Origin of the sequence: Microbacterium sp. HSID17254 (assembly GCF_003989315.1) — a bacterium.
Taxonomy (GTDB): Bacteria; Actinomycetota; Actinomycetes; order Actinomycetales; family Microbacteriaceae; genus Microbacterium.
In genome coordinates this window covers 55,477-166,874 of the sequence record NZ_RBLT01000002.1, presented here as the reverse complement: position 1 = coordinate 166,874, position 111,398 = coordinate 55,477, and the positions used below count along the sequence as shown (strand labels likewise).

The window sequence follows — 111,398 nt, the reverse complement described above, 5'->3', positions numbered from 1 at the left end:
GGGCCATCCCGCCGGGAGCGCGACCGGGTTCGTACGTGGGGGCGGAGCTGTTCGCCTGAGCAGACTCAGCCGGCGACGACGTCTTCGAGGACGGCGACGGCATCCGCGGCGAACGCATCCGCTCCGGCGTGATCGTGAGCGGTCACCGTCACCACCGCGTCGCCGAGGAACAGCAGCAGCTGGCCGTGCGCTCCGTGCAGCCGCCACGCCCGCCCCGGACCCTGCCAGCCCGCGAGCGCATAGCGGTCATAGCCAGGGTTGACGCTCGCGACGACGCCGTCCTCGTGCATGGCGTCGATCCACTCCGGGGCGACGAGTCGACGTCCCTGCCAGGAGCCGCGATCACGGATGAGCAGCCCCAGGCGCGCGACCTCCTCGGTGCGGAGCGGCAGGCCGCCACCCGCCTCGATGCGTCCGTTCGGGCAGCGGGACCACGTCACGTCCTCGATGCCGAGCGGGGCGAAGAGGCGCGTCGAGAGGTAGTCGCCGACGTCGCCCACGCGGGTCGCGAGGGCGGTCATCGCGGTGTAGGTGCTCGCGTTGGAGTACTGGAACACACGCCCGCGCGACGGCCGTCGCAGGAACTCGCGGGCCAGATCCGGCCAGTCCGTCATCAGCGTCTCGGACCACGGCAGGTCGATGCCGCTCGACATCGACAGCAGGTGACGCAGGGTGACGCGAGCGACGCCCTCGCCGAGTTCGTGCTCCGGCAGGAGGCTGGCGACGGTGTCGTCCAGGCCGATCAGTCCGTCGTCGGCGGCGAGGGCGGCCGCAAGCACGCAGACGCCCTTCGCGATCGAGTGCACGTCCTCACGGACGTCGGGCGTCCAGCGGTGATCCGCGGTGTCGTCGCCGATGCGCACGTGGAGCCCGTGCGCGGCGAACCCCTGGGAGTCGGCGATGGCGACGAGCCGGTCCCGGACCTCGGACGCGGGGCGGGCGGCTGTCATCGCGGACGCCGGGAGCCGGTCGGATCGTTGCGGCGACCTTCCCGCGACGCGAGCTCGGGATCGGCGAACAGCCACCGCGGCCGCGGCTCCACGAGCGGACGGAACACCCGCCGCACGGGCTTGGTCGCGAGCAGCAGGGCGAGGACCACCGAGAGTGCGGTGACCGCAGGGAGCCAGAACCAGGTCGGCTCGAGGTCGCGCAGCACGCCGCTCTCGCGGAACGGGTAGAGCACGAAGGAGTGCAGGAGGTAGACGTACATCGTGTACTGACCGAACGTGGTCCACCAGTACGCGCCGCGGGGGATGAGGGCGAAGAAGGCGGCGCACAGCACGACCGCGAGCAGCATGAGCAGGATGCGGATGCCGCCGGCCCACCACTGGTCGCCGACGAGGTCGACGTAGGAGTCCTCGTAGAACAGCCAGTGCCGCAGGTCAACCGCCTGCCACAGCGGCAGCCAGTTCCACGCCGCCCATCCGGCCGTGCCGAGGACGACGAGCGCGAGGACGCGGCTCCACCACGGGCGGACGTCGAGGAGGCGGAGGCGGTCGACGACGTTCTTCTCCCGGAGCCACCAGCCCAGGGTGAAGAACGGCAGCAGGCCCAGGGTCCGGGAGAGTGAGAACGTGCTGTCGACGTTCGGCAGATAGCCGGCGCCGATGGAGATCACGATCGTCCACAGCAGCGGCCAGCGCAGGAGCGCGAGGTACGGGAGGACGAGACGGAAGATCCCGAGCGCGAGCAGGAACCAGAGCGTCCAGCTGGGCTGCGTCGGGTTCGGGGTGGTCTCTCCCTCCACGAGCCACTTCGTGAGCGTCCAGAGCGCCTCGAAGATGACGTAGGGGAGGATGATGTCGGTGATGACGCGGGCCATCTGCGTCCGGGTGGGGGAGCCCGACTTGGAGAAGTAGCCCGAGATGATGGCGAACGCCGGCATGTGGAACGCGTAGAGCGCCAGATAGAAGGCGAAGGCGATGTCCGAGTCGTAGCTGAGGCGCTGGATGGCATGGCCCAGCACGACGAGGACGATGCAGGCGTAGCGGGCGTTGTCCCAGAAGGGCACGCGGCGGCGTTTGCGGGGAACCGGTCCGGTGCTGGGTCCTGTGGTGCCGACCCCGGTGGTGCTCATTCTCCGAGGCTACCGGTCGGGAATAAAGTTGCCGTGCACGCGTTGACCCAATTACATTCAAATGAATAGAACCGGATGTCCGGCATCCGATTCGGAGAACACGGAGCAATCATGAGCGAGCAGTCAGGCGCGCAGGCGATGCAGTTCGGCATCATGTCGGTCAGCGACATCACCCGCGACCCCACCACGGGAGTCACCCCCAGCGAGCAGGAGCGGATCAAGGCGACGCTGGCCATCGCCACGCACGCCGAGGAGGTGGGCCTCGACGTCTTCGCCATCGGCGAGCACCACAACCCGCCCTTCTGGTCGTCGAGTCCCACGACATTCCTCGCCGCGCTCGCCGCCCAGACGGAACGCCTCATCGTCTCGACCTCGACGACGCTGATCACGACGAACGACCCGGTGCGCATCGCCGAGGAGTACGCGATGCTGCAGCACGTCTCGGACGGCCGCATGGACCTCATGCTGGGCCGCGGCAACACCGGCCCGGTGTACCCGTGGTTCGGGCAGGACATCCGTCAGGGCCTTCCGCTCGCGATCGAGAACTACGCGCTGCTGCACAAGCTGTGGCGCGAGGACGTCGTCGACTGGGAGGGCAAGTTCCGCACGCCGCTGCAGGGCTTCACCTCCACGCCCCGTCCGCTCGACGGCATCGCCCCGTTCGTGTGGCACGGTTCGATCCGCACCCCGGAGATCGCGGAGCAGGCCGCGTACTACGGCGACGGCTTCTTCGCGAACAACATCTTCTGGCCGAAGGAGCACTACCAGCGGCTCATCGAGCTGTACCGTCAGCGCTTCGAGCACTACGGCCACGGCACGCGCGAGCAGGCGATCGTCGGTCTCGGCGGCCAGGTGTTCATGGCCGCGAAGTCGCAGGACGCGGTGAACCAGTTCCGCCCGTACTTCGACAACGCGCCCGTCTACGGTCACGGCCCCAGCATGGAGGACTTCACCGAGATGACCCCGCTGACCGTGGGATCACCGCAGCAGGTGATCGACCGGTACGCGGCGATGCGCGAGCACTACGGCGACTACCAGCGCCAGCTGTTCCTCATCGACCACGCGGGTCTGCCGCTGAAGACGGTCCTCGAGCAGCTCGACATCCTCGGCTCCGAGGTCGTGCCGGTGCTCCGCAAGGAGCTCGCGAAGGACCGCCCGTCCACGGTGCCCGACGCGCCGACCCACGCCGCGCGCGTGCGGGCGACGTACGGCGACGGGCCTACCCGGCAGGCGCGCCCCGGTGCGAACCGCGGAGACAACCTCACCGGGGACTCGCCCTACCAGGACACGCCGGCGCCCGCGGGTGCCGCCTTCGGACTCGGCCGGAAGGAGGCCTGACATGACCACGCGTCGCATCGCCGTCGTCTCGGCGGGGCTGTCCAACCCCTCGTCCACCCGGATGCTCGCCGACCGGCTGGCCGCGGAGACCGTGAAGGCGCTCGCGGAGCGCGACATCGAGGCCACCGTCGACGTGATCGAGCTGCGCGACCACGCGCACGACATCACGAACAACATGCTGACCGGCTTCGCGCCTCCCGCACTCGAGACGGCGATCAACACCGTCGTCTCGGCCGACGCGCTGATCGCGGTCACCCCGATCTTCTCGACGAGCTACTCGGGCTTGTTCAAGTCGTTCATCGACGTGCTCGACCCGGACGCGCTCACCGGGAAGCCGGTGCTGATCGGAGCGAACGCGGGAACGCCACGGCACTCGCTCGCGATCGACTACGCGATCCGTCCGCTGTTCGCCTACCTGCATGCCGAGGCCGTCTCGACGGGCGTCTTCGCGGCGTCGAGCGACTGGGGCGGCGCGGGGGACGACGTCGCGCCGCTGGCGAAGCGGGTCGAGAAGGGAGCGAGGGAACTCGCTGAGGCGGTCGCGCGCCGGGATGCCGCCGCGGTCGTCGACCCGTACGACCCCGCCACCTACCTGGGTGAGGGACGCTCCTTCGGTCACATGCTCGGCGGTCTCGCCGGGGAGTGACCGGAACGGCCGCCCGACAGCGACGTGCCCCGTGCCTTCCGGCGCGGGGCACGTCCGTGTCTGCGGAGGGGGATGCGGGAGCAGGAGACCGGCTCCCGCATCCTCGCGGTCAACCGCTCTTGCGTCGGAACTCGCGCCGCGTCTGCGGGGCGTGGGCGGCGTGCACGGCGGAATCGCCGTCGAGGTGAGCCTCGCCCTGCCGGTGGTGCGCGTTCTTCTTCTCGAGCGCTTCCTTGAACTTGCGCTTCATGTCCTCGGAGGAGGAGCCGGCGCCTTCTTCGGTGCTCATGCTCCCGAGCCTAGAGCACGGCCGGTCGAGCGGCGAGGGTCGCCGCGTCGGTCGCGACCGACCCCGAGGCGGTGGGCGGGAACCAGAGCGCGGATAGCCGGTGACCCGTTATCCAGCATCCGGTGAACATCCGGTGCCCGACGCCGATTCCCCGCGGCGGGGACGGGGAGCGCCGCCATCCTGAGGGTGTGAGAGTCGCGATCGTCACCGAGTCCTTCCTTCCGCACATGAACGGTGTGACCGGATCCGTGATGCAGATCCTCCGTCACCTGGAGCGCCGAGGGCATGACTCCTGTGTGCTCGCTCCGGCCGCGATCGGAATGCCGGCGGAGCTGCACGGCGCGCCTGTCACCGCGATTCCCAGCGTCCCGCTCCCGGGGTACCGGGACGTCCGGGTGGGCGCGGCGACCATTCGGAGGATCGGCGCGGAGCTCGATCGCTTCCGTCCCGACGTCGTCCACCTGGCGTCGCCGTTCGCGCTCGGGTGGCGGGGCCTGCTCGCCGCAGAACGCGGGGGTGTCGGAACGGTCGCGGCGTACCAGACCGACGTGGGCGCCTATACGGAGAGATATCGCGTCGCGGCGACGACCGGGATCGCCCATGCCCACATCGCCCGACTGCACAGGAGGGCCACTCTCACGCTCGCGCCGTCCACCGAGTCGGCACAGCAGCTGAGCCGGCTCGGCATCGACCGCATCCGGCCCTGGGGGCGGGGTGTCGACGCCGAGCTCTTCCACCCCTCGCGGCGCAGCGACGCGCTCCGGGCCGAGTGGGGAGCCGAGACCGTCATCGGCTACGTCGGACGCCTCGCCCCCGAGAAGCAGGTGGAGGATCTCGCCGCGCTGCACGGCATCCCCGGCACGCGTCTCGTCATCGTCGGAGACGGCCCCCGGAGGGAGCGGCTGCAGGAGCAGCTTCCCGACGCCCTCTTCCTCGGGCGGCTCGACGGGGAGGCGCTCGCGGCGGCGCTGGCCTCCTTCGACGTCTTCGTGCATCCGGGGGAGAACGAGACCTTCGGGCAGACACTCCAGGAGGCCCATGCGAGCGGTGTCCCCGTGGTCGCCACAGGCAGAGGAGGCCCGCTCGACCTCGTCCGGCCCGGCGTCGACGGGTGGCTCTACCGACCAGGAGACCTCGCAGACCTCCGCCGTCGCGTGACCGATCTCGCCGGAGACGAGCGCCGGCGTCGGGCGTTCGGGGAGGCGGGCTGGAGCGCGGTGCAGGGCCGGAGCTGGGCGCACCTCGGAGATCAGCTCCTGGATCATTTCGAGGAGGCGCGGACGCTGCATGCCGTGGACCGTCGTCTGCGCGCTCGCCGCCTCGTCCGGCCGGAGCCGGCCCTGCCGGCCCCCGCGCGCCGCTGGCGGCGGATCGTCGCCCTCGGCGACTCGGTGACCGAGGGTCTCTGCGATCCCGGACCCGATGGGGTGCTCCGCGGGTGGGCGGACCGGCTCGCGCTGCTCCTCGCCGCGCGGGGAGGCCTCCACTACGCGAACCTCGCGATCCGGTCGAAGCGGGTGTCCGATGTGTGCGGACCGCAGCTGGAGCGGGCGCGCGAACTCCGCCCCGACCTGGTCACCGTCCTGGTGGGTGCCAACGACCTCGTGAGGCACCGCGTCGACGTGCCCGCGCTCGCCGCGAGCCTGGAGACCGCGGTGCGGCGGCTGCGCGCGACCGGTGCCGACGTGATCCTGGTCACGCCGTTCCTGCCCGCCCGTCGAGCGGCGGCGCTGTACGCGCGGCGCTTCTCCGCTTTCGCCACGGCGCTCGCCGGGGTCGCTGCGCGGACCGGTGCGATCCTCATCGACACCGATCTGCTCCCGGCGCTGGGGGAGCGACAGCACTGGGGCGAGGACCTCGTGCATCTCGGCAGTCGGGGGCACCGCGTGCTCGCCTATCGCGTCGCGGAGGTGCTCGGGGTACCGCACGCCGATGCGCTGGGAGCGCTGGATGCGGCGTTGCACGAGAACGAGCCGATCGGACGAGCGGCCTGGTGGCGGCAGTACGCGCTCCCGTGGGTGTGGCGACGACTGCACGGCCGCGCCGCGGGAGACGGGCGTCGGGCGAAGCACGACGACTACGTCTACCTCGGGCGCTCCACCGTGCCGCAGGACGCCAGTGTGGTCTGACGGGCGCGAGGCCTCAGCGTCGCCCCATCCCGTGGTAGGTCCAGCCGGCAGCCCGCCAGGCGTCGGCGTCCAGACAGTTCCGCCCGTCGATCACGATGCGGCCCCGCACGAGCCCGCCGGCGTGCTGCGGATGGAGCTCCCGGCGGTACTCGTCCCACTCCGTGACGACGACGACCGCATCCGCGTCCCGCAGGGCCTCGTCCCTGGACGAGGCGTACCCGAGCTGCGGATGCCGTGCGCGGGCGTTCTCGATCGCCGCGGGGTCGGTCACCACGACATCGGCGCCCAGTCCGCGCAGCCGCACGGCCACCTCCAGGGCGGGGGAATCGCGGACGTCGTCGCTGAAGGGCTTGAAGGCCGCGCCGAGGACGGCGATCCTCCTCCCGAAGACGAGGCCGCCGAGCGCATCCACCACGAGGCGCACCGCCCGATCCCGTCGGCGGAGGTTGATGGCGTCCACCTCGTGGAGGAACCCGACGGCCTCCCCGCGTCCGAGCTCCTCGGCGCGCGCCGCGAACGCGCGGATGTCCTTGGGCAGGCAGCCGCCCCCGAACCCGATCCCCGAGCCGAGGTAGCGGCGGCCGATGCGCGAGTCGTGTCCGAGTGCTTCGGCGAGGAGGGTGACGTCCGCTCCGGCCGCCTCGGCGATCTCGGCCATGGCGTTGATGAACGAGATCTTCGTCGCGAGGAACGCGTTGGCGGCACCCTTCACGAGCTCAGCGGTGGCGAGGTCGGTGACGAGGAAGGGCGCGCCCGCGTCGATCGCCGCGGCGTACACGCGGCGGAGCAGGTCGACGGCGGCGACGCCCTGCCGGGTGTCCTCGGCCCCGACCACCAGACGGTCGGGCCGGAGGGTGTCGTGGACGGCCCAGCCCTCCCGGAGGAACTCGGGGTTCCAGGCGAGCGTCGCGCCGGTCTCCGCGATCCGACGGGCGAGACGGGCGGCGGTGCCCACGGGCACCGTCGACTTCCCGGCGACCACCGCCCCCGGTCGCAGGTGCGGGAGCAGCCCGTCGATCGCCGCGTCGACGAAGCGGAGGTCGGCTGCGGGCCCGGAGGCGGACTGCGGGGTGCCGACCGCGAGGAAGTGCACCTCCGCCCCGGCAGCGGCCGCCGGATCCGCGGCGAAGCGCAACCGCCCTGACCGCACTCCCTCCTCGAGGAGCTCGGCGAGGCCCGGCTCGAAGAAGGGCGCGGCACCCGCGGTGAGGTCGGCGACCTTGCCCTCGTCCACGTCGATCCCCACGACATCGTGACCGAGCGAGGCCATCGCCGCGGCGTGCACCGCTCCCAGATACCCGCATCCGATCACTGACATCCGCATGCGCTCAGCACAGCCGAGCCGTCTCTCGCTCCGGCGCACGCGCGGTGAACACCGGGTGACGGTCGGGTGTCGGGACCGGGTCGCGCGTGGAGCCCTCGGGTCTTCGGGCACACGCTGGTAGTGTGGTCGAGGGTGACCCCGGTCATCCGATAACTTCACATCGACTCATGGAGCGATCGGCGGAGAAGCTGGTCCCCTGTGGTGGGTTCCTCGGCGCAGGTCGGGTGGCTTTCTACTGGTGGCCAGCGCAGGCGAGATTCGCGGGAATGCCCGCGCGCCCGAACCCTTCCGTTCCGCTCCTTTGAACACGCTCGCGCGTCACACGGATTCGCGAGTCTAAACAAAGAAGGAGAGACCTCTTGGAAGGTCCTGAAATCACCGCCACCGAGGCCGTTCTCGACAACGGCCGCTTCGGCACCCGCACCATCCGCTTCGAGACCGGCCGCCTCGCGCAGCAGGCTCAGGGCGCCGTCGCCGCCTACCTGGACGGCGAGACCATGCTCCTGTCGGCCACGAGCGCGGGCAAGCACCCGCGTGAGGGCTTCGACTTCTTCCCGCTGACGGTCGACGTCGAGGAGCGCTCCTACGCCGCCGGCAAGATCCCCGGCTCGTTCTTCCGTCGTGAGGGTCGTCCCTCGACCGAGGCGATCCTGGTCTGCCGTCTGATCGACCGCCCGCTGCGCCCGTCGTTCGTCGACGGCCTGCGCAACGAGGTCCAGATCGTCATCACGGTCCTCTCGATCGCGCCGGGCGAGTTCTACGACGCCCTCGCGATCAACGCCGCGTCCGCGTCGACCCAGATCTCGGGTCTGCCGTTCTCGGGTCCCGTCGCCGGTGTGCGCCTCGCGTTCATCCCCGGTCACGGTCAGCACGAGGACCAGTGGGTCGCGTTCCCGACCGCCGAGCAGGTCTCCGAGGCCGTGTTCGACCTCATCGTCGCCGGCCGCGTGGTCACCAAGGCCGACGGCTCCGAGGACGTCGCGATCATGATGGTCGAGGCCGAGGCGACCGAGGGCAGCTGGAACCTGATCAAGGCCGGCGCCACCAAGCCCGACGAGACCATCGTGGCCCAGGGCCTCGAGGCCTCGAAGCCGTTCATCGCCCAGCTCGTCAAGGCCCAGGCCGAGCTCGCCGCCACCGCGTCGAAGGAGCCGGGCGTGTACCCGGTCTTCCCCGCGTACAGCGACGAGGTCTACGACTTCGTGTCCGAGCGCGCGTTCGCCGAGCTGAGCGACGTCTACCAGATCGCCGACAAGACCGAGCGCCAGAACGCCGACGACGCGATCAAGGACCGCGTCAAGGCCGAGCTCATCGAGGCCACCGAGGCGGGCTCGCTCCCGGCTGCGGCCCCGCTGGAGTTCTCCGCGGCGTACAAGTCCGTCACGAAGAAGATCGTGCGTGGTCGCATCCTCACCGAGGGCACCCGCATCGACGGCCGCGGGCTGGCGGACATCCGTCCGCTCGACGCCGAGGTGCAGGTCATCCCGCGCGTGCACGGCTCCGCGATCTTCCAGCGCGGCGAGACCCAGATCATGGGTGTCACCACGCTGAACATGCTGAAGATGGAGCAGCAGATCGACTCGCTGTCGCCCACGACCAGCAAGCGCTACATGCACCACTACAACTTCCCGCCCTACTCGACCGGTGAGACCGGCCGGGTGGGTTCGCCGAAGCGTCGCGAGATCGGGCACGGCTTCCTCGCCGAGCGCGCTCTGGTGCCGGTTCTGCCGAGCCGCGAGGAGTTCCCGTACGCGATCCGTCAGGTGTCCGAGGCGCTGAGCTCCAACGGCTCCACCTCGATGGGCTCCGTCTGCGCGTCGACCCTCTCGCTCCTCAACGCGGGTGTGCCGCTGCGCGCCCCCGTCGCCGGCATCGCGATGGGCCTCGTCTCCGACGAGGTCAACGGGGAGACCCGGTACGCGGCGCTGACCGACATCCTGGGTGCGGAGGACGCGCTCGGCGACATGGACTTCAAGGTCGCCGGCACGAGCGAGTTCGTCACCGCCATCCAGCTCGACACGAAGCTCGACGGCATCCCGTCGTCGGTGCTCGCGGGCGCGCTGACCCAGGCCAAGGACGCTCGTCTGACGATCCTCAACGTCCTGAACGCCGCGATCGACGCTCCCGACGAGATGGCACCCACCGCGCCGCGCGTCATCAGCGTCCAGATCCCGGTCGACAAGATCGGCGAGCTGATCGGCCCGAAGGGCAAGACGATCAACGCGATCCAGGACGAGACCGGTGCGCAGATCTCCATCGAGGAGGACGGCACCGTCTACATCGGCGCGACCGACGGCCCCTCGGCCGAGGCCGCCCGTGCCCAGGTCAACGCGATCGCCAACCCGACCAACCCGGAGGTCGGCGAGCAGTTCCTCGGCACCGTCGTGAAGATCGCCACCTTCGGCGCCTTCATCTCGCTGCTGCCGGGCAAGGACGGTCTGCTGCACGTCACCGAGGTGCGCAAGCTCGCCGGTGGCAAGCGTGTGGAGAACGTCGAGGACGTGCTCTCCGTCGGCCAGAAGATCCTTGTGAAGATCACGAAGATCGACGACCGCGGCAAGCTGTCGCTCGAGCCCGTGCTCGACGATGCGCCCGCTGCGGACGAGGCTCCGGCCGAGGACGCCGCCGAGTAAGACAACGGATGACACGGAACCCGGGTCTCTCCGTCGGAGGGGCCCGGGTTCCGTCGTCTGTGCCGTGATCGAAACGTTATGGGAAGTTTGCGCGCCGTTCCCCGGATTGGTCGGGACGTTCGCGCACGTCGCATACCCTCGAAGTACGCACCGGGGGGTGCCAGCGAAGCAGTGATGTCGATCGGTTCCGGCCGATCACGGCGGGGGTGAGAGTATGCGGTTGTTCAGCGTAGGCGCAGGAACACCTGCTGAACGCGCCCCGCAAAAGCACGAGGACCACCCGTCCGCCCCCATCCCGATCGTCGGGCCCGGCGTGGGGGAGTCCATCCGCGCCGCCCTCGGCGAGACCGGGTACGAGACGTTCCCGCTGATGCTCGGCGCCGCGGAGTTCGGATGGAACGTCGATCTCGAGACGAGCCACGGCATCCTCGACCGCTACGTGGAGTTCGGCGGCAACGCCATCCATACCGCGGACGGGTTCTCCGGCGGGCGGAGCGAGCACATCCTCGGGCAGTGGCTGCGGTCGCGGGACCAGCGCGAGCGGGTGGTCCTGAGCGTGCGCATCGGAGCGCACGCCGACAACCCCGGCCTGGGATCGGTCAACCTCGTCCGTGCCGTCGAGGGGTCGCTGACCCGGCTCGGCGTCGAGCGCATCGACGTGCTGTACCTGGACGCCACGCTGGATGCGACGACCAACCTCGAAGACACCCTGGCCACGGTCGAGTGGCTCGTCGAGGCGGGGAAGATCGGGGCGCTCGGCGCGTACGGCTTCACGCCGGAGAGGCTCGTCGAGGCGCGGATCCTCGCGTCGGCGGGATATCCGCGCATCACGGTCATCGACACGCCGTACAACCTCGTCCGTCGGCAGCCGTTCGAGGGCGACCTGCGGCTCGTCGCCGGCGCGCAGAACCTCGCCGTGACGCCTTCCCACGCGCTGGAGCACGGATTCCTGTCCGGCCGTCACCGGACGAAGGCGGTCGCGTCGCGCGGCGTCCGCGGCGAGCAGCTCCGGGGTCACCTCAACCGCCGAGGGACCAAGGTGCTGCGTGCGCTGGATCAGGTCGCGGCGGAGCTCGCCGTGCCTGTCGCGGCCGTGTCCATCGCGTGGCTGCTCGCGCAGCGCACGGTCGCCGCGCCGATCGTGAACACGTTCGCGACCGACCACGTCGACGAGCTCATGCAGGGCGCGGGCGTGACGCTGTCCCGGGTACAGGTCGCCGACCTCACCCGCGCGGGCGCCTGAGCTCGCGGCGCCCGTGACATAGGGTGGAAGAGGAAGACCGGCGGATGCTGGCGACGAGGCGAGCGAGCGAGTTGTGACGCACTACATATATCTGGTCAGACACGGTGAACATCAGGATGCCGAGCACGGCCTCGCCGACGGACCCCTCTCCCCGCGCGGTCAGCGGCAGGCGGAGCTCATCGCGGATCGCCTGTCCGGCCTCCCGCTCGACGCCGTCTGGCATTCTCCGCTCCTCCGCGCCGCGGAGACGGCGCGAGCGATCGCCGGCCGACTCCCGTCCGTGGATCCGGAGCCCTCCGCTCTGCTCTTCGACTGCGTGCCGACGGGGATGACGGAGGAGACGCCGGCCGTGTTCGAGCCCTTCTTCGGCTCCGTGACCGAGGCGGAGATCGAGGCGGGCCGCGCGCAGATGTCCGATGCCGTCAACGAGTTCCTCGTGCGGAAGACCGGCGACGTGCACGAGGTGCTCATCACCCACAACTTCGTGATCTCGTGGTTCGTGCGCGAGGTGCTCGCCGCACCGGACTGGCGCTGGATGACCCTGAACCAGTCGCACTGCGGGTTGACGGTGATCGCGCAGAAGCAGGGACGGCCATGGACCCTGCTCACGCACAACGACACCGGCCATCTTCCGATGGAGCTGCGGACGGGCATCCCGGACGCGCTGCTGGTCTGATCGACGCCTCCGCGCGCCGCGACCCCCGGCCGACGCCCGGAAATAGACTGGACGCATGACCACGAAGGTAGCCCTCGTCGGCGGGACCGGAAAGCTCGGGACGATCATCGCTGCGGTGATCGAGGAGCTCGAGGGCTTCGAGGTGAGCCGGGTGCTGACGTCGGCGAGCGACCTGTCGGAGCTCGCGGGCGCCGACCTCGTGATCGATGCCTCAACCCCGCAGGTCAGCATCGACGTGGTGCGCACGGCCGTGGAGCACGGGCTCAACATCCTCGTGGCCACCTCCGGCTGGTCGGCGGAGCGGATCGCCCTCGTCCGGCCGCTCGTCGAAGCCGCCGACACGGGAGCGGTGTTCATCCCGAACTTCTCCCTCGGCTCCGTTCTCGGCTCGGCCCTCGCGGCGGCCGCCGCGCCCTACTTCGGCTCGGTCGAGATCGTCGAGGCACACCGGGAGACGAAGGTGGACTCGCCCAGCGGGACAGCCGTCCGCACGGCGGAGCTCATCGCCGCCGCGCGCGCGACGCAGGGTCCGGTGAGTGCGCCGCATGCCGATCAGCGCGCCCGAGGTCAGCAGGTCGGCAGCGTGCCCATCCACTCGCTCCGCCGCCCCGGGGTGATCGCCAAGCAGGAGGTGATCCTGTCCGGTCCGGGGGAGTCGCTGACCTTCACGCATGACACCACCGACCCGGGCCTGGCGTATGCGCCGGGGATCCGCCTGGCCGTGCCCTATGCGGCCACCGCCACCGGCGTCGTGGTGGGCCTGGAGAACATGCTCGACATCGGCATCCGCTCGTGATGTCGCGGATCGGGGTCGGGCTGATGGCCGCGGCCCTCCTGCTCTACCTCGTGGTGGCGGGCTGGCTCGCCGTCATGTTCCTCGCCGTGGGCACGCCTGTCTCCATCGGGATGGGCATCACGCTCCTCGTGCTCGCACCCGTGGGCGGGTGGGCGCTGGTGCGCGAGATGCTCTTCGGGTTCGGTGCCGACCGTCTGGGACGCCTGCTCGACGCCGAGGGCGGTATGCCGCCCGTGGAGACCGAGCTCACGCCCAGCGGACGCATCGCCCGCAAGGATGCCGACGCGCTCGTCGCGCGCTACACGGCGGAGGCGGAGGCGGCGCCCACCGACTGGCGGGCGCGCTACCGTCTCGGCGTTGTGCAGGACGCGGCGGGACGCCGCAAGGACGCCAGGGCGAGCATCCGACAGGCGATCAGCCTCTCCCGCGCCTGACGTCCACGCGGCTCAGGCGAGAGTCGCCTCGAGCGTGATCTCGATGCCCGCGAGAGCCTGGGACACCGGGCATCCGGTCTTCGCCCCCTCGGCGATCTCCTGGAACTTCTCCGCGGTCAGACCTGGCGCCGTCGCGTTGACGTTGAGGTGGCTGCCGGTGATGCCGACGCCCGGCTTGAAGGTGACCGAGGCGCTGGTGTCGACGCGCTCCGGGGGCGTGCCGTTCTCGGCGAGTGCATGCGAGAGCGCCATGCTGAAGCAGGAGGCATGGGCCGCGGCGATGAGCTCCTCCGGCGTCGTGGTCGTGTCGCTGCCCTCGCTGCGCGACTTCCAGTCGATCGGGAACGTCCCCAGATGCGAGGAGGAGAAGGCGACCGTGCCGGAACCCTCCGTGAGCGATCCGGTCCAGGTGGCGGCGGCTTCACTGGTGACGGGCATGGTTCCTCCGGTTCTGACGCCACCGGGGGAGCGGCGTCGCTTGCTCGTCAGCCTACCGAGCGACCGGGCCTTCGGGAACCGGCGTCAGGCGGCGCGGCGCGGTCGTCCGGTGAGCCCGACGCGCTGCAGCAGGAGGTAGAGCTGGCACCCGAGGCACAGTCCGAACACGGCGTTGAGGAAGGCGGCGAGGAACGCGGCGGCGGTGGCGATCGGAAGGGCCCACGGCACGCCGGCGAGGTGGAGGAGCAGGCCGAGTCCCACGACGACGAGACCCACGCCCTGGGCGAACCGCGGGGGACGGGGATCCTCCAGCTCTGCGGGCGGCGCGAGGCGCGGACGGACGAGGCGGCGGTAGAGGACGCCCCACGGGGCGGTGGCGGGAGAGACGACGCCCCAGAGGAACAGGAGCGCGATCAGTGTGGCGAGGAGGAAGCCCGGGTCGAGGACACGCGCGACCGGCCCCGCGGCGGAGACCGCCCACCCGCCTCCTCCGATGAACGCGAACTCCGACGACGCCGTGAGCGCGAACCAGCCATCGGTGGTCCGCGCGGTGGAGATCCCGATGAGGGCCAGGAACGTCGCGACGGCGAGCAGGAGTGCGGTGATCCCGGCGGCGAAGCGGGGCCCGCGCGGATCGATTCCGGGGGGAGGCGTCATCATCTGCTCCAGACGGGGTCTCAGACGGCGGCGAGGGCGTGGGTCAGGCTCTCGCGAGCGGGTATGCCCGCGAACCGGGCCCTGACGCGCCCGGTGGCGTCGAGCACGAAGGTGGTCGGTGTCTGCAGCACACGGTAGCGCGCCGAGAGATCCGGGCGGTGCGTGAGATCGACCTCGATGTGCGCGAGGCCGGCGTCCTCGGACGCAAAGGAGCCGAGAAGACGACGCACCTGGGGGCAGCGGGCGCAGGTCTCCGTGCTGAACTGCACGAGCGTCGCCGCGGCCCCCAGCGCCGCGCCCTCCGCATCAGCGGGATCGAACCGCAGGTCGCCGCCGTCGCGGCGGCGACCCTCTCTCCCGCGGAGCACGAGCCCGACCACGGTGGCGAGCACCAGAAGCGCGGCCAGGGCGGCGAGAGCGAGCGCGGGGGACATCCTTCGAGGCTAGAGCCGTGACCGCAGAAGCGTCGCGATGTTTCGGTCCGTGACGTGCGGATCGCGTCACGGCCACCGCCCCCGCCGGGAGCGGGGCGGGTATCCTGACAACCATGAGCGCCGCTGTCCCGACTCCGTACGAAGACCTGCTCCGCGACGTGCTCGAGACGGGCACGCACAAGAGCGATCGCACCGGGACCGGGACCACGAGCGTGTTCGGGCGGCAGATCCGCTTCGATCTCGCGGCGGGCTTCCCCCTCATCACCACGAAGCGCGTGCACTTCAAGTCCATCGCGTACGAGCTGCTGTGGTTCCTGCGCGGCGACTCCAACGTCCGCTGGCTGCAGGAGAACGGGGTCTCGATCTGGGACGAGTGGGCGGATGCAGACGGCGATCTCGGCCCGGTGTACGGCGTCCAGTGGCGGTCCTGGCCGACTCCCGACGGCGGCAGCATCGATCAGCTGACCGAGGTCATCGAGCAGATCCGGCGCACACCCGACTCGCGGCGCCTGCTCGTCTCCGCCTGGAATCCCGCGGACATCCCGGACATGGCCCTCGCACCGTGCCACGCTCTGTTCCAGTTCTACGTCGCCGACGGAAAGCTCTCCTGCCAGCTCTACCAGCGCAGCGCCGACATGTTCCTCGGCGTCCCCTTCAACATCGCCTCCTACGCGCTGCTGACGATGATGATCGCGCAGCAGGTGGGGCTGGAGCCCGGCGACTTCGTGTGGACCGGCGGGGACTGCCACGTCTACGACAACCACGTCGAGCAGGTGCGCGAGCAGCTCACGCGAGAGGCCTACCCGTACCCGACGCTGCGCTTCGCGCGGAAGCCGGAGTCGATCTTCGACTACCGGTTCGAGGACTTCGTCGTCGAGGACTACCAGCACCACGCACCGATCAGGGCGGCGGTGGCGGTATGACCTGGGTGGGGCTCATCTGGGCCGAGGCCGCCGGAGGCGTGATCGGCGCCGAGGGCGGCATGCCCTGGTACGTGCCGGAGGATCTGGCGCACTTCAAGGAGACCACGCAGGGCGCTCCGGTCGTCATGGGACGCAAGACCTGGGACTCGCTGCCCGAGCGATTCCGCCCCCTGCCCGGTCGCGACAACATCGTCGTGACCCGCCAGCAGGACTGGACGGCGGAGGGCGCCCGCCGTGCGTCCACGGTGTCCGAGGCCGTGCGCGGCCAGGAGAAGGTGTGGATCATCGGCGGTGCGGAGATCTTCCGTCAGGTGATCGCCGACGCCGACCGGCTCGAGGTCACCGAGCTCGACCTCACGGTCGACGGCGACACGTTCGCTCCGCCCAAGACCGGGTGGCGCGTGGTGGACGAGGGGGACTGGCAGACGTCCCGCACCGGCGTCCGGTATCGCTTCCTGAGGTACGAGCGCTGATGCCCACCGCACTGATCACCGGAGCCAGCGCGGGGCTGGGCGCCGAGTTCGCCCGTCAGCTGGCACGTCGACGCGCCGACCTCGTGCTCGTGGCCCGTTCGGAGGAGTCGCTCTCGGCTCTCGCGGGGGAGTTGCGCGGCGAGTGGGGAGTGGCTGTCGAGGTGCTCCCGGCCGATCTGTCCGAGGAGGCCGGCGTCGAGCTCGTCGCGGCTCGGCTCCGTGATCGGGACGATCCGATCGACCTGCTCGTGAACAACGCCGGGTTCGGATTGCCGTTGCAGTTCGCCGACAACGACATCGAGGACGAGGTGCGGCATCTGCGTGTGCACGTCGAGGCCTCCATGCGCCTGATGCACGCGGCCCTGCAGACCATGCGGGGGCGGGGCGGTCGGATCATCAACGTCGCCTCGGTGGCCGGTTTCATCTCGCGGTCGACGTACTCCGCCTGCAAGGCCTGGCTCATCGACTTCAGCCGGTGGGCGAACATCGCCTACGGCCCGGACGGCGTGAGCGTCACGGCGCTTTGCCCCGGTTTCACGCACACGTCCTTCCATGAGCGGATGGGTCTCGCGGTCGGCGAGGAGGGCGTGCCGACCTTCCTGTGGCTCGATGCCCGAGACGTCGTGCGCGAGGGGCTCCGCGACGCGGCGCGGGGCAAGGCCGTGTCCATCCCCTCCGTGCGGTACAAGGCCGTCGTGGCCGCGACGAAGGTGCTGCCCCGGTCCCTCACCGCGGCGGTCGCCCGTCGGGGTCGGGTCTGACCCGCCGTCAGCGGAACCTCCCGAGACGGATCCCGGCGAGGGCGATGGCGGCGATCGTCTCGCCGTCCGTGATGCGGCCGTCGGCGATCATCCGCAGGACCTCGCTGAACGCCACCCACTCCACGGTGTCGATGCCCTCTTCCGCGCGGCTGTCGACCGCATCGTCGACGCGCTCGATCTCCCGGGCCAGGAAGACGTGCTCCGTGGCCTCCGCGACGCCGTCGAGCGCGTGCGTCGTACCCAGATGCTCCCACCGGAGCGCCCGGTACCCGGACTCCTCGAGGAGCTCGCGTTCTGCGGCGGCACGCGGGTCCTCGCCGTCGGTGCCGCCGGCGGGCACCTCGACGGACGTGCCGATCGTGTAGCGATCGACGGTGACCAGGCAGACCCGGTCGTCGGCGTCCATCGCGACGATGAACACCGCCGGGTTCCGCACCGTCATGACGCCGTAGACGCCCCGGCCACCCGGTCCGGTGACGTCGTCCTCGCGGACGCGGATCCAGGCGTTCTCGTAGGTCGTGCGTGAGGCGTGCGTGATCCAACCCATGGTGCGAGCCTACGGCCGACAGGGGAGGAGGACCGGACGCGTCCGCGACAGCGGCATCCGACCCGATACGCTGGACGCATGACGCACTCGGGCAACCCCTTCGGACAGGTTCTCGTCGCGCTCGTCACTCCGATGACGGCCGACGGCGAAGTCGACTGGCCCGCCGTCGAGAAGCACATCGATGACGTGATCACCGCAGGCGCGGACGGCATCGTCGTGACGGGAACGACCGGCGAGACCTCGACCCTGACGGACCCGGAGAAGCTCAAGCTCGTCGAGGTCGGCAAGTCCGTCTCGGCGGGACGCGCGAAGATCATCACGGGTGGCGGATCGAACGAGACCGCGCACGCCATCGAGCTGTACAAGGCCAGCGAGAAGGCCGGCGCCGACGGCATCATGATCGTCACGCCGTACTACAACAAGCCGACGCAGGCGGGCATCCTCACGCACTTCCGGCTCGTCGCCGATGCGACCGACCTGCCGGTCATCCTGTACGACATCCCCGGGCGGACCGGTGTCCCGATCAAGTACGAGACGATCCTCCGGCTCGCCAAGCACCCGAACATCGTCGCCGTGAAGGATGCGAAGGGCGACTTCTCCGAGGTGAGCCGTGTGCTCAACCAGACCGACCTCATGTACTTCTCCGGTGACGACGCGAACGTGCTGCCGCACCTTTCGATCGGCGCGACCGGCCTCATCGGCGTGACGGCGAACGTCGCCGCCGCTCCGTACCGGACCATCATCGACGCGGTGAACCGTGGCGACCTCGCCACCGCGACCGCCGAGCACAAGCGACTGGAGCCGCTGGTCCGGGCCGTCATGACGCACGTCCCCGGCACGGTCGCCGCGAAGTACATCCTGCACGGGCTGGGCCGCATCTCCAGTCCGCGTGTCCGCCTTCCCCTCGTCGGCCCGGAGGAGTGGGAGGCCGCCCTCATCGAGGACGAGCTCGATCTCGTCAGCGGCGTGCCGGGGGCGGACTTCTCGAACTTCCGGCCCGACCGCAACGCGGCCGCGGGCGGCGCCCTGCCGAAGGTGCACGGCACGACGCGCTGAGCCGCGTCACCATGAACGAACGGACGCGTGGAGTGTCCGACTGAGGAGACAGCATGTCCATTCCCCTGGCCGAACCGTCCGCTCTCGACGAAGGGACGCTCCGGGTCATCCCGATCGGCGGCCTGGGGGAGATCGGTCGCAACATGACCGTGTTCGAGTACGCGGGCAAGATCCTCATCGTGGACTGCGGGGTGCTCTTCCCGGAGGAGCACCAGCCCGGCGTCGACCTCATCCTCCCGGACTTCGAGCCGATCCGTGACCGTCTCGACGACATCGTGGGCGTGGTGCTGACGCACGGGCACGAGGACCACATCGGGGCGGTTCCGTACCTGCTGCGGCTGAAGAGCGACATCCCGCTGATCGGCTCCGGACTGACGCTCGCCCTCGTCGAGGCGAAGCTGAAGGAGCACCGCATCAAGGCCTTCACCCTGACCGTGAAGGAAGGCCAGCACGAGAAGGTCGGGCCGTTCGACCTCGAGTTCGTCGCGGTGAACCACTCCATCCCGGACGCGCTGGCCGTCGCGATCCGCACCCCCGCGGGCATGGCCCTCGCCACCGGCGACTTCAAGATGGACCAGCTGCCCCTGGACGGCCGCATCACCGATCTGCGCGCGTTCTCGCGCCTGGGGGAGGAGGGCGTCGACCTCTTCCTCGTCGACTCCACCAACGCCGACGTCCCCGGCTTCACGCCCACGGAGCGCTCCATCGGCCCGGTCCTCGACCAGGTCATCGGCAAGGCTCCGCGCCGCGTGATCGTCGCGAGCTTCTCCAGCCACGTGCACCGCGTGCAGCAGGTGATCGACGCCGCGCACGCGCACGGTCGTCGGGTCGCGTTCCTCGGCCGCAGCATGGTCCGCAACATGACGATCGCGGAGCAGCTCGGCTACCTCAAGGTGCCGGCGGGCGTCCTGATCGACTTCAAGAAGGCACGCGACCTCCCGGACGAGCAGATCGTCTACATGTCGACCGGTTCGCAGGGCGAGCCGATGGCCGTGCTGAGCCGCATGGCCAACATGGACCACGCCATCGAGGTCAGCGAGGGCGACACCGTGATCCTGGCGTCGAGCCTCATCCCGGGCAACGAGAACGCCGTCTACCGCGTCATCGACGGGCTCACGAAGCTGGGCGCGAACGTCGTGCACAAGGCCAACGCGCGGGTGCACGTGTCGGGGCACGCCGCGGCCGGCGAGCTGCTCTACTGCTACAACATCCTCAAGCCGAAGAACGTCCTCCCTGTCCACGGGGAGTACCGGCACCTGATCGCCAACGCCAAGCTCGCCCAGGACACCGGGATCCCCGAGCAGAACACGATCATCGCCTCCAACGGCACCGTCATCGACCTGAAGGACGGCGTCGCCCGGGTGGCCGGGCAGCTCGACCTCGGGTTCGTCTACGTCGACGGCTCGACCGTCGGCGAGATCACCGATGCCGATCTCAAGGACCGCCGCATCCTCGGCGAGGAGGGGTTCATCTCGGTCATCGTCGTCGTGGATGCCGCGACCGGGCGCATCATCTCGGGGCCGGAGATCCACGCGCGCGGCGTCGCCGAGGACGACGCCGTGTTCGACGACGTCGCTCCGAAGATCGTCGCCGCGCTGAAGGAGGCGTCCGGCAACGGTGTGCGCGACACGCACGCGCTGTCGCAGGTCGTCCGTCGGACGATCGGCCGCTGGGTGAACCAGAAGCTGCGTCGGCGCCCGATGATCGTCCCTCTCGTCATCGAGGCCTGACCCTCCGATCACGGCGTGCCGTCGCGCGCCGTGATCGTCGAGTTCCGCGTGGTGACGCGGAGATGTCGGTCGCGGGTCGTACCGTGGAGGCATGGCCAGGAGCAGCACCAAGACCGAGCGCGCCTCGACGAGCGCCCCGTCGCGCCCCAAGCGGCAGGCGGCTCCGAAGGCGCAGCCCGCACCCAAGAAGTACATCGACGAGGCGGACAAGCCGCCCGTCGCCGCGCGCGCATGGAACGGGCTCGCGCACGGCGTCGGCGGACTCTTCCGGGCCTTCGGGCCGGAGACGCTGCAGAAGGACGACCGCAGGGACGGATTCCCGTTCCTGCTGGTGATCCTGGCGGCGCTCGGTGCCGTCAACGAGTGGTTCTTCATCGGCAACGAGGTCGCGGCGAACATCAGCGCCTACTCGGTGGGGCTCTTCGTCGGTCGGGTGGCCTTCATCATGCCGGTGCTGCTGCTTCTCCTGGCGGGATGGCTGTTCCGGCACCCGTCGTCCGTGCACGACAACGGGCGCATCGGGATCGGCTTCGGGATGTTCGTGCTCGCTCTGGCGGGCATCTTCCACGTCGCCGGCCCTCGTCCCCACCCGAACCAGGGCATGCCCGCGCTGAGCGAGTCGGGTGGTCTGCTCGGATGGCTCGTGGGGCAGCCCCTGACGTACCTGACCGACATTCCGGCGTACCTCATCCTCGGGCTGCTCGCCGCCCTGAGCATCCTCATCCTCACGAAGACGCCGCCGAACCGCATCGGTGCCCGCCTGGGAGACCTCTACGCGTGGATGTTCGACGCGGAGCGCCCGGAGAAGCCGGCGAAGGACACCGCGGCCGCGGTCGACGAGGCCGACAAGGTCGACGACCCGGACGTGCTGCCCTGGTGGCGACGCAACAAGACCGGTCGCGAGGAAGACCCCGACGAGGGCACGCTCGCGTCCGACGACATCACCGCGCTCCTGTCCACCACCGAGGCCACCCCCGCATACGACCAGGCCGTGACGGTGGCGAACCCGTACGACGCGGCGACCGAGGTGCTCAGCGACGTGCGCTCCGTGACGGACGCGCTCGCGGAGCAGCAGACGACCGCGCTGCTGGACGACGAGTCGGACACCGGCGAGATGCCGGAGCTGCCCGGACTGGACGGCTTCGGCACGGAGGGCCCCGGCGACCGCGGTCCGCAGGCCCCCGTGGCCCCCTACATCCTCCCGTCGCCGGGCGTGCTGTCCGAGGGACCGCCTTCGGTGGCCCGCTCGGAGGCGAACGACCGCATCGTCGAGCAGATCACCAGCGTCCTCGACCAGTTCAAGGTCGACGCCAAGGTCACCGGCTTCTCCCGCGGTCCGACGGTCACGCAGTACGAGGTCGAGGTCGGCCACGGCGTCAAGGTCGAGAAGATCCTGCAGCTCAGCAACAACTTCGCCTACGCGGTCGCCTCCAACGACGTACGCATCCTCTCGCCGATCCCCGGCAAGAGCGCGATCGGCATCGAGATCCCGAACACCGACCGCGAGACGGTCGCCCTCGGCGACGTACTGCGCTCGGCGGCCGCGCAGAAGAGCACGCACCCGCTCACGATCGGCGTCGGCAAGGACGTCGGCGGCAACTTCGTCGTCGCCAACCTCGCGAAGATGCCGCACCTCCTGGTGGCGGGCTCGACGGGGTCCGGTAAGTCCAGCTTCGTGAACTCGATGATCACCAGCCTGCTCATGCGGGCGCGCCCGTCCGACGTGCGCATGGTCCTCATCGACCCGAAGCGTGTGGAGCTGACGAGCTACGCCGGTGTCCCGCACCTGATCACCCCCATCATCACGAACCCGAAGAAGGCCGCCGAGGCGCTGCAGTGGGTCGTGAAGGAGATGGACATGCGGTACGACGACCTCGCGTCGTTCGGCTTCCGCCACATCGACGACTTCAACCGCGCCGTGCGTGCGGGGGAGGTGGAGGTGCCCCCGGGCAGCGAACGGGTGCTCAAGCCGTACCCGTACCTCCTCGTCGTGGTCGACGAGCTCGCGGACCTCATGATGGTCGCCCCGCGCGACGTCGAGGACTCGATCGTCCGCATCACGCAGCTCGCCCGCGCCTCCGGCATCCACCTGGTGCTCGCCACGCAGCGCCCGAGCGTCGACGTCGTCACCGGCCTCATCAAGGCGAACGTGCCGTCCCGTCTCGCGTTCGCGGTCACGAGCGTCACCGACAGCCGCGTGATCCTCGACAGCCCCGGCGCCGACAAGCTCATCGGACAGGGTGACGCGCTCTTCTCGCCCATGGGCTCGTCGAAGCCGTTCCGACTGCAGGGTGCGTGGGTCGACGAGAAGGAGATCGACGCGGTCGTCAAGCACGTCACGCGTCAGGCGCGTCCCGAGTACCGCGCCGACGTCCAGGAGGCGATGGAGCCGGCGAAGAAGAAGGAGGTCGACGAGGACATCGGCGACGACCTCGAGCTCCTGCTCGCGGCGGCCGAGCTCATCGTCTCCTCGCAGTTCGGATCGACGTCGATGCTGCAGCGCAAGCTGCGGGTCGGCTTCGCCAAGGCCGGACGCCTCATGGATCTCCTCGAGTCGCGCGAGGTCGTCGGCCCCTCGGAGGGCTCGAAGGCGCGCGATGTGCTCGCGACCCCCGAGCAGTTGCCGCAGGTCATGGCGAAGCTCCGCGGCGAAGACGTTCCGTCGGCTCCTGCGGCTCCGCCTTCGCCCGCCGCCGCAGCGGTGCCGCCGGCCGAACGGGATCCGTTGGAGGCGCAGTACGACGGTCTGCCGGTCGTCGAAGCGGAGGGCGACGAAGACGCCTGGGGCCTGACGGGACGCGACTGATGGTGATCCCTCGGCAGCTCCCCAACGCCATCACGGTGGCGCGCATCCCGCTCGCCGTGGTGTTCTTCGTCCTCCTGCTCGTCGGCGGGACGTACGGCCTCGCCGATCTCACCGTGCGCTGGATCGCCGCCGTCCTCTTCATCGTCGCCATCTCGACCGACTGGGTCGACGGCTACCTCGCACGTCGCTACGACATCGTCAGCGACTTCGGCAAGCTCTGGGATCCGATCGCGGACAAGCTCCTCACCGGCGCCGGATTCGTCGGGTTGGCGATCCTGGGCGAGGTCTCCTGGTGGATCGTCGTGATCATCCTCGTCCGCGAGTGGGGGATCACCATCCACCGGCTGGTCGTCGCGAGCGAGCACGTTGTCGCGGCCGCCTGGATGGGCAAGATCAAGACGGCCTTCCAGGGCGTCGCCCTCGGCTGGGCTCTCCTGCCGCTGCACGTGTTCATCGGGCTCGGCCCGTGGACCGTCGTGACGACCGTCCTCATGGTCATCGTGCTCGTGCTCACCGTCGTCAGCGGGATCGACTACATCGTCGCGCAGGTGCGCGGCGCGCGTCAGAGCCGATGAGCGGCACGACGCCGGCCGAGGCTCTGGAAGCTCTGCGTGAGCGCGGCTGGACCCTCGGTGTCGCGGAGTCGCTCACCGGCGGTGCGGTGTGCGCGGCGCTCGTCGCGGTTCCCGGCGCCTCCGCGGTGCTCCTCGGCGGCGTCGTCGCCTACGCCACCCCCGTCAAGCACACGCTGCTCGGCGTCGACACCGAGCTATTGGAGCGATACGGACCGGTGCACCCGGAGGTCGCGCGGCAGATGGCTGCCGGAGTGCGCGAGGCCGTCGGGGTGGACGGTCTCCCCGCCGATGTCGGGGTGTCCACCACGGGGATCGCGGGCCCGGAGTCCCCGGATGGGCAGCCCGTGGGCACCGTCCACATCGGCGTGGTCACCCCGACGGTGAGCCGGACCCGACCGTTCCGCTTCGAAGGGGACCGCGACGCGGTGCGAGCACAGACGGTCGCGGCGGTCCTCGACGTGCTGGCTGCTGCGCTGCGGGAATAGCGACCCGCCGCGTCATGTTGATACGGATGTGCTCACATTTAAACCACAGAGTGCAAGGGTAGATTCTGTGCAAGCCAGGAGGACTAGACTGGCCGTCTCTTCGAGGGAGACCTCGATTCACGAACTGCGGAGGAGGTTCCGATGATTCTTGTACGACAGGAGATCGGCGACGTGCTGAGGGACTTCCGTCTGCAGAAGGGGCGGACGCTCCGGCAGGTCGCGAGCAAGGCATCCGTCGCTCTCGGTTATCTCAGTGAGGTCGAGCGCGGACAGAAGGAGGCCTCGAGCGAGATCCTCGCCTCGGTGGCAGAGGCGCTCGACGTCCCCATCTCCACGATCATGCGCGAGGTCGGGGACCGCATCTCGGTGCTCGAAGGAATCCAGGTCTTCCCGGACGTCGTTCCGGACGACCTGGTCGCGTCCGTGGGGCCCGAGCTCTCGCTCCGCTGACACGCGGAGATCACCCTTATGCGACGCAGTGAGTTCCTGCGCGCCGTCGACGCCGAGTTCCATACCCGAGCCTCTTCTCTGGTGAATGACCTCGTGCTCTCCGGCATGGGGGGACGAACGGCGCTCGAGGCTCTCGAAGCCGGGGTACCTCCGCGCGACATCTGGCTCGCGCTCTGCGCCGACATGGATGTCCCCGAATCCCGTCGCCACGGCGTGGGGCGTCTGGAGCCGCGCGGCCGGTGACGGCGGCTTCCCGGGTGTGCGGAAGTCCGACACGCCGGACGGGCGTGTTGTCGAAAATCTGTTCGAACCAGGCGTAGTCTTCTGCACAAGTGGTCAGACGGTTCTGGTCCCCACGATCCGCGGCTCCTCGACGCAATGTCGGAGGCCCGCCGTACCGTGAGGTCCAGGCTGAAAAGCCATACGCCTTGTCGGAGAGTTCCTTCCGCCGGAAGAGCCGCGACAGCCTACAGGCGGCAGCACACGCGCAGAAGGAGCACACCATGCCATCACCCGCCGACCGCGAGAAGTCCCTCGAGACCGCCCTCGCCCAGATCGACCGCCAGTTCGGAAAGGGCTCGGTCATGCGGCTGGGCAGCGATGAGCGTGCCCCTGTGGCCGTCATCCCCACCGGCTCCATCGCCCTTGACGTCGCCCTCGGCGTGGGAGGTCTGCCGCGTGGCCGCATCGTCGAGATCTACGGCCCGGAGTCCTCGGGTAAGACGACGCTGACGCTGCACGCCATCGCCAACGCCCAGCGGGCCGGCGGTATCGCGGCATTCATCGACGCGGAGCACGCGCTCGACCCCGACTACGCCGCGAAGCTCGGCGTCGACATCGACGCCCTTCTCGTCTCGCAGCCCGACACGGGTGAGCAGGCTCTCGAGATCGCCGACATGCTCGTGCGCTCCGGTGCCATCGACCTCATCGTCGTCGACTCGGTGGCGGCCCTGGTGCCGCGTGCGGAGATCGAGGGCGAGATGGGAGACTCCCACGTGGGTCTCCAGGCCCGCCTCATGTCGCAGGCGCTGCGGAAGCTCACCGGTGGTCTGAACCAGACGAACACGACGATGATCTTCATCAACCAGCTGCGCGAGAAGATCGGCGTGTTCTTCGGCTCCCCGGAGACCACTGCCGGTGGTAAGGCGCTGAAGTTCTACGCCTCCGTGCGTATGGACATCCGCCGCATCGAGACGCTCAAGGACGGCACGGACGCCGTGGGTAACCGCACCCGCGTCAAGATCGTCAAGAACAAGATGGCCCCGCCCTTCAAGCAGGCGGAGTTCGACATCCTTTACGGCGTCGGCATCTCCCGCGAGGGCAGCCTGATCGACTTCGGCGTCGAGCACGGCATCGTCAAGAAGTCGGGATCGTGGTACACCTACGACGGCGATCAGCTGGGCCAGGGCAAGGAGAACGCGCGCACGTTCCTGCTCAACAACGCCGACATCGCCCTGGCGATCGAGAGTCAGATCAAGCAGAAGCTCGGTATCGGCGGCCCGGCCGCGGCTCCGGGTGCTGATGAGCTGGCCGAGCGTCGCCCGGCCTGATGAGTGACCAGCGTGGGGGCGATTCCGAGCGGATCGCCCCCATCATCCCTCTCTTCGGCGGACCCACGCGTGCGGAGCATCCGGCCGCAGGCGGTGCAGACGAGTCGTCGTCCGCGCCGCCTGCGCGGTCGGGGCCGCCCGCGGACGGGGCGGGACTCTGGCGCTCGACGTGGCACGAGCCCGCGTCGGCAGGGTCCCCGTCGGTCGACGACGGTTCTCCCAGCGCGAGGCACCCCGCCCGGGGTGCCGCGGCGCGGGCCGCTTCCCGAGGCGGGAAGACCACCACATTGCGCGCCGTCGGCGATGCGTCCCGATCGCCCGGAGGGGGCGAGAGCGCGGAGAACGGCCCCTCGGCGGCGGAGATCCGAGCGACGGCGGAGGAATCGTTGGTGCGGAAGCTCCGCACGCGGTCGCTGTCCGTCTCCGAGGCCCGGCTGGTGTTGAAAGGGCACGGGCTTGCGACGGACGCCGTCGAAGACGTGGTCGACGACTTCGTACGGCGCGGATACCTCGACGACGCCGTGCTCGCCGAGCTCCTCGTCACGTCCGGCGTCGAACGCAAGGGCCAGGGGCGGGTCGCGCTGTCTCGAGCGCTCGCGCAGCGGGGCATTCCTCGTGACGTCATCGACGCCGCGCTCGACGAGCTGCCCGACGACGATGCGGAGCGGGCACTGGAGTTCGCCCGGACCAAAGCGCGTTCGATGGGACGCCTCGACCCCGACGCGGCGCTCCGCCGGTTGGTCGGGCAGCTGTCGCGCCGCGGGTACGGGGGATCGGTCGCCATGAACGCGGCGAAGACGGCGCTGCGGGAAGCCTCGTTCGGCGGGGGCGTCTCCGGCGTCCGGTTCGTGGATTCCGACTGACGGTTCGCACGCGATCTGCTCTCGGCGACGCTCGTACAATGGGAGCATCATGACTATCCCCCGCAGTGAACCGACGATCATCAGCGCGTCGTCGGCGGCCGTCGACGATGACGGGCGCCAGCGATCCTACGAAGTGCGCACCTTCGGCTGCCAGATGAACGTCCACGACTCCGAGCGTCTGTCCGGATCCCTGGAGAGCGCCGGCTACATCCGCGCCGAGGCCGGAGCCGAGGCCGACGTGGTGATCATCAACACCTGCGCCGTCCGGGACAACGCCGCCGGGAAGCTCTACGGGACGCTCGGGCACCTGGCCGCCGTCAAGCGCCGCAAGGCCGGGATGCAGATCGCCGTCGGCGGCTGCCTGGCGCAGATGGACAAGCAGGCCGTGCTCGACAAGGCCCCCTGGGTCGACGTGGTCTTCGGCACGCACAACATGGGATCCTTGCCCGGCCTCTTGGAGCGCGCGCGCCACAACGGTGACGCCGAACTCGAGATCCTCGAGTCCCTCGAGGTCTTCCCGTCGACGCTTCCCACCAAGCGCGACTCCGCGCACAGCGGCTGGGTGTCGATCTCCGTCGGCTGCAACAACACCTGCACCTTCTGCATCGTCCCGAGCCTCCGGGGCAAGGAGAAGGACCGTCGCCCGGGCGACATCCTCAACGAGATCCGTCTGCTGGTGGAGGACGGCGCCATCGAGGTGACGCTCCTCGGGCAGAACGTGAACTCCTACGGGGTGGAGTTCGGGGATCGTCAGGCGTTCGGAAAGCTCCTCCGCGCCGCCGGCGAGATCGAGGGGCTCGAGCGCATCCGCTTCACGAGCCCGCATCCCGCCGCCTTCACAGACGACGTGATCGACGCGATGGCGGAGACGCCCGCCGTCATGCCGCAGCTCCACATGCCGCTGCAGTCGGGGAGCGACCGGATCCTCAAGGCGATGCGTCGCTCCTACCGCAGCGAGCGCTTCCTGGGCATCCTGGACCGCGTCCGCGAGCGCATCCCGCACGCGGCCATCACGACCGACATCATCGTCGGCTTCCCCGGCGAGACCGAGGAGGACTTCGAGGACACGATGCGCGTCGTCGAGCAGTCGCGCTTCTCCGGAGCCTTCACCTTCCAGTACTCGATCCGCGAAGGCACCCCTGCGGCCACGATGCCGGACCAGGTGCCCAAGGACGTCGTGCAGGCTCGCTATGACCGGCTGATCGCGCTCCAGGAGCGCATCTCGCTCGAGGAGAACCAGAAGCAGGTCGGCCGGGAGGTCGAGGTTCTCGTGTCCACGGGCGAAGGCAAGAAGGACACGGAGACGCGTCGCCTGACCGGGCGGGCGCAGGACAACCGGCTCGTGCACTTCGAGGTCACTCCCGGGTCCGAGCTGCCGCGCCCAGGGGATGTCGTCACGGTGACGGTGACGCACGCCGCGCCGTTCCACCTCCTCGCCGACGACCCGACGGGTGCCCCGCTCCGCATCCGTCGGACGCGTGGTGGCGACGCCTGGGATCGGGGACAGGCCGAGTCGTGCGCCGTGCCGGCACCGAGCGACGGCGCTCCGCGCGCCGTCTCCCTCGGCCTGCCGACCCTCCGCGTCGGAGTGTGACCGCGCCTCGGCTCTGGGCCGTCGTCGGCGCGACCGGCACGGGGAAGAGCGATCTGGCGCTCGATCTCGCCGAGGAGCTCCGGCGGCGCGGCAACCCGGCGGAGATCGTCAACGCCGACGCTATGCAGCTCTACCGCGGCATGGACATCGGCACCGCGAAGCTGTCGGTCGCCGAACGTCGCGGCATTCCGCACCACCTCTTCGACGCGCGAGAGGTGACGCAGGACGCTGCCGTGGCCTGGTATCAGCCGCTCGCACGAGAGGCCGTGCAGCAGATCCACGCGGCGGGAGGGGACGCGATCCTCGTCGGTGGATCGGGACTCTACGTGTCGAGCGTCGTCTACGAGTTCCACTTCCCGCCCCGGGACCCCGCCATCCGCGAGCGTCTCGAGCAGGAACTCGATCGCGAGGGTGTCGGGCCCCTGCTCCAGCGGTTGCGTGAGCGTGATCCGGGGGTCGCGGCCCGAGTGGACCCGCGCAACGGGAGACGCGTGATCCGCGCGCTCGAGATCATCGAGCAGGGGAGCGCGACGCATGGTGCCGTCCTCCCCGAGACGCCGACGCTCTGGTATCCGCACACGCGTCTGATCGGGCTGCACGTGGATCGGGGCGAACTCGTCGCCCGCCTCGATGCGCGTGTGCGTCGGATGTGGGAGCACGGCCTGGTGGCCGAGGTCGCCGGGCTGCGGGACCGCGGTCTGGAGCGCGGGACGACAGCCCCGCGGGCGATCGGATACGCACAGGCGCTCGCACAGCTGGACGGTCGCTCCACCGCCGAAGAGGCGATCGCCGAGACGCAGGCTCTCACGCGACGCTATGCACGTCGACAGGTGTCGTGGTTCAAGCGCTACCCGGAGCTGGAGTGGGTGACGCCACCCGTGGCCGTCGCCGACCTGTTGCGGGACTGACCGCGATGTCGGTGGCCCGTGCGAGCATGCGCGTATGGCCACTCACTACTTCACCGCGTCCAGCCTGGACGGCTTCATCGCCACTGCCGAGCACTCCCTGGACTGGCTGCTGAGCCAGGACATCGACATGGAGGGTCCGATGGCGTACCCCGCCTTCGAGAAGAGCATCGGTGCGCTGGTGATGGGGGCATCCACGTTCGAGTGGGTCATGCGCCATGAGGAGGGCCGCTGGACGTACACGCAGCCCACGTGGGTGCTGTCGCATCGTGACCTTGCGGTGCCGGCCGGGGCCGATGTCCGGGTGACGAGTGCCGACATCCGCGACGTGCACAGCGCGATGCTCGACGCCGCGGGTGGCAAGGATCTTTGGGTGGTCGGCGGGGGAGACCTCGCCGGGCAGTTCGCCGACGCGGGGCTGCTGGACGAGGTCTGGGTGCAGTACGCACCGGTGACCCTCGGGAGCGGCGCCCCGCTGTTGCCGCGGCGGCTCGATCTGGAACTGATCGAGGTGGCTCGCAACCGCAGCTTCCTCTGCGGGCGCTATCGCGTCGCACGGCCGGGCGCAGGGTCGTCGGCTCCCTAGACTGGTCCCATGGTCGCATTCACCAAGGGGCACGGTACCGGCAACGACTTCATCATCATCGCCGACCCCGACGGGCAGCTGGAGTTGACGGCGGAGCAGGTCGCCGTGCTCTGCGATCGCCACTTCGGCATCGGCGCGGACGGCGTGCTGCGCGTCGTGCGCTCGTCCGCGATCCCGGAGGGTGCAGCCGCCCTGGCAGAAGAGCCGGATGCCGAATGGTTCATGGACTATCGCAACGCCGACGGCTCCGTCGCGGAGATGTGCGGGAACGGGATCCGGGTCTTCGCCCACTACCTCGTCCGCTCGGGTCTCGCGGCGATCGAGCCCGGCAGCACGCTCCCGATCGGCACCAGAGCCGGCGTCCGTGACGTCACCCGCAGCGTGAGCGGCTATCAGGTCGACCTCGGCGCGTGGAAGCTGTCGGGACACGACCCGCTGGTGCGCGCGGACGGGCTGACCGTCACCCGTCCGGGACTGGGCATCGACGTCGGGAACCCGCACGTCGTGGTGGCACTGGCCTCGGACGCGGAGCTCGGACTGCTGGAACTCACCCGCACGCCCGAGCTGGAGCCGGCTCCGCCCGCGGGAGCCAACGTCGAGTTCGTGGTGCCCGGTGAGCCCCTCGTGCGCGACGGCATCGGGCACGTGCGGATGCGTGTCTTCGAGCGCGGCGTCGGCGAGACACTGAGCTGCGGGACGGGTGTCGCCGCCACGGCTCTCGCTGTGCGCTACTGGGCCGGCGCACAGGCCCCCGACAACTGGCAGGTCGAGGTTCCGGGCGGCACGCTCGGAGTTCGCATGTTCCCCGCCGAAGACGGGGAGCACGTCGCCCTGTCCGGGCCCGCGCAGCTCGTCTATCAGGGTGAGGTCGACCTCGTCTGAGGTCGCGGGGCGGACCTCTCAGACGAGGTCGATGGGCTCCGTCGGCGGTGTTCCGTGCTTGCGCACCTTGAGGATGCGGTACCCCTTGCCGGTCGCCGTCCGGAAGACGCTGTAGCCGGGCTGGAAGGTCGCCGCGATCCAGCGCTGCAGGGAGTCGGCGCCGAGGTTCCGCTGGACGACGAGCCACGCATCGCTGCGCTCATCCAGCCTCGGGATCCACTTCTCGAGCAGACCGTGCAGCTCGTTCTTCCCCACCCGGATCGGGGGGTTGGACCGGATCGTGCGGAAGGTCACGTCGGCGGGAACATCTTGGGGCAGTGCGGCGTTGACATTGGTGAGGCCGAGGGCTGCGGCGTTGCGACGCACGAGGTCCAGAGCCCGCTCGTTCACATCGACCGCCCAGACGGTCGCGTGCGGAGCGGCCAGCGCCATCGACAGGGAGATCGGCCCCCACCCGCTGCCGAGGTCGAGAAGATGACCTCCCGGTGGAACCGGAGGCATGTTGGCGAGAAGCACTGCGGTGCCGGCGTCGAGTCGATCCGGGCTGAAGACGCCACCCGCGGTGGTCACTTCGAGCTCACGTCCTGCCAGGGATACGCGGATCTTGCGCAGGTTCTCGGGGCTAGCCGGGGCCGCAGTGAAGTAGTGGTCGGACCCCATACGGTGAGCGTACCGGACGGCGCGGGCTAAGGTTAAGGCTCGCGAGGAAACCAGAGACAGGAACGGATGACGGAGACGAAGACACCCTCCACCGACGACCAGACGGTCGACCGCGTGCTGGCGAACGCAGAGAAGCGCTCGGAGGTGCGGATGTTCGGCGCCGCGCAGGCGCTCCAGGACGAAGCGACGGCCGCGCACTCGACCGCAGACGGCGACCAGTGGGACCTCGAGGACCGGCATGCGCTGCGGCGTGTGGGCGGTCTGTCGACGGAGCTCGAAGACGTCACCGAGGTCGAGTATCGCCAGCTGCGGCTCGAGAACGTCGTGCTCGTCGGCGTGTATCCGCAGGGCGCCCAGGAGGACGCGGAGAACTCGTTGCGCGAGCTCGCCGCGCTCGCGGAGACGGCAGGCGCCGTCGTGCTCGACGGCGTGCTGCAGCGCCGTCCGCACCCGGACGCCGCCACCTACCTGGGACGCGGCAAAGCGCAGGAGTTGAAGGACATCGTCGCCGCCGTCGGCGCCGACACCGTGATCGCCGACACCGAGCTGGCCCCCAGCCAGCGACGTGCGCTCGAAGACGTCGTGAAGGTCAAGGTGATCGACCGGACCACCGTGATCCTCGACATCTTCAGCCAGCACGCCAAGAGCCGAGAAGGCAAGGCCCAGGTCGAGCTCGCGCAGCTCGAATACCTGCTGCCGCGCCTGCGCGGCTGGGGTGAGTCGATGAGCCGCCAAGCCGGTGGACAGGTCGGCGCCGGAGGCGCGGGCATGGGCTCGCGCGGACCCGGTGAGACGAAGATCGAGCTCGACCGCCGGCGCATCCGGACGAAGATGGCGCTCCTGCGCAAGCAGATCCGCGACTTCGCGCCCGCGCGCGAGGCGAAGCGGGCCGAACGCAAGCGCAACACCATCCCCTCCGTCGCCATCGCCGGGTACACGAACGCCGGGAAGTCGAGTCTGCTCAACGCTCTGACGAGCGCGGGCGTGCTCGTGGAGAACGCGCTGTTCGCGACCCTCGATGCGACCGTCCGTCGGTCCGAGACCGAAGACGGCCGGGTGTACACGCTCACCGACACGGTGGGATTCGTGCGCAACCTGCCGCACCAGCTCGTCGAAGCCTTCCGCTCCACGTTGGAGGAGGTCGGTGACGCGGACGTCGTGCTGCATGTGGTCGACGGCTCGCACCCCGACCCGGCCGGCCAGCTGCAGACCGTGCGCGACGTGATGGGCGATGTGGGCGTGCGCGACATGCCGGAGATCGTCGTCTTCAACAAGGCCGACCTCATCCCCGAGGACGAGCGGCTCGTGCTGCGCGGCCTGGAGCCGCAGGCGCACTTCGTCTCGTCACGGTCCGGCGAGGGCATCGTCGAGCTCCGCGCGGCGATCGAGGAGGCGCTGCCGAAGCCGGCCGTCGAGCTCCACGCCGTGATCCCGTACGACCGCGGTGACCTCGTCGCGGCGATCCACGAGACCGGGATGCTGCTGTCCGTCGAGCATCAGGAGGCAGGGACCGCGGTGCACGCGCACGTGTCCGAGCGTCTCGCCGCCGACCTCGCGGCCTACGTCGTCAGCGACTGACGGCGGAGGCTCAGCGAGCGAGGAAGCGCGCCTCGACGGTCGCCGTGAGGACGATGTCCTGCGGCTCGTACTCCATGGCCGGCGCGGTGTCGGCCGCGAAAGCGACGGCACCGCGCGCCTTCCCCAGCGGTGTGCCGGGCGTCGGCACCGTGGTGGAGAGCAGGCCGGTATCGGCGATCTCCAGGGGAGCCACGTCGGCGAGGCCGAGCGCGGCGGCGTAGGCCTCGGCTCTCGTCACGGCCACGTGGACGGCCTGCGTGGCCACCTCTCGTTCCACGCGAACGCGGGTCTCGGGGGTGAGGTGCCAGTCGACACCGCCGACCTCGACGCCATCCCAGGCGGAGATGTCGGAGATCCAGACCGACAGCTCCGACGCCTCGGCGAAGGTCGCGGTGACGTCGATGCTCGCGTAGTAGACCGGGGCGAGACGCTTCCCGTCGGCGTTCCACGGGCGCTCCGCACGGACCGAGAGGCGGGTGCTGCTCCAGTCGAGAGCGGAGCCGGCTTCCACGCGGCCCACGATGCTGGTCCGCACGGGCTCGGCCAAGCGCATCACATGGTCGACGACCGCGGCGCGGTCCGGCCCTTCCGCGCGGACCCCGACGTGGGCGGTGGCGCGCTCCGGAGCCAGACGGGCCTCGTGCTCGCCGCGGACGGTGACAGTCACATCGCTCATGGCGCCGACTCTACGCGACCTCCGCGGGCGGCGTGGAATGGCGACGCGGGCGGGAACGTTGTATCCTGTGATGCTCGGGTGCTCGTCGTCCGAGGCTGACAATTCCACAGTGTGACAGCGGCTCCTTCGAGAGAAGGACCACGGGGCTGATCGGTTTCGACAGCGCCTGTGAATCCACGAGAAGCGGGCCGAGGATGCAGAGTTATCTCGTAAACGCTCTCTGCAAAACAATAGTTGCCGAATCCAAGCGCAACGACTTCGCCCTCGCTGCCTAAGCGAGCCCGATAGTCCGTCAGACCGTATGTGATTCCGATACGGATCCTGGCGTCATCTAGGAATCTTGCTGCGTGACGGCGTCTGGACGTCACGTGGGACTCTTCCCAGGCTGGGCTCGTCGACTTAGGTGTCTGTGACAAAGGTCGGAGCCGAGCAGAACGCTTCCACAGACTGCGCCCGGAGAAGGCGTGGAGACTCAGCGTTGGACGGGGGTTCGATTCCCCCCAGCTCCACCAGGTCGCTGTCACACAGAACGAGGCCCGCCTCCCTGGTCATGTATCCGGGGAGGCGGGCTTCTTCGTGTCGGGGAACGGGCCGCAGAGACCCCCGCGGGGTCGGAACGTCGAGCTGGCTACGATGGGAAGATGTCGTCCGAACCCCGCCCGCCCGTGCGGAGCCGGCGCCGCACCGGCTGGCTCGTCGCGGTGATCGCGGTGGTGGTGGCAGCCGTGCTCCTCGTCGCCGCAGCGTGGGTGCTGGGGCGGAGGGTGGACCTCGTCACGAACGTGACCATCGCGCTGAGCTATGTCGGCGACGACGGGCGGACGTACTCGTGTACCTACGACTACAGGACCCCGCACCGCGCGCCGATGCCCCCGGAGATCGCGGAAGAGATGAACGACCGCGATTGGTCTCAGACGGGCCAGCTCATCTACGAATGGGCGAAGACCCATCCGGCCGAGTCGTGGTCCACAGAGGACGAGCTTCCTGCCGACGACCCCGGATCGACCAGAGCAGACAGCTCGTGGGCACTCGCGCTCGACCGCTTCATCACCTTCCCACCGTGGACGATCGAGACCGCGGAGGGACCCGAGTACGCGCTCTGGTGGGAAGCCCGCCGGGGAAGCGACTGCGAAGACGGCCTGCGATAGGCTCCGCGGCTGGTGACCGCGGTCGACTATGCGGTCACCCAGCGGACGCCGTCGGCGTCGGGGGCGAAGCGGCGCCCGGCGTCCGTCTCCAGCTCCTCCATGAGCGGGATGATGACGCTCCACAGCGCCCAGTGCTCCGGCGTGCCTTCACCACCTTGTGCCCTCCCTTCCCACCGGGCGGCTGCCGGAAGCGGAACGCGGACGCCGAACCGGGTCCCCGTCGAGTCGGTGACCTCTGCGCTCAGCGACCCCGCTCCGGCCGCCAACTGCGTCAGGGTGAAATCCCGGGGGACGATGAGTGTTCCCCGCCCACGGTCCCAGGCCTCGCGGACCGCCGTCAGGAACGGCCCCGCGATGATGTCGGTCGTCATCAGAAGTCTCCTTCCCCGATCGGCGGGACAGCGCCCGCCCGTTCGACTCCCTCATCGCGATGATCGCAGGCGGAGTGACCGGATGTCTGTCCCCTCTTCGGGGGACGCGACCGATGCGCGGTGCGCGTACGACCGAACCGGCGCGCGCAAGGGGGTCGGAGGCGACTGCGGTCGCGCGGTACCAAGGGGGTCCACGACGAAGGGAGACGCCATGCCGAAGGGCGATGTCGACACGTTCCACCAGGAAGGCGGCTGGTTCAATCGCGTCCAGGGCGAGGTGAACACGTTCAGCGGGCCGCATGACACGAAGGACGAGGCGGTCGCCGTCGGGCGGGAGACGGCTCGGGCGCGTCAGGTCGAGCACCTCATCCGACGGGAGGACGGCACGATCGGGGAGCGGAACAGCTACGGCAACGACCCGAGGGACGTCCGCGGCTGAGACGCGGGTGGGGAGGCGCGGCATGACGGCCCTGGTGGCGGAGTCGGGCGAGGCCTACCATTCGCACATGGGGTTCATCATGTACGACAGCACGAGCCAGCTCCACATCGAGGACCGCGCGCTCGCGCACCTCAAGGTCGTGATCGCGACGAAGCTCCGACGCAACGAGAGCTTCACGGTGTCGTGGACCCACCCCGAGGGCGATGCGTACGGACGCTCCACGATCTGGCTGCATCCGTCGATCCCGCTGCGCTTCACGTTCGAAGGGCGGGAGCCGCCCAAGCTGAACCCGAAGTGGATCGACGACCTCATGCAATCGGCGAACTCCACCGGAGGCATCACGCTCGTCGACGAGATCGTCCAAGGCTCCACGGCCGAGTGACGGCGAAGGAGCCCCACCTCGTGCGAGGCGGGGCTCCTGGCATCGGGGCGGCAGACTCAGTGCGAGCGGTCGGGGTCCTCGGCGCGCACGTCGCCGCCGTCGTCATCCGATCCGTCCGTGGGCGGAACGGTGCGCGGCTCGCCCTTGTTGTCCTCGGCGCCGAGGTTGTCGTTCTCCTCGGGGCCGGGGGAGGGCTCGGTGCTGATGTCGTTGCGGTCGCTGTCGTTACCCATGCGCATTCCTTTCCTCGACGGATGTCACCAGCCTCGTCCGTCTGCGGCCTCAGGCCCAGCGGCTTGACAACACCAGCCCGAGTGGTGTGCGGCGTCAGCGCTGTCCCTCGATGAGGAGGAGTCCCTGCTTCGTGTCGGCGACCTTCACCCAGCCGTCCCCGAAGAGATACGTCATGCCGTACCCGTCCTCGTCCGTGCTCATGGCGAACTGCGGGTCCTCGGTGACGTACGTGCCCTGAGCGTCTTCCTCGCTCCGCCACCCCTCCTCCTCGAGGCCCGCCTGTGCGCGCTCCGCCTCCTCGGCGGACAGGGGGGACCAGCCGTACATCTGACCGTGGTCCGAGGGCACGCTGAAGTCCGCCCAGAAGCAGAGGAGTCCCTGTGTCAGCTCGACGTCCCCGACGCGGAACTCGCGTGGCTCTGCCGTCCAGCCGGCGTCGGTGAGGGCCGCGACGGTGCCTTCGGAGATCATCGACTCGCACGTGAGCTCGTCCCCGCCCGGTGTCGCGCTCGCGCCGCCGTCTCCCGTGGGAGCGGCCGAGCCCGGCGCCGACGGCTCAGGGGTGCCGCCACCCGTGCACGCCGTCAGGGCGGCTCCCGCGAGCACGAGACCGGTCAGGATCGCGAGTCGTCGGGTGGTCATCGTGGCCTCGGGGTGGTCAGTCGTGCAGGAGACGGAGGAACTCGTCGTGAAGAGTGCCGTTGGTGGCGAGTGTTGAGCGGGCGGAGATCGTCTCGGAGCCGTCGAATGCCGTCATGCGCCCGCCGGCCTCATTCACGATCGCCACAGCCGCTGCGATGTCGTACTCCTTCACATCGAACTCCGCGACCGCCTCCAGTCGTCCTTCGGCGAGGAGCATGTAGGCGTAGACGTCGCCGTACGCCCGATCGCGCCAGACGTGCTCGCTCAGGCGCAGCAGGGCATCCAGCTGTCCGGCGTCACGCCACTGCGCGATGCTCTGGAAGCTCACGCTGGCCTCGTCCAGCGAGGAGACGGTCGAGGTGGCGAGACGGCGCTCGGTGCGGTCGCTGACGGTCCAGGCGCCATGTCCGGCTGCCGCCCACCAGCGTCGACCGAGGGCGGGCATGCTGACCACGCCGACGCGCGGCACGCCGTCGATCGCGAGGGCGATCATCGTGCCCCACAGCGGGACACCGCGGAGGAAGTTCGCGGTGCCGTCGATCGGGTCGATGATCCACTGCCGGGCGGTGCTGCCCTGAGCGCCGAATTCTTCGCCGAAGATGCCGTCGTCAGGACGTTCCTCCTCGAGGATCCGGCGGATCGCCCGCTCCGTCGCCAGGTCGGCGTCCGTCACGTGCGAGTGGTCCGCCTTCGTGGAGATCTCCAGGTCGGCGGCGTCGAAACGCGGGAGCGACTGGGCATCCGCGGCGTCGGCTAGGCGGAGGGCGAGCTGGAGATCGGCGCGCAGGTCGGCGGCGTCGGGAGTGGCGGTCACGCTCTCAGGATAGTCGCCGCCCCGACGGCGCCCGCAGAGACCATCGGCCAGGATGAGGGGGCGAAACGCCCGAGCCACGCCCGGGCCGCGCTGGATTTCGTGTCGGCGCCAACCGCTGGTAATGTAATTCCTCGGTCGGGGTTATCCCGGGCCACGCACCTCTAGCTCAATCGGCAGAGCAACTGACTCTTAATCAGTGGGTTCAGGGTTCAAGTCCCTGGGGGTGCACGGAACAAGCCTCAGAGATCTCGCCATCTCCGGGGCTTTTTCTCTGCCTGTTTCGGGGCTGGATCGCTCAGGGCGGGATCGAAACCGTGCCTCTCGCGGCCGGGAAAACCGTGCCTCTCGCGGCCGGGAGAGGCACCTTTCGAACCGGCATGGGGCGGAGGCGACGACCTGCCGACGCGGGGATCGGAAACGCGCGCTGTGGCGGCGGGTGGCGCGCGCGTCAGGCCCGGCGGACCGAGAGCAGCTGCCAGCCCTCCGGGACCTTCGCCTCGATGCCCGCCATGTCCTCGGCCTCGATCTGCTCGACGCCGTCGACGCGCTGGAACGTCCCCGTGGCCTCCATCTTCGCCTCACCCTTGAGCATGCGCACCGGGGCGGAAGTGAGCGCGTAGCCCGGCTCACGATGAGCATCGAGCTGGGCGTGGACGTCTTCGAGGGATGTCCCGGTGACGTCGACGGTCATGGATGCTCGGGGGCGGATGAGGGCGACAAGCATCCGTCCAGTCTACGAGCGGACCGTGCTACTCAGAGATCCCAGTCGAGCGTGGAGCGCACGTCGATGGGGGCGTCGTGGCCGGCGTCCTCGCGGATCAGGTAGACGACGACACGCGACTGCGCGGTGATGAGCACGCTCGTCAGAGCGTCGCCGGTCGCCAAGTCGATGAACGTCGGTTGCGAGCGCGCCGCCGCTTCGATCCGAGACATGAGGTCCGCGACATCCGTGCTGCGAGGCAGGAGGAAGTCGTGCCCATCGATCTCGATGTGCGTCGTCGTCATTCCCGTCTGGTTCCCCATGCGCTCCACGGTACGAACCTCCTCGAAACCCGACAAGAGGGGTTGAACCCCGCCGAAGAGCGTGTTAGGACCGGGTGAGAGCGCTCTCGCTGCCGTCCGGCTGCTGCTGGTCCGCGGGCTCGGGGACGAGGTACAGACCGCTCGGGGCGTTGGCGGTGAATGCGAGGGCCTCGATCCAGGCGCGGTTGACGCTGGGCTGGCGACTGCCGTGGTACTTGTACACCAGCGAGCTTCCGGCATGGATCCAGACCGTCGTCCGGCCGCCGCCCATGCTGACGTCGTCCTTCCAGGTGAAGCCGAAGGGCTCGCCACGGCGGAGCTTCGCGGTCATGACCAGCTGGATGTGTGTGAGAGCGCGGTCTTCGATGTCGACCTTGACGCTGTTCTCGTAGATGAACTTGCCCATCGCAAGATTCCCTTCTCGCCACGGGAACCTGTGCTAAGAGGCGCGGACGCGATGACCGCTGGTGTGGGGTGTGCTCAGCGTTTCACACTTCTGCCCGTTCTCCTACCCGACCGGGGTGTCGTGCGTCGTCGCGTGTCTCCCTGTTTCAGGCCACCGGATCGAGAAGCGTGGGATCGGACGGGTCGACGGTGCGCGTGTTGCTCACCTTGCGGTCGACGACGTGTCCGCGGAGCGTCGCCGCGACATCGGCGGAGGTGTGATCGAGCATCGCCAGCGTATCGAGCTTGGTCTGCCCGGTGAGCTTCTCCGGTGTGAGCCAGGCGTCCCAGGTGTCCGGAGTCAGGAAGGCGGGCATCCGGTCGTGCACCTCCCCACCGGCATCGCGTGCCTCCCGGGTGACGACGACGAAGCAGCGCACCTTCTCTCCCTCATGCTCCATCGACCAGGTGAGGCCGGCGGCGGCGAGCAGGCCGTCCCCGTGGAGGAAGTGCGGGGTCTTGTGGCCTTTCTCGCCCGTCCATTCGAAGTACCCGCGCATCGGCACGAGGCACCGCGCGGCGGAGAACGCCGGCGCCCAGAACCCGGCGGCGAGCTTCTCCATCCGTGCGTTGATCAGCGGGGCGCGCTGCGGACGGTTGGGAGGACTCTGCCAGTCCCACCGCACGAGTTCGAGGATGCGGCCCTCACCGCGGTCCCGGACGATCGGGGCGCTCTCGGTGGGCGCGATCGAGTAGGCGCCGTGCCAGGACTTCCACCAGTCCTCCGGGCGGCCGCCCTCGGCGACGAACTCCCTGATCAGCTCGTCCGTCGCCGCGTCGTTCGCGAATCGTCCGCACATGTCATCGCCTCCGTCTCGCCGGTCGCTCGCGCCGCGGCCGGCATCGCCTCCATCATGGGGCATGGCGCGGACATCGGGTCAGACGACCTCGATCACCGTGCCGGCGGTCAGATCCGACAGCTGGGCGAAGGTCAGCGGCATGACGGTGTGCGGGTGGCCCGCCGCCGCCCACACCACGTCGTACACCTGCAGCGCGCTGTCGATGAAGGTCGGGAGGGACGTGGGATGGCCGACGGGCGCCACTCCGCCGATCGCCTGTCCGGTGGCGTCGCGCACGGTGGCGGGCGGTGCCATGACGACCTCGCTCGCCCCCACGCTTCGCGCCAGGACGGCGAGGTTCGCCCGGTGCCCGCCGCTGGTCATGACGAGGACGGGGCGGCCGTCGGCGAGGAAGACGAGACTGTTGGCGATCGCGGCGACGTCGCAGCCGATGGCGGCGGCCGCCTCGGCGGCGGTGCGCGCCGAGTCCGGAAGGACCCGGATCTCGGTCTCGACACCGGCCGCGAGGAGGTGTTCCTGCACCCGTCGGCTGCGCTCGGGGAGGGGAGGAGCGTCGGTCATGCCCCCACGGTAGCCGAGCAGGTCAGCCGGCGTCACCGACGAGGATCGCCGCCGCGTCCTCGGCGGTCGCATCAGCCGGCTCGTCGTCGATGTGCGCGAGGACCTTCCGGCCGAGGAGGATCGTCAGCGCGGCCAGCAGGACGGCGGCGGCGGCGAAGAGGTACGGCACGGTGGCGCTGAACAGGTGCCACAGCAGGGCGGCGATCGGCGGGGCCATCGCGCCGCCGAGGAAGCGGACTGCGGAGTAGGCCGAAGAGGCGACGGAGCGGGGGAGGTCTGTCGCCTCCATGACGGCTTCGGTCAGCACGGTGTTCATGATGCCGAGGAGCAGACCGCCGACGATGATGCACACGACGAGAGCGGCCGGTTCGGCGACCACGAGTCCCGCGACCACGAGATCGACGGCGAGCAGGGGCAGCACGGTGAGGATCACGTGCGTCCGCGGCATCCGGCGCATCAGCACCGGCGCGACCCACACGCTGGTGATCGCGAGGGCGACACCCCAGCCGAAGAAGGTCAGGCCGATGCCCATCGCGCCGAAGCCCAGGGGGAAGGGCGAGAACGCGAGCAGCACGAAGAAGCCGATGTTGTAGAACAGGGCGGCCACGGCGAGGATCGCGAGCGCGGGACGGCGCAGGGCCGTGAAGGGGGCGGAGAACTTCACCGGCGTGCGCTTCTCGCCCGGACCCCGCAGCAGCACGAGCACGGCGATGAAGGCGATGGCCATCAGGGCCACGACGCCGAAGAACGGGCCGCGCCAGCTCTGCTCGCCGAGGATGCCGCCGAGCAGGGGACCCACGGCGATGCCGAGGCCGAGTGCCGCCTCATACAGCACGATGGCCGCGCTGCTGCCGCCGGATGCGGCGCCGACGATCGTGGCCAGCGCCGTCGAGATGAACAGCGCGTTGCCCAGCCCCCAGCCGGCACGGAAGCCGATGACCGCGTCGACGCTGCCGCTGATCGCGCAGAGGAAGGCGAACACGACGATCAGGCCGAGACCGACGAGGAGGGTCGCCTTGGCGCCGATCCGGCTGGAGATCCAGCTGGTGACGAGCATCGCGAGGCCGGTGACGAGGAGGTAGCTGGTGAACAGCAGTTCCGTCTCGACCGGCGTGGCCTCGAGGGACTCCGCGATGGCCGGGAGGATCGGATCGACGAGGCCGATGCCCATGAAAGCGACGACGCACGCGAAGGCGACGGCCCATACCTGGGCCGGCTGCCGCCAGACCGAGGGGGCGGGTGTAGCGGGGGCGGTGTTCAACGGATGTCTCCTGTCCGGTCGGCAGAGGTGCGGGCGGCGAGGATCTCGGCCGCACGGGTGAGGGCATGCCAGTCGTCGTCGTCGAGGTCGGCGAACCGCGGTGCGATCGTCTCCCGGAACTCGGAGCGCCAGGCGGCCAGGGCCGCCGTGCCGTCGGGGGTCGCGGCGACGACGGTGGCACGGGAATCGTCGGGGTCGGGGGAGCGGCGGACGAGGCCCTCGCGTTCGAGGGTGCCGAGCAACCGGGTCATCCCGGGCTGTGTCGTGCGGGCCGCCGCGGCGAGCTCGCCGACGCGACGGGGACCCGACTGGTCGAGCAGGCTGAGCACCCGCCATTGCGCGGCGGGCGCCTCGTTCCCCGCGTCCTGGGCGGCGATGCGACCCAGCGCGTAGCCCGAGAGCACGAGCGACGGGATGACCTCAGAGCGATTCATACCAGAAAGTATATACCGGCTGGTATGTATTAAGGTCACCGTCGGGCGTGCGCGATCCTCGCCGAGAGCTGATGCGCGTGAGCGAGGAGGATCCGGCCCAGCTCGGCCTGACGCTCCGGGCCGAAGCGGAAGGCGACACCGGTGAGGCTGAGCGCCCACTCCGGGCGTCCGGCGCGGTCGAACACCGCCGCGCCGAGGCCCCAGCTCCCCTCGACGATCAGGCCGGGGTTGACGGCGAACCCGCGTTCCTTCGTCTCGGCGAGGCGCTTCCGCAACGGGCGCTCGCCATGAGCGCGTCCCCAGTTCTCGACGAGCTCCGGATGGCGCTCCAGGTAGGCATCCACATCGTGGTCGGGGAGGAAGGCGAGGATCGCGAGGCCGGCGCTCGCCACGCCGAGCGGGAAGCGCACCCCCTCGCTCAGCACGAACGAGCGGATGGGGAACGACCCCTCCTCGCGCAGCAGGCAGACCGTCTCGTCCGCGCGGCGGACGGAGAAGAACGCGCTCTCCTCGGTCTTCACGGCGAGAGACCGCACGATGTCCCGGGCCAGGGCCGTCACGTCGTATCGTGCGGCGGCCACGGATCCCATGAGGAAGAGCTCGGGTCCCGGCATCCAGCGCGTGCTGTCGGCGTCGCGGTCGACGAGGCCCTCCGCGCGGAGGGCGCTGAGCAGGCGATGCGCGGTGGGCCGGGAGAGGCCGGCGCTGCCGGCGAGTTCCTGCAGGGTGGCGCCGTCGGTGCCGGCGGCCGTCACCAGTCGCAGGAGCCGCGCCGCCCGCACGACCGCCTGAGTGCCGGGGACGGGGTTCGTCGCAGTGTCCACATCGTGGACGCTAGTGGCGCGGGCGTCCACATCGCAAGAGGGCGCTGGTCATGACTCCGCCGCGGCGGGAGGCTGGTGGGGACACGGAACCGAAGGAGCAGACGTGATCGACAAGCAATGGGAGTCCGCGGCCGCCGCGGTCGCCGACATCCCGGACGGCGCCTCGCTCGCGGTCGGAGGATTCGGGCTCTCCGGGAACCCGATCGCCCTCATCGAGGCGCTCCTCGCCCAGGGCACGACAGACCTGAGCGTCGTCAGCAACAACTGCGGGGTGGACGACTGGGGCCTCGGCATCCTGCTCGCCGCGCAGCGCATCCGGAAGATGACGTCGTCGTACGTGGGGGAGAACAAGGAGTTCGAGCGGCAGTTCCTGTCCGGGGAGCTCGAGCTGGAGCTGACCCCGCAGGGCACGCTCGCCGAGAAGCTGCGGGCGGGAGGATCCGGAATCGCGGCGTTCTTCACCCAGACGGGCGTCGGCACCCAGGTGGCCGAGGGTGGTCTGCCTCGCCGGTACCACTCCGATGGCTCGATCGCGGTGGCCTCGCCACCCAAGGACGTGCGCACGTTCACGGTGCACGGCGTACCGCGCGAGTTCGTGCTGGAGGAGGCGATCACCACCGACTTCGCCCTGGTCCACGCGGTCCGCGGCGACCGGCACGGCAATCTCGTGTTCCGGAAGGCGGCGCGGAACTTCAACCCGCTCGCCGCGATGGCCGGGCGCGTGTGCATCGCGCAGGTGGAGCGGCTCGTCGAACCGGGAGAGCTCGACCCGGACGCGATCCACCTGCCCGGCGTCTTCGTGCATCGGATCGTCGAGGTCGGCGCGGACGTCCCTAAGCGCATTGAGCGACGGACCGTCGCCGCGGAAGGAGCCTGACATGGCGCTCACGAGAGACCAGATGGCCGCGCGCGCGGCGGCCGAGCTGCCGGACGGCGCGTATGTGAACCTCGGCATCGGCCTGCCCACGCTCGTGCCGAACCACGTCCCGTCCGACGTGACCGTGGTGCTGCAGTCGGAGAACGGCATCCTCGGAGTCGGGCCCTACCCGCGGGAGGCCGAGGTCGACCCGGATCTCATCAACGCGGGGAAGGAGACGGTGACCACGCTGCCCGGGGCGGCGTTCTTCGACTCCGCCCTCAGCTTCGGCATGATCCGCGGCGGGAAGATCGATGCCGCGATCCTCGGGGCGATGCAGGTCTCTGCCACGGGAGATCTCGCGAACTGGATGATCCCCGGCAAGATGGTCAAGGGCCCCGGGGGTGCGATGGACCTCGTGCACGGCGCCGGACGGGTGATCGTGCTGATGGAGCACGTCGCCAAGGACGGCTCGGCGAAGATCGTCGACGCGTGCACGCTGCCGTTGACCGGACGCGGCGTCGTGGACCGGATCATCACGGACCTCGCGGTGATCGACGTGACGCCGGACGGGCTCGTCCTGGTCGAGCTCGCGCCCGACGTCTCGGTGGAGCAAGTGCGGCAGGCCACGGAGCCGTCTCTCCGCCTCGCCCCGGAACTGGACAACGGAAGGACCGAGATCAATGAGTGAGAACGATGTCGTCATCGTCGCCGCGGCGCGCACCCCGCAGGGGCGGCTGAAAGGACAGCTCGCCGCCTTCACCGCGCCGCAGCTCGGATCGTTCGCGATCCGCGGTGCGCTGGAGCAGGGCGGGGTGGACCCGGCAGACGTCGATGCGGTCATCGTGGGGCAGGTGCTCGCCGCGGGGTCGGGACAGAACGCCGCCCGTCAGGCCGCCATTGGCGCCGGGATCGGCTGGGACGTCCCCGCCCACTCCGTGAACAAGGTGTGCCTGTCCGGTCTCACGGCCGTGATCGACGCGGCGCGCATGATCCGGACCGGGGACGCCGAGGTCGTCGTCGCCGCCGGCATGGAGTCCATGACCCGCGCACCGCACCTGCTCATGGGATCGCGCGATGGCTGGACCTACGGCACCGTCGAGGTCCTCGACCACATGGCCTACGACGGGCTGACGGACGCCTACGACCGGGAGAGCATGGGCGCGTCCACTGAGCGGCACAACGCGCGCTACGAACTCACCCGGGAGGCCCAGGACCAGGTTGCCGCGCTCTCGCATCAGCGGGCCGCCGCCGCGCAGGAGAGCGGTGTGCTCGACGCGGAGATCGTCGCCGTCGAGGTGCCGCAGCGCCGGGGCGAACCCGTGCGGGTGACCCGAGACGAGGGGGTGCGCCCCGAGACCACGGTGGAGACCCTCGCGGGACTGCGCGCCGCCTTCGCCGAGGGCGGCTCGATCACGGCGGGCAACTCATCCCAGATCTCGGACGGCGCCTCCGCCGTCGTCGTCACGACGCGCGGGACGGCCGAGGCCAAGGGCTGGCCGGTGCTCGTGACCGTCGGGGCGAGCGGCCAGACCGCCGGCCCGGACAACTCGCTCCAGGCGCAGCCGGCGCGGGCGATCGAGCAGGCATGCCGGAAACAGGGCATCACGCCGCAGGACCTCGACCTCGTGGAGATCAACGAGGCGTTCGGGGCCGTCGTGGCCCGCTCGCAGACCGAGCTCGGGCTGGACGGTGAGATCGTCAACGTGCACGGCGGCGGCATCGCGATCGGTCATCCGATCGGTGCCTCCGGCAACCGCCTCGTGGTGCACGTCGCGCACGAGCTGGCCCGCCGGGGAGGCGGAACCGCGGCGGTCGGCCTGTGCGGCGGCGGCGGTCAGGGCGAGGCGCTCATCCTCACCCGGTGACGCGGAAGGCGCGGGGGTGCGTCAGGACCGCTTGTCCTGGGCGTGTCCCTGCGCGTCGGCGAGGGCCTTCTGCGAACGGAACTGCAGACGCTGCGCCTTCTTGGACTTCTTCACCGACTGCGGGGAGTCCGCGTCCACCGGCACGCCGTGGCGTTCACGGCGCATGTCGACGACCGCGCCGACCGCGAGTGCCATGGTGATGCCCCAGCTCACCCACGACAGGAGCGAGCGCCAGGTGATGGGTTCGTTGCGGGTGCCGCGCAGCAGCGAGATCCCAGCCGAGATCGCGGCGACGAGTCCGGTGCTGAAGAGGTAGCGCATGCCCCTACGGTACCTGCAGGGAGCGCAGGCGGGTCGGTGGCTTGACAAGGCGGGGAGCGACTGGCAGGGCGTGCGTCCTGAGGCACCGGATATCATGGGAGGGTCGCGGTTCGCCCGCGGCCGCAGAAACCGTGTATCTACCGGCCGTCGGCATCTCCGGCGGACAGCGGCGGCACCCGACATCGCGTCGTCGACGCGCGAGAGCCATGACACACGCCAGCACCACGCCCGATATCGCCGAGCCGAGCCTCTTCCGCCTCGCCGGCCTGCCCTACTTCCTCATCGCGTTCATCGCGCGCCTGCCCTTCGCCATGATGGTGGTCGGTGTGCTGACCGTCGTCGTGTCGGCGCGGGAATCCCTGTCCCTCGGCGGGCTCACGTCCGCTGCGGTCGGTCTCGGCACCGCCTGCTTCGGCCCGCTCCTGGGCGCCGCCGCCGACCGCTTCGGCCAGCGCACGGTCCTCCTCGCGCTCGCCGTGGGCAACGCGGCGATGCTCCTGCTCTTCACCGCGGTGGTCTACGGTCCGGCCGCCGACGGCTTCGTGCTTCTCACCGCGATCGGCATCGGTGCGACGGCTCCGCAGGTGGCGCCGCTCTCGCGCTCCCGTCTGGTCACGATCATCGGCGAGCGGATGCCGGCGGAGCGCCGCGCCCGCACCGTCTCCGGCACGATGGCGTACGAGTCGGCCGCCGACGAGACCGTCTTCGTGTTCGGTCCTTTCCTCGTGGGCGTCCTCGCCTCGGCACTCGCACCCTGGGCCCCGCTGGTCGGCGCCGCCGTGCTGACCCTGGTGTTCGTCGGGGCCTTCGCGCTGCACCCGAGCGGACGGCATGTCTCGCAGGACCGCACCGAGGACGGTCGGGCGCCCTCCGCCGTTTCCGAGCTGTTCCGGCCGCAGCTCCTCATCGTCGTCCTCGGCATCCTCGGCGTCGGCATCTTCTTCGGAACCATGCTCACCTCGCTCACGTCGTTCATGGCCGACCTCGGCGCCCCGGAGCAGGCGGGCCTGCTGTACGGCGTGATGGGCGTCGGCTCCGCGCTGCTGGCCCTGGGTGTCGCGTGGCTCCCCGCGCGGTTCTCGCTCCGGGCGCGATGGCTCGTCTTCTCCGGAGTCCTCCTCGCCGGCTCGCTGCTGCTCGGCATCGTCGACTCGCCGGCGGGGATGATGCTCGCCCTGGCCATCATGGGCATCGGCATCGGCCCGACCCTCGTCACCCAGTACAGCTTCGGAGCGGCGCGGAGCCCCCGTGGCCGATCGGCGACGGTGATGACGATGCTCGGCTCCGGCGTGATCGTCGGCCAGTCGATCGGCGCCGCGGTGGCGGGGGAGGTCGCGGAGAGTCTCGGCACGTCGGCCGCCCTCGTGCTTCCGATGATCGCGGCCGGCATCGCGTTCGCGGCGGGTCTCGCCAACTGGGCCCTCAGCGGTCTGCACCGCGGAACGTCCGCTGTCAAGGCCTGAGCGCGGACCAGCGGTCGGCGCTCATCCTCGGTAGGTTGGAAGCTCCTGGACCGAGGAGTGCCCCTGTGACCGCTGCTGATTTCGTCGTCGTCGCCAACCGCCTCCCGGTGGACCGGGTCGTGGGGCCCGACGGCGAGGAGACCTGGCGGACGTCGCCCGGCGGCCTCGTCGCCGCCCTCGAGCCGATGATGCGCCGCGTGCACGGCGCCTGGGTCGGCTGGCCCGGTCAGCCGGACGTGGAGCTCGAGGCCTTCGACGCCGACGGGATCCATCTCATCCCGGTGTCGCTGAGCTCCGAGGAGGTCGCGGACTACTACGAGGGCTTCGCCAACGACACGATCTGGCCGCTCTACCACGACGTCATCGCCCCGCCGCAGTACCACCGTGAGTGGTGGGAGGCGTATGTGCGGGTCAACCGCCGGTTCGCCGAGGCCGCCGCGGCCGCCGCCGCTGAGGACGGCACCGTCTGGGTCCACGACTACCAGCTCCAGCTGGTGCCCCAGATGGTCCGCGAGCTGCGCCCCGACGTCACGATCGGCTACTTCCACCACATCCCGTTCCCCGCGCACGGCCTCTACGCGCAGCTTCCGTGGCGCGACCAGGTCCTCCGCGGACTGCTCGGCGCCGACGTCATCGGCTTCCAGCGGGCGCAGGACGCGACCTACTTCCTCACCGCGGTGCGGCGACGGCTGCGCTACGAGGTGAAGGGGCCGAACATCACGGTCCCGGAGCAGGGCGGCTCGCGGACGGCGATCGCCAAGGCGTTCCCGATCTCCATCGACACCGCCCCGTACCTCGAACTCGCCGCGCGGGAGGACGTCCGGGCGCGGGCCGCGGAGATCCGCGCAAGCCTCGGCAACCCCAAGCGCATCCTCCTCGGCGTCGACCGCCTGGACTACACCAAGGGCATCGGGCACCGGATCAAGGCCTACGGCGAGCTCCTCGAAGACGGCCGCCTCGATGTGGAGGACGTCACGCTCATCCAGGTGGCGAGTCCGAGCCGGGAGCGGGTGGACGCCTATGCGCACCTCCGGGACGAGATCGAGCTCGCGGTGGCCCGCATCAACGGCGACCATGACACGGTCGGCCACTCCGCCATCCGCTACCTGCATCAAGGATACCCGCGCGAGGAGATGGTCGCCCTGTACCTCGCGGCGGACGTCATGCTCGTGACGGCGCTGCGCGACGGCATGAACCTCGTCGCGAAGGAGTACATCGCCACGCGGACGGACAACCGCGGCGTGCTGGTGCTCAGCGAGTTCACCGGCGCGGCGGACGAGCTCCGTCAGGCCGTGCGCGTCAACCCGCACGACATCGCCGGGCTCAAGGACGCGATCATGGAGGCCGTGGAGATGTCGCCCGCCGAGCAGGGACGCCGCATGCGGTCCCTGCGTCGACGTGTGCTGGACAACGACGTGAACGCCTGGTCGTCGTCCTTCCTCGAGGCCCTCGCGGACGTCCGCAGCCGCTGACCTCCCTTCCTGCACCCCCTTCTTCCTCTCGATCGGAGACACCGTGACGCGCCCCTGGATCCCCGGAACCGCCGACGCCGACCTCACCGCCCTCGCGACGACGCCGCGCCTGGTGGTCGCCCTCGACTTCGACGGCACCGCCTCCCCGCTCGTCGTGGACCCCATGGCCGCGCGGGCGCTTCCCGAGGTGGCCGTGCAGATGAATCGCCTCGCTGCGATGCCCGACACCGTGGTCGCCTACGTCTCCGGGCGCAGCATGCACGACCTCCGGGAGATCACCGAGCACACCGACGACTCCGTCGTGGTGCTCGCCGGCTCCCACGGCGCGCAGTACTGGTTCCCCGGTGAGGGGGCCGCCGATGCGCCGGGCGATGCGACCGAGACCGGGGCGCGGGAGGAGCTGTGGGCGGCCGCGCAGCCGATCATCGACCGCTACGAGGGGGCGGAGCTGGAGCCCAAGACCTTCGGCATGGGCGTGCACACCCGCCGCGCGGACCGGGACACCGAGGAGAAGGTCTTCGCCGAGATCGACGCCCTCGTCGCCGAACGCTTCCCGCACTGGCGGCGGCGCGCCGGTCACCGGGTGCTGGAGTTCTCGTCGCGGAACGAGGGCAAGGACGCCGCGATGATCGCCCTCCGGGAGCGCTTCGACGCGACGGGCATCCTCTTCGCCGGCGACGACGTGACCGACGAGGATGCGATGCGCGTGCTGCAGGAGGGCGACCTCGGCGTGCGCGTCGGGCCGGGGGAGAGCGCCGCGACCCTCCGTGTGGACTCCCCACAACAGATCGCCGCGCTTCTGGAGACGCTCGCGAACGAGAGGGCCGTCGCGCAGGAATAGACTCTCGTCATGTCCTCGCATGATCCCTCCGCCAGCGCGCCCATCGACATCAAGCCCCGCAGTCGCGTCGTCACCGACGGCATCGAGGCCACGACCTCCCGCGGCATGCTCCGCGCCGTCGGCATGGGGGATGCCGACTGGGACAAGCCGCAGATCGGCATCGCGTCCAGCTGGAACGAGATCACTCCCTGCAACCTGAGCCTCGACCGGCTCGCGCAGGGGGCGAAGGAGGGCGTGCACTCCGGCGGCGGCTACCCGCTGCAGTTCGGCACGATCTCCGTCTCGGACGGCATCTCGATGGGCCACGAGGGGATGCACTTCTCGCTCGTGTCCCGCGAGGTCATCGCCGACTCGGTCGAGACCGTGATGATGGCCGAGCGCCTCGACGGCTCCGTCCTCCTCGCCGGCTGCGACAAGTCCATCCCCGGCATGCTCATGGCCAGCGCGCGCCTCGACCTGTCGAGCGTCTTCCTCTACGCCGGATCGATCGCACCGGGCTGGGTCAAGCTCTCCGACGGCACCGAGAAGGACGTCACGATCATCGACTCGTTCGAGGCGGTCGGCGCCTGCCGTGCCGGCCTCATGAGCGAGGAGGACCTCAAGCGCATCGAGTGCGCCATCGCCCCCGGTGAGGGCGCGTGCGGCGGCATGTACACGGCCAACACCATGGCCTCCGTCGCCGAGGCGCTCGGGCTCAGCCTCCCGGGCTCCGCCGCGCCGCCCGCGGCCGACCGTCGTCGCGACTACTTCGCGCACCGGTCGGGCGAGGCGGTCGTGAACCTGCTCCGCCAGGGGATCACGACGCGCGACATCCTCACCAAGGAGGCGTTCGAGAACGCGATCGCCCTCGCGATGACCCTCGGCGGCTCGACCAACGTCGTCCTCCACCTCCTCGCCATCGCCCGCGAGGCCGAGGTCGAGCTGAGCCTGCACGACTTCAACCGCATCGGCGACAAGGTCCCGCACGTGGCCGACATGAAGCCGTTCGGCAAGTACGTCATGAACGACGTCGACCGGCACGGCGGCATCCCCGTGATCATGAAGGCCATGCTCGACGAAGGGCTGCTGCACGGCGACGCGCTCACCGTCACCGGCAAGACGCTCGCCGAGAACCTCGCCGAGCTCGACCCGCAGCCGATCGACGGCGAGGTCATCCACACGTTCGACAACCCCATCCACGCCACCGGCGGACTCACGATCCTGCACGGATCGCTCGCGCCGGAGGGTGCCGTCGTCAAGACCGCCGGCTTCGACGCTGCCGTCTTCGAGGGTCCCGCGCGGGTCTTCGAGCGGGAGCGCGCCGCCATGGACGCGGTCGCCGAGGGCAGCATCGAGCCGGGGACGGTCATCGTCATCCGGTACGAGGGCCCCAAGGGCGGACCGGGCATGCGCGAGATGCTCGCCATCACCGCGGCCATCAAGGGCGCGGGGCTCGGAAAAGATGTACTACTCTTGACGGACGGACGATTCTCAGGCGGCACAACCGGCCTGTGCATCGGCCACATAGCACCCGAAGCGGTGGACGCAGGTCCTATCGCCTTCGTGCGCGATGGTGATCTGATACGGGTCGATATCGCAGCTCGCTCTCTCGATCTACTCGTCGACGAGGCAGAGCTCGCCTCCCGCCGCTCTGGCTGGGAGCCGCTTCCCCCGCGCTACACCCGAGGCGTTCTTGCCAAGTACTCGCGCCTCGTGCGGTCCGCCGCCGAGGGCGCGACGACCGGCTGATCCATCGACCGGCTCAGCAACCGCTCGATCGGAGCGCCGGTGTCCCGCACAGTTCATCAGAAGGAAAGTCATGACTGCTGACTCCGTCTCGGCCGTGCCGAGGCCGCCCGCCCGCCCATCCGCTCCGGAGATCACCGGTGCGGAGGCCGTCGTCCGCTCGCTCGAGCTGCTCGGCGTCACGGACGTCTTCGGCCTTCCCGGCGGCGCGATCCTCCCGGTCTACGACCCGCTCATGGACGCCTCGCAGCTCCGCCACATCCTCGTGCGGCACGAGCAGGGCGCGGGCCACGCGGCCGAGGGCTACGCGTCCGCATCCGGCAAGGTCGGCGTGTGCATCGCCACCTCCGGTCCCGGAGCGACCAACCTCGTCACGGCGATCGCCGACGCCTACATGGACTCCGTGCCGCTGCTGGCGATCACCGGTCAGGTGTTCTCGACGCTGATGGGCACGGATGCGTTCCAGGAGGCCGACATCGTGGGGATCACGATGCCCATCACGAAGCACTCGTTCCTCGTGAAGGACGCCGCGGACATCCCCGGCGCCATCGCCGCGGCCTACGAGATCGCCGGCACCGGGCGCCCCGGTCCGGTGCTCGTGGACATCACCAAGGATGCGCAGCAGGCGACGGCCCCGTTCGTGTGGCCGCCGAAGATCGACCTCCCCGGGTACCGACCGGTGACCAAGGCGCACGGCAAGCAGATCCAGGCGGCCGCCGCCCTCCTCGCGGAGGCGAAGAAGCCGGTGCTGTACGTGGGCGGAGGCGTCGTCCGCGGCCGGGCCGCGGCCGAGCTGCTCGAGCTCGCCGAGTCGACCGGTGCGCCCGTCGTGACGACGCTGATGGCGCGCGGCGCGTTCCCGGACTCGCACCCGCAGCACCTGGGCATGCCCGGCATGCACGGCACCGTTCCCGCCGTGCTCGCGCTGCAGGAGGCCGACCTCCTCGTCTCGCTCGGCGCCCGGTTCGACGATCGCGTCACGGGCAAGGCCGCGCTGTTCGCGCCGCACGCGAAGGTCGTGCACGTCGACATCGATCCGGCGGAGATCTCCAAGATCCGCACGGCCGACGTGCCGATCGTGGGCGACGTGCGCGACGTGCTCACCGACCTCGACGCCGCCTTCCGCGGAGCGACGGCCGACGCGAAGCCCGACATCGAGGAGTGGTGGTCGTACCTCGACGGGCTCCGGAACGAGTTCCCGCTCGGGTACGCGCCGACGACCGACGGTCTGCTCGCCCCGCAGTACGTGATCCAGCGCATCGGCGAGCTCACCGGTCCGGAGGGCATCTTCGCCTCCGGTGTGGGGCAGCACCAGATGTGGGCCGCGCAGTTCATCAAGTACGAGCGTCCGAACGCCTGGCTGAACTCCGGCGGTGCGGGCACGATGGGCTACTCGGTGCCGGCGGCCATGGGCGCCAAGGTCGCGGAGCCGGAGCGCCAGGTCTGGGCGATCGACGGCGACGGCTGCTTCCAGATGACCAATCAGGAGCTCGCCACCTGTGCGATCAACAACATCCCGATCAAGGTCGCGATCATCAACAACTCGTCGCTGGGCATGGTCCGGCAGTGGCAGACGCTCTTCTACGACGGCCGTCATTCCAACACCGACCTGAACACCGGGCACGGCACGATCCGCATCCCCGACTTCGTGAAGCTCGCGGAGGCGTACGGCTGCCTCGCGATCCGCGTGGAGAAGGAGGAGGAGGTCGACGCCGCCATCCAGCTCGCGCTGGAGACGAACGACCGCCCCGTGGTGATCGACTTCGTCGTGAGTGCCGACTCCATGGTGTGGCCGATGGTGCCGCAGGGGGTCAGCAACAGCTATGTCCAGTACGCGCGCGACCACGCGCCCGCGTTCGACGAGGAGGACTGAGCCATGTCGACCCACGTCCTGAGCCTGCTGGTGGAGAACACCCCCGGCCTCCTGACCCGCGTCGCCGGCCTGTTCGCGCGCCGGGGCTTCAACATCGACTCCCTCGCCGTCGGCGTGACCGAGGTGCCGGGGATCTCCCGCATCACGGTCGTCGTCGACGTGGAGGAGCTGCCGCTCGAGCAGGTGACCAAGCAGCTCAACAAGCTGATCAACGTCATCAAGATCGTCGAGCTCGACCCGGCGTCGTCCGTGCAGCGCGAGCACATGCTCGTGAAGGTGCGCACGGACAACGCCAGCCGCTCGAACGTGATCGAGGTCGTCAACCTCTTCCGCGCCTCGGTCGTCGACTACGCCGCCGACGCCCTCGTGATCGAGGTCACCGGAGACAAGGGCAAGGTCGAGGCGCTGCTGCGCGCTCTGGAGCCCTTCGGCATCAAGGAGATCGCCCAGTCCGGCCTCCTCGCGATCGGCCGCGGCGGCAAGAGCATCACCGAGCGCGTCCTGCGCGGCTGAACCCTTCGACAGACTCAGGGACCGCGCGTCCCGCACAACCACAACCAAGGAGAGAAACCAGTGAGCACCGAGATCTTCTACGACGACGACGCCGACCTGTCCCTGATCCAGGGCAAGAAGGTCGCCATCGTCGGCTACGGCTCGCAGGGCCACGCCCACGCCCAGAACCTGCGCGACTCGGGTGTCGAGGTCGCGATCGCCCTCAAGGAGGGCTCGAAGTCCGCCGCGAAGGCCGAGGAGGCCGGCTTCCCCGTGAAGACCGTCGCCGAGGCGACCGAGTGGGCCGACGTCATCATGATCCTCGCGCCGGACCAGCACCAGCGCACGATCTACAGCGAGTCGATCGCCCCGAACCTGACGGCGGGCAAGACCCTGGCGTTCGCGCACGGCTTCAACATCCGCTTCGGCTACATCGACGCTCCCGAGGGTGTCGACGTGATCCTCGTCGCGCCGAAGGCTCCCGGCCACACCGTGCGCCGCGAGTTCGTCGCCGGTCGCGGCATCCCGGACATCATCGCCGTCGAGCGCGACGCGTCCGGCCAGGCCTGGGACCTCGCGCTGTCGTACGCGAAGGCGATCGGCGGCACCCGCGCCGGCGTCATCAAGACGACCTTCACCGAGGAGACCGAGACCGACCTCTTCGGCGAGCAGGCCGTGCTCTGCGGTGGCATGAGCCACCTGGTGCAGGCGGGCTTCGAGACCCTCGTCGAGGCGGGCTACCAGCCGCAGATCGCCTACTTCGAGGTGCTGCACGAGCTCAAGCTCATCGTCGACCTCATGTGGGAGGGCGGCATCGCCAAGCAGCGCTGGTCGATCTCCGACACCGCCGAGTTCGGCGACTACGTCTCCGGTCCGCGCGTGATCGACGAGCGCGTCAAGGAGAGCATGAAGGGCGTCCTGTCCGACATCCAGTCCGGTGCGTTCGCGAAGCGCTTCATCGAGGACCAGGACAACGGGGCCGAGGAGTTCCTCGCCCTCCGCGCCAAGGAGGAGCAGCACCCCATCGAGGCGACCGGCAAGGAGCTGCGTTCGCTCTTCGCCTGGAAGCAGCAGGACGAGGACTACGTCGACGGCAGCGCCGCGCGCTGATTCGACTCGCGAACGAACGGGCGTCCCTCCGGGGGCGCCCGTTCGGCGTTCGGTACGGCATTCAGCGGCGCAGACATCGGATGTCTGTGCCAGGATGGACGCATGCGACAGGAATGGTTTGATGACGCCCGCTTCGGCATGTTCGTCCACTTCGGCCTCTACAGCGGGGCCGCGCGGCACGAGTGGGTGCAGAACTACGAACGCCTCACCGACGAGGAGTACCGCCCCTACTTCGACAACTTCGACCCCGACCTCTTCGATGCCGCGGCCCTGGCGAAGACCGCCAAGGAGACGGGGATGGGTTACGTCGTGCTCACGACGAAGCACCACGACGGCTTCTGCCTCTGGGACTCGAAGCTGACCGACTTCACCTCCGTCACGGCGGTCGGGCGGGACCTCGTGCGCGAGTACGTCGACGCTCTCCGTGCCGAGGGCATCCGTGTCGGCCTCTACCACTCGGTCATCGACTGGCATCACCCCGATTTCACGGTGGACTGGAACCACCCCCGACGTGACGACGAGAACGCGCACGCCCTGAACGAGGGGCGCGACATGGCCCGCTACCGGGAGTACCTGCACGGTCAGGTCCGCGAGCTGCTCATCGAGTACGGCGACATCGACTACCTGTTCTTCGACTTCACCTACCCGGAGTCCAAGGACGGATGGGAGGGCAAGGGGCCGCAGGACTGGGACGCCGAGGCGCTGCTCGCGCTGTGCCGCGAGCTGCAGCCGGAGATGCTCGTCAACGACCGGCTCGGCATCCCCGCGGACTTCGTGACGCCCGAGCAGTACCAGCCGACGGCTCCGATCGTCCGCGACGGGGTGCCCCTCGTATGGGAGGCATGCCAGACGCTCAACGGCTCCTGGGGCTATCACCGGGACAACACCGACCAGAAGTCGCCGGTGCTGCTCGTGCAGATGCTCGTCGACTCGGTGTCGATGGGCGGCAACATGCTGCTCAACATCGGTCCGGACGGGCGCGGGGCGATCGCGCCCCGGGACGCGGCGACCCTCGCCGAGATCGGGGAGTGGATGCGGCTCCACGACCGCGCCGTGATCGGGGCCGGCCACGCGCCGTTCACGCCGCCCCGAGAGGGCGTGTACACGCTCCGCGGCGACCGGCTCTACCTGAGCCTGTTCAGCTGGCCGCTGGGCTTCGTGCATCTGCCCGGTCTTGCGGGCAAGGTCTCGTATGCGCGCCTGCTGAACGACGGGTCCTGGCTGCGCACGAGCGTCAGCGACCCGGACCAGCAGGCCGACCTGATGACGCCGGCGGGCGAGGCCGAGGGGACGCTCACGGTGCACCTCCCGGTACGGCGTCCCGACGTGCTGATGCCGGTCATCGAGCTACGCCTGACGGGGGAGTGAGGCCGGCGGTGGCGGCGGCTCAGGCCGTCGCCACCGGGATCTCCATGCCCTCCAGTGCGAGGCGCGCGGCGCCGTGCAGGATCGCGTCCGCGCCGGTGGCCGCGGCCTCGATCCGCAGGCGCTGGGTCGCGAGCGGGTGGCAGGCCTCGTAGACCCGGCTGCGCACCGCGGCGATGAACGGCTCGGAGGCGCTCATGCTCCCGGTGAGGAAGAGGGCGTGCGGGTTGAAGAAGTTCACGACCCCGGAGAGCGCCTGACCCAGGTGGGTCCCGGCGGTGCGGACGAGCGTCGTCGCCAGCGGGTCCGCGTCCCGTGCCAGTGTCAGCACGTCGGCCGTGGTGCGGACGTCGGTGTTGCCGCGCTCGCGCATCTGGCGGACGAGGCTCGCGCCGCTGGCCACGGTCTCCAGGCAGCCGGTGTTGCCGCAGGAGCAGGGGATGTCCCCGCTGCCGTCGATCCGCGTGTGCGTGATGTCGCCGGCCGCAGCGGTGGCCCCGCGGTGGATGTGGCCGTCCACGATGATCCCGCTGCCGATCGCGGTGCCCGCCTTGACGGTGATGCTGTGCTGGGTGTGCCCGAGCTGGCGACGGTGCTCGCCGAGGGCGGCGAGATTCGCGTCGTTGTCGACGACGACGGGGACGCCGTGGCGCTCCGCGAGGTGCTCGCCGACGCGGAACCCGGGCCACCCCGGCATCCGCGAGGGCTGATCCACGGAGCCGGTCGCGACGTCGACGGGGCCGGGCAGGCTCACGCCGATCGCGTGGACCCGCGTCTCGGCGAGCAGGCGCTCGAACACCTCCGACACTCTCTCCAGCGTGGCCTCCGGGCCGTCCGCGACGTCGATCGCGATGGTCTCCGAGTGGAGCAGGCCGCCGCTGAGGTCGTGCCGCCCGATGCGGGCATGGCGCCCGCCGAGATCGGCGGACAGCACGATGCCGTCGCCGGCGATCCGGAGCACGCGCGGCCGTCGTCCGCCGCGGGAGGTACCGGCCCCGGCCTCCTCCAGCACGCCCGCATCGAGAAGCGCCTGCACGCGCAGGCCGACGGTGGAGGCGGCCACGCCGAGAGCGGAGGCGAGCTCCGAGCGGGAGCGGGCCTGACCGCGCGCGACGAAGTCGAGGATGCGCCGGGTGTGCGGATCGTCGACGGGGGTGTCGGCGGGGTTCGTCATGGAGGCCCTTCGTCTCGGAGCATCGTCAGCGTAGCGGGGGTGTCGCATGTTTCGGGGGAGTGACGAATTATCACCACCCTATAAACATCGGATGTTCAGCTTGCGGCACCTTGCGAACTATGACAGCGTAACTTCATACGAAATCCTAATTGGTTAGTTCGAGTCTCGAAATAACCGTTCCCTTCTCAGGAGGCATTCAATGAAGAAGTTGCGTGTGGGGGCTGTCGCCGCTGTCGCGGGCGTGGCCGTGGCGATGACCGGCTGTGCGAGCAGCGGGGGATCCGGAGGCTCGGCCGACGGCGACACCATCGTCGTGGACATGTGGGCCGGCAGCGAGTCGGACGTCGACGCGCTGGAGGCGCAGATCGAGTTCGCGCAGAAGCAGAACCCGGACATCAAGATCAAGCTGCAGACCTCGCCGTGGAGCGACTTCTTCACGAAGCTCACCACCAACATGGCCAGCGGCAACATGGCCTGCATCACCGGCATGAGCGGTGCGCAGCTCGGCGGCTACACGGCGGGCTTCCGTCAGCTGAGCGACGAGGACCTCGAGACCGCCGGCATCGACTGGTCGGAGTTCAACCCGAGCGCGGACGGCATCCTCAGCTTCGAGGGCAAGGTCTACGGCGTGCCGTTCGACGTCGCCACCATGCTCGTCTACTACAACCAGGACATGCTGACCGCCACCGGCGCCGCGACTCCGGAGGTCGGCTGGACGTTCGACGACTTCGCCACGATCGCGGCCGACGCCACGAAGGACGGCAAGTACGGCTTCGGCATGGGCATGGGCGGCTACCAGTGGATGTCGATGCCGATCGCCTACTCCGCCACGCAGCCCGCCTCCGAGGACGGCACACTGCACATCGACGACGAGGACTTCGTCGACGCGGCGTCCTGGTACGCCGGCCTGGTCACCGAGAAGAAGGTCGCGGCTCCGGTCGCCTCCGCGTCGGACACCGGCTGGGGCGAGAACCAGTACACGGGCGGCAACGCGGCGATGGCCGTCGACGGCACCTGGAACGCGGTCAGCTACCTCAACAACGAGTCCGGCTTCGCCGCCGGCATGGTGCCGCTGCCCGCCGGCGTGGACGGCAACCCCGGTCCCATCCTCGGCTCCGGCTACGGCATCGCCGAGAACTGCAAGAACCCGGAGGCCGCGCTGAAGGTGCTCGGCTCCCTCGTCGGCGAGGACGCGCAGGACTACATCGCCTCGTCCGGCCGCTCCTACCCGGCCCGCACCTCGTCGCAGCCGCTGTACTTCGAGTCGATCGACGAGCAGTACCGGGACCAGGTCCAGTCGGTGTTCGAGGCCGCGTTCGGCGACACGGTGCCGCTCTACATGACCAAGAACTGGCAGAAGCTCGACAGCTACATCCAGCCCAACCTCGTCAGCGTCTACAACGGCCAGATGACGATGGAGGAGCTGCTGTCGAACGCCCAGGCGCAGTTCGGCGAGTGAGCCGGATCCGGCCCGCACAGCAGTAACAGAGAGAGACGACGAGATGACGATCACGACGAGACGTCGAGGATCGCTCGCCAAGGTCGAGGGCCGCCAGGCGCTGGGTTTCGCAAGCCCGGCCCTGGTGGGCCTCGCCCTGTTCACGATCGTGCCCGTGGGGCTGTCGATCGTGATGAGCGTGTTCGACTGGCCGACCTTCGGCGAACGCACCTTCAACGGGGTGGACAACTACGTCAAGCTGTTCACCAGCAGCCCGGACTTCTGGCCCGCGCTGCGGAACTCGGCCGTGTACACGCTGCTGTACGTGCCGTTGAGCGTCGCTCTCTCGCTCGTGCTCGCCCTCGGACTCGGCCCCCGCATCCGCGGCCGCGGTGCCCTGCGCGTCCTCTTCTTCATCCCCGTCGTGACCCCGATGGTCGCGAACGTCCTGGTGTGGAAGATGATGCTGCAGCCCCAGGGGCTCTTCAACGGCCTCTCGGTCACCTGGTTCGGCATCGAGCTGCCGAACTTCCTCGCCGACCCCAACTGGGCGATGATCATGGTCGTCGTCATGAGCGTCTGGCAGGGTCTCGGCTACAACATGCTGATCTTCTCGGCAGCCCTCGAGCAGCTCCCGGAGAGCGTGCTGGAGGCCGCCAGCATCGATGGTGCGCAGGGGTTCCGGCGGGTCTGGAGCATCATCATCCCGATGATCTCGCCGTCGATCTTCTTCGCGACGATCATGACGATGATCACCTCGCTCCAGGTCTTCGTCCAGCCGCAGATGCTCACCGGAGGCGGCCCCGGCAACGCCACCAAGCCGCTCGTGATGTACATCTGGGAGCAGGGCTTCACGTTCGGCGACCTCGGGCTCGCCGCCGCCGCCGCATGGATCCTCTTCGCGATCATCATCGCGATCACGGGCATCCAGTTCGCCGCACAGAAGAAGTGGGTGCACTATGAGCACTGAGACCCTCGTCCGGCCCACCGGCACCGCCCCGCGGCGTCAGCGCGAGCGGGAGCGGGCCCGCGGAGCGGCGACAACGCCCGGCGCGCGTGCCCGGCTGATCCTCGCGCACGTCACCATCTACGTCGCGGCGCTCATCTTCATCGCGCCGCTCGTCTACGCGTTCTTCTCGGCCCTCAAGCCGAACTCGGAGATGTTCTCGATGCCGCCGACCCTGGTGGGCTCCGAGATCCGCTGGAGCAACTTCGTCGACGTCTTCGCCTACGGACCGTTCCTGACGTACATCATGAACTCGTTCATCGTGGCGATCGGCGGCACCCTGGTCGTGCTGGTGGTGTCGACCACGGCCGGATACGCGTTCGGGCGCCTGCGGTGGAAGGGCAGGGACGCGGTGTTCGTCCTCTTCCTCGCCACGCTGATGGTGCCCGCCGAGGTGCTCGTCATCCCCATGTTCCAGGTCATGCAGTGGTTCAACTGGGTCGACACCTATCAGGCGCTCATCCTGCCCTTCGCGTTCGGCGCCTTCGGCACGTTCCTGATGCGGCAGTTCTTCCGCGGCATCCCCTACGAACTGGAGGAGGCGGCCCGTGTCGACGGCGCAGGTCCCGTCCGGTCGTTCCTGCAGATCATCCTGCCGCTGTCGAAGTCCGCGGTCGCCGTGCTCGCGGTCTTCACGTTCCTCTCGTTCTGGAACAGCTACCTCTGGCCCCTCATCGTCACCGTCGACTACAACGCGCATGGCACGCTGCCCGTCGGTCTGGCGAGCTTCGCCGGCCTCACCGGCACCCGCTGGGACCTGCAGATGGCCGCCGCCATCATCTCGATGATCCCCACCACCCTGCTCGTCATCGTGCTGCAGAAGCACCTGGTCAAGGGCATCGCGATGGCCGGGCTGGGCGGACGATGAGCGCGGTCGGGCAGCAGACGGACGACCCTCGACGAACCACCACGGGCCTCGCGGCCGACCTGGCGCTGGCGGGGGTGGACATCGGGGGCACGAAGATCGCCGCCCTCGTCGTGGACGCCTTCGGAGCCGTCCTCGCACGCGGAAGCGTGCCGGCGCCCGCGAGCGTCGGCGGCGCGGCGATGGCGGATGCGGCGGCCGGTCTCGTCGCGCGGCTCGCGGCCGAGGCCGGTGTCACGGTCGCCGCGGTGGGGGTGGGTGCCGCGGGGGTCATCGACCACGAGAGCGGCACCATCCGCGCCGCGTCCGCCCTGTTCGCGGACTGGGCGGGTTTCCCGCTCGGCCCGGAGCTGGCGCAGCGCCTCGGCGTCCCGGTGCGGGTGGAGAACGACGTGAACGCCTTCCTCCTCGGTGAAGCGGCCGCGGCGGGTCCGAGCGTGCCCGATGTGCTCGGTGTGATGCTCGGCACGGGCGTCGGCGGCGCGCTGGTCATCGGCGGGGAGCTGCACCACGGCCCGCACGGCGCGGCCGGGGAGATCGGGCACACGCCCGGTTACAGCGATCTCGTCTGCACCTGCGGGCAGACCGGCCACCTGGAGACCCTGGCCTCCGGGACGTCGATCGCCCGGCGCTTCGCGGAGCGCACCGGCCGTCCGGTGAATGACGCCAGGGAGGTCGCGGAGGCTGCCAGGGTCGGCGACGCCGACGCCCGCGCGGTGTTCGACGACGCCGGGCGTGCGCTCGCTCTCGCCTGCGCCAGTGCGGCGACGCTCCTCGACCTGCCGACCGCCATCGTCGGCGGCGGGGTCACGGCGGCCTGGGACCTCCTGTCGCCGTCGATCGAGCGAACCCTTCGCACCGACGCCCCGGTGTCCGGCATCGCGCTGCGCATCGTCCCCGCCGTCCTGGGCGCCGACGCCGTCGCGCTCGGCGCCATCGAGAGCGCCCGGCGCGCCCTCGCCCCCGTTTCCTGACCACGACTGCGACCGCAGAGGAGAACAGCACCGTGACCGCACGCCCGGAAGCCCACGAGATCTGGATGGGTCCGCTGCCGCCGCTCGCCGAGGGCGGGCTCGCGCGGCCCCGGATCGGCATCGGCGGCATCTCCATCGAGTCGAGCACGTTCTCCCCGCACATCTCCGGGGACGAGGCCTTCACGATCCGGACCGGCGACGCGTTGCGGGCGTACTACCCGTTCCTCGATGCCGGGCGTGAGCTCGCCGAGGCCGCGGAGTGGGTCCCGCTCACCCACGGCCGGTCGCTGCCCGGCGGCGCCGTGGACCCGGACACCTACCAGCGGATGAAGGATGCGCTCGTCGAGGGGATCCGCGCGCAGGGGCCGTTCGACGGCTTCTTCTTCGACATCCACGGCGCGATGAGCGTCGTCGGGATGGACGATGCCGAGGGCGATCTGGCCCTCGCGGTGCGCGCGGCGTTGGGGCCGGACACCCTCGTCTCCACGTCGATGGACCTGCACGGGAACGTGTCGGAGACGCTGCGCGACGCGGTGGATCTGCTCACCTGCTATCGCATGGCCCCGCACGAGGATTGGCTGAACACGAAGGAGCGAGCGGTGTGGAACCTGCTCGACCGTCTCCGTGGCCCGCACGGCGGCGACGTGCAGGCGCGGCGGCCTTTCACCGCCTGGGTGCCCGTTCCGGTGCTGCTACCGGGGGAGAAGACGAGTACGCGGCTGGAACCCGCGCAGAGCATCTATGCCGAGCTCCCCGGGATCGAGGCCCTGCCCGGTGTCGTCGACGCCTCGGTGTGGATCGGCTACGCCTGGGCGGACGAGCCGCGCTGCCAGGCCTACGTCGTGGTCACCGGCGACGACCGGGAGGTCATCGCCCGGGAGGCGGAGCGCGTGGCCCGGATGTTCTGGGAGGCGCGGGAGGACTTCGTCTTCGTCGCGAAGACCGGAAGCCTCGACGACGCACTGGAGGAGGCTCTGGCGTCCGGAGCCCCGCGTCCGTACGTGATCTCCGACTCCGGGGACAACCCGACGGCCGGGGGAGCGGGCGATGTGACCTGGACCCTCGCCCAGCTGCTCCAGCGACCCGAGCTCACCGACGGGACGCACACGACGCTGGTCGCCTCGATCTTCGATCCGCGGGCCGTCGCCGAAGCCGTGGCGGCGGGCGTCGGTGCGACGGTCACGCTGTCCGCCGGAGCTGCGGTCGACTCCGGGCCCCACGGACCGGTCGAGATCACCGGCACGGTGTTCTCCGTCACCGACGGCGACCCGGACGCCGGCACCCAGGTGGTGATCGCTGTCGGCGGGCTGCACGCCATCGTGACCGCGCGCCGCAAGCCCTTCCACCATCTCTCCGACTTCCGGATGCTGGGGCTCGAGCCGACGACGGCCGACGTCGTGGTCGTGAAGATCGGCTATCTGGAGCCGGAGCTGTACGAGCTGGCGGCGGGATGGACGCTGGCGCTCACCCCGGGCGGGGTGGACCAGGACCTGCTCCGCCTCGGACACCATCGCTTGCGCCCCGGGGTGTTCCCGTTCGACACGACCGGCGACCCCGACCTGACCGCGGTGGTCGTGCGCCGCGGCGCCGACGAGGAGGACACGGCATCATGATGAACTTCGAGAAGCGCACCGGCCCCGACTTCGGTGCGGCGGCCCCGGTCTACCCGGCGAACGGCGTGCCGGACTGGTACCGCGACGCCAAGCTCGGCTTCTTCGTGCACTGGGGCCTGTACTCCGTGCCGGCGTGGGCCGTGCAGCACGGGGAGGGCGTGAACATCCCCACCGAGGACGCCTATGCGTGGCACCAGTACGCGGAGTGGTACGGCAACACGGTCCGCATCCCGGGCAGCCCGACGTGGGAGCGCCACCAGCGCACCTACGGACCCGGGACCTCCTACGAGGACCTCGCCGACCGATGGGACGCCGCCGCGTTCGATGCCGACGCCTTCGTCGGCGAGCTCGTCGCGGCCGGGGCCCGCTATGTCGTGCCCACGACCAAGCACCACGAGGGGTTCTGTCTGTGGGACACCGCCACGACGGGATTCAACGCCGTCGCGCGCGGCCCTCGTCGCGACCTCATCTCCGAGTTCCACGACGCCACGCGGCGGGCCGGAGCCAGGTTCGGCGTGTACTACTCCGGAGCGCTCGACTGGCACGTGAGCGACTTCCCGCCGATCGAGTCGGACACCGACCTGTTCCGGTTCCGTCGCAACGACGCCCCCTTCTCCCGGTACGCCGCCGCGCAGCTCGAGGAGCTCGTGGAGCGGTTCGCGCCCGACGTGCTCTGGAACGACATCGAGTGGCCGGACGGCGGCAAGGGCACGGAGGACTACGCCGTGGCCGCACTGCTGCGGCGTTACCTCGACGCCGTCCCGGACGGCGTCGTCAACGACCGGTGGGGCGTGCCGTACCACGGCTTCCTCACCCGCGAATACACGGACATCCCGGACATCATCCCCGAGCCCTGGGAGTCGACCCGCGGGCTCGGCTACTCGTTCGGGTTCAACCAGGCGGAGGACGAGCGGCACTCGCTCTCCGGGGCGGCCCTGATCCGGCTCCTCGTCGACGTCGTCGCGAAGAACGGCAACCTGCTCATCAACGTGGGCCCCGCGGCGGACGGGTCCATTCCGGCGCTGCAGCGGAAGGCGATGCAGGAGCTCGGCGGCTGGCTGGCCGTGAACGGCGCGGCGATCTACGGCACGCGGCCCTGGACGCGGATGGGGGAGCGGACGGGGGCTCCTCGTCGCTACACCACGTCGACGGATGCGGTGCACGTGCACGCGCTGGACCCGGCGGCAGGCGAGTTCGAGCTGCCGTCCGAGCTCGCGGGCGCTGCGCTGTCGTGGGCGGACGGGACTCCGGCCCAGACGTCCGCGGACGGCGGTTCGACCCGCATCGTGATCCCGGCCGGACTCCGCGAGGCTCCGGTCGCCGTGCTCACCGCGCACGGCGCCTGACACAGGCGCCGCAGAAGGGCCCCCGTCGGTGATCCGACGGGGGCCCTTCGTCGCTGGACTAGGGGCGCGTGCGCTCCTCGAGCACCTCGATCACGTGGCGGTACGGGCGGCCGGTGGCGCGGGTCATGCCGATCTCGCAGGTGCGGTTGGCCGACACGAAGGCGTCGAAGCCGCCGCGGGCCGCATCGGCCGCGGAGACCTCGGCCGATTCCTGCGCCGTCGCGCTCGCGGTGAGCTCGGGGTGCAGCATTCCTCGGTCGCCGGCGAACGCGCAGCAGCCCCAGCCGTCGGGCACGAAGACCTCGTCGGCGACGGCGGCAGCGATCGTTGTCAGCGCGCCCGTCGCGCCGAGCGCGGTCGTCGAACAGGTCGGATGCACGGCGATCGAGGGGAGCTTCGCATCGACGGAGAGGCGCGGCAGCACCTCCCGCGCGACGAACGTGGTGGCGTCCTCGATGCGCAGACCGGCGTACTCCGGATGGGCGGCGACGGCCTGGGTGAGCATCACGTCGAGGCCCTCGGTGCAGGAGGCGGCGTCGCAGACGACCGGGAGCTCCCCGTGGCGGCTGGCGTCCCAGAGCGAGGCCAGCACCCGGTCCGACATGAGGCGATAGCCGTCGAGGTGTCCCTTGGACTTCCACGGCGTCCCGCAGCAGAGCCCGCCGTTCTCCTCGGGGACCACGACGGCGATCCCGGCGCGGTCGAGCAGCGCGCGCAGGGCGTCGCGGGAGCCGGGGCCCTCGTCCTCCGGGCCGAACATCGTGCCGATGCAGGCGCCGAAGAAGACGGCCTGCGCATCGGGCGGGGACACCGGTCGCGCCGGAGCAGTGCCGCCGCGGGGGAGGCCGCCGTCATAGAGGGGCACGGTGTCGGCGCCGAGCACCGCCCGTCCGATCCGCGTCGCGCCGCGCACGAGCGGGACGGGAAGCGCGTCGGCGACCGTCAGGGCGACGCCCCCGGCGCGCGTGACGGTGCTCCAGTGCTTCGCCGCCCTTCCCCACGCGGCCCCCTCCACGGCGTTCTCCTGCTCGGCGCGGAGGCGGCGGACGAGGTCGCCGGTGTTGATGTCCACCGGACACGCGACGCCGCACATGCCGTCGACCGCGCAGGTCTGCACGCCGTCGTAGTCGTAGTCCGCGCGCAGGTCCCGCAGCAGCGTCGTGTCGCCCTGCTCCTCGGCCCAGGCCATGTCCCGGCGCAGCACGATGCGCTGCCGGGGTGTGAGCGTGATGCTCTTGCTCGGGCACGTGGGTTCGCAGTAGCCGCACTCGACGCAGCGGTCCACCTCCCGCTCGACCGTGGGCACGCGCTTCAGGTCCTGCAGATAGGAGTCCGGGTCGTCGGAGAGCACGACGCCGGGGTTGAGGACGCCGTCCGGATCGAACAGCCGCTTGATCTCCCACATCATGTCGGTGAGCTCGTCGCCGTACTGCCGCCGCACGAACGGCGCCATGATGCGGCCGGTGCCGTGCTCAGCCTTGAGGGATCCCTCCTGCGCGAGGACGAGCTCGACGAGGTCGTCCGTGAAGCGGCGGTACCGCGCCACGCTGTCGGGGTCGTCGAAGCGCTCGTTCAGCAGGAAGTGGACGTTGCCGTCCTTCGCGTGCCCGAAGATGACCGACCCCTCGTAGCCGTGCTCCGCGAAGAGCTCGATCAGGCGTTCGCAGGTGGCCAGCAGCCGGGGGACGGGGACGACGATGTCTTCGAGGAGGGCGGTCGTGCCGGACGGCCGCGCTCCGGCGACCGCCGTGTAGAGGCCCTTGCGGACGTGCCACAGCGCGGCGCGCTCTGCCGCATCCGTGGTCAGTCGCGGAGTGACGGCAAGGGGGAGGGCGTCGAAGTGCGCCTGCGCGGTCGCGCTCGCGACGGCGAGGGATTCGTCGTCGGCGGCGTGCACCTCGACGAGGAGCGCGGCGTGGCCCTGGACGTCGATCTCGGAGATCGCGGCGGGGACGTCGCTCAGGCCCTGGGCGACGCGCAGTGAGGCGGCGTCCAGGAGCTCGATCGTCGCGAGCCCGAGCTCCGTGAGAGCGGGGAGCGCGGTCATCGCCCCCGACAGCGTATCGAAGACGAGCAGACCGGTGGCGATCGCGGGGCGCACCTCGATGGTGCGGAAACGGGCCTCCGCGACGAAGCCGAGGGTCCCTTCCGATCCGATGAGGAGGTGTTCGAGGATCCGCACCGGGTCGTCGAAGTCGAGCAGGGCGTTCAGTCCGTAGCCCATGGTGTTCTTCATCGAGAACTGCTGTCGGAGGAAGGCGACATTCTCGGGCGAGGCGAGCAGCCGCTCCCGGAGCGACGAGAGTCCGGCGAACAGGGCGGGTTCCGCGGCGCGGAGCACGTCCGCGGCGTCCGCGCGTCCGGTGTCCAGAATCGTCCCGCTGGGGAGCACGACGACCATCGAGGTGATCGTCTGGTACGAGTTCTCCGTGATGCCGCAGGCCATGCCGCTGGAGTTGTTGGCGACGACACCGCCGATCGTGCAGGCGATCTCGCTGGCCGGATCCGGCCCGAGCTTGCGGCGGTACCGGGCCAGCCGGGTGTTCACCTGCCGGACGGTGGCTCCGGGGCCGACCCGCACCGCGGCGCCGTCGTCCTCGATGCGGATGTCACGGAAGTGGCTGCGCGTGTCGACGAGGATGTCGCCGCTGATGCCCTGTCCGGAGAGGCTGGTGCCGCCGGAGCGGAACGTGAGCGTGCGCCCGGCCGCCCGGACCGCCGTGAACGCGCGGGCGACGCCGTCCGCGTCCGCGGGGGAGAGCACCGCGTCCGGGACGAGCAGGTAATGCGAGGCGTCGTGGGCGCGGGCGAACCGGTCGATGGATCGGGCGTGGACCTGCGTCTCGGCTCCCAGCAGCGCCGGGTCGAGAGGGTGGTCGAGGGTGGTGGGCACGGTGCTCCTCTGCTCCGTTCGAAGATTGTCAGACAAGTGTACTGAACGACGGACGCCTCACTAGACTGTTCCGCATGACCTCGATCGCGGAGCGCCCCCTCGGCGTGGTCGGCGTGGTCGACGCCGTGACCGGACAGCTGCGCACCCGGATCCTCTCCGGCGAGATCCGCTCGGGGGAGCCGCTCACCGAGGCGGCGGTCTCCCAGGCCTACGGCGTCGCCCGTCCCAGCGCGAAAGCGGCCATCGAGCAGCTGGTGGCCAGCGGGCTGCTCGTGCGGACGGCGCATCGCACGGCGCGCGTGGTCGGCATCGAGGCGGAGACCGTTCGCGACGTCTACCGCACGCGGATCCGGCTGGAGAGCGCGGCGCTGCGCGAACTGGCGGAGAGCGCCGCCGTGCCGGCGGCCGCTGTGGCGGCGAACGCCGAGCTGCAGGCGATGGCACCGGGCCCCGATCCCGCGACGGTCGACCCCGACCTCCGTTTCCACACGGCCCTCATCGATGCGCTGGGCAGCGAGCGCACCAGTCGCATGTACCGGAGCGTGCTGGACGAGGTGCGGCTGTGCATGGCGCAGGTGCAGGGGCGGCGTCTCCTCGACGCGGAACTCATCGCCGCGCAGCACGCGGAGATGCTCGAGGCCGTCGCCGCCGGGGACGCGAAGCGCGCGGCCGCGGTGCTGCGTGCCCACCTCGCCTCGGCGGAGGATCGTCTCGTCGAGGCCCTGGGCGCCTCCTGACGTCAGCCCGCGTCGGCGGGGGCGTCCTCGATCTGGATCGGCGCATCCGTCGGGTCGGCCCAGACCGGAGCAGGCAGAGGCGTGTCGACCTGGCCGGCCTGGATCGCGCGGAGGGCTTCGGTGATCTCGTCGGCGTTCTCGGGCACCGCCAGGCCGCAGGTGCGCAGCTCGGACGCGAACTGCAGGGTGAGCCGGATCTTCCCCGCCTCGATGGCCTCGGAGGTGGTGCCGGTGCGGATCTCGCTGCCGGTCTGGATCGCGGGCACCTCGTCGCAGACGTGATAGACCTTGCCGCCGTCGACCCACACGACCTCATCGGCCCCGAGGAGCTGGATCACGGCGGACTGGTCCGCGGTGTACTGCTCGACGGACGGCGGGGCGAAGCTCGTCCCGACGATCGCGGCGAGGACGGCGAGGACGATGCCGACGATGCCGGCGGTCGCCTTCTGTCCCTTGTCCATGTCCTTGTTCAGGAAGATGAGGATGACCAGGGGGAGGAAGGCGACGACCGCGATGATCGCGCCGAGCTGGTTCTGGACGAAGAACCGCGTCCTGTCCGCGCGCCGCGCCGGGTCGAGGGTGTTGGCCTTCTTCCACAGGATCGAGCCGATGATCGACAGTGCCGCGATCACGACCAGCAGGACGAGCAGGGCGACGAACGCCCACTGCGGGAACTGCGCCGTCGCTCCCTGCTCTTCCAGGAGGCCGGTGTCCGGATCGCGGACGAGCGCGCCGCCCTCGTCGACGAACTCGCGCTGGCGCAGGAGCCAGAAGATGCCGACGGCCTCGCCCGCGATCGCGAGCGCCCAGAGGACCGCGGCGATGATGCGGAAGCGCGTCGCGGAGGCCTTGGCCTCCGGGCTCGGCGTCCAGCCCGCGGGCGGCTCTCCGGTCGTGGCGCCGGTCGTGGCACGACGCGGCGCGGCGGAAGACGTCTGCTCGTTCTCGGCCATGGTTGTCCTTTCCCCCGAAAGTGCCCGGCGACCCCGCCGAGGCATCCCCGAGCCTAGTGGCCGCGGTGTCCTACGCTGGAGAGATGACATCCGATTCGGACGACGCCCTGAGCTGGGAGGGCGACGACAGCGCGGAGCGACGCCCCCGGGACGCCGCACGGCGCACCACGCCGGCTCCGGAACCGACCCCGGCCGAGGCCGTCACGCCCGCGGCGTCCGCACCGGCGTCGGGGGACGAGGCGACCGCGGCGCCCTCCGGGCTCAGCAACGCGATGCTGGTCCTCGTCGGCGTCGTCGGCGGCGTCTACCTGCTCTACACCCTCGGCTGGATCGCGGGCGGTCTCCGGCTGCAGCCGCTCGCCTCGTTCCTCGTCGCGGATTTCATGTTCCTGCCCTGGTTCGTGCTGGCGATCGCCGCCCCCGCGCTGTGGTTCCTCGCGACATGGGTGCTGACGCGGGGCCGGGCCTCCTGGATCCGCGCCGCCGTGCTCCTGGCGGGCGTCGTGCTGCTCGTTCCGTGGCCGTTCGTGACCGTGGGGGTGATCGGCTCATGACTGCTCCGAAGTCCCCGTCCGCGGTGGCGACCGGCTCGCCGCGCTGGCTCGTATGGACCGTCGTCGCCCTCGCCGGGCTCTTCTACGCCTACGCGGTGTGGAACGCGGTCGCCCACCTCATCACCATGGCCCAGACCGGCCTCACCGGCACCGGATGGGCGACGCTCCTGTTCGGCGTGGTGTTCCCCGTCCTCGTGTTCGGGTTCGCCTTCGCGATCGGCCGGCGGCGCCGGGTGGGCGAGCTCGCCCTGACGTTCCTCGCCGGACTCGGGATCGTCGCGGTGTTCTGGATGAGCCTGCTCGCGCTGAGTCTGACGCTGCCCAGCGCCTGAGCAGGATCCGTCACGCCGTCACACGGCACGGAGCGGTCCCGGCGCTCCGGTAGAGTTGTCGCGATCGCGCCCCCGACGGTGTGCGGCGCATCGGCCCCTCCCGCCTGTCGCGCTGCCCCGAAGGATCCACTGTGCCGAAGCCTGTCGTGCTCATCGCCGAAGTACTCTCTCCCGCCACGATCGAGGCGCTCGGCCCCGACTTCGACGTCCGCCACGTCGATGGCACCGATCGCGAGGCGCTCTTCGCCGCCCTCGCGGAGTCGGACGCGGTGCTCATCCGCTCCGCGACCCGCATCGATGAGGAGGCGCTGTCGCACGCGCCGAAGCTCAAGGTCGTCGCGCGGGCCGGCGTCGGCCTCGACAACGTCGACATCAAGGCCGCGACCGCGGCCGGCGTCATGGTCGTCAACGCCCCGACGTCGAACATCGTCTCGGCCGCCGAGCTGACGGTCGGCCACATCCTCAGCCTCGCCCGCCGGATCCCGGCCGCGCACGCCTCGCTGTCCGCCGGGCAGTGGAAGCGCAGCTCCTTCACCGGCGCCGAGCTCTTCGAGAAGACCGTCGGCATCGTCGGACTCGGCCGGATCGGCGCTCTCGTCGCCGCTCGCCTCGCCGCCTTCGACATGCGCGTGGTCGCGTACGACCCCTACGTCACCTCGGCGCGCGCCCAGCAGCTCGGCGTGCAGCTCCTCTCGCTCGACGAGCTCGTCGCCGAGGCCGACTTCCTCACGATCCACATGCCGAAGACCCCGGAGACGACGGGCATGATCGGCGCCGAGCAGTTCGCCGCCATGAAGCCGACCGCCTTCGTCGTCAACGTCGCCCGCGGCGGGCTCATCGACGAGGAGGCGCTGCACGAGGCGCTCGTCGCCGGCGAGATCGCCGGCGCCGGCCTGGACGTCTTCACCTCCGAGCCCCCGGCCGAGGGCGGGAGCGCCCGCGCTCTGCTCGACCTCCCGAACGTCGTCGTGACCCCGCACCTCGGTGCGAGCACGGAAGAGGCGCAGGAGAAGGCCGGCGTCTCGGTCGCGCGCTCGGTGCGGCTCGCGCTCGGCGGCGACCTCGTCCCAGACGCGGTCAACGTCGCGGGCGGCGTCATCGACCCGTACGTGCGTCCCGGCATCTCGCTCGTGGAGAAGCTCGGCCAGATCTTCGCTGCGCTGGCCACGTCGCCGCTCACGAGCCTCGACGTCGAGGTGCACGGCGAGCTCAACGACTACGACGTGAGCGTGCTCAAGCTCGCCGCCCTCAAGGGTGTCTTCACGAACATCGTGAGCGAGACCGTGTCGTACGTGAACGCTCCGCTCCTGGCGGAGCAGCGCGGCATCACGGTGCGCCTGCTCAAGGACGACGTGAGCGAGGAGTACCGGAACGTCATCACCCTCACGGGGGCGCTGTCCGACGGATCGCAGCTCTCGGTGTCGGGCACGCTGACCGGACCGAAGCAGGCCGAGAAGCTCGTCGGCATCAACGACCACGCCCTGGAGCTGCCGATCGAGAAGCACCACGTCGTGATGCTCTACACCGACCGCCCGGGCATCGTGGCCGTCTACGGGCAGAAGTTCGGCGAGGCCGGGATCAACATCGCCGGAATGCAGATCTCGCGGCTCGCGGCGGGCGACCAGGCGCTCAGCGTGCTGACGCTCGACTCGCCCGTGTCCGAGGAGCTGCTGGACGACGTGCGCGGCGCCATCGACGCCGACCTCTTCCGTCAGATCGAGATCACCGAGGTCTGACACCGCAGAGCGGGGGAGAAGGGCGGGAGCGCGATGCTCCCGCCCTTCTCCGTATCTGCAGCCTTATCCGGCGTCAGGCGGTGGCGCGCAGCACGAGCGCGATGAGGTCTGCGAGCTCGTCGCTCCGCGGGACCAGGCGCTCAGGCCCGTGCACGTCGAGCGAGTTGTTGAAGTAGAGGCCGTCGCTCACGAGCATCACGAGGTCGAGGCTGGCGGTGTCACGGACGTGCGGACGGATCGTCTCCGCCCAGCGGCGCCGGGTATCCCGGAGCATGTCGGACGCGGCGGTCGAACCGCCCTGGGCCAGCCGGGTCGTGGCGATGAGCGCCCGATCGAGGGCGTCGTCCTCCATCACCGAGGTCCGGACGTAGTACGCGACGGGACCTTCGTCGGCGGTGCGCATGCGCTCCAGGTCGAGCGTGGTCAGGTGGTCGAGGCGCTCCAGGAGCCCGGCCTCGAGGTCGTCCTTGGAGCGGAAGTGGTAGAGCAGGCCGCCCTTCGACACGCCCGCGGCCTTCGCCGTGGCCTCGAGCGTCGCGGCGCGTTCGCCCTCGTCGATGAGAATCGCCTCGAAGGCGTCGAGGACCTTCTCGCGGGCGAGGGGAGGGCGGGGCATCGGTCATCCTCTGAGCGGAAACGGGAGGGCGGCATCTGTTACTATACCAGCCGGACGGTTTAGTAACGAGTCGTCCGCAGGAAGGAAAGGTGTTCCATGACCCGTACTGCGTCGATCCCGACGACAGAGACGGAAGCTTCCCGCGTCGGGGCTCGGGGGTGGGCGGCGCTCGTCGTCCTCATGCTCCCGGTGCTGCTGGTGTCGGTGGACAACACGGTGCTGAGCTTCGCGCTGCCCGAGATCTCGATCTCGCTCGCGCCGAGCGGGGCCGAGCAGCTCTGGATCATCGACGTCTATCCGCTCGTGCTCGCCGGACTCCTGGTGACCATGGGAACGCTCGGGGACCGCTTCGGGCGTCGCCGCCTGCTCCTCATCGGCGCCACCGGATTCGCCGTGGTCTCCGCGCTGGCCGCCTTCGCGCCGACCGCGGGCCTGCTGATCGCCGCCCGTGCGCTGCTCGGCTTCTTCGGCGCCATGCTGATGCCGTCGACGCTGTCGCTGCTGCGATCGATCTTCCAGAACCGCGACCAGCGCCGCATGGCCATCGCGGTCTGGGCGTCCGCGTTCTCCGCCGGATCCGCGCTCGGCCCGATCGTCGGGGGCTTCCTCCTCGAGCACTTCGCGTGGGGCTCGGTGTTCCTCATCGCCGTCCCCGTCCTCATCCCGTTGCTCATCGCCGCACCGCTGCTCGTGCCGGAGAGCCGTGACCCCAACCCCGGCCGCATCGACCCGCTCAGCATCGCCCTCTCGATGGCCGCGATGATCCCGGTCGTCTACGCGATCAAGTCGTTCGCGGTCGACGGTCCGTCGCTGTACGCCGGGGGATGGGCTCTGCTCGGTCTTGTGATGGGGACGCTGTTCGTGCGCCGTCAGCTCCGCGCCGACACCCCGATGCTCGACATGGCGCTGTTCCGCCGTGGGTCGTTCTCGGGCGCGATCCTGGTGAACCTGCTCAGCGTCGTGGCCCTCGTCGGGTTCCTCTACTTCGTCTCGCAGCACCTGCAGCTCGTGCTGGGGCTCTCGCCGATGGTCGCGGGCCTCGCTCTCGTGCCCGGGATGGCGGCCATGATCGTCGCCGGACTCACGGTGGTGCCGATCTCGCGGCGGGTGCCGCCGCATGTGCTCATCCCAGCGGCGCTGGTGTTCTCCGTCGCGGGGTACCTCATCGTCGCGTTCACGACGCACGAGCACGGCGTGGCACCGCTCATCCTCGCCTTCGTCGTCCTCGGCATCGGCATCGGTGCGGCCGAGACCATCTCGAACGAGCTCATCCTCTCCAGCGCCCCCGCGGCGAAGGCGGGTGCCGCGAGCGCGGTGTCCGAGACGGCGTACGAGCTCGGCGCCGTGCTGGGGACCGCGATCCTCGGCGGCATCATCACCGCGTTCTACCGCGGCGCGCTGGTGCTGCCCGAGGGGCTTCCGGCCGAGGTGGCCCGCGCTGCGCAGGAGACGCTGGCCGGCGCGTACACCGCCGCCCACGAGCTCCCGGCCGCGCTCGGCGACGCCCTGTGGCAGGCGGCGGCCGACGCGTTCGGCTCGGGAGTCACGGTCACGTCGCTCATCGGTGCGGGCCTCGTCGTCGTCGCGGCGGTCATCGCGGCCGTCACACTGCGCAAGGCACCCACGCACTGACCACTACGCTGGGGGGACCGGCCCGTTCGACCCGCGGTCGCGCCGCGGCCGGTCCACCCCCGTGCAGTGCGCAAGGAGTCTCATGTCGCGTGTCGTGAAGCTGGCCGTCATCCCGGGTGACGGCATCGGTCCCGAGGTCATCGCCGAGGCGGAGAAGGTGCTCGACGCCGTCACCGCCGACAGCGCCGTGACGTTCGACAAGACCCGCTTCTCGCTCGGTGCCGGCCGGTACCTCGAGACCGGCGACACGCTCACCGACGAGGACCTCGCCGCGATCTCCGCCCACGACGCGATCCTCCTCGGCGCGGTCGGCGGCACGCCGGGGGACCCGCGCCTGAAGGACGCGAACATCGAGCGCGGACTCCTGCTGAAGCTCCGGTTCACCCTCGACCACTACGTGAATCTGCGCCCCTCGAAGCTCTTCGCCGGAGCGCCCGGTCCGCTGTCCGACCCGGGCGAGGTCGACTTCGTCGTGGTCCGTGAAGGGACGGAGGGGCCCTACGTCGGCAACGGCGGAGCGATCCGGAAGGGGACGCCGCAGGAGGTCGCGAACGAGACCTCCGTGAACACGGCGTTCGGCGTCGAGCGGGTCGTCCGCTACGCCTTCGCGCTTGCCGAGCGCCGCCGTCAGAAGCTCACCCTCGTGCACAAGACCAACGTGCTCGTGCACGCCGGTGCGATCTGGCAGCGCATCGTGAACGAGGTCGCCACCGAGCACCCCGACGTCGCCGTCGACTACCTGCACGTCGACGCCGCCACGATCTTCCTCGTCACCGATCCCTCGCGTTTCGACGTGATCGTGACGGACAATCTCTTCGGTGACATCCTCACCGACCTCGCCGGCGCCGTCACGGGCGGCATCGGCCTCGCCGCCTCGGGGAACATCAACCCCGATGGCGCCTTCCCGTCGATGTTCGAGCCCGTGCACGGCTCGGCTCCGGACATCGCGGGTCAGCAGAAGGCCGACCCGACCGCCGCGATCCTCTCCATCGCGCTGCTGCTCGACCACCTCGGCCTGACGGCCGAGTCGGCGCGTGTCAGCGCCGCGGTCGAGGCGGACATCGCCGCCCGCAGCGGTGCCCGCACCACCGCGGAGATCGGCTCCGCGATCACTGCCCGTCTCTGAACGGCGGGCGTAGGCTGACAGGGCGCGAGGATGCGCCCACCCCACGAGGATTGGATGACGACATGACGACGATCGACGCCGAGACGAGCGTGGCTCCCCTGGAGTTCGCCGTGACGAAGAACCTGAACGCGGCCTCGCCGGCACGCGTCGCCGAAGTGCTGGAGAACCCCGGTTTCGGGGTCGTCTTCACCGACCACATGGTCGACATCTGCTGGTCGGCCAAGGGCGGCTGGCACCGTCCGCGCGTGCAGCCCTACGGCCCGATCCCGCTCGACCCCGCGGCGTCCGTGCTGCACTACGCGCAGGAGATCTTCGAGGGCATCAAGGCCTACCGGCACGCGGACGGTTCGATCCACACCTTCCGTCCCGACCGCAACGCCGCGCGCCTGCAGGCGAGCGCCCGCCGCCTGGCGCTGCCGGAGCTGCCGACGGAGTACTTCATCCAGTCGCTGCGCGAGCTCATCGCCGTCGACGGCCGCTGGGTGCCCTCCGGCGCCGACCAGAGCCTGTACCTGCGGCCGTTCATGTTCGCCAAGGAGGCCTTCCTCGGCGTGCGCGCGGCGCAGAAGGTCGCCTACTACGTGATCGCGAGCCCCGCCGGTGCGTACTTCACGGGCGGCGTGAAGCCCGTGCGGATCTGGCTCTCCGAGGACTACGCCCGCGCGGGTCGCGGTGGCACCGGCAAGGCGAAGACGGGCGGCAACTACGCCTCCAGCCTCCTGCCGCAGGCCGAGGCCAGTGCGAAGGGCTGCGACCAGGTCGTGTTCCTCAACGAGAACCGCGATGTCGAGGAGCTCGGCGGCATGAACGTCGTGTTCGTGTTCAAGGACGGTCGTGTCGTCACGCCCGAGTCGGACAGCATCCTCGAGGGCATCACGCGCGACTCGCTGCTGCAGCTGGCCGAGGACCGCGGCTACACGGTCGAGAAGCGTCCGATCTCGATCGACGAGTGGCGTGAGGGCGTGGCCTCCGGTGACATCGTCGAGGTGTTCGCCTGTGGCACGGCCGCGGTCGTGACCCCGATCGGAGCGCTCGTGGGCGAGGGCTTCGACGAGCCGCAGCCGCTGGGCGAGCTGGCGCTGTCCCTCCGTGAGGAGCTCACCGACATCCAGTACGGGCGCCGCGAGGACAAGCACGGCTGGCTGCTCCGCCTCGACGCCTGATCCGATTCCCCGAGACCCCGTCTTCCCGCCGACACCCCGCCGTGTCGACGCGTGGAAGGCGGGGTCTCGGCGTGTACCGGGGGGCTCGCGCGCTGGGACTGTTCCTGCACAATGCGGGGGGAGTGGGGGAAGAGAGGTGGGGGGTGTGGAGAACGAGAGGTGAGGGGAGTAGGCGGGGGAGAGTGAGGGGATGTCGCGGCGCCTCTCGTTCTCCGAAGCCTGGGATCTTGTGCGATCGCGGGAGGAGGTCCTCGACACGGGGGTCACGGAACGGGAGCTGAGGGAGGCGGTCGCGCACGGCAGGCTGCGACGGGTGCACCGCGGGGCGTATGTCGACGCGGAGGTCTGGGGCCAGCTGTGGCCCGAGGGAAGGCAGCTCGTGCGGGTGTGCGCCGTCCGTCGGGCCAGCCTCGGCGGAGGTCCGGTGTTCTCGCATCTCTCCGCGGCGGCGCTCTGGGGGCTGCCGCTCGTGGGGCCGATCCGGGACGACGTGCACACCGCGATCCGCAGCCGTCGGCACAGCAGGACCGAGGCCGGGGTCGTCCGACACCAGATGACGCTCGATGAGAGCGACATCGTCCGGCGGCACGGGATCCGGTGCACCTCGTTGATCCGTACCGTGGTCGACCTCGCCCGGCTGCTGCGCCCGGAGGCCGTCGTCGCGGCCGGGGACGCGGCTCTGCGGATGGTCTCGATCGACGGACACGAGGTCGACCACGGTGAGGTCGACGCCTGGCGGGCCGAGGTCGACCGGCTGTGCGTGGCGGGGCTCCGGGGCGTGCGTCGCGCGCGGTGGATCGGAGCCTTCGCCGACGGACGGGCGCAGCTTCCGGGCGAGAGCGTGAGCCGCCTGCAGCTCCACCGACTCGGCTTCCGGGACATCGATCTGCAGATCCCCGTCGTCGGCCCCGACGGCGCGCGGTACTTCGCCGACTTCGGGTTCCCGCGGTCGCAGGCCTTCGGGGAGTTCGACGGGGAGGACAAGTACCGGGACGCGGAGCTGCGGACGACGCCCACGGCGGCCGATGCGGTGATGGCGGAGAAGCACCGCGAGGACGAGATCCGTGGGGTCACGGGGTGGCGCGTGGTGCGCTGGGGCTCCTCGCACATCCGCACCCCCGAGGATCTCGGGCGCCGGCTCGCCGCGTTCGGCATCCGCCCGCCCGGCTGAGGTCTGTCGAGCCCCCGGGGTCGCGTCGAGACCCCACCCCGCCTCCGCACGTGAGCCGGGGTCTCGACGAGAGAGCGGGGTCTCGACGGGGGAGCAGGGGATCTAGGGTGGAGGGATGAAGATCGCTCGGTTCCGCCACGACGACGCCATCATGTACGGGATCATCGACGACCGCGAGCTCGTGGTCCTCGCCGGGGACCCGATGTTCTCCGGGTACGAGACGACCGGCGCGCGTATCCCGCTGACCGATGCCACGCTGCTCGCGCCCGTGATCCCGCGCTCCAAGGTCGTGTGCGTCGGGAAGAACTACCACGACCACGCGGCCGAGATGGGAGGAGTGGCCCCCGAGGAGCCGCTGCTGTTCCTCAAGCCGAACACCGCCGTGATCGGCCCGGACGACGCGATCGTGCGTCCTGTCGCGCTGTCCGAGCGGACGGAGTACGAGGGCGAGCTCGTGGTCGTGATCGGGCGGATCGCCAAGAACGTGAAGGCGGAGAACGCCCTCGACCACGTGCTCGGCTACACGATCGGCAACGATGTCACGGCGCGCGACCTGCAGCGCAAGGACGGGCAGTGGTCGCGGGCGAAGGGCTTCGACACGTTCTGCCCGCTCGGCCCCGTGATCGAGACGGACTTCGACCCCACGCAGGCCACGATCGAGACGCGGGTGAACGGCGAGGTCCGCCAGCATGCGCCGCTCACCGACATGATCCACTCGGTCGCCGCGATCATCGAGTACGCCTCCGCGGTGTTCACGCTCCTTCCGGGTGACGTCATCATGACGGGGACCCCCGCCGGCGTGGGCACCTTCGAGGCGGGTGACACGGTCGAGGTCGAGATCTCCGGACTCGGCATCCTCCGCAACACCGCGCGCGACGCCGCTCCCGCGTCATGACCGAGGTCGCCCTCACGGCGACGCAGCAGCAAGCGGTCCAGCGCCGCACCGTGCTCGTGCTGTCGCTGGGGCAGGTGCTCGGCGGCATCGCGTTCGGAGCCACCGTGTCGCTCGGTGCGCTGCTCGCCGCGGACATCTCCGGCAGCGACGCGCTCTCCGGACTCGCGACGGCGTCGGTGACCCTCGGAGCCGCGGTCTGCGCGATCCCGCTGGCCCGGATGGCCGCGCGCCTCGGACGGCGTCGTGCCCTAACCCTCGGCAATCTCTTCGCCCTCGTCGGCATCGCCGTGGTGATCCTCGCGGCATCCGTGCGCGTCTTCCCGCTCCTGCTCGTCGGCATCCTGCTGATCGGTGCGGGGAACGCCGGCAATCTGCAGTCCCGGTTCGCGGCCACGGACCTCGCGGCCCCGCAGCATCGTGGGCGCGACCTCTCGATCGTCGTGTGGTCCACGACGATCGGCGGCGTGGCGGGCCCGCTGCTGCTCGGTCCGGGGGAGATCGTCGGCCAGGCGATCGGCATGCCGCCGCAGACCGGCTCGTACGTCTTCTCGTTCGTGGCGCAGGGCGCGGCGCTCGCGCTCTACCTCGTCGCCCTCCGCCCGGATCCGCTGCTCGCCGCGCAGCGACTCGCGCAGGCGGCGGCCGCCACGACGAGCGCCGCCGTGGCGGACCGCCCGCGCGTGGCCCGCTACGCGATCTTCGCGATCGCGGGCTCGCACGTGGTGATGGCGTCGGTCATGGCGATGACCCCCGTGCATCTGTCCCACATGGCGCACGGCGCCCACGGTGCGGCGGCGACCCCGGCCGACGTCTCGGCACTCGTCGGCATCACCATCGCGCTGCACGTCGGCGGCATGTACGCGCTCTCGCCGGTGTTCGGAGTGCTGGCCGACCGCTGGGGGCGGCTGCGCGTGGTGCTGCTCGGGCAGGCGCTGCTCGGCGGTGCCCTGGCCTTCGCCGTCTTCGCGGGCACCGAGGCGTGGGGCGTCATGGTGGCGCTCATCCTCCTCGGCCTCGGGTGGAGCGCCGCCACGGTCGCCGGCGCCGCCCTGCTCACCGAGGCCTCGGCCCCCGACGTCCGCACGCGGCGGCAGGGACGCAGCGACTCGCTGATGAGCCTGTCGGCCGCCGCCGGGTCCGTCCTCGCCGGCGTCGTGCTGTCGAACTTCCAGTACGCCGGACTCGGCATCGCGGCCTCCGTACTCGTCCTCGCGATCGTCGCGCTGTCGCCGCTCGCCCGGAGCAGCGCGCGGTGAAAGCCTGGGACGGCGTCGGGGAGGCCTATGCCGCCTCGTACGCCGCCCTGTGCGCGGGCACGGTCGATGTCCTCGCCTCCGCCCTCGGACCAGCGGAGGGTCGCAGCCTCCTCGACGTCGGGGCGGGGGAGGGTGGCCTCGCGGCCCGCTTCGCCGGTCTGGGGTGGAACGTCACGGCCTGCGAACCCGAGCCGACCATGCGCGCCGTCGCCCGCCGGCGGCACCCGACGCTGCGCACCATCGACGGCTGCCTGCCGACGCTGCCCTTCGACGACCGTTCCGTCGACGCCGTCGTGGCGAACTTCGTGCTGAACCACGTCTCCTCCCCGCGGACCGCCGCCCGCGAGCTGGCGCGGGTCGCACGGGAAGCGGTCGCCGCGACGACCTGGACCCGTTCCCCGTCGTGGTTCTGGACAGAGGTCGTCGAACGCGCGGGGCTGCCGCCGTCTGCGGGGGAGAGGCTTCCGGCCGAGGAGGACTTCGATCGCACGGCGGACGGCTTCGCGGCCATGCTCGTCGAGGCCGGACTCCCGGAGGTGTCGGTCAGCGAGCACACCTGGACCTGGCGCGCCGACCCGGACGCCCTGTGGGTCTCGGTCGAGGGCGGTGTGGCCGGCGCCGGGGCGCAGTATGCGGGGCTCTCCTCTGTCGAGCGATCCCGGTTCCGCGCGGGGTTCGAGGAGACGGTCGCCGCGCACCGGGTGGGTGCGGTGCTCCCGCTGGAGCACCGCGCGGCCGTGGCGGTCTCGCGCCGGGGCTGACCGGCCCGCACCCGTAGAATCGAAGGGCTATGGCTACTCCGCATCCCCTCACCACGACCGCCAGCGGCGCCGACGTCCGCGTCCGCTTCTGCCCCTCCCCGACGGGGCTGCCGCACGTCGGCATGGTCCGCACGGCTCTGTACAACTGGGCGTACGCCCGTCACAACGGCGGGAAGATGGTGTTCCGCATCGAGGACACCGACGCCGCCCGCGACAGCGAGGAGAGCTTCCGCCAGCTCGTCGACGCGCTCACGTGGCTGAAGATCGACTGGGACGAGGGCGTCGAGGTCGGGGGCCCGCACGCCCCGTACCGCCAGTCCGAGCGGCACGACATCTACCGCGAGGTCATCGACAAGCTCCTCGCGACGGGCGCGCTCTACGAGAGCTACTCGACGGCCGAGGAGATCGACGCCCGCAACGAGGCCAACGGCCGCGCGAAGCAGCTCGGCTACGACAACTTCGACCGTGACCTCACCGATGAGCAGAAGGCCGCCTTCCGCGCCGAGGGCCGGCAGCCCGCCCTCCGCCTGCGGGTGCCGGACGAGGACCTCACGTACGTCGACCTCATCCGCGGCGAGGTGACCTTCCCCGCCGGATCCTTCCCGGACTTCGTCGTCGTGCGCCCCAACGGTGTGCCGCTGTACACCTTCGTGAACCCCGTCGACGACGCGCTGATGGGCATCACCCACGTCCTCCGCGGCGAAGACCTCATGCCGTCCACCGCGCGCCAGCTCTCGCTCTACGCCGCTCTCATCGACGCGGGTGTGACGACGTTCGTGCCGCGGTTCGCCCACATGCCGCTCGTGCTGGGCGAGACCGGAAACAAGAAGCTCTCCAAGCGCGACCCGCAGGCCGATCTGTTCCTGCACCGGGAGCGCGGCTTCATCCATGAGGGACTCCTGAACTACCTCGCGCTGCTGGGCTGGTCGATCGGCCCGGACCGCGACGTCTTCTCGCTCGACGAGTTCATCGCCGCGTTCGACATCGAGAACGTGAACCCCAATCCGGCCCGCTTCGATCAGAAGAAGGCCGAGTCGATCAACGGCGACCACATCCGCATGCTCGACGTGAAGGACTTCGCCGAGCGCACGGTCCCGTACCTCGCCGCGGCCGGCCTGTTCGACGAGCCGACCCACGAGCAGCTCGTCCTCGCGTTCCGCGCGGCGCCGCTGGTGCAGGAGCGCGTGCAGCTGCTGGGCGAGGTGCCGGGCATGCTCGGCTTCCTGTTCCGCGACGAGGTGTCGTACGACGCGGATGCGCTCAAGGGGCTGCCGGCCAACGCGGCCGAGGTGCTGGACGCCTGCGTCACCGCCCTGGAGCCGGTCACGGACTTCACCCCGGAGAGGATCCAGGAGGCGCTGTCGACGGCGCTCGTGGAGAACCTCGAGCTGAAGCCGCGCGTGGCCTACGGGCCGCCGCGCGTGGCCATCACCGGCCGCCGCGTCTCGCCGCCGCTGTTCGAGTCGATGGAGCTGCTGGGCAAGGACGAGTCGCTGCGCCGCCTGCGCGCGCTCTCGGCGTTCCTCGCCCACTGATCCGCGACGCGCCCGAGCGGCGACACGGCACCGGTGGTTTTGGTGATCGGTCGCCGCTCGGGTAAGCTTGACTCTCGGTGCGAGGCTCCGGTTTCGCCCTTGGGGTATGGTGTAATTGGCAACACGGCTGATTCTGGTTCAGTTGTTCTTGGTTCGAGTCCAGGTACCCCAGCACTTCGAAAACCCCCGCTCCGGCGGGGGTTTTCGTTTCCGGCACGGTGGCCTCAGTTCCTCACGCGGCTTCAAGGAAGGGCTCGTACCGATAGCCCGCCTCATCCACGATCGATACCGTCGATTCAGGGACCTCTGTGAATGCACCGGGCAGATCGTTGAGGGGCTCGGACACGATCACGTGCGCCCGGCGGCCGAAGACGCGAAGCCGTTCGGCATCGGGGTACATCCGGCGAAGAGTCTCGATGTCGGTGGAGTGGAAGAGGGAGCGGGAGCGCCCAGCCGTCGAGTACCGGAACGCCCAGACGGTGGTGCCGTCGGACACCGCGAAGGTTCCCTGGACCGGGAAGCGGACGCCATGCTCGCGCCCCACGCGCTCGGCCTCGCGGATGGCCGCCCGCATCCCCGCGATCGGATCGTCCTGGAGGCCGAGGGTCAGGGCGAGGTGGAACAGTACCTCAGAGTCGGTGGTGCCCTGGATCTCGGGGTAGAGGGAGGGATCGACGGCAAGGATGAGGTCGCGTTTCACGGTCACGAAGTCCGCCAAGCCGCCATTGTGCATGAAGAGCCAGTTCGCGTGCCGGAACGGGTGGCAGTTGGTCTGCTGGACCGGCGGCCCGGCGGCAGCTCTCACATGGCTGAAGAACAGCGGGCTGCGGATCGTGCGGGAGATCTCGCGCAGGTTCAGATCGTTCCAGGCGGGCTCCATGCTGCGGAACAGTCCAGGCTTCGGAGGCTGCCCAGAGTCGTCACCGTTCGACACCGGATACCAGCCGAGGCCGAACCCATCCCCGTTCACGGTCTCCGCGCCGAGGGGCGAGTCCAGAGACTGCGCCACGAGGGAATGTCGCGCGTCGAGGATCACCTCCGATGGGTGCAGCGGTTCTCCCACGTACGCCAGCCACCGACACATGTCGACACCTCGTCCCCGACCCGATCACGTCTGTGCCCGACGATACGCTCGGTCACCCTCCCCGGCGAGACCCGCGGATGGCTGACCGGCTACTCGCACTCCCCGAGGAACCCGAGATAGCACACGGCCTCATGCGTGACGGCCGGCTCGGCATCGTCGTTCGAGACCTGGCGCGTCGCGGTCTCCGGCGTCCGGGTGAGGTGCCCGAAGTCGCCGAGGGAGGCCACGTACATCCCGTCCGCGTCCTCCGCGATCATCCGGTCGATCTCGGTACGGTGCTGCGCGCACAGGTCCGCGGAGGCCGGGACGAGGTCGACCCCGGCGCATGCTCCCGCGTACTCGGCCTCCATGAGCCCGATGCAGTCCGTCCAGTCCTGGTCCACCGCGCACGGGCTCACGCCGTCGTCGGCGACGAGGTACTTGCCGGTCTCGTACTCCTCGCTGTGGAAGGTCTCGGGCTTCTCCGGTACGTCGATCTTGGTCCAGTGGCGTGCGGTCGCGAAGGCGAACACCGTCACGATCGCGGCGATCAGGAGCAGCGCGCCCACGATGCCCAGCGTCACCCAGAGTCCGACCCGGCTCTTCCGCTCCGGGCCCTCCGCGGGCGTGGGGGTCCACGGGGCGGCGACCGGTGCCGGCGGGGGTGCCGCGGCGAATCCCGGCGCGGCGGCGACGGGGAGCTCGTGTCCCCCGAGCGGTGCCGCCGCCGCGGGGGCGGGCGCCGCCGTGGCCGTGGTCGCGAGGAAGTAGTCGTACCACGCCCGGCTCGCCTGCTCGTCCGCGGCGACCTGCTGCGCCTCGGCGTCGGTGAGCACGAGGCCCCACGCGTCACGGGCCGGTGCATGGGGGAGGGCGGAGCGGAAGTCTTCGAACGACACGGGCATGTTCGCAGAATATCGGCTTGTTCCCCGCGACCCGGGCGGTCATCTGATGTCCCCGGCTCCTGGAACAATGACGAGGTGATCGGTATGAAGTCCTTCTGGAACGCGTTGCCCACCGAGGGACGCTGGCTGCTGTCGACCGTGGCGATCCAGACCCTCGGGCGGGGGATGACGCTGCCGTTCACGATCATCTACCTCCACGAGGTCCGCGGCTTCGACCTCGGGTTCTCGGGTGCGCTCATGAGCCTCATCGCGATCACGGGGCTCGTCGTCACCGGTCCCGGCGGCACGCTCATCGACCGCTTCGGCGCCCGGCGCGTGCTGATCGTGGGCCTCCTGGCGATGATCGCGGGGTGCACGCTCCTCGCCTACGCCACGCATCCCGCCGTCGCGACGGTCGCGGTCGTGCTCATCGGGATCAACTTCGGGGTCTCCTGGCCCGGCTTCAACGCCCTCATCGCCTCGGTGGTCGACGGCGAGGTCCGTCAGCAGTACTTCGGCGTGAACTTCGCCCTCGTCAACCTCGGCATCGGCGTTGGCGGGATCATCGGCGGCTTCTTCGTCGACGTGACGGAGCCGTCGACGTTCACCACGATCTTCCTCATCGACGCGGCCACGAGCCTCATCCCGCTCGCTCTGCTCCTCGGCCCGCTCCGGCACGTGCGCACCCAGGCGGACCCGGACCCGGCCGTGACCACCGAGGGCGGTTACCGGGAGATCCTGCGGCGCCCTGCGGTGCTCTGGATGACGCTGCTGACCTTCTTCTCCGTCTTCATCGGCTACGGACAGATCGAGGCGGGCTTCCCCGCCTACGCCCGTCAGATCGCCCAGGTCTCGACCGCCGTCGTCGGCATCTCGTTCGCGGTGAACACGGCCGTCATCGTGCTGCTGCAGTTCGCCGTCCTCCGGCTCATCACCGGGCGCCGGCGCACCAGGGTCATGCAGGTCATGGCCCTCATCTGGGCCGTCTCCTGGGTCATGCTCGGCGCCGCGGGCCTGCTTCCCGGCTCGGTCACGGCTGCGATCGCCGTCATCGCGTTCATGGGCGTGTTCGCCTTCGGGGAGACGATGATGCAGCCGACGATCCCGGCCATCTACAACGATCTCGCGACGGACCGCACCCGCGGGCGCTACAACGCCCTCAACTCCGCGGCCTTCCAGGGCGGTGCCATCCTCGGTCCGCTCGTCGCGGGCGTCCTCCTCGGCGTCGGCGTGAGCGGTTGGTTCATCGCGGTCATGGTCGCGGGCAGCCTCGCCGTCGGCGTGCTGGCGGTCGTACTGGAGCGGGTGCTCCCGGCAGCGGCCAACGGCAGCAGCGCCGAGGTCCATCGAACGGACGAGGTCGAACGGACGCCGCCGGTCTAGGCTCCGAGCATGGCCCTCGAACCGCTCTTCCTCCGTCTCGACCGGATCGCGGGTGGGCGGCAGGCCGGTGTGCTGATCAGCGACGCCGGTCGCACCCATCCGCGGACCGTCCGTGCCTTCACCTGGATCCTCTGGCTGCTCGTCGCCGAACTGGTGCTCGGGGTCGGCGCCGTGGTGGTCGCCCTGGTGCTCGCCGCCGACGGCGACAGCGTGCCGTTCGCCGTGTGGATGCGCACCCTCGTGGTGCTGGCGATGACGGCGACGCTGTTCTACTTCGCCTGGCGCGCGCGCCGCGGATGGCGTTGGGCCTACCTCCGGCTGCGGTTGTTCGCGCAGATCTTCCCCGTCATCACGCTCGTCATGGCGGCGATCCCCGGCCTCTACCCGGTCTGGATGGTCACCGAGCAGATCGTCTTCAGCCTGATCATGATCGGCATCGCGGACTTCCTCACCAGCGACCACATGCGGGCGGTCTTCGCGAAGGACGCCGACGCGGATAGCACGCCGGCGGGGTGAGACGCCACTCCCTTCCCGCCGAGACCGCGGTCACTCCACACTCGGAGGAGCTGCACGGCGGGAGGAGAGACGCATGGCGCGACTGGTGCGAGTGGTACCCGGCCAGGACCCGGGTTTCACACGGAAGCGGACGAGCTCGGGATTCCGGTACGTCGATCCGACGGGGGAGCCGGCGCCCGAGGCGGATCGCGAACGCATCAGCGACCTGGTGATCCCGCCGGCATGGCAGGACGTGTGGATCGCGGCCGACCCGCTCGCGCACATCCAGGCCGTCGGGATCGACACCGCCGGGCGCAAGCAATACCTCTACCACCCGCTCTGGCGGGTCTCCCGCGACCGTCGCAAGTTCGTCCGTGCGCTGGATCTCGCCGCAGCTCTGCCCAGCGCCCGGGCGCAGGTCACCAAGGCGCTCAAGGAGGACGGGCAGACGAAGGAGCGCGCCCTCGCGATCGCCTTCCGCCTCCTCGACGACGCCGCGCTGCGGATCGGTTCGGAACGATACCTGGCGCGCCACGGCAGCCGCGGCCTGACCACGCTCCGCCGCCGCGACGTCCGCATCGACGGCGGCGACGTCGCCCTCTCCTTCCCGGCGAAGAGCGGACAGACCGCCGCGATCGAGATCACCGACGAATCCCTCGCCGAAGCCCTCACCGACTTCGCGAGCGGCGCCTCGACCGCCTTCCTCCTGGCGTACCGGAAAGGCCGGCGGCGGGTGAAGATCACGCCCGCCGAGGTCAACACGTACCTCAAGGACGTGCTCGGGGCCAGCTTCTCGGCCAAGGACTTCCGGACCCTGCACGGCACGATCATCGCCGCGGACGCCCTCGCCCGCATCGGAGCCCTCGACCGCCGCGGTCAGCGGAACCAGGCCGAACGTCTCGCGGTGCAGGCGGCGGCGACCGCCCTCGGCAACACGACCGCGGTCGCCCGCAACAGCTACATCGATCCCCGTGTGTTCCGGCAGTACGGTCGGGGGCGGACGCTCGACCTCGACGTGACGCCGGAGACGGCGATCCGGCGACTGCTGGGCGGACCGGAGACGTCGCGGAAGGTCAACCGGCGAGGAACGGGGCGGCGCGGCTGAACGCGCAGACGCTCCCCGGTCGTCGCCGGGAAGATGCCAGGATGGGGGGATGCACACCGCGAACCTGACCCGTGAGGAGACCGCGGCGCGATCCGCTGCGATCACCCTGCACCGCATCCGCGTCGAGCTGGACCTGACCGGAGCCCCGGAGCGAGCGCGCACGGGCTTCCCGACCACGACCGTCCTGGAGTTCGATGCGACCGTCCAGAGCACGTGGCTGGACTTCATCGGCGAGGAGGTCGTCCGCGTCGAGGTGAACGGGGAGCAGCGGGACGTCGTCTACGACGGGGCGCGCCTGACGATCGACGGCCTCGCGGCCTCGAACGTCGTCCTGGTCGAGGCGGTCGGTGCCTACAGCCGGTCGGGGGAGGGTCTGCACCGGTTCCACGACCCGGCAGACGACCGCACCTACCTGTACACCCAGTACGAGCCCGCGGACTCCCGCCGGGTGATGGCCTGCTTCGAGCAGCCGGACATGAAGGCTGAGTACACCTTCGTCGTCGACGCGCCGTCCGGGTGGGAGGTGCTCTCGAACCAGTCGCCGGCTCACGTCGACCTCGGCGTCGGCGTGCAGCGGGTGCAGTTCGCCCCCACCCTGCCGATCTCGAGCTACATCACGGCGATCGCGGCCGGCCCCTATGCCCGCGTCGACGGGGGGTGGACCAGAGACGAGCAGCAGGTCGCCCTCGGGGTGTTCGTCCGCCGCTCGCTCGTCGATCACCTCGAGGCCGACGAGATCCTCGAGGTCACCCGGCAGGGGCTCGACTTCTTCACCGACGCCTTCGCCTATCCCTATCCGTGGGGCAAGTACGACCAGGTCTTCGTCCCCGAGTACAACCTCGGTGCGATGGAGAATCCCGGTCTGGTCACCTTCACGGAGGGCTACCTCTCGCGCGGCGCCGCCACCGAGGCGCAGCGGGCGAGCCGGGCCAACACGATCCTCCACGAGATGGCGCACATGTGGTTCGGCGACCTCGTCACGATGACGTGGTGGGACGACCTCTGGCTCAAGGAGTCGTTCGCCGACTACATGGGCTCGCACGCCTCGGCGGTGGCCACCCGGTTCCACGACGCGTGGGTGACGTTCGCCATGCGTCGCAAGGCCTGGGCCTATCAGCAGGATCAGCTCCCCACGACCCACCCCATCGTCGCCGACATCCCCGACCTCGAGGCAGCGAAGCTGAACTTCGACGGCATCACCTACGCCAAGGGCGCTTCGGTGCTGAAGCAGCTGGTCGCCTTCGTAGGCGACGAGGCGTTCTTCGAGGGGGCTCGCCGGTACTTCGCCGCCAACGCCTTCGGCAACACCACTCTCGACGACTTCCTCGTCGAGCTCAGCGCGGTCTCCGGCCGGGACATGACCGACTGGGCGGCCGCCTGGCTGCAGACGACGGGCGTCTCGACGATCTGGACGGAGACCGACGCCGACGGAGGACACCACCTCGTGCAGGACGACGTCCGTCCGCACCGCCTGCGGATCGGGCTGTACGACCGCGTGGACGGCCGCATCGTGCGGCGGGAGCAGCGGGAGCTGGACCTGATCGGGGAGCGCGTGGACATCGACCTCCCCGAGGCCGATCTCGTGCTGCTCAACGACGACGACCTCACCTATGCGAAGGCGCGCCTCGACGAGCGGTCCCTCCGCACCGTCGAGGAGTCGCTGTCCGACATCGAGGACCCGCTCGCCCGGGCGCTCGTGTGGTCGTCGCTCTGGAACGCCACCCGTGACGGCGAACTCGACGCGGCTCGCTTCGTCGCGATCGTGCGGGCGCACGCGCCGCGGGAGTCGAACGGCGGTCTGCTGGCCGCAGCGCTCCTCGACGCCGCTTTCGCGCTGCGGCATTTCGTCCGCGACGACCGACGCGACGCGGAGCAGCGCGCCTGGACCGAGGCCACGTGGTCGACGCTGCAGCAGGCGGACGCCGGCAGCGACGCCCAGCTCTCCTGGGCGCGCGCGCTGGCGGCGGCCTCGGCTTTCGATGACATCCATCACGCCGAGGTCCGTGCCCTGCTCGACGGCGATGTGCCCGAAGGGCTCGTCGTGGATCCCGACCTGCGCTGGCAGCTCCTCACGGCCCTCGTGACGACCGGCCACGCCGATCTCGCGGACATCGCTGCGGAGGAGGAGCGGGACGACACCGGCGACGGACGCACCGCCGCCCGCCGCGCTCGCGCCTCCGTCCCCGACGCGGCGGTGCGCGCGTCCGCCTGGACGGCCGCGTGGGACGACCGGTCGCTCACCAACGACCACCTCGATGCCGAGATCGGGGGCTTCCGCGCCGGCGGCCGCCGCGAACTCATCGAGTCCTTCGACGAGGAGTACTTCGAGCGGATCGGGACCGCGTGGTCGGAGCGGAGCATCGAGATCGCTCGTCGCCTGGTGATCGGTCTGTTCCCCGCGCGGTCCTCGCTGGACCTGGTCGATGCCTGGCTGTCGGCCACCCCCGAGGCCCCGGCGGCGCTGCGACGACTCCTCATCGAGCAGCGCGACCACCTCGCGCGTGACCTGCGGGTGCGGGGCTCTCAGGGCTGACCGACAGCGATCCCGGCAGCGGTCAGCGCCTCAGGCTCTTCGCGATGGCCTTGCCCTCAGGGGACTCTGCCAGCGTGTCCCAGAGGTCTGCGGAGCTCAGCGACACGTACACCCCTGGCGCGCCCTGCTCGCCGCAGCCGTCCCCGTAGGACACGACGCCGATCTGGTAGGCGGTGTCGCGCGCCGGAGGTCGGCGGAAAAGCGGCCCGCCGCTGTCTCCCTGGCAGGAGTCCTTGCCGACGACGCCGGCACACATGTTCACTCCCGGGCGGAAGGAGTCGTAGCTGAGCTCGCACTCCTCCGTCGCGAGCATCGGCACCTGGACCTGACGGAGCCGGTCCGGGAAGTTCCCGAGAGCGGTGTCGGTGTTGCCCCAGCCGATGACCGTCGCCGACTGTCCAGGACGGAGGAGGGCGTCCGTCCCCTTGGTGGGCAGCTTCACGGGCACGATGCCCGAGACCGGGCGGTCGAGCGTCACGAAGGCGAGGTCGTAGGCCTCATCCCCCTGGAGGTACCGCGGGTGCACGACGACCGGGCCGCCGGCGTCCGCGCCGGCGAGACCGCGATCCTGACCCTGACTGCCGTCGGACAGCACGGTGCGGCCGACCGTCACCGTCACTCCGTCCACGTCGGGCACCGGGAGCCCGCTGAGGGGGTCGGCGCCCGTGACGCAATGCGCGGCGGTCATCACGACGCGCGGCGCCACCAGCGAGCCGCCACAGAAGGCCTCGCCGGCGAACTGGAGGGACGCCATGAACGGATAGGCGTCGTTCGGCACCGCCGTGCCTCCGATGATCCGCGAGCTGGCCCGTTCCTCGCGGTCGCCGAAATCGTCGTCCGCCCGTGCCGTCGCCGCCGTCGTGCCGACGAGGCCGGACGCGACGAGGGCGACGCCGGCGAGGGCGAGCCCGATCCTCTTCCTGCTCTGGTGAACTCCGGTCATCATCATGAGGACTGTTCCTTTGGTGACAGGTAACACGTTACGAGCGCCCAGTACAGCATCCGGTCACGACCGGAGCAAGAGTGCCCCGGTATCCTGGCCCGCAGTCAGGAGGCGCGGCCGGCCGCGTCCTCCACGGTCATGCCCATCACGGTCCGCACGATCCAGGGATGGGCGTGGTCATCGGCGATGTGGCTCATGCCGAGCTTCTCCGCCACGCCTCGTGACGCCTGGTTCTCGGGGTGGATGATGGCGGTGAGGAGTATCGGCGCGAACGTCTGCGCGACGAGGTCGACGCAGGCGCGCGCCGCCTCGGTCGCATAGCCGCGCCGCTGGCGGTCGGCGCGGACGTGATAGCCGACTTCGAGGACGGGGGAGTCGTTCACCGACTGCCAGGTGAGACCGCAGTCGCCGAGGAACTCCCCGTCGTGCGTCTCGATGATCCAGAGACCGTGGCCGTCCTCGCGGTAGCGCTGCTGCATGCGCGCGATCCACGCGGCGGCTTCGGTTCGCGACTTCGGCGCCGGGTAGTAGGCCATGACTTCCGGATCCCCGAGGAGCGCCGCCATCTCGTCGAGGTCGTCGGCGGTCATCTCCCGGAAGGCGAGCCGCGGCGTCGGGGCGGGCAGGAGGCGTCGCGGTGCGGTCACAGATCCACGGCGTCGCCGGGTTCGAGCACGAGGAACTCGCCGCCACCCTGCTCGGTCGCCCACTGCAGTCGCTGGCGGTGCATGTTCTTGCCGATCACGGACAGGGTCATGTCGTGCGTGCCGAACGCGCGGCGGGGCTTCACGGCGAGCACGTAGTCGATGGCTTCCCCGATCTTGAGCCACGGGGCTCCGAGCGGCGCGGCGAGGGTACCGACCTCGACGCCCTCGGGCACCGCATAGGAGTCGCCGGGGTAGTAGAACGTGTCGTTGACGAGCACGCCCACGTTGTCGATGGTCGGGATCGACGAGTGGATCACCGCGTGCGTGCCGCCGAAGAAGCGCAGGGTGAAGGCGCCGACCTCCACGGTGTCGCCGGGGGAGACGACGGTGACCTCGTAGCCCTCCGCCGCCTTCGCCACGCCCTCCGGTCCGAAGATGGGGGTGCCTGGGGCCGCGCGGAGGATCCGGTCGAGGTGCTCCGGCGTCCAGTGGTCGGGGTGCTCGTGCGTGAGCACGATGGCGACCAGTCCGCTGAGATCGTGCAGCGGGGCGGTGAAGGATCCCGGATCGATCAGGAGGGTGTCGTCGTTCTGGTCCAGGCGAAGGGTGGCATGTTCGAACTTGGTGACGCGCATGAGAAGAGTCAACTCCTTCCCGGGGTCTGCGGCAAACGGAAATCGGCGCGCCACGCCCGGGATCTGGGGTGAAGCGGCCTCGATTTGGCGCAGTGAGAATCGCCGTGGCATACTTGAACGGTTGTCGCGGAACGGAAAAGTTCCGCAAGACGGCCCCATCGTATAGCGGCCTAGTACGCCGCCCTCTCACGGCGGTAACGCGGGTTCGAATCCCGCTGGGGTCACACAACACGACGAAAGCCCTCCGGTTCTCCGGGGGGCTTTCGTCGTTCCCGACCGTGCGCGTCAGTCGTCCGCGCGCAGCGACAGGGTCCGGAACGCGCGGGCCTGGAGCGGCACGAGCATGAGCGTCATCATCGCGCCACCGGCCACGACGAACGGCACCCAGACGGCGGTGAGGGAGGCGAGTGCGCCGAAGCCCGCCATCGCGAGCGGCATCAGGCAGTCGTCGCCGAGCCGGGTGAGGGAGCCCATCCGACCGAGGAACGCGGTGTCCACCGTCGCGGCGAAGGTCGCGCTCAGCAGCACGGAGGCGTATCCCGCGGTGGCGCCGACCACAGCCGCGGCGACGGCCACCGTCCAGACGGGGCCGAACCCGAGCGCGACGATGCCCGCTCCCTGGACGAGGAGAGCGCCGAATCCGCTCCGCGCCTCGTGGCGCGGCCGCCATCTCGCGACCGCGGCCGCGCCCACGGCAGCACCGAGGCCGAGGAGGCCCTCGAACAGGCCGACTGCGGGAGCTCCCCATCCTTCGGTGTGCGCCCGCAGGGCGAGGCCGATGCCGACGGCCGGGCCGACCGCGAGGTTGAGCCCGGAGAGGGCGATGACGAGCGTGCGCGTCGTGGGGTTCGCCCCGAGGTGGGCGAACGCCGCGCCGATCGCGCGCAGGGACGACGTGCGCGGGGCCCGGGCGAGCCGGAACCGCGGGCGCAGGGCGATCGTCAGGAATCCGACGACGAGAGCGAAGGTCACCGCGTTCGCCGATGCGCTCCCTGCGAGACCGGCCTGGGCGACGAGCAGGCCGCCCAGAGCGGCGCCCCCCATCGTGCCCAGGCGTGATGCCGTCTGGATGACAGCCGCGTAGGAGGGGAGATCGTCCGTGCGCACCAGCTGTCGCCCGATGGTGCCGGCCGAGGGCTCGTAGAACGCGTCGCACACCCCGAACGCCACGGCGGCGGCGAGCAGGACGGGCACGGTCGGCGCCTGCGAGACCGTCCACACGGCAGCGGCGACGAGCACGCCCACACGCGCCGCGTTGCAGACCATCATCACCCGGCGGGCGTCGGCGCGGTCCGCGATGACTCCGCCGAAGAGCAGGACCAGGGCGCGCGGAATCGTGCCGGCGGCGACGATGAGTCCGGCGACGGCGGGGGAGGCGATCTGCACGGCCGTCCACGCCACCGCGATCGTCCACACGGCGTCGCCGGCATCGGACAGGGCCTTCACGCCGATCCACGCGTGCACCATCCGGTCGCGCCGGAACGGAGGAGGGGCCGAGAGCTCGAAGGGCGGGGTGAGTGCGGTCATCACAGTTCCGTGGGGAACGCGTGGGCGAAGAAGAACACGGGCGTGCGCTCCTGGCCGTCGTCCTCGTCGATCGATGCCTGCCAGTCCCGCAGCGCCTGCAGGACGCGTGCGGAGAGATCGCGCAGCTCGTCCGGGGTCGCCCAGGCGGTGGCCTCCGTGTTGGAGGCGTCGTAGTCAGCCACGGCGGGATCGCCTCGTCGGCGATGCCAGCGCTGCAGACGATCGATCTGCATACGGATGCCCTGGCGTTGTGCCTCCCTGGCGAGGAGCGCATCGGCGGGGGAGTCGGCGAAGTCCTCCACCGACCAAGTGAGGCCGCGTCGTGCGACGGTCCACCAGCTCGTGCGCCGATCGCCGGTCGGGTCGGGGGCACGCGCGACGATCCCGGCGCGCTCCAGCATCCGGAGGTGATGGCTGATGCTGCCGACCTGGCTGTCGAGCGCGCGGGCGATCGCCGTCACCTGCGACGTGCCGTAGAGCAGGAGGTGGTCGTAGATGCGACGCCGCAGCGGATGGTGCACGGCGGTGATCACGGAGATGTCTTCCACGCCCCGAAGGCTATGCAGCGGTTCGGAGACGCACAAGACTTCTTGTATACCGCGGAAAGTCGGGTTAGTCCTCCGCGCGGGGCTCAGCGGACGCGGCCCTCCGGCGCCGTCGGCCGCGGCGGACGAGCCAGACGACCAGGACGACGACAGCGGCCACCGCGAGCCAGGGGAGGAGGAAGCCGAACGCGATCACCAGGGCGTTGAGCGAGACGACCAGACCATTCCATCCGGCCCGCAACCCGTCGCCGAAGCCCGCGGGGTCCGCTGCGGCCGGAGCGTCCGCCCGCGACAGCTCCACCGTGAGGGACGACAGGGCCACCTGATCCTCCAGTGCGGCGAGCTGCTGTTCGTACGACTCGAGCTGCGCCTGGCGATCGGTGAGTGCGACCTCGGCCTCGATGAGATCGGCGACCGAGCCCGACTGGCTCATGAGCTCCGTGAGCCGCTGCACCGAGGCGCGGGTCGACTCCACGCGGGCGCGGAGATCGATCGCGGTGGCGGTGACGTCCTGCTTCGTGACGGAGGACGACAGGACCTCCCCGGTGTCGCCGAGGGCGGCGATCACCGTGGTCAGGTCGTCGGCGGGGACGCGGACCGTGATCCAGCCGTACCCGGAATCCGCAGGGACCCGCTCGGCGGGAGCATCCGTCGCGAGCGCCTTACCGACCTCGGTGCTCTCGACGTAGCCGCCGTGTTCGACAGCGAGGTCGCCGATGGCGGCGGCGGCATCGGCGATGTCCTTCACCCGCAGAGAAGCCTGGGCCGTGGCGACGATCTCCCTGGCATCCTCGGCGGATGCCGCCGCGTCCGATCCGACGGCCCCAGGGAGGGTCGCCCCTTCGACGGCCCGGTCCGGCACGGCCGAGCCCGCCTCGTCGGTCGACCAGCCCACGACGCCGTCCGCGGTGGATACGGACGAGCCGCCGCCTCCCACGGCACCGAGGATCGGCGGCGTCACCAGGACCCCGACGACGAAGGCCGCCGCGATCCCGCCGGCCGTGAGCCACCGGCGTCGACGTCTCCTGGCGCGCTCTGCGCGCGGCGGAACCGGCGGCCGCTCACCCTGGATCTCGCTGAAGACGGCGTCCTCGATCCGCGCGACGGTCGCGTCGGACACGGGCGGGAGGCTCTGCTGCGGGGTCTGGTCGTTCATGCGTCCCTCACTTCCTTGACGGCGCCGCGCAGCTGGGTGCGCACGCGCGAGAGACGGTTCCGGACGACGGCGTGCGTCACGCCGAGCTCGTCGGCGGCGGCCTGATAGGCGTAGCCCTCGGACGCGCACAGCCGGAAGATCTCCCGGTCGAGCTCGTTCAGGGTGCCCACCTCCGCGGCGATCCGCGCGGCGAGCGCCGCCGTGATCACCTGGTCCTCGACGCTGACGACGTCGGGGAGCTGGTCGTCGGCCGCGTCCGTCGTGTGCGCCTGGTCGCGGCGCCGCTGACGCAGACGGTTCGCCGCTTGGAAGCGGCAGATCGTCGCGAGCCAGGGGAGGATCGATTCTCCCTGCAGCTCCAGGCCCGGAAGCTTGCGCCAGGCGACCACGAAGGTCTCCTGCGTCACATCCTCCGCGTCGGCGGCGGCGCCGAGGATGCCGTGGGCGATCCAGTACACGGGGCGCACGTGGGCGCGGTACAGCGCGCGGAAGGCGCTCTGGTCGCCGGCCGCCGCCTGGGCGGCCCAGCGCTGGTCACTCGTCTGTCCGGGCATCCTGGTTCCGTTCGGTGTCTCTCCCTGGAGAGTGTCGGCGGATGTCCCATCGTCTCAGCACGGATGCGGATCCGCCGTCGTGTGTCGACTTCCTCGTCCCGATGACCCCCGCCTCCGGTAGCATGGCCCGGGCGAGAGGGAGTATCCCGAATCCGCGCGTAACGTCATCACGAGCACCGACATCGCTGCTCCGGGCGCGCGCCGCACATCTGCGGGGGAGAGACTTTCGACTCATTCCCGACCCCTCGCGAAAGGTGCACAGCGCCCGTGGACATCCCCGTCTGGTTCGAGATCACCTCGATGGTCGTCCTCACGATCATCCTGATCGGCGACCTGCTCCTCATCCGGCTGCGCCCGCACATCCCCTCCACCAAGGAGTCGACCCTCTGGGTCGTGTTCTATGTGGGCCTCGCCCTGCTCTTCGCGGTGCTGCTGGGGACCGTGGGCGGATGGCGGAACGCCGGGGACTTCATCACCGGGTGGGCGCTGGAGTACAGCCTCTCCGTCGACAATCTCTTCGTCTTCGTGCTGATCATGGCGCAGTTCGCGGTGCCGCGACGTCTGCAGCAGCAGGTGCTGATGGTCGGGATCATCATCGCGCTGGTCCTGCGCGGGCTGTTCATCCTCGTCGGCGTGACGATCATCGAGAACTTCTCGCCGATCTTCTACCTGTTCGGCGCCTTCCTCGTCTACACGGCCATCCGGCAGGCGATGCCGGAAGGCGAGCACGAGGACGACGTCAAGCGCGAGAACTTCATCGTCCGGCTGCTCCGCCGCCGGATCGACATCAGCGAGACCTACGACGGCTCGAAGATCCGCACGACCGTCGACGGGAAGCGGATGTGGACGCCGATGATCATCGTGTTCATCACGATCGGCGTCACCGACCTCATCTTCGCGATCGACTCGATCCCCGCGATCTTCGAGATCACGACCAACGGCTTCCTCGTCTTCGCCGCCAACATCTTCGCTCTCATGGGGCTGCGCCAGCTCTACTTCCTCCTCGGCGACCTCCTGGACCGCCTCCGCTACCTGCACTACGGCATCGCCGTGATCCTCGGGTTCATCGGCATCAAGCTGATCCTGCATGCGCTGCACGTCAACGAGCTCCCGTTCATCAACGGCGGCGAGCACGTGGAATGGGTGCCGGACATCGACAACATGGTGTCGCTCGCCGTGATCCTCGTGTCGATGACGGTCGCGACGATCGCGAGCCTGATCGCCTCGTCCCGGGAGAAGCGCGCCGAGAAGCGCACCATCCCGGTCGGCGACTGAGTCCGCGCGGAGCGGGTCAGAACGCCTGCAGATTCGCCTGCAGACCGCCGTCCGCGTAGTCGCGACGGAGGAGCCCGCGGCGGCGGAGGATCGGCACCAGCTCGTCGAGGGTGCGGTGCAGGGTCACGGGATGGAAGTCGCCCCAGAGGAGCACGCCGTCGTTGCCCCACTCGCCGAGTTCCTCGACGAGATCGGCGAACTCCTCCGCGGTACCCACGAACCCGCTGCGGTCGCGCAGCCGGCCGGTGCGGGCGAGTGCGGTGAGGTGCGCGCGGAGCGGGGCGTCCTCGCCCCGATCGCCGATCAGGCGCTGGATGCTGCCGCGGGAGACGTGCGCTCCGAAGATCGACGTGTCGAGGGGGCGGTCCAGATCGAGGGTCGTGAGATCGGTCTCCAGATCACTCGACTGCTTCCGGGCGATCTGCGCGAGTGCGGCGTCGTCCGGGTGTGCGGAGGCGGCCACGATCCGGTCGGCCTCCTCGGCGGACGCCGTGATCACGGGCTGGATCGCGAAGAGGATCTTGACGTCCTCGGCCCGGCGTCCGCAGGCGAGAGCCGCGTCGTGCACCCGCTGCCGGTACTCCCGCACCGCCTTCTCGTGCAGGGGAGCGAGGGCCAGCTGGACGTCGGAGTTCGCCCCCGCGAACGCCAGGCCGCGTCCGGAGCCGCCGGGGGAGACGATGGCCGGCTCGCCGTCCGTGAAGGGCAGGGCGTTCAGAGGGCCGTCGAAGTCGTAGTGGGCGCCGCGGTGCTGCACCGGACGCATGCGCGTGCCGTCCGCGTAGACCCCGGAGACGGGATCGGCGACCAGCGCACCGTCGTCCCAGCTCCGCCAGAGCGCGCGGATGCCGGCGAGCCATTCCTCGGCACGGTCGTACGCCTCGTCATGGCCGAGTTGCGGGGCCGCCGAGAAGTGCCGGGCGCTGCCGGTGTCGGTGACCACGTTGAGACCGAGCCGGTGCCCGCTCAGGTGCTGCAGGGTCGCGAACTGCCGGGCCGAGGTGTAGGGCAGCGAGGCCGCGGGGTTCACGGTGGGCACCACCCCGAGATGACGGGTCGCCTGGAAGAGGTACGGTGCGAGCAGCAGGGGATCGTGCTTCGGGCCGCCGAACGCATGACGCACACGCAGGTCGATCGTGTCCGCCGAGCCGAGCGAGGGGCTGTCCTCGATGATCACGAGGTCGAAACCGGCCTGCTCCAGGGTGCGGGCGGCTTCCTGGTAGACCTCCGGCCGCGTCCAGTCGTAGTCCCAGTCCAGGGACGGATATCCCCACCCCTGAGGACCGAAGCCCCGGGCGAGGAACCACCCGAAGTGCTGCAGGCGGCTCATGCCACCGTCTCCCTGACGCTCTCGAGCACCCGCGCGAGGTCGCCGATCAGGTCGTCGACATCCTCGATGCCGATCGACAGCCGCAGCGTGCCGGGGCCGACGCCGAGGATCCGACGCTCCTCGTCGGTGCGCTGCGCGTGGCTGGTCGTGCCGGGGTGCAGCACGAGCGACCGCACGTCGCCGATGTGCGTCATGTGGGTGAACACGGACACCTCCTCCACGAAGCGACGGGCCGCGGGGAGACCGCCGCGCAGCGTGAAGGTGAAGATGGAGCCGAACCCGCCGTCGAGGTAGCGCAGCGCGGTCTCGTGGTGAGGATGCGAGGGGAGGCCGACGTAGTCCACGCTCTCCACGGCGTCGTGTGCGGCCAGCCAGCGTGCGACGGCGAGGGCGTTCTGCGACTGGCGCTCCACACGCAGGCTGAGCGTCTCGGTGCCCTGGCCGATGAGGAACGCGTTGAGGGGCGAGGGCGAGGCACCGAACCGCGGAGCCACCGACTCCCTGGCGTACCCGATGCGCGCGCGGCCGCCGTGCCGGGCGAAGACGCTGGGTGCGCCGCCCCGCCCCGGCAGCACGAGGTGCGGGGCGTTGTGCCCGGCGCGCTCCGCATCGAACCGGCCGTCGTCGATCACCACGCCGCCGAGCACAGCGCCCTGGCCCGCGAGGAACTTCGACGCGGAGTGCACCACGATCGCCGCGCCGAGCTCCAGCGGTCGGAGGAGGGCGGGCGTGGCCAGGGTGTTGTCGACGATCAGGGGGATGGCGATCTCGTCGGCCACGGCGCTCACGGCCGCCACGTCGAGCACGTCGTTGCGGGCGTTGGCGAGCGACTCCGCGAACAGCGCCCTGGTCGTCGGGCGTACGGCCTCCCGCCAGGCATCCGGGTCGGCGATGTCGTCCACGAACGTCGTCTCGATGCCGAGTCGGGCAAGGTTGTCCAGGAACAGCCCGCGGGTGCCCTCGTAGATGTGGGTCGAGGAGACGATGTGGTCGCCCGCCCCCACGACCGAGAGCAGAGCGGTGGTCACCGCGGCCTGTCCGCTGGCCACGAGCACGGCGTCGGCACCGGACTCCAGGCTCGCGAGCTGCCGCTCCACCGCGTGCACCGTGGGGTTGCCGGTGCGCGTGTACCCGAATCCGGTGCCGGTGCCGAAGTGGTCGGCGGCGTGATCGAAGTCGTCGAACTCGAACCCGGCCGTCAGGTAGATCGGCGTCACACGGGAGGCGGCAGCGGCTCGGCCTCTCGCGGCGTGGACGGCGCGGGTGGCGAAGCGGGCGGTCTCGACGGTCATGCGGGGGCCTCTCGGTCGATCGGGTGAGCAACAGAGTGTCACGGCGTGTCTCGGCGTGTCCGAGCGGTGGTAACCTGACGTCATGCGGACCGTGCTCCTTCTTAGCGGCCGCGGCGAGACCTCGATCTGAGCCCCTCCTCGTCGCGGAGTCCATCGTGGGCCGAACCGCCATCCACAGGAGACACGCCATGACCACCACCGCCGGTGCGGATTCCGCACGCCCCAGGACGCTCGCCGAGAAGGTCTGGGACGACCACCTCGTCGTCAAGGGCGAGGACGGCCAGCCCGACCTCATCTACATCGACCTGCACCTCGTGCACGAGGTCACCAGCCCGCAGGCCTTCGACGGCCTCCGCAGCGAGGGACGGCCGCTCCGCCGGCTCGACCTGACCATCGCCACGGAGGACCACAACACGCCGACGTGGGAGATCGACAAGCCCATCGCCGACCTGACCAGCCGCACGCAGATCGAGACGCTGCGCCGCAACGCCGCCGAGTTCGGCGTGCGTCTGCACTCACTGGGGGACGCGGAGCAGGGGATCGTCCACGTCGTCGGCCCGCAGCTCGGCCTCACCATGCCCGGGATCACCGTGGTCTGCGGCGACTCGCACACGTCCACGCACGGCGCGTTCGGCGCGATGGCGTTCGGCATCGGCACCAGCGAGGTCGAGCACGTCATGGCGACCCAGACGCTGCCGCTGAAGCCGTTCAAGACGATGGCCATCAACGTCGAGGGCACGCTGCGTCCCGGCGTCACGGCGAAGGACATCATCCTCGCCGTGATCGCCAAGATCGGCACCGGCGGCGGTCAGGGCTACGTGCTCGAGTACCGCGGCAGCGCGATCCGCGCGCTCTCCATGGAGGGCCGCATGACGATCTGCAACATGTCGATCGAGGCGGGCGCCCGCGCCGGCATGGTGGCTCCGGACGAGACGACGTTCGCCTACCTCGAGGGGCGTCCGCACGCGCCGAAGGGCCAGGACTGGGACGACGCGGTCGCCTACTGGCGCACGCTGCCGACCGACGAGGGCGCCACCTTCGATGCCGAGGTCTTCATCGACGCCGACGAGCTGGAGCCGTTCGTGACGTGGGGGACGAACCCCGGCCAGGGCAGCTCGCTCTCCGCCTCGGTGCCGAACCCGGCGGAGATCGCCGACCCGAACGAGCGGGCCGCCGCCGAGCGAGCGCTGGAGTACATGGACCTGACGCCGGGCACGCCCCTGAAGGAGGTGCCGGTCGACGCGGTGTTCATGGGCTCGTGCACGAACAGCCGCATCGAGGACCTCCGGGCCTTCGCCTCCATCATCCAGGGCAAGAAGAAGGCCGACGGCGTCCGGGTGATGGTCGTTCCCGGCTCCGCCCGCGTGCGACTGGAGGCCGAGGCCGAGGGCCTGGATCAGGTCATCAAGGACTTCGGGGCGGAGTGGCGCTTCGCAGGATGCTCGATGTGCCTGGGCATGAACCCCGATCAGCTCGCCCCGGGGGAGCGCTGCGCCTCCACCTCGAACCGCAACTTCGAAGGGCGCCAGGGCAAGGGCGGCCGCACGCACCTCGTGTCGCCGCTCGTCGCGGCGGCGACCGCCATCCGCGGCACCCTGTCCAGCCCGAGCGATCTGGAGGCCTGACCATGGAGAAGTTCACCACCCACACGGGCATCGCCGCGCCGCTGAAGCGGTCGAACGTCGACACCGACCAGATCATCCCCGCGGTGTTCCTCAAGCGTGTCACCAAGACGGGCTTCGAGGACGCGCTGTTCCACGGTTGGCGGCAGGACCCCGCCTTCGTGCTCAACCAGGCGCCGTATCAGGGGGCGTCCGTCCTCGTCGCCGGGCCCGACTTCGGCACCGGTTCCAGCCGTGAGCACGCCGTCTGGGCGCTTCGCGACTTCGGCTTCAAGGTCGTGCTGAGCCCGCGGTTCGCCGACATCTTCCGCGGCAACGCGGGCAAGCAGGGCCTCCTCGCGGCGACCATCTCCGAGGCGGATCTGGAGCGGTTCTGGGCGATCATGGACGCCGATCCCGGCGCGCGCATGACGGTCGACCTCGAGGCGCGCACCGCCGCCATCGGCGACCCCACCGGAGGCGCGGAGGCCCGCTTCCAGGCCGACATCGGGATCGACGATTACACTAGATGGCGGCTCCTCGAAGGGCTCGATGACATCGGGCTCACGCTGCGCAACGAAGACAAGATCGCGCAGTTCGAGGCCCGTCGCGAGTCGTGGCGGCCGCGGACCCTCCCCGTCCAGTGAGACGGAGGGGGCGGGGGAGCCAGGGGTAACCCCGCCCCCGATGAATGAAGTGAGGCCCCGAATGACGACACCCGTGCGCGACGCTCTCTCCGACGACGTCCCCGCGCTGACCGGAGACGTCCTCGCCATCCGCGGAGGTCGTCCGCTGCGCGGACGGGTCGACGTGAAGGGCGCGAAGAACCTCGCCACCAAGGCGATGGTCGCGTCCCTGCTCGGGGAGACCACGAGCGTCCTGCGCGACGTGCCGGCCATCAGCGACGTCGCCGTGGTGCGTTCGCTGCTCGAGGTGCACGGCGTCCGCGTGTCGGAGGGCGACGAGCCCGGCTCCCTGGTGTTCGACCCCAGCGACGTCGAGTCGGCCCACTTCGAGGAGATCGACGCCCACGCGGGCGCCTCCCGGATCCCGATCCTGTTCTGCGGCCCGCTGCTGCACCGCCTCGGCCAGGCCTTCATCCCCGACCTCGGCGGGTGCCGCATCGGGGACCGTCCGATCGACTTCCACCTGGACGCGCTGCGCAAGTTCGGCGCGATCGTCGAGAAGCTCCCCAGCGGCATCCGCCTCTCCACGGGAGGAACCCGTCTGCACGGGGCGAACATCCACCTCCCGTACCCGAGCGTCGGCGCGACCGAGCAGGTGCTGCTGACCGCCGTCCGCGCCGAGGGCGTCACGGAGCTGCGCAACGCGGCGATCGAGCCCGAGATCATGGACCTGATCGCCGTCCTGCAGAAGATGGGCGCGATCATCTCCTACGAGCCGAACCGCGTCATCCTCATCGAGGGCGTCGAGAAGCTCCGTGGCTACGACCACCGGTCGATCTTCGACCGCAACGAGGCGGCCTCGTGGGCCTCGGCCGCTCTGGCCACGGACGGCGAGATCTTCGTCGGCGGCGCCAAGCAGCAGGAGATGCTCACCTTCCTCAACGTCTTCCGCAAGGCGGGCGGCTGGTTCGACATCCAGGAGGACGGCATCCTCTTCCGCCGCGACGGCGACATCAAGCCGGTCGTGATCGAGACCGACGTGCACCCGGGCTTCATGACCGACTGGCAGCAGCCGCTCGTGGTCGCCCTCACCCAGGCGCACGGCCGCTCGGTCGTGCACGAGACCGTGTACGAGAACCGGATGGGCTTCACCGAGGCACTGGTCAAGATGGGGGCCGACATAGTCGTGCATCCGCGCGGCCTGCAGGACGGCCCGCGGCGCGTCCCGCGTCGTGACCTGGAGCAGGCTGCCGTCATCACCGGTCCCACGCCCCTGCACGGCGCCGACATCGTGGTGCCCGACCTGCGCGGCGGCTACAGCCACGTGATCGCGGCGCTGACGGCCACCGGCGAGTCGAAGGTGTCGGGCGTCGACATCCTGAGTCGCGGATACGAGAAGTTCCTCGCCAAGCTCGACGCGCTCGGCGCCGACTTCGACGTCCTCCGGTGAGCCCGATGGCTTCCCGGTCGCCGGAGAAGACACGGCCGAGCGTGTTCTGGCCGCTCGCGGCGATCGTCGTCCCGCTGGTGTCGCTGATTGCGAAGGTTCGCATCATCGGGGCGGAGAAGCTCCCGCGAGAGGGTGCTTTCGTCCTCGCGCCGAACCACTACTCGGAGTTCGATCCGCTGATCGTCGCCTTGGCGGTCTGGCGGATCGGGCGCGCTCCGCGGTTCATGGCCAAGGAGAGCCTCTTCCGCGTGCCCGTGCTCGGGTGGTTCCTGCGCAAGACGGGGATGATCCCGGTCGCACGCACCTCGTCGGCGTCGTCCGCGAAGCAGACGATGGCCCAGTCGGCAGCTCTCGTGGAGCACGGCCGCGGCGTGATCGTGTACCCGGAGGGCACGCTCACCCGTGACCCCGACATGTGGCCGATGCGCGGCAAGTCGGGGGCGGTGCGGCTCGCCCTCGCCGACGGCATCCCGCTGATCCCGATGGCTCAGTGGGGGACCCAGGCGATCATGGGGCGCTACCAGAAGGGGCTCAGCCTCTGGCCGCTCCGGAAGCCCGTCACCGTCATCGTCGGCGACCCCGTCGACGTCTCCGATCTCCGCGGCCGCGCGGGTGAGCCGGCGGCTCTCACGGAGGCCACCAACCGACTCATGAACGCGATCACCGCGCTGCTGGAGCAGGTGCGCGGCGAGAAGGCCCCCGCGGAGCGCTGGAACCCGGCGAGCCACGGCCAGAAGGAGACCGGACGCCTTGACCCCTAAGAGAACCGTGCCGGCCGGACCCCGCGTCGCCGTGATCGGCGCCGGCAGCTGGGGAACGACGTTCGGCAAGATCCTCGCCGACGGCGGCGCCCACGTGACGATGTGGGCACGCCGGGCCGAGCTCGCGCATGAGATCGACGAGGCGAAGCGCAACTCGCGTTACCTGCCGGGCATCAACCTGCCTCGCACGATGGCGGCCACGCACGAGCTGGCGACCGCGCTCGACGGCGTCGACCAGGTGTACCTGTCCGTGCCGAGCCAGTCGCTGCGGGAGAACCTCAAGGCGCTACGCCCGCTGATCGTCTCAGGCGACGCCAAGATCGTCAGCCTCATGAAGGGCGTCGAGCGGGGCACCGGCCTGCGCATGAGCCAGGTCATCCAGCAGGAGCTGCAGTGCGATCCCGACCGGATCGCCGTGGCCTCCGGACCGAATCTCGCCCTGGAGATCGCGCGGGAGCAGCCGACCGCGGCCGTGATCTCGTCGCGCAGCCAGGAGACCGCGGACGTCGTGGCCCGGGCCGCGCGCAACTCCTACTTCCGGACGTTCGTGAACACGGATGTCATCGGCACGGAGTTCGGCGGAGTGCTCAAGAACCTCATCGCCGTCGCCATCGGCATCGTCGACGGCGTCGGCTACGGCGAGAACACCAAGGCATCCATCATCACCCGCGGCCTCGTCGAGATGACCGACTTCGCGGTCGCGAACGGCGCCCAGCCGGAGACCCTGCAGGGACTGGCCGGTCTCGGCGACCTCATCGCGACCTGCCAGTCGCCCCTGAGCCGCAACAACACCGCCGGGCGGCTGCTCGGGCAGGGCTACAGCTTCCAGGACGTCGTGAAGCAGATGCAGCAGACGGCCGAGGGGCTCGCCTCGGTCGCGCCGGTGCTGCAGCTCGCCCGCGAAGCCGATGTGCACATGCCGATCGTCGAGCAGGTGAAGATGGTGCTCGACGGCAAGATGGATCCCCGGGACATCGCCCCGCATCTCACGACGGACGACGACACCCCGCAGGGGGAGAGGACCAACCATGGACAAGCAGACGGTGGTGGTGCTCTTCGGAGGGCGCTCCAGCGAGCATTCGATCAGTTCCGCAACGGCGGGGGGAGTGCTGGGCGCGATCGATCGTGACCGGTATGCCGTGATCCCGGTGGGGATCACCCGCGAGGGTGCCTTCGTCCTCGAGGACGACGACCCGGCGAAGTTCCCGCTCGACGCCGCCCATCTCCCGGAGGTCGTCGACAACGGCACCCGGGTGCTCTGGCCGGAGCCCGGGGGCGACCGCACCCTGCGGGTGGTGCATCCGGGCGGCGAGACCGAGGGACTCGGCGAGATCGACGTCGTGCTGCCGATCCTGCACGGACCGCACGGCGAGGACGGCACGATCCAGGGCTACTTCGACACGCTCGAGGTGCCCTACGCCGGTGGCGGCGTGCTCGACTCGGCGCTGTGCATGGATAAGCACTTCATGAAGATCGCCCTGCAGGCCGCCGGGATCGCGGTGGCGCCGGGTGTGACCGTGCGCCGTCGTGACTGGGACGCCGACCCCGATGCCCTCCGCGCCCGCGCCGCCGACTTCGGCCTGCCCGTCTTCGTCAAGCCCGCTCGCGCCGGGTCGAGCGTCGGCGTCTCGAAGGTGTCGGCGCCGGAGGAACTCGACGCCGCCCTCGCCATCGCCTTCGCCGAGGACGACAAGGTGCTCATCGAGGCCGGTGTCACCGGCCGGGAGATCGAGGTGGCCGTCCTCGAGACGGCCGACGGCGTCCGCACCTCCCTCCCCGGCGAGATCGTGCTGACCGACCGCGGCTTCTACGACTTCGAGGGGAAGTACCTCGGCGGCGACGGCGTCGATGTGGTGTGCCCGGCGGAGCTGACCGAGGCGGAGGTGGCCGCCGTTCAGGAGGCCGGCGTCCGGGCCTTCCAGGCTGTCGACGGTCGCGGCCTCGCCCGGGTGGACATGTTCCTCACCCCGACCGGCGAGCTCGTCGTGAACGAGCTCAACACCATGCCTGGATTCACGCCCATCTCGATGTTCCCGAAGTGCTGGGTGGCATCGGGACTGAGCTACGGCGACCTCATCACCGAGCTCGTCGAGGCGGGCCTGCGCCGCTGACGGCGTGGTTCCCCGCGCGTGCTCAGCCCGCGGGGAACTCCACCCGGTCGGTGCACTGCGCGGTCGCCGGGGCGAGACCGGACTGGATGTTCGACGACAGGCTGTCGACGATCGACTGGAAGTCGACCTGCTCGCCGCGGCGGATGATCACCTCGATGGCCGGTTCGCGACCGTAGGTGACGAGGCGCTGGCGCTCCTCCTCCTGCTCCAGGACGAGCCAGTCGACGCCGCCGAGGGTGGTGCAGACCAGATCGGACGGGGCGGGCGGCTCCACGCCGCATCGCAGGACGACCGTGGGGTCTCCCCAGGCGCCCGTGGCCTGCGCGTCGGTCCACACGCGCTCGTACCCGCCGACGGTGTCCGGCAGGAGCACGGAGACGTTCGCGCAGGCGGGGTCGTTCGCGTCGGCGGCCGGCTCCAGGTGCACGGTCGTGGAGCATCCGGCGAGTCCGGCGGCGAGGGCGATCGCCCCCGCGACGGCAGCGAGGCGGCGGGAACGAAGCATGTATCCAGGCTACCTTTGACGACATGCCCTCCCGACCCGACTCCGACGATCCGCGCCTGGGAGATCTCTCGGAGGGTCGCATCCTCCGCGCCATCCTCCAGCGCACCGCGCCGGGCGCGCACACGCTCCTCGGTCCCGGTGACGATGCCGCCGTGATCGCCGCCCCCTCGGCATCGGTCGTCGCGACGACGGACACGCTCGTGCACGGGCCCGACTTCCGGCTCGCCTGGACGAGCGGGTACGACCTCGGCTGGAAGGCGGCGGCGGTCAACCTCGCCGACATCGCCGCGATGGGCGCACGCCCGACCGCACTGCTCGTGGCTCTGGCCGTGCCGCGCGACCTCCGGCTGTCCTTCGTGGAGCGCCTGGCCGACGGCTTCCGCGAGGCCTGCGCGGCGCTCGCCCCCGGGTGCGCGGTGGTCGGCGGGGATCTCACGGTGTCCGAGGTGCTCACGGTCGCTGTGACGGCTCTGGGCGACCTCGAAGGCCGCCCCCCGGTGACCAGGGCGGGGGCGCGACCGGGCGATGTCGTCGCCGTCGCCGGAGAACTGGGTCACGCCGCACACGGGCTTGCCGTGCTGTTCGGACGCTTCCGAGACGGCGAGACGCCGGTCCCGGTCGATCCCGCGGCTCTCGCACCCGGGGAGAGCGCTGCGGTCGCCGCGCAGCTGCGGCCGTCGCCGCCCATCGGCCTCGGCGTCGTCGCAGCCGCGGCCGGCGCGACCGCGATGATGGACGTCTCGGACGGCCTCGCCCTCGATGCGCGGCGCCTCGCGGAGGCCTCCGGCGTCACCCTCGCGCTGGACGGCGCCGCGCTCGGCGCGAGTCCGCAGCGGGCGCTCGCGGGCGGCGAGGACCATGCGCTGCTCGCGACGTTCCCCGACGGCGTGCTGCCGCCGGGCTTCCGTGCGATCGGCGTCGTGCGTCCGCGCGGCGAGGAGGACCTGCTCTGCGACGACGGTCCCGTGGACGTCAGCGGCTGGGACCCCTACCGGGACTGGGACTCCGTCTCGGGCTGAACGTCCGCCGACGCGGCGTCCTGCGGGCCGGGCTCCGCCCACCACAGGGTCGTGTCGCCGTAGGTCTTCTCCCGGAACACCCGGAGCCCGGCCGCCGCGAAGTCGGGGGCGGTGGAGCGCCGGGCTCGTTCGACGACCACCACGGCATCGTCGCTGAGCAGCGGAGCGAGGGCGGCGAGGTCGCCGTCCATCGCCTCATCGTCGATGTCGTACGGCGGATCCGTGAACACGAGGTCGTAGGGCCCGGACGCGCGGCCGAGGAACGCCCGGACCGTCGCCTCCTGCACCCGTGCGGTCGCGGCACCGGAGACCTTCGCGACGGCCGCGGCGTTGCGCCGCACGACGGCGGCGGCCTGCCGACCCCGCTCGACGAGGTCGGCGCTCCGGGCGCCTCGGCTCAGGGCCTCGAGCCCGAGCGCCCCCGAGCCCGCGTAGAGGTCGAGCACGCGGGCGTCCGCGATCGCGTCGAGCGACTCCAGGGCGCCGAACAGGGATTCGCGCACGCGGTCACTCGTGGGCCTGGTCCCGGCGCCGGGGACGTCGAGCCGGGTGCCGCGTGCCGTTCCGGCGATGATCCTCGTCACCCGTTCACGATACGACAGGCCGCGGACGGTCGTGTCCGTGCGGTTCCCTAGACTCGGAGCATGTCGCTCACGCTCGATTCCTCGCTCGAGGAGGCCCTCGGCGCGGCGTCGGCCAAGACGCTCGACCGCGCCTTCGGCATGAAGACCGTCGGCGACCTGCTCGCGCACTACCCACGCCGGTACGCCGACCCGGGGGAGCTCACCCCCATCCGCGACCTCCCGATCGGGGAGACCGTCACGATCGTCGCCGAAGTCCTCTCGTCGAGCTTCCGCCGGATGCGCAATCGACCGGGGGCCATGGTCGACGTCGTCATCGGCGACGGCGTCGGTCGCATGTCGCTGACTTTCTTCGCGAAGAACGTCGGCGCGGCGGAGTGGCGCTCCAAGGACCTGGCGGTCGGGCGGCGTGGTGTGTTCTCCGGCAAGGTCGGCGAGTTCAACGGCATGACCCAGTTCGCCCACCCGGAGTACGAGCTGTTCGACGACGAGGACGCGGCGCGCCGGCGGGCGGATGCGAGGGCGGCGGTCCCGATCCCGATCTATCCGGCCACCTCCGCGATCCAGACGTGGCAGATCGCCCGGCTCGTCGGGCGCGTCCTCGACGACCTGTCGTCGGTCCCCGACCCGCTGACCCCGGAGATTCGCACCCGCGAAGAGCTGCTGACGGCGCGGGAAGCCCTGGAGGCGATCCACCGCCCGCGCTCCCGCAACGAGATCGATCCCGCGGTGCGCACGCTGCGCATGCACGAGGCGCTCACGCTCCAGACGGCCCTCCTCCAGCAGCGCGACGCGGTGCGCGCCCTGGCCGCCACCTCGCGGCCGGCGGCGCCCGGCGGGCTGCTGGAGCGCTTCGACGCCGCCCTGCCCTACACGCTCACGCCGGATCAGCAGACCGTCGGCGCCCAGATCGCAGACGATCTCGTCGGCTCCTGGCCGATGAACCGGCTCGTGCAGGGCGAGGTCGGTTCGGGAAAGACGCTGGTGGCCCTGCGGGCGATGCTGCAGGTCGCCGAGAGCGGGGGGCAGGCGGCCCTGATCGCCCCGACGGAAGTCCTCGCGGCGCAACATCTGCGTTCGATCACGAAGATGCTCGGCCCGCAGCTCGCCCCGCTGCTGATGCCGACGCTGCTCACCGGGCAGATGCCGGCGGCGGATCGCCGCAAGGCCGCGCTGCGCGTCGCCTCCGGCCAGGCGCTGATCGTGGTCGGCACCCACGCGCTCCTCGGGGAGAAGACCACGTTCGCCGATCTCGGTCTCGTCGTGGTCGACGAGCAGCACCGCTTCGGAGTCGAGCAGCGGGAGGCGCTGCGGGCGAAGGGGTCAAGCCCGCACGCGCTCGTCCTCACCGCGACCCCGATCCCGCGGACGGTCGCGATGACGGTCTTCGGCGACCTCGACACCTCGGTCATCCGCACGATGCCGGCGGGGCGCGCCGGCATCGAGTCGTACGTCGCGCCGTTGGCCGAGCACCCGGGCTGGTTCAACCGGGTGTGGGAACGGGCGGCGGAGGAGATCGCGCAGGGTCGGCAGGTGTTCGCCGTCTGCGCGGCCATCGACACCGCGGCGAAGACGGCCGAGTCGGGGGAGCAGGCGCTGCTCGCCCCGGAGGGCGGCAAAGGCCCTCGGTGGGGTGTCGTGCAGCTCGACGAGGCGCTGGCCACGCATCCGACCCTCGGCGGTCTGCGACGTGCGGTGCTCCACGGGAAGATGCCCTCGGAGGAGAAGGACGCCGTCATGCAGGCCTTCGCCCGCGGGGAGATCGACCTCCTGCTCGCGACGACCGTGATCGAGGTGGGCGTGGACGTCCCCAACGCCTCGACGATGATCGTGCTGGACGCCGACCGTTTCGGAGTGTCCCAGCTGCACCAGCTCCGTGGTCGGGTGGGCCGAGGCGGTGTCCCGGGTCTCTGCCTGCTCGTGACCGAGGCCGAGGCCGGATCGGTGGCCCGCGAACGCGTCGATGCGGTTGCCGCCACCCTCGACGGGTTCGCGCTGGCCGAGGTCGACCTCGAACTCCGCGGCGAGGGCGACGTGCTCGGCGCGGCACAGGCCGGGGTGCGGTCGTCCCTCAAGCTGCTGCGCGTCGTGAAGGACGCCGCTCTCATCACCCGGGCCCGCGAGCTCGCGGAGGACATCCTCGCCGCCGACCCCGAGCTGGCCGCTCACCCCGGGCTCCGGGAGGCCATCGGACGGCGCGTCACCGACGAGGATCGCGCGGCGCTGGCGAAGAACTGATCGCCGTTCCGGGTGCCCTAGGCTGGATTCCATGAGCAGCCGGATCGCCGTCGTCCCGGGTTCCTTCGATCCGCCGACCCTGGGTCACCTCGACGTGATCCGGCGCGCGGCCGCCCTCTACGACGAGCTGCATGTGCTCGTGGTGCACAACCCGGGCAAGGAGGCGATGCTGCCGATCGCGCAGCGGCTCTCCCTCCTGGAGCGTTCGATCGCCGAGGACGGCATGGCGGGCAACATCGTCATCGGCTCCTGGAGCATGGGACTCCTCGTCGACTATGCGCGCGACGTGAACGCCGGTGTGCTCGTGAAGGGCATCCGCTCGCAGGTCGACGTGGCGTACGAGTCGCCCATGGCGATCGTCAACCGGCACCTCGCCGACATCGAGA

112 protein-coding genes, 3 tRNA genes and 1 other RNA gene (2 of these 116 only partly in view) are annotated in these 111,398 nt (G+C 70.4%); 76 read left to right on the top strand and 40 right to left on the bottom strand.

Features of this window, described 5'->3' with window-relative positions; genetic code table 11:
• Positions 1–59: the 3' portion of an iron uptake transporter deferrochelatase/peroxidase subunit gene (efeB, locus tag D8M34_RS02365; RefSeq protein WP_126893059.1), read on the top strand. It extends 1,204 nt beyond the left edge of the window; only the last 59 of its 1,263 coding nucleotides appear in the window; the start codon falls outside the window, past its left edge; its stop codon occupies positions 57–59.
• Positions 60–65: 6 nt separating this feature from the next.
• On the opposite strand, the gene D8M34_RS02360 is transcribed toward efeB, so the two are convergent.
• On the bottom strand, positions 66–950 hold the full coding sequence (locus tag D8M34_RS02360) for a serine hydrolase domain-containing protein (protein ID WP_126893044.1): 885 nt from the start codon (positions 948–950) through the stop codon (positions 66–68).
• A complete protein-coding gene (locus D8M34_RS02355) occupies positions 947–2,077 on the bottom strand; it encodes an acyltransferase family protein (RefSeq protein ID WP_126893043.1) in 1,131 nt (376 codons plus the stop codon). The genes D8M34_RS02360 and D8M34_RS02355 overlap by 4 nt, the downstream gene beginning before the upstream one ends.
• A 111-nt stretch (positions 2,078–2,188) precedes the next feature.
• Here D8M34_RS02355 and D8M34_RS02350 point away from each other — a divergent pair, with 111 nt between their 5' ends.
• Both D8M34_RS02350 and D8M34_RS02345 read left to right on the top strand, forming a co-directional pair.
• Positions 2,189–3,415: an LLM class flavin-dependent oxidoreductase gene (locus D8M34_RS02350; RefSeq protein WP_126893042.1), complete on the top strand. Its 1,227-nt coding sequence runs from the start codon at positions 2,189–2,191 to the stop codon at positions 3,413–3,415.
• Position 3,416: 1 nt separating this feature from the next.
• Positions 3,417–4,061: an FMN reductase gene (locus D8M34_RS02345; protein ID WP_025103206.1), complete on the top strand. Its 645-nt coding sequence runs from the start codon at positions 3,417–3,419 to the stop codon at positions 4,059–4,061.
• Between the two features lie 109 nt (positions 4,062–4,170).
• On the opposite strand, the gene D8M34_RS02340 is transcribed toward D8M34_RS02345, so the two are convergent.
• Positions 4,171–4,350, bottom strand: coding sequence for a DUF5302 domain-containing protein (locus D8M34_RS02340; RefSeq protein WP_025103207.1), 180 nt, complete (start codon positions 4,348–4,350; stop codon positions 4,171–4,173).
• Positions 4,351–4,538: 188 nt separating this feature from the next.
• Between D8M34_RS02340 and D8M34_RS02335 the strand changes: the two genes are divergently transcribed.
• Complete coding sequence (locus D8M34_RS02335) at positions 4,539–6,479, top strand: GDSL-type esterase/lipase family protein (protein ID WP_126893041.1); 1,941 nt, start codon at positions 4,539–4,541, stop codon at positions 6,477–6,479.
• A gap of 13 nt (positions 6,480–6,492) precedes the next feature.
• On the opposite strand, the gene D8M34_RS02330 is transcribed toward D8M34_RS02335, so the two are convergent.
• Positions 6,493–7,803 (bottom strand): UDP-glucose dehydrogenase family protein, encoded by a 1,311-nt coding sequence (locus D8M34_RS02330; RefSeq protein WP_085607316.1) that lies wholly within the window; start codon positions 7,801–7,803, stop codon positions 6,493–6,495.
• Between the two features lie 359 nt (positions 7,804–8,162).
• On the opposite strand from D8M34_RS02330, the gene D8M34_RS02325 reads away from it, so the two are divergent.
• The 5 genes from D8M34_RS02325 to D8M34_RS02305 all read left to right on the top strand — a co-directional run bounded on the left by D8M34_RS02325 (position 8,163) and on the right by D8M34_RS02305 (position 13,585).
• Positions 8,163–10,436 carry a polyribonucleotide nucleotidyltransferase gene (locus D8M34_RS02325; RefSeq protein WP_060921087.1) on the top strand — a complete coding sequence of 758 codons (2,274 nt, stop codon included), beginning with the start codon at positions 8,163–8,165 and terminating at the stop codon, positions 10,434–10,436.
• Positions 10,437–10,650: 214 nt separating this feature from the next.
• Positions 10,651–11,679: an aldo/keto reductase gene (locus D8M34_RS02320; protein ID WP_126893040.1), complete on the top strand. Its 1,029-nt coding sequence runs from the start codon at positions 10,651–10,653 to the stop codon at positions 11,677–11,679.
• A 73-nt stretch (positions 11,680–11,752) separates the two neighbouring features.
• Complete coding sequence (locus D8M34_RS02315) at positions 11,753–12,355, top strand: histidine phosphatase family protein (protein WP_025103212.1); 603 nt, start codon at positions 11,753–11,755, stop codon at positions 12,353–12,355.
• 55 nt (positions 12,356–12,410) lie between these two features.
• On the top strand, positions 12,411–13,151 hold the full coding sequence (gene dapB / locus D8M34_RS02310) for a 4-hydroxy-tetrahydrodipicolinate reductase (RefSeq protein WP_025103213.1): 741 nt from the start codon (positions 12,411–12,413) through the stop codon (positions 13,149–13,151).
• Complete coding sequence (locus tag D8M34_RS02305) at positions 13,151–13,585, top strand: hypothetical protein (protein WP_082749918.1); 435 nt, start codon at positions 13,151–13,153, stop codon at positions 13,583–13,585. Before dapB ends, D8M34_RS02305 begins: the two co-directional genes overlap by 1 nt.
• 12 nt (positions 13,586–13,597) lie before the next feature.
• Here the strand turns inward: D8M34_RS02305 and D8M34_RS02300 are convergent, their stop codons facing one another.
• The 3 genes from D8M34_RS02300 to D8M34_RS02290 form a co-directional block, all read right to left on the bottom strand.
• Positions 13,598–14,023, bottom strand: coding sequence for an OsmC family peroxiredoxin (locus tag D8M34_RS02300; protein ID WP_126893039.1), 426 nt, complete (start codon positions 14,021–14,023; stop codon positions 13,598–13,600).
• Between the two features lie 84 nt (positions 14,024–14,107).
• Positions 14,108–14,680: a DUF4395 family protein gene (locus D8M34_RS02295; RefSeq protein ID WP_025103216.1), complete on the bottom strand. Its 573-nt coding sequence runs from the start codon at positions 14,678–14,680 to the stop codon at positions 14,108–14,110.
• A 20-nt stretch (positions 14,681–14,700) separates the two neighbouring features.
• Positions 14,701–15,114 carry a TlpA family protein disulfide reductase gene (locus D8M34_RS02290; RefSeq protein WP_025103217.1) on the bottom strand — a complete coding sequence of 138 codons (414 nt, stop codon included), beginning with the start codon at positions 15,112–15,114 and terminating at the stop codon, positions 14,701–14,703.
• A gap of 113 nt (positions 15,115–15,227) precedes the next feature.
• Here D8M34_RS02290 and D8M34_RS02285 point away from each other — a divergent pair, with 113 nt between their 5' ends.
• The 3 genes from D8M34_RS02285 to D8M34_RS02275 are packed head-to-tail and all read left to right on the top strand — an operon-like array spanning position 15,228 to position 17,271.
• Positions 15,228–16,037 carry a thymidylate synthase gene (locus tag D8M34_RS02285; protein WP_126893038.1) on the top strand — a complete coding sequence of 270 codons (810 nt, stop codon included), beginning with the start codon at positions 15,228–15,230 and terminating at the stop codon, positions 16,035–16,037.
• Positions 16,034–16,510 (top strand): dihydrofolate reductase, encoded by a 477-nt coding sequence (locus D8M34_RS02280; protein WP_062634903.1) that lies wholly within the window; start codon positions 16,034–16,036, stop codon positions 16,508–16,510. Before D8M34_RS02285 ends, D8M34_RS02280 begins: the two co-directional genes overlap by 4 nt.
• A complete protein-coding gene (locus D8M34_RS02275; protein ID WP_126893037.1) occupies positions 16,510–17,271 on the top strand; it encodes an SDR family NAD(P)-dependent oxidoreductase in 762 nt (253 codons plus the stop codon). The genes D8M34_RS02280 and D8M34_RS02275 overlap by 1 nt, the downstream gene beginning before the upstream one ends.
• A gap of 7 nt (positions 17,272–17,278) precedes the next feature.
• Here the strand turns inward: D8M34_RS02275 and D8M34_RS02270 are convergent, their stop codons facing one another.
• A complete protein-coding gene (locus D8M34_RS02270) occupies positions 17,279–17,818 on the bottom strand; it encodes an NUDIX domain-containing protein (RefSeq protein ID WP_126893036.1) in 540 nt (179 codons plus the stop codon).
• Between the two features lie 78 nt (positions 17,819–17,896).
• Between D8M34_RS02270 and dapA the strand changes: the two genes are divergently transcribed.
• The 13 genes from dapA (at position 17,897) to dapF (ending at position 31,300) form a co-directional block, all read left to right on the top strand.
• Positions 17,897–18,874: a 4-hydroxy-tetrahydrodipicolinate synthase gene (dapA, locus tag D8M34_RS02265; protein WP_126893035.1), complete on the top strand. Its 978-nt coding sequence runs from the start codon at positions 17,897–17,899 to the stop codon at positions 18,872–18,874.
• Positions 18,875–18,927: 53 nt separating this feature from the next.
• Entirely contained in the window at positions 18,928–20,604 is a 1,677-nt protein-coding gene (locus tag D8M34_RS02260) for a ribonuclease J (RefSeq protein WP_025103223.1), read from the top strand.
• 91 nt (positions 20,605–20,695) lie between these two features.
• Positions 20,696–23,410, top strand: coding sequence for an FtsK/SpoIIIE family DNA translocase (locus D8M34_RS02255; protein WP_126893034.1), 2,715 nt, complete (start codon positions 20,696–20,698; stop codon positions 23,408–23,410).
• Positions 23,410–23,985: a CDP-diacylglycerol--glycerol-3-phosphate 3-phosphatidyltransferase gene (gene pgsA / locus D8M34_RS02250; RefSeq protein ID WP_126893033.1), complete on the top strand. Its 576-nt coding sequence runs from the start codon at positions 23,410–23,412 to the stop codon at positions 23,983–23,985. Before D8M34_RS02255 ends, pgsA begins: the two co-directional genes overlap by 1 nt.
• A complete protein-coding gene (locus D8M34_RS02245) occupies positions 23,982–24,470 on the top strand; it encodes a CinA family protein (protein WP_126893032.1) in 489 nt (162 codons plus the stop codon). Before pgsA ends, D8M34_RS02245 begins: the two co-directional genes overlap by 4 nt.
• Before the next feature lie 141 nt (positions 24,471–24,611).
• Positions 24,612–24,920, top strand: coding sequence for a helix-turn-helix domain-containing protein (locus D8M34_RS02240; protein ID WP_126893031.1), 309 nt, complete (start codon positions 24,612–24,614; stop codon positions 24,918–24,920).
• An 18-nt stretch (positions 24,921–24,938) separates the two neighbouring features.
• Complete coding sequence (locus tag D8M34_RS02235; protein WP_025103228.1) at positions 24,939–25,163, top strand: DUF3046 domain-containing protein; 225 nt, start codon at positions 24,939–24,941, stop codon at positions 25,161–25,163.
• A 260-nt stretch (positions 25,164–25,423) separates the two neighbouring features.
• Positions 25,424–26,470 (top strand): recombinase RecA, encoded by a 1,047-nt coding sequence (gene recA / locus D8M34_RS02230; RefSeq protein WP_025103229.1) that lies wholly within the window; start codon positions 25,424–25,426, stop codon positions 26,468–26,470.
• A gap of 389 nt (positions 26,471–26,859) precedes the next feature.
• The gene (locus tag D8M34_RS19495) at positions 26,860–27,333 is read left to right on the top strand and encodes a regulatory protein RecX (RefSeq protein WP_231729436.1); all 474 of its coding nucleotides are present in this window, start codon (positions 26,860–26,862) and stop codon (positions 27,331–27,333) included.
• Between the two features lie 49 nt (positions 27,334–27,382).
• A complete protein-coding gene (gene miaB, locus D8M34_RS02220; RefSeq protein ID WP_060921069.1) occupies positions 27,383–28,927 on the top strand; it encodes a tRNA (N6-isopentenyl adenosine(37)-C2)-methylthiotransferase MiaB in 1,545 nt (514 codons plus the stop codon).
• Entirely contained in the window at positions 28,924–29,835 is a 912-nt protein-coding gene (gene miaA, locus D8M34_RS02215) for a tRNA (adenosine(37)-N6)-dimethylallyltransferase MiaA (protein ID WP_126893030.1), read from the top strand. Before miaB ends, miaA begins: the two co-directional genes overlap by 4 nt.
• A 34-nt stretch (positions 29,836–29,869) precedes the next feature.
• Positions 29,870–30,418, top strand: coding sequence for a dihydrofolate reductase family protein (locus tag D8M34_RS02210; protein ID WP_025103233.1), 549 nt, complete (start codon positions 29,870–29,872; stop codon positions 30,416–30,418).
• Between the two features lie 9 nt (positions 30,419–30,427).
• Entirely contained in the window at positions 30,428–31,300 is an 873-nt protein-coding gene (gene dapF / locus D8M34_RS02205; RefSeq protein WP_126893029.1) for a diaminopimelate epimerase, read from the top strand.
• An 18-nt stretch (positions 31,301–31,318) separates the two neighbouring features.
• On the opposite strand, the gene D8M34_RS02200 is transcribed toward dapF, so the two are convergent.
• Entirely contained in the window at positions 31,319–31,960 is a 642-nt protein-coding gene (locus tag D8M34_RS02200; protein ID WP_025103235.1) for a class I SAM-dependent methyltransferase, read from the bottom strand.
• Positions 31,961–32,026: 66 nt separating this feature from the next.
• Between D8M34_RS02200 and hflX the strand changes: the two genes are divergently transcribed.
• Positions 32,027–33,538 carry a GTPase HflX gene (gene hflX / locus D8M34_RS02195; protein WP_126893028.1) on the top strand — a complete coding sequence of 504 codons (1,512 nt, stop codon included), beginning with the start codon at positions 32,027–32,029 and terminating at the stop codon, positions 33,536–33,538.
• Between the two features lie 10 nt (positions 33,539–33,548).
• Here the strand turns inward: hflX and D8M34_RS02190 are convergent, their stop codons facing one another.
• Positions 33,549–34,214, bottom strand: coding sequence for an SIMPL domain-containing protein (locus D8M34_RS02190; RefSeq protein ID WP_126893027.1), 666 nt, complete (start codon positions 34,212–34,214; stop codon positions 33,549–33,551).
• 142 nt (positions 34,215–34,356) lie between these two features.
• On the opposite strand from D8M34_RS02190, the gene ssrA reads away from it, so the two are divergent.
• Positions 34,357–34,726: a transfer-messenger RNA gene (ssrA, locus tag D8M34_RS02185) on the top strand.
• 129 nt (positions 34,727–34,855) lie between these two features.
• Positions 34,856–35,362, top strand: a complete 507-nt coding sequence (locus D8M34_RS02180) for a hypothetical protein (protein ID WP_194088841.1) — start codon at positions 34,856–34,858, stop codon at positions 35,360–35,362.
• A 26-nt stretch (positions 35,363–35,388) separates the two neighbouring features.
• Here the strand turns inward: D8M34_RS02180 and D8M34_RS02175 are convergent, their stop codons facing one another.
• Positions 35,389–35,733: a hypothetical protein gene (locus tag D8M34_RS02175; RefSeq protein ID WP_126893026.1), complete on the bottom strand. Its 345-nt coding sequence runs from the start codon at positions 35,731–35,733 to the stop codon at positions 35,389–35,391.
• Between the two features lie 211 nt (positions 35,734–35,944).
• Between D8M34_RS02175 and D8M34_RS02170 the strand changes: the two genes are divergently transcribed.
• Both D8M34_RS02170 and D8M34_RS02165 read left to right on the top strand, forming a co-directional pair.
• Positions 35,945–36,172, top strand: coding sequence for a DUF2188 domain-containing protein (locus tag D8M34_RS02170; RefSeq protein ID WP_062634870.1), 228 nt, complete (start codon positions 35,945–35,947; stop codon positions 36,170–36,172).
• A 67-nt stretch (positions 36,173–36,239) separates the two neighbouring features.
• Positions 36,240–36,554: a DUF7882 family protein gene (locus D8M34_RS02165; RefSeq protein ID WP_126893058.1), complete on the top strand. Its 315-nt coding sequence runs from the start codon at positions 36,240–36,242 to the stop codon at positions 36,552–36,554.
• Positions 36,555–36,610: 56 nt separating this feature from the next.
• Here the strand turns inward: D8M34_RS02165 and D8M34_RS18740 are convergent, their stop codons facing one another.
• The 3 genes from D8M34_RS18740 to D8M34_RS02155 form a co-directional block, all read right to left on the bottom strand.
• Positions 36,611–36,787, bottom strand: coding sequence for a hypothetical protein (locus D8M34_RS18740; protein ID WP_153244977.1), 177 nt, complete (start codon positions 36,785–36,787; stop codon positions 36,611–36,613).
• A 94-nt stretch (positions 36,788–36,881) separates the two neighbouring features.
• Positions 36,882–37,430: a hypothetical protein gene (locus tag D8M34_RS02160; protein WP_126893025.1), complete on the bottom strand. Its 549-nt coding sequence runs from the start codon at positions 37,428–37,430 to the stop codon at positions 36,882–36,884.
• A gap of 16 nt (positions 37,431–37,446) precedes the next feature.
• Positions 37,447–38,244: an inositol monophosphatase family protein gene (locus tag D8M34_RS02155; protein ID WP_126893024.1), complete on the bottom strand. Its 798-nt coding sequence runs from the start codon at positions 38,242–38,244 to the stop codon at positions 37,447–37,449.
• 155 nt (positions 38,245–38,399) lie between these two features.
• Here D8M34_RS02155 and D8M34_RS02150 point away from each other — a divergent pair.
• A tRNA-Lys gene (locus D8M34_RS02150) sits at positions 38,400–38,472 on the top strand.
• A gap of 220 nt (positions 38,473–38,692) precedes the next feature.
• Here D8M34_RS02150 and D8M34_RS02145 read toward each other — a convergent pair.
• From D8M34_RS02145 to D8M34_RS02110, 8 genes are all read right to left on the bottom strand, one after another.
• Complete coding sequence (locus D8M34_RS02145; protein WP_126893023.1) at positions 38,693–38,968, bottom strand: hypothetical protein; 276 nt, start codon at positions 38,966–38,968, stop codon at positions 38,693–38,695.
• 29 nt (positions 38,969–38,997) lie between these two features.
• Positions 38,998–39,267 carry a hypothetical protein gene (locus D8M34_RS02140; protein ID WP_126893022.1) on the bottom strand — a complete coding sequence of 90 codons (270 nt, stop codon included), beginning with the start codon at positions 39,265–39,267 and terminating at the stop codon, positions 38,998–39,000.
• A 64-nt stretch (positions 39,268–39,331) separates the two neighbouring features.
• Positions 39,332–39,673 (bottom strand): DUF7882 family protein, encoded by a 342-nt coding sequence (locus D8M34_RS02135; protein WP_025103253.1) that lies wholly within the window; start codon positions 39,671–39,673, stop codon positions 39,332–39,334.
• 145 nt (positions 39,674–39,818) lie between these two features.
• A complete protein-coding gene (locus D8M34_RS02130) occupies positions 39,819–40,511 on the bottom strand; it encodes an SOS response-associated peptidase (RefSeq protein ID WP_085607360.1) in 693 nt (230 codons plus the stop codon).
• A gap of 78 nt (positions 40,512–40,589) precedes the next feature.
• Positions 40,590–41,072, bottom strand: a complete 483-nt coding sequence (locus D8M34_RS02125) for a YbaK/EbsC family protein (protein ID WP_025103255.1) — start codon at positions 41,070–41,072, stop codon at positions 40,590–40,592.
• Between the two features lie 22 nt (positions 41,073–41,094).
• Positions 41,095–42,333 (bottom strand): MFS transporter, encoded by a 1,239-nt coding sequence (locus D8M34_RS02120; protein WP_025103256.1) that lies wholly within the window; start codon positions 42,331–42,333, stop codon positions 41,095–41,097.
• Entirely contained in the window at positions 42,330–42,767 is a 438-nt protein-coding gene (locus D8M34_RS02115; RefSeq protein WP_025103257.1) for a MarR family winged helix-turn-helix transcriptional regulator, read from the bottom strand. The genes D8M34_RS02120 and D8M34_RS02115 overlap by 4 nt, the downstream gene beginning before the upstream one ends.
• Positions 42,768–42,802: 35 nt before the next feature.
• Positions 42,803–43,591, bottom strand: coding sequence for an IclR family transcriptional regulator (locus tag D8M34_RS02110; RefSeq protein ID WP_126893021.1), 789 nt, complete (start codon positions 43,589–43,591; stop codon positions 42,803–42,805).
• Between the two features lie 103 nt (positions 43,592–43,694).
• On the opposite strand from D8M34_RS02110, the gene D8M34_RS02105 reads away from it, so the two are divergent.
• The 3 genes from D8M34_RS02105 to D8M34_RS02095 are packed head-to-tail and all read left to right on the top strand — an operon-like array spanning position 43,695 to position 46,315.
• On the top strand, positions 43,695–44,468 hold the full coding sequence (locus D8M34_RS02105; RefSeq protein ID WP_126893020.1) for a CoA transferase subunit A: 774 nt from the start codon (positions 43,695–43,697) through the stop codon (positions 44,466–44,468).
• Position 44,469: 1 nt separating this feature from the next.
• Positions 44,470–45,138, top strand: coding sequence for a CoA transferase subunit B (locus D8M34_RS02100; RefSeq protein ID WP_174235361.1), 669 nt, complete (start codon positions 44,470–44,472; stop codon positions 45,136–45,138).
• On the top strand, positions 45,131–46,315 hold the full coding sequence (locus D8M34_RS02095) for an acetyl-CoA C-acetyltransferase (RefSeq protein ID WP_025103261.1): 1,185 nt from the start codon (positions 45,131–45,133) through the stop codon (positions 46,313–46,315). Before D8M34_RS02100 ends, D8M34_RS02095 begins: the two co-directional genes overlap by 8 nt.
• Before the next feature lie 21 nt (positions 46,316–46,336).
• Here D8M34_RS02095 and D8M34_RS02090 read toward each other — a convergent pair whose 3' ends face one another.
• Positions 46,337–46,636: a hypothetical protein gene (locus D8M34_RS02090; protein WP_025103262.1), complete on the bottom strand. Its 300-nt coding sequence runs from the start codon at positions 46,634–46,636 to the stop codon at positions 46,337–46,339.
• 206 nt (positions 46,637–46,842) lie between these two features.
• On the opposite strand from D8M34_RS02090, the gene D8M34_RS02085 reads away from it, so the two are divergent.
• From D8M34_RS02085 to D8M34_RS02050, 8 genes are all read left to right on the top strand, one after another.
• Complete coding sequence (locus D8M34_RS02085) at positions 46,843–48,099, top strand: MFS transporter (RefSeq protein WP_085607362.1); 1,257 nt, start codon at positions 46,843–46,845, stop codon at positions 48,097–48,099.
• A 65-nt stretch (positions 48,100–48,164) separates the two neighbouring features.
• Positions 48,165–49,571: an alpha,alpha-trehalose-phosphate synthase (UDP-forming) gene (locus D8M34_RS02080; RefSeq protein ID WP_025103264.1), complete on the top strand. Its 1,407-nt coding sequence runs from the start codon at positions 48,165–48,167 to the stop codon at positions 49,569–49,571.
• Between the two features lie 43 nt (positions 49,572–49,614).
• Positions 49,615–50,412, top strand: a complete 798-nt coding sequence (otsB, locus tag D8M34_RS02075) for a trehalose-phosphatase (protein WP_025103265.1) — start codon at positions 49,615–49,617, stop codon at positions 50,410–50,412.
• Between the two features lie 9 nt (positions 50,413–50,421).
• Positions 50,422–52,140 (top strand): dihydroxy-acid dehydratase, encoded by a 1,719-nt coding sequence (gene ilvD / locus D8M34_RS02070; protein ID WP_126893019.1) that lies wholly within the window; start codon positions 50,422–50,424, stop codon positions 52,138–52,140.
• A 70-nt stretch (positions 52,141–52,210) separates the two neighbouring features.
• Positions 52,211–54,010: an acetolactate synthase large subunit gene (locus D8M34_RS02065; RefSeq protein WP_025103267.1), complete on the top strand. Its 1,800-nt coding sequence runs from the start codon at positions 52,211–52,213 to the stop codon at positions 54,008–54,010.
• A gap of 3 nt (positions 54,011–54,013) precedes the next feature.
• The gene (ilvN, locus tag D8M34_RS02060; protein WP_025103268.1) at positions 54,014–54,523 is read left to right on the top strand and encodes an acetolactate synthase small subunit; all 510 of its coding nucleotides are present in this window, start codon (positions 54,014–54,016) and stop codon (positions 54,521–54,523) included.
• A gap of 60 nt (positions 54,524–54,583) precedes the next feature.
• A complete protein-coding gene (gene ilvC, locus D8M34_RS02055) occupies positions 54,584–55,612 on the top strand; it encodes a ketol-acid reductoisomerase (RefSeq protein WP_025103269.1) in 1,029 nt (342 codons plus the stop codon).
• Between the two features lie 102 nt (positions 55,613–55,714).
• Positions 55,715–56,980: an alpha-L-fucosidase gene (locus D8M34_RS02050; protein ID WP_126893018.1), complete on the top strand. Its 1,266-nt coding sequence runs from the start codon at positions 55,715–55,717 to the stop codon at positions 56,978–56,980.
• Positions 56,981–56,999: 19 nt separating this feature from the next.
• On the opposite strand, the gene D8M34_RS02045 is transcribed toward D8M34_RS02050, so the two are convergent.
• Positions 57,000–58,151 carry an ROK family transcriptional regulator gene (locus D8M34_RS02045; RefSeq protein ID WP_025103271.1) on the bottom strand — a complete coding sequence of 384 codons (1,152 nt, stop codon included), beginning with the start codon at positions 58,149–58,151 and terminating at the stop codon, positions 57,000–57,002.
• Between the two features lie 199 nt (positions 58,152–58,350).
• Here D8M34_RS02045 and D8M34_RS02040 point away from each other — a divergent pair, with 199 nt between their 5' ends.
• The 6 genes from D8M34_RS02040 (at position 58,351) to D8M34_RS02015 (ending at position 65,393) form a co-directional block, all read left to right on the top strand.
• On the top strand, positions 58,351–59,610 hold the full coding sequence (locus tag D8M34_RS02040) for an ABC transporter substrate-binding protein (protein ID WP_126893017.1): 1,260 nt from the start codon (positions 58,351–58,353) through the stop codon (positions 59,608–59,610).
• Positions 59,611–59,653: 43 nt separating this feature from the next.
• Complete coding sequence (locus tag D8M34_RS02035; RefSeq protein ID WP_025103273.1) at positions 59,654–60,559, top strand: carbohydrate ABC transporter permease; 906 nt, start codon at positions 59,654–59,656, stop codon at positions 60,557–60,559.
• Positions 60,549–61,463, top strand: coding sequence for a carbohydrate ABC transporter permease (locus D8M34_RS02030; RefSeq protein WP_025103274.1), 915 nt, complete (start codon positions 60,549–60,551; stop codon positions 61,461–61,463). The genes D8M34_RS02035 and D8M34_RS02030 overlap by 11 nt, the downstream gene beginning before the upstream one ends.
• On the top strand, positions 61,460–62,434 hold the full coding sequence (locus D8M34_RS02025; RefSeq protein ID WP_085607368.1) for an ROK family protein: 975 nt from the start codon (positions 61,460–61,462) through the stop codon (positions 62,432–62,434). The genes D8M34_RS02030 and D8M34_RS02025 overlap by 4 nt, the downstream gene beginning before the upstream one ends.
• 65 nt (positions 62,435–62,499) lie before the next feature.
• Complete coding sequence (locus D8M34_RS02020) at positions 62,500–64,047, top strand: M81 family metallopeptidase (protein ID WP_174235365.1); 1,548 nt, start codon at positions 62,500–62,502, stop codon at positions 64,045–64,047.
• Positions 64,044–65,393 (top strand): alpha-L-fucosidase, encoded by a 1,350-nt coding sequence (locus tag D8M34_RS02015; RefSeq protein WP_126893015.1) that lies wholly within the window; start codon positions 64,044–64,046, stop codon positions 65,391–65,393. The genes D8M34_RS02020 and D8M34_RS02015 overlap by 4 nt, the downstream gene beginning before the upstream one ends.
• Positions 65,394–65,451: 58 nt before the next feature.
• Here the strand turns inward: D8M34_RS02015 and D8M34_RS02010 are convergent, their stop codons facing one another.
• Complete coding sequence (locus tag D8M34_RS02010; RefSeq protein ID WP_126893014.1) at positions 65,452–68,286, bottom strand: FAD-binding and (Fe-S)-binding domain-containing protein; 2,835 nt, start codon at positions 68,284–68,286, stop codon at positions 65,452–65,454.
• A gap of 74 nt (positions 68,287–68,360) precedes the next feature.
• Here D8M34_RS02010 and D8M34_RS02005 point away from each other — a divergent pair, with 74 nt between their 5' ends.
• Entirely contained in the window at positions 68,361–69,023 is a 663-nt protein-coding gene (locus tag D8M34_RS02005) for a GntR family transcriptional regulator (RefSeq protein WP_126893013.1), read from the top strand.
• Between the two features lie 2 nt (positions 69,024–69,025).
• On the opposite strand, the gene D8M34_RS02000 is transcribed toward D8M34_RS02005, so the two are convergent.
• Entirely contained in the window at positions 69,026–69,976 is a 951-nt protein-coding gene (locus D8M34_RS02000) for a hypothetical protein (RefSeq protein WP_126893012.1), read from the bottom strand.
• An 83-nt stretch (positions 69,977–70,059) separates the two neighbouring features.
• Between D8M34_RS02000 and D8M34_RS01995 the strand changes: the two genes are divergently transcribed.
• The 3 genes from D8M34_RS01995 to serA all read left to right on the top strand — a co-directional run bounded on the left by D8M34_RS01995 (position 70,060) and on the right by serA (position 72,598).
• Complete coding sequence (locus D8M34_RS01995; RefSeq protein WP_126893011.1) at positions 70,060–70,530, top strand: hypothetical protein; 471 nt, start codon at positions 70,060–70,062, stop codon at positions 70,528–70,530.
• The gene (locus D8M34_RS01990) at positions 70,527–70,862 is read left to right on the top strand and encodes a hypothetical protein (protein WP_085606921.1); all 336 of its coding nucleotides are present in this window, start codon (positions 70,527–70,529) and stop codon (positions 70,860–70,862) included. Before D8M34_RS01995 ends, D8M34_RS01990 begins: the two co-directional genes overlap by 4 nt.
• A 131-nt stretch (positions 70,863–70,993) precedes the next feature.
• Entirely contained in the window at positions 70,994–72,598 is a 1,605-nt protein-coding gene (gene serA, locus D8M34_RS01985) for a phosphoglycerate dehydrogenase (RefSeq protein ID WP_025103283.1), read from the top strand.
• A gap of 73 nt (positions 72,599–72,671) precedes the next feature.
• On the opposite strand, the gene D8M34_RS01980 is transcribed toward serA, so the two are convergent.
• Positions 72,672–73,214, bottom strand: a complete 543-nt coding sequence (locus tag D8M34_RS01980) for a TetR/AcrR family transcriptional regulator (protein ID WP_025103284.1) — start codon at positions 73,212–73,214, stop codon at positions 72,672–72,674.
• 96 nt (positions 73,215–73,310) lie between these two features.
• Here D8M34_RS01980 and D8M34_RS01975 point away from each other — a divergent pair, with 96 nt between their 5' ends.
• The 9 genes from D8M34_RS01975 to D8M34_RS01935 all read left to right on the top strand — a co-directional run bounded on the left by D8M34_RS01975 (position 73,311) and on the right by D8M34_RS01935 (position 82,925).
• Entirely contained in the window at positions 73,311–74,846 is a 1,536-nt protein-coding gene (locus D8M34_RS01975) for an MFS transporter (RefSeq protein ID WP_025103285.1), read from the top strand.
• Between the two features lie 82 nt (positions 74,847–74,928).
• Positions 74,929–75,972: a 3-isopropylmalate dehydrogenase gene (locus tag D8M34_RS01970; protein WP_025103286.1), complete on the top strand. Its 1,044-nt coding sequence runs from the start codon at positions 74,929–74,931 to the stop codon at positions 75,970–75,972.
• 62 nt (positions 75,973–76,034) lie between these two features.
• Positions 76,035–77,135 (top strand): branched-chain amino acid aminotransferase, encoded by a 1,101-nt coding sequence (locus D8M34_RS01965; protein WP_062634807.1) that lies wholly within the window; start codon positions 76,035–76,037, stop codon positions 77,133–77,135.
• 190 nt (positions 77,136–77,325) lie between these two features.
• Positions 77,326–78,306, top strand: coding sequence for a type IV toxin-antitoxin system AbiEi family antitoxin domain-containing protein (locus D8M34_RS01960; RefSeq protein ID WP_126893010.1), 981 nt, complete (start codon positions 77,326–77,328; stop codon positions 78,304–78,306).
• Between the two features lie 115 nt (positions 78,307–78,421).
• The gene (locus D8M34_RS01955; protein ID WP_126893009.1) at positions 78,422–79,201 is read left to right on the top strand and encodes a fumarylacetoacetate hydrolase family protein; all 780 of its coding nucleotides are present in this window, start codon (positions 78,422–78,424) and stop codon (positions 79,199–79,201) included.
• A complete protein-coding gene (locus D8M34_RS01950; protein ID WP_126893008.1) occupies positions 79,198–80,457 on the top strand; it encodes an MFS transporter in 1,260 nt (419 codons plus the stop codon). Before D8M34_RS01955 ends, D8M34_RS01950 begins: the two co-directional genes overlap by 4 nt.
• Positions 80,454–81,218, top strand: coding sequence for a class I SAM-dependent methyltransferase (locus D8M34_RS01945; RefSeq protein WP_126893007.1), 765 nt, complete (start codon positions 80,454–80,456; stop codon positions 81,216–81,218). The genes D8M34_RS01950 and D8M34_RS01945 overlap by 4 nt, the downstream gene beginning before the upstream one ends.
• Before the next feature lie 29 nt (positions 81,219–81,247).
• On the top strand, positions 81,248–82,753 hold the full coding sequence (gene gltX, locus D8M34_RS01940; protein WP_126893006.1) for a glutamate--tRNA ligase: 1,506 nt from the start codon (positions 81,248–81,250) through the stop codon (positions 82,751–82,753).
• Between the two features lie 100 nt (positions 82,754–82,853).
• Positions 82,854–82,925, top strand: a tRNA-Gln gene (locus D8M34_RS01935).
• A 60-nt stretch (positions 82,926–82,985) separates the two neighbouring features.
• On the opposite strand, the gene D8M34_RS01930 is transcribed toward D8M34_RS01935, so the two are convergent.
• Positions 82,986–83,837, bottom strand: a complete 852-nt coding sequence (locus D8M34_RS01930; RefSeq protein WP_126893005.1) for a class II glutamine amidotransferase — start codon at positions 83,835–83,837, stop codon at positions 82,986–82,988.
• Between the two features lie 89 nt (positions 83,838–83,926).
• Positions 83,927–84,721: a hypothetical protein gene (locus tag D8M34_RS01925; RefSeq protein ID WP_085606968.1), complete on the bottom strand. Its 795-nt coding sequence runs from the start codon at positions 84,719–84,721 to the stop codon at positions 83,927–83,929.
• An 84-nt stretch (positions 84,722–84,805) separates the two neighbouring features.
• Here D8M34_RS01925 and D8M34_RS01920 point away from each other — a divergent pair, with 84 nt between their 5' ends.
• From D8M34_RS01920 to pepN, 4 genes are all read left to right on the top strand, one after another.
• Positions 84,806–86,083, top strand: coding sequence for an MFS transporter (locus tag D8M34_RS01920; RefSeq protein ID WP_126893004.1), 1,278 nt, complete (start codon positions 84,806–84,808; stop codon positions 86,081–86,083).
• A gap of 9 nt (positions 86,084–86,092) precedes the next feature.
• Positions 86,093–86,599, top strand: a complete 507-nt coding sequence (locus D8M34_RS01915) for a hypothetical protein (protein WP_071328486.1) — start codon at positions 86,093–86,095, stop codon at positions 86,597–86,599.
• A 73-nt stretch (positions 86,600–86,672) separates the two neighbouring features.
• Positions 86,673–87,683 (top strand): DNA topoisomerase IB, encoded by a 1,011-nt coding sequence (locus D8M34_RS01910; RefSeq protein ID WP_062634787.1) that lies wholly within the window; start codon positions 86,673–86,675, stop codon positions 87,681–87,683.
• A gap of 49 nt (positions 87,684–87,732) precedes the next feature.
• Entirely contained in the window at positions 87,733–90,216 is a 2,484-nt protein-coding gene (gene pepN, locus D8M34_RS01905; RefSeq protein WP_126893003.1) for an aminopeptidase N, read from the top strand.
• A gap of 22 nt (positions 90,217–90,238) precedes the next feature.
• Here pepN and D8M34_RS01900 read toward each other — a convergent pair whose 3' ends face one another.
• The 3 genes from D8M34_RS01900 to D8M34_RS01890 form a co-directional block, all read right to left on the bottom strand.
• The gene (locus D8M34_RS01900; protein ID WP_238695577.1) at positions 90,239–91,165 is read right to left on the bottom strand and encodes a S1 family peptidase; all 927 of its coding nucleotides are present in this window, start codon (positions 91,163–91,165) and stop codon (positions 90,239–90,241) included.
• Between the two features lie 98 nt (positions 91,166–91,263).
• Complete coding sequence (locus tag D8M34_RS01895) at positions 91,264–91,806, bottom strand: GNAT family N-acetyltransferase (RefSeq protein WP_274543239.1); 543 nt, start codon at positions 91,804–91,806, stop codon at positions 91,264–91,266.
• Positions 91,803–92,441 carry an MBL fold metallo-hydrolase gene (locus tag D8M34_RS01890; RefSeq protein ID WP_025103300.1) on the bottom strand — a complete coding sequence of 213 codons (639 nt, stop codon included), beginning with the start codon at positions 92,439–92,441 and terminating at the stop codon, positions 91,803–91,805. Before D8M34_RS01890 ends, D8M34_RS01895 begins: the two co-directional genes overlap by 4 nt.
• Before the next feature lie 151 nt (positions 92,442–92,592).
• Between D8M34_RS01890 and D8M34_RS01885 the strand changes: the two genes are divergently transcribed.
• Positions 92,593–92,665 (top strand) — tRNA-Glu (locus D8M34_RS01885).
• Positions 92,666–92,726: 61 nt separating this feature from the next.
• Here the strand turns inward: D8M34_RS01885 and D8M34_RS01880 are convergent.
• The 4 genes from D8M34_RS01880 to D8M34_RS01865 form a co-directional block, all read right to left on the bottom strand.
• Positions 92,727–93,968, bottom strand: coding sequence for an MFS transporter (locus D8M34_RS01880; protein WP_126893002.1), 1,242 nt, complete (start codon positions 93,966–93,968; stop codon positions 92,727–92,729).
• On the bottom strand, positions 93,968–94,516 hold the full coding sequence (locus D8M34_RS01875; RefSeq protein ID WP_126893001.1) for a winged helix-turn-helix domain-containing protein: 549 nt from the start codon (positions 94,514–94,516) through the stop codon (positions 93,968–93,970). The genes D8M34_RS01880 and D8M34_RS01875 overlap by 1 nt, the downstream gene beginning before the upstream one ends.
• A 64-nt stretch (positions 94,517–94,580) precedes the next feature.
• Complete coding sequence (locus D8M34_RS01870; RefSeq protein WP_126893000.1) at positions 94,581–95,669, bottom strand: DUF4349 domain-containing protein; 1,089 nt, start codon at positions 95,667–95,669, stop codon at positions 94,581–94,583.
• The gene (locus D8M34_RS01865; protein ID WP_126892999.1) at positions 95,666–96,223 is read right to left on the bottom strand and encodes an RNA polymerase sigma factor; all 558 of its coding nucleotides are present in this window, start codon (positions 96,221–96,223) and stop codon (positions 95,666–95,668) included. The genes D8M34_RS01870 and D8M34_RS01865 overlap by 4 nt, the downstream gene beginning before the upstream one ends.
• A 267-nt stretch (positions 96,224–96,490) precedes the next feature.
• Between D8M34_RS01865 and D8M34_RS01860 the strand changes: the two genes are divergently transcribed.
• On the top strand, positions 96,491–97,498 hold the full coding sequence (locus D8M34_RS01860; RefSeq protein WP_025103305.1) for a TerC/Alx family metal homeostasis membrane protein: 1,008 nt from the start codon (positions 96,491–96,493) through the stop codon (positions 97,496–97,498).
• Between the two features lie 16 nt (positions 97,499–97,514).
• Here D8M34_RS01860 and D8M34_RS01855 read toward each other — a convergent pair whose 3' ends face one another.
• Entirely contained in the window at positions 97,515–98,828 is a 1,314-nt protein-coding gene (locus tag D8M34_RS01855) for an LLM class flavin-dependent oxidoreductase (protein WP_126892998.1), read from the bottom strand.
• Positions 98,825–100,120 (bottom strand): O-acetylhomoserine aminocarboxypropyltransferase/cysteine synthase family protein, encoded by a 1,296-nt coding sequence (locus D8M34_RS01850; RefSeq protein ID WP_126892997.1) that lies wholly within the window; start codon positions 100,118–100,120, stop codon positions 98,825–98,827. Before D8M34_RS01850 ends, D8M34_RS01855 begins: the two co-directional genes overlap by 4 nt.
• A gap of 188 nt (positions 100,121–100,308) precedes the next feature.
• On the opposite strand from D8M34_RS01850, the gene leuC reads away from it, so the two are divergent.
• The 6 genes from leuC (at position 100,309) to D8M34_RS01820 (ending at position 106,669) form a co-directional block, all read left to right on the top strand.
• Positions 100,309–101,745 carry a 3-isopropylmalate dehydratase large subunit gene (gene leuC / locus D8M34_RS01845; protein ID WP_025103308.1) on the top strand — a complete coding sequence of 479 codons (1,437 nt, stop codon included), beginning with the start codon at positions 100,309–100,311 and terminating at the stop codon, positions 101,743–101,745.
• A gap of 2 nt (positions 101,746–101,747) precedes the next feature.
• Positions 101,748–102,368, top strand: a complete 621-nt coding sequence (gene leuD / locus D8M34_RS01840; protein ID WP_126892996.1) for a 3-isopropylmalate dehydratase small subunit — start codon at positions 101,748–101,750, stop codon at positions 102,366–102,368.
• A 61-nt stretch (positions 102,369–102,429) separates the two neighbouring features.
• On the top strand, positions 102,430–103,797 hold the full coding sequence (gene murA / locus D8M34_RS01835; protein WP_025103310.1) for a UDP-N-acetylglucosamine 1-carboxyvinyltransferase: 1,368 nt from the start codon (positions 102,430–102,432) through the stop codon (positions 103,795–103,797).
• Positions 103,798–103,802: 5 nt separating this feature from the next.
• Positions 103,803–104,558, top strand: a complete 756-nt coding sequence (locus D8M34_RS01830) for a lysophospholipid acyltransferase family protein (RefSeq protein WP_029989231.1) — start codon at positions 103,803–103,805, stop codon at positions 104,556–104,558.
• On the top strand, positions 104,548–105,687 hold the full coding sequence (locus tag D8M34_RS01825; protein ID WP_062634761.1) for an NAD(P)H-dependent glycerol-3-phosphate dehydrogenase: 1,140 nt from the start codon (positions 104,548–104,550) through the stop codon (positions 105,685–105,687). Before D8M34_RS01830 ends, D8M34_RS01825 begins: the two co-directional genes overlap by 11 nt.
• Entirely contained in the window at positions 105,587–106,669 is a 1,083-nt protein-coding gene (locus tag D8M34_RS01820) for a D-alanine--D-alanine ligase family protein (protein WP_126892995.1), read from the top strand. The genes D8M34_RS01825 and D8M34_RS01820 overlap by 101 nt, the downstream gene beginning before the upstream one ends.
• Before the next feature lie 22 nt (positions 106,670–106,691).
• On the opposite strand, the gene D8M34_RS01815 is transcribed toward D8M34_RS01820, so the two are convergent.
• Complete coding sequence (locus D8M34_RS01815; RefSeq protein ID WP_126892994.1) at positions 106,692–107,174, bottom strand: DUF3515 domain-containing protein; 483 nt, start codon at positions 107,172–107,174, stop codon at positions 106,692–106,694.
• A 23-nt stretch (positions 107,175–107,197) separates the two neighbouring features.
• On the opposite strand from D8M34_RS01815, the gene thiL reads away from it, so the two are divergent.
• A complete protein-coding gene (thiL, locus tag D8M34_RS01810) occupies positions 107,198–108,193 on the top strand; it encodes a thiamine-phosphate kinase (RefSeq protein ID WP_126892993.1) in 996 nt (331 codons plus the stop codon).
• Here the strand turns inward: thiL and rsmD are convergent.
• Complete coding sequence (rsmD, locus tag D8M34_RS01805) at positions 108,163–108,777, bottom strand: 16S rRNA (guanine(966)-N(2))-methyltransferase RsmD (RefSeq protein ID WP_126892992.1); 615 nt, start codon at positions 108,775–108,777, stop codon at positions 108,163–108,165. The genes thiL and rsmD overlap by 31 nt on opposite strands.
• 60 nt (positions 108,778–108,837) lie before the next feature.
• Here rsmD and D8M34_RS01800 point away from each other — a divergent pair, with 60 nt between their 5' ends.
• Together D8M34_RS01800 and coaD are read left to right on the top strand one after the other, a co-directional pair.
• On the top strand, positions 108,838–111,012 hold the full coding sequence (locus D8M34_RS01800) for an ATP-dependent DNA helicase RecG (protein WP_126892991.1): 2,175 nt from the start codon (positions 108,838–108,840) through the stop codon (positions 111,010–111,012).
• Positions 111,013–111,043: 31 nt separating this feature from the next.
• A protein-coding gene (gene coaD / locus D8M34_RS01795; RefSeq protein ID WP_025103318.1) for a pantetheine-phosphate adenylyltransferase crosses the window boundary here: on the top strand, positions 111,044–111,398 show its 5' portion. 143 nt of this gene lie beyond the right edge of the window; only the first 355 of its 498 coding nucleotides appear in the window; the start codon lies at positions 111,044–111,046; its stop codon lies off the right edge, out of view.

Coding starts and splice junctions, on each gene's coding strand:
- D8M34_RS02360 (WP_126893044.1), bottom strand. CDS start 950: ATGACAGCCGCCCGCCCCGCGTCCGAGGTCCGGGACCGGCTCGTCGCC.
- D8M34_RS02355 (WP_126893043.1), bottom strand. CDS start 2,077: ATGAGCACCACCGGGGTCGGCACCACAGGACCCAGCACCGGACCGGTT.
- D8M34_RS02350 (WP_126893042.1), top strand. CDS start 2,189: ATGAGCGAGCAGTCAGGCGCGCAGGCGATGCAGTTCGGCATCATGTCG.
- D8M34_RS02345 (WP_025103206.1), top strand. CDS start 3,417: ATGACCACGCGTCGCATCGCCGTCGTCTCGGCGGGGCTGTCCAACCCC.
- D8M34_RS02340 (WP_025103207.1), bottom strand. CDS start 4,350: ATGAGCACCGAAGAAGGCGCCGGCTCCTCCTCCGAGGACATGAAGCGC.
- D8M34_RS02330 (WP_085607316.1), bottom strand. CDS start 7,803: ATGCGGATGTCAGTGATCGGATGCGGGTATCTGGGAGCGGTGCACGCC.
- D8M34_RS02320 (WP_126893040.1), top strand. CDS start 10,651: ATGCGGTTGTTCAGCGTAGGCGCAGGAACACCTGCTGAACGCGCCCCG.
- dapB (WP_025103213.1), top strand. CDS start 12,411: ATGACCACGAAGGTAGCCCTCGTCGGCGGGACCGGAAAGCTCGGGACG.
- D8M34_RS02305 (WP_082749918.1), top strand. CDS start 13,151: ATGTCGCGGATCGGGGTCGGGCTGATGGCCGCGGCCCTCCTGCTCTAC.
- D8M34_RS02300 (WP_126893039.1), bottom strand. CDS start 14,023: ATGCCCGTCACCAGTGAAGCCGCCGCCACCTGGACCGGATCGCTCACG.
- D8M34_RS02295 (WP_025103216.1), bottom strand. CDS start 14,680: ATGACGCCTCCCCCCGGAATCGATCCGCGCGGGCCCCGCTTCGCCGCC.
- D8M34_RS02290 (WP_025103217.1), bottom strand. CDS start 15,114: ATGTCCCCCGCGCTCGCTCTCGCCGCCCTGGCCGCGCTTCTGGTGCTC.
- D8M34_RS02285 (WP_126893038.1), top strand. CDS start 15,228: ATGAGCGCCGCTGTCCCGACTCCGTACGAAGACCTGCTCCGCGACGTG.
- D8M34_RS02280 (WP_062634903.1), top strand. CDS start 16,034: ATGACCTGGGTGGGGCTCATCTGGGCCGAGGCCGCCGGAGGCGTGATC.
- D8M34_RS02275 (WP_126893037.1), top strand. CDS start 16,510: ATGCCCACCGCACTGATCACCGGAGCCAGCGCGGGGCTGGGCGCCGAG.
- D8M34_RS02270 (WP_126893036.1), bottom strand. CDS start 17,818: ATGGGTTGGATCACGCACGCCTCACGCACGACCTACGAGAACGCCTGG.
- dapA (WP_126893035.1), top strand. CDS start 17,897: ATGACGCACTCGGGCAACCCCTTCGGACAGGTTCTCGTCGCGCTCGTC.
- D8M34_RS02260 (WP_025103223.1), top strand. CDS start 18,928: ATGTCCATTCCCCTGGCCGAACCGTCCGCTCTCGACGAAGGGACGCTC.
- D8M34_RS02255 (WP_126893034.1), top strand. CDS start 20,696: ATGGCCAGGAGCAGCACCAAGACCGAGCGCGCCTCGACGAGCGCCCCG.
- pgsA (WP_126893033.1), top strand. CDS start 23,410: ATGGTGATCCCTCGGCAGCTCCCCAACGCCATCACGGTGGCGCGCATC.
- D8M34_RS02245 (WP_126893032.1), top strand. CDS start 23,982: ATGAGCGGCACGACGCCGGCCGAGGCTCTGGAAGCTCTGCGTGAGCGC.
- D8M34_RS02240 (WP_126893031.1), top strand. CDS start 24,612: ATGATTCTTGTACGACAGGAGATCGGCGACGTGCTGAGGGACTTCCGT.
- D8M34_RS02235 (WP_025103228.1), top strand. CDS start 24,939: ATGCGACGCAGTGAGTTCCTGCGCGCCGTCGACGCCGAGTTCCATACC.
- recA (WP_025103229.1), top strand. CDS start 25,424: ATGCCATCACCCGCCGACCGCGAGAAGTCCCTCGAGACCGCCCTCGCC.
- miaB (WP_060921069.1), top strand. CDS start 27,383: ATGACTATCCCCCGCAGTGAACCGACGATCATCAGCGCGTCGTCGGCG.
- D8M34_RS02210 (WP_025103233.1), top strand. CDS start 29,870: ATGGCCACTCACTACTTCACCGCGTCCAGCCTGGACGGCTTCATCGCC.
- dapF (WP_126893029.1), top strand. CDS start 30,428: ATGGTCGCATTCACCAAGGGGCACGGTACCGGCAACGACTTCATCATC.
- D8M34_RS02200 (WP_025103235.1), bottom strand. CDS start 31,960: ATGGGGTCCGACCACTACTTCACTGCGGCCCCGGCTAGCCCCGAGAAC.
- hflX (WP_126893028.1), top strand. CDS start 32,027: ATGACGGAGACGAAGACACCCTCCACCGACGACCAGACGGTCGACCGC.
- D8M34_RS02190 (WP_126893027.1), bottom strand. CDS start 34,214: ATGAGCGATGTGACTGTCACCGTCCGCGGCGAGCACGAGGCCCGTCTG.
- D8M34_RS02180 (WP_194088841.1), top strand. CDS start 34,856: ATGTCGTCCGAACCCCGCCCGCCCGTGCGGAGCCGGCGCCGCACCGGC.
- D8M34_RS02175 (WP_126893026.1), bottom strand. CDS start 35,733: ATGACGACCGACATCATCGCGGGGCCGTTCCTGACGGCGGTCCGCGAG.
- D8M34_RS02170 (WP_062634870.1), top strand. CDS start 35,945: ATGCCGAAGGGCGATGTCGACACGTTCCACCAGGAAGGCGGCTGGTTC.
- D8M34_RS02165 (WP_126893058.1), top strand. CDS start 36,240: ATGGGGTTCATCATGTACGACAGCACGAGCCAGCTCCACATCGAGGAC.
- D8M34_RS18740 (WP_153244977.1), bottom strand. CDS start 36,787: ATGGGTAACGACAGCGACCGCAACGACATCAGCACCGAGCCCTCCCCC.
- D8M34_RS02160 (WP_126893025.1), bottom strand. CDS start 37,430: ATGACCACCCGACGACTCGCGATCCTGACCGGTCTCGTGCTCGCGGGA.
- D8M34_RS02145 (WP_126893023.1), bottom strand. CDS start 38,968: ATGCTTGTCGCCCTCATCCGCCCCCGAGCATCCATGACCGTCGACGTC.
- D8M34_RS02140 (WP_126893022.1), bottom strand. CDS start 39,267: ATGGGGAACCAGACGGGAATGACGACGACGCACATCGAGATCGATGGG.
- D8M34_RS02135 (WP_025103253.1), bottom strand. CDS start 39,673: ATGGGCAAGTTCATCTACGAGAACAGCGTCAAGGTCGACATCGAAGAC.
- D8M34_RS02130 (WP_085607360.1), bottom strand. CDS start 40,511: ATGTGCGGACGATTCGCGAACGACGCGGCGACGGACGAGCTGATCAGG.
- D8M34_RS02125 (WP_025103255.1), bottom strand. CDS start 41,072: ATGACCGACGCTCCTCCCCTCCCCGAGCGCAGCCGACGGGTGCAGGAA.
- D8M34_RS02115 (WP_025103257.1), bottom strand. CDS start 42,767: ATGAATCGCTCTGAGGTCATCCCGTCGCTCGTGCTCTCGGGCTACGCG.
- D8M34_RS02100 (WP_174235361.1), top strand. CDS start 44,470: ATGGCGCTCACGAGAGACCAGATGGCCGCGCGCGCGGCGGCCGAGCTG.
- D8M34_RS02095 (WP_025103261.1), top strand. CDS start 45,131: ATGAGTGAGAACGATGTCGTCATCGTCGCCGCGGCGCGCACCCCGCAG.
- D8M34_RS02090 (WP_025103262.1), bottom strand. CDS start 46,636: ATGCGCTACCTCTTCAGCACCGGACTCGTCGCCGCGATCTCGGCTGGG.
- D8M34_RS02085 (WP_085607362.1), top strand. CDS start 46,843: ATGACACACGCCAGCACCACGCCCGATATCGCCGAGCCGAGCCTCTTC.
- ilvD (WP_126893019.1), top strand. CDS start 50,422: ATGTCCTCGCATGATCCCTCCGCCAGCGCGCCCATCGACATCAAGCCC.
- D8M34_RS02065 (WP_025103267.1), top strand. CDS start 52,211: ATGACTGCTGACTCCGTCTCGGCCGTGCCGAGGCCGCCCGCCCGCCCA.
- ilvN (WP_025103268.1), top strand. CDS start 54,014: ATGTCGACCCACGTCCTGAGCCTGCTGGTGGAGAACACCCCCGGCCTC.
- D8M34_RS02050 (WP_126893018.1), top strand. CDS start 55,715: ATGCGACAGGAATGGTTTGATGACGCCCGCTTCGGCATGTTCGTCCAC.
- D8M34_RS02045 (WP_025103271.1), bottom strand. CDS start 58,151: ATGACGAACCCCGCCGACACCCCCGTCGACGATCCGCACACCCGGCGC.
- D8M34_RS02040 (WP_126893017.1), top strand. CDS start 58,351: ATGAAGAAGTTGCGTGTGGGGGCTGTCGCCGCTGTCGCGGGCGTGGCC.
- D8M34_RS02035 (WP_025103273.1), top strand. CDS start 59,654: ATGACGATCACGACGAGACGTCGAGGATCGCTCGCCAAGGTCGAGGGC.
- D8M34_RS02030 (WP_025103274.1), top strand. CDS start 60,549: ATGAGCACTGAGACCCTCGTCCGGCCCACCGGCACCGCCCCGCGGCGT.
- D8M34_RS02025 (WP_085607368.1), top strand. CDS start 61,460: ATGAGCGCGGTCGGGCAGCAGACGGACGACCCTCGACGAACCACCACG.
- D8M34_RS02020 (WP_174235365.1), top strand. CDS start 62,500: ATGGGTCCGCTGCCGCCGCTCGCCGAGGGCGGGCTCGCGCGGCCCCGG.
- D8M34_RS02015 (WP_126893015.1), top strand. CDS start 64,044: ATGATGAACTTCGAGAAGCGCACCGGCCCCGACTTCGGTGCGGCGGCC.
- D8M34_RS02005 (WP_126893013.1), top strand. CDS start 68,361: ATGACCTCGATCGCGGAGCGCCCCCTCGGCGTGGTCGGCGTGGTCGAC.
- D8M34_RS02000 (WP_126893012.1), bottom strand. CDS start 69,976: ATGGCCGAGAACGAGCAGACGTCTTCCGCCGCGCCGCGTCGTGCCACG.
- D8M34_RS01995 (WP_126893011.1), top strand. CDS start 70,060: ATGACATCCGATTCGGACGACGCCCTGAGCTGGGAGGGCGACGACAGC.
- D8M34_RS01990 (WP_085606921.1), top strand. CDS start 70,527: ATGACTGCTCCGAAGTCCCCGTCCGCGGTGGCGACCGGCTCGCCGCGC.
- D8M34_RS01980 (WP_025103284.1), bottom strand. CDS start 73,214: ATGCCCCGCCCTCCCCTCGCCCGCGAGAAGGTCCTCGACGCCTTCGAG.
- D8M34_RS01975 (WP_025103285.1), top strand. CDS start 73,311: ATGACCCGTACTGCGTCGATCCCGACGACAGAGACGGAAGCTTCCCGC.
- D8M34_RS01970 (WP_025103286.1), top strand. CDS start 74,929: ATGTCGCGTGTCGTGAAGCTGGCCGTCATCCCGGGTGACGGCATCGGT.
- D8M34_RS01965 (WP_062634807.1), top strand. CDS start 76,035: ATGACGACGATCGACGCCGAGACGAGCGTGGCTCCCCTGGAGTTCGCC.
- D8M34_RS01960 (WP_126893010.1), top strand. CDS start 77,326: ATGTCGCGGCGCCTCTCGTTCTCCGAAGCCTGGGATCTTGTGCGATCG.
- D8M34_RS01955 (WP_126893009.1), top strand. CDS start 78,422: ATGAAGATCGCTCGGTTCCGCCACGACGACGCCATCATGTACGGGATC.
- D8M34_RS01950 (WP_126893008.1), top strand. CDS start 79,198: ATGACCGAGGTCGCCCTCACGGCGACGCAGCAGCAAGCGGTCCAGCGC.
- gltX (WP_126893006.1), top strand. CDS start 81,248: ATGGCTACTCCGCATCCCCTCACCACGACCGCCAGCGGCGCCGACGTC.
- D8M34_RS01930 (WP_126893005.1), bottom strand. CDS start 83,837: ATGTGTCGGTGGCTGGCGTACGTGGGAGAACCGCTGCACCCATCGGAG.
- D8M34_RS01925 (WP_085606968.1), bottom strand. CDS start 84,721: ATGCCCGTGTCGTTCGAAGACTTCCGCTCCGCCCTCCCCCATGCACCG.
- D8M34_RS01920 (WP_126893004.1), top strand. CDS start 84,806: ATGAAGTCCTTCTGGAACGCGTTGCCCACCGAGGGACGCTGGCTGCTG.
- D8M34_RS01915 (WP_071328486.1), top strand. CDS start 86,093: ATGGCCCTCGAACCGCTCTTCCTCCGTCTCGACCGGATCGCGGGTGGG.
- D8M34_RS01910 (WP_062634787.1), top strand. CDS start 86,673: ATGGCGCGACTGGTGCGAGTGGTACCCGGCCAGGACCCGGGTTTCACA.
- pepN (WP_126893003.1), top strand. CDS start 87,733: ATGCACACCGCGAACCTGACCCGTGAGGAGACCGCGGCGCGATCCGCT.
- D8M34_RS01900 (WP_238695577.1), bottom strand. CDS start 91,165: ATGATGATGACCGGAGTTCACCAGAGCAGGAAGAGGATCGGGCTCGCC.
- D8M34_RS01890 (WP_025103300.1), bottom strand. CDS start 92,441: ATGCGCGTCACCAAGTTCGAACATGCCACCCTTCGCCTGGACCAGAAC.
- D8M34_RS01880 (WP_126893002.1), bottom strand. CDS start 93,968: ATGACCGCACTCACCCCGCCCTTCGAGCTCTCGGCCCCTCCTCCGTTC.
- D8M34_RS01870 (WP_126893000.1), bottom strand. CDS start 95,669: ATGAACGACCAGACCCCGCAGCAGAGCCTCCCGCCCGTGTCCGACGCG.
- D8M34_RS01865 (WP_126892999.1), bottom strand. CDS start 96,223: ATGCCCGGACAGACGAGTGACCAGCGCTGGGCCGCCCAGGCGGCGGCC.
- D8M34_RS01855 (WP_126892998.1), bottom strand. CDS start 98,828: ATGAGCCGCCTGCAGCACTTCGGGTGGTTCCTCGCCCGGGGCTTCGGT.
- D8M34_RS01850 (WP_126892997.1), bottom strand. CDS start 100,120: ATGACCGTCGAGACCGCCCGCTTCGCCACCCGCGCCGTCCACGCCGCG.
- leuC (WP_025103308.1), top strand. CDS start 100,309: ATGACCACCACCGCCGGTGCGGATTCCGCACGCCCCAGGACGCTCGCC.
- leuD (WP_126892996.1), top strand. CDS start 101,748: ATGGAGAAGTTCACCACCCACACGGGCATCGCCGCGCCGCTGAAGCGG.
- murA (WP_025103310.1), top strand. CDS start 102,430: ATGACGACACCCGTGCGCGACGCTCTCTCCGACGACGTCCCCGCGCTG.
- D8M34_RS01830 (WP_029989231.1), top strand. CDS start 103,803: ATGGCTTCCCGGTCGCCGGAGAAGACACGGCCGAGCGTGTTCTGGCCG.
- D8M34_RS01820 (WP_126892995.1), top strand. CDS start 105,587: ATGGACAAGCAGACGGTGGTGGTGCTCTTCGGAGGGCGCTCCAGCGAG.
- D8M34_RS01815 (WP_126892994.1), bottom strand. CDS start 107,174: ATGCTTCGTTCCCGCCGCCTCGCTGCCGTCGCGGGGGCGATCGCCCTC.
- thiL (WP_126892993.1), top strand. CDS start 107,198: ATGCCCTCCCGACCCGACTCCGACGATCCGCGCCTGGGAGATCTCTCG.
- D8M34_RS01800 (WP_126892991.1), top strand. CDS start 108,838: ATGTCGCTCACGCTCGATTCCTCGCTCGAGGAGGCCCTCGGCGCGGCG.